The organism is Actinacidiphila sp. bgisy144, from assembly GCF_057708105.1.
Genome location: NZ_JBYIRM010000001.1, coordinates 57,672 through 173,014 on the forward strand (window position 1 = coordinate 57,672; position 115,343 = coordinate 173,014).

The following is a 115,343-nucleotide window of genomic DNA, read 5'->3' on the forward strand; positions in this document are numbered from 1 at the left end:
GGCGTGGGAACGCGCGTCCGTCGGCTTCCGGGGCAGCCCCAACCGCTCGCGGGCGGTGGTGTAGACGTCATGCCGTGCGCGCGGTCGCACAGCTACCACGTAGATCTCGGAACGGTGCGCGGAACCGGCGGGGGCCGGGCGCTGCTGGTAGACGATCCGCCACGCGCACGACGGATCGATGTACAGCTTCCTGGCCCCGGCCAGCTCCCTGACCAGCTTGGCCCCGTGCAGACGGCCCGCGACCACGTCCTCAAGCTGGGCGAGCGCCAGATCACGGATGCCGGCGGGGGCCTCCAACAGGTCGGTCAGGGCCCGCGGGTCGAAGGCGAGGCCGAACACCGGCCCCGTCACTGGTCGTCCCGGACCTCGTCACCGTGGTCGTTCTGCTCGGCGACCGACCGGGGCGAGGGAGGCGGGCCGGGCAGCCTCCGATGGGAGCGGCGGTCCGGGTCGGTCATACAGGCGGACATCGGTCCGCCCGGGGCCCGCACCGTAGCCATGACGTGCACGAGGAAGTCCCGGTGCCACACGGCCATGCCCGCCAGGCCGCTGCTGTCGGGGTCCTTGTGCTGCAGGTAGGCCAGCCACAGCGAGTGAAGCCAGGCCACGACATCCTCGTGGGCCTGCCACTGGTCGCACCAGGGCGCTGCGGTGCTGACCTCCGCCCCGTAGATCCGCATCAGGTACCCGTCCACCCAGTCGGACAGGGCATCCACCTCATCCTCGTACGCCTCGCCCTCCAGCTCTAGAATCGGCACGATCGGTCGTGAATCCGGCACCGACGGCTGTGCCGGGGCGCCGGCGAAGCCCGGCAGGCCGAAGGCGTCGAAAGGACCGGCGCCGGACGAACCGGCCGAGAGGCTGAGGCTGTCGAGTTGCCGCGCTTGCTCCCGCGACCGATCCAGCAGCTTGCGGACAGTCGCATCGATGCTCTCCAGATCGAGCTCCGGGACGCGGACCGCGTCGTCGCCATTCGGTGAAGATATCGGGTCGGGCACAGAAATCTCTCCTTCACATTCGCTACCGCGGGAATCGGCTGCGGCCATAATCATCCGAAATTTTCCCGATTTCGCTAACCGGGCACGGCGTGTTACAAGCACGACCGCAGAGCACACGAGCAGGTCCGACCGACGTACCAGGGAAGAACATCTATTGAACTCGCGCACCGGCCGGCGGTGGGCGCCGAAGCCGAGTCGTTGATCACGATCGCGCGGCAGAGAACTCGAGGTGTAGAGCGATCACCAGAAGCCGTTGCAGTGTCAGCGGTAGGACCAGAGGTCCGTGGTGTCGATGGCCGCGGTGTCGAGTTGGAAGACGAAGCCGTGGTGATCGCTCGCGCCGGGCGGGGTGTCAAGCAGGCGGTAGCCGGTCACTGCTCCCGCGAGTGGCCCCGAGACCCATGCCTGGTCAACACGGTCATCAGAGCCTGTCGGGGCGAGGAGCGCGAGGTCCTTGGTCCGCTCGTAAAGGTGCCAGGCCACATCGACATAGCCGAGGTGCGCCAACTTGCGCGCGATGCGCCGGTCAGGCACCGGGATTGCGTCCGGTTGGATGCCGGCTGGAGGTAGCAGGGTACGGGAGCCCAAGTTGTACGGCCTCATCGCGGAATACTGCGGGTTGGGATGATCGTCACTAGCGGGCGGGTAGTTGACGTCGCCCCCCAGCACGGCGAAAGGTCCGTACTTGTAGCCGCGGGTCCCCGCCCAGTTCGCTTCGATGAAGGCTTCCTCGGCCGCGAACGGCGAGAAATGCACCGGTACGAAGGACAGGGGCGCAGGCAGGCCAGGGATCTCGAACGCGGTGACGGCGATACCGTGCAGGGCTTGTTCGGAGAAGTCGGGGTTCCATCGCGTCCAGCGCCCAAGCACCTCACGCCGGTACATGAGGGCGGTGCCGAACCCGCTGCGCGCTGGGGTGAGCGGCACTGCGTCGAGGTCGAGATCACGACAGGCGCGAGCCAACTGCTTATGTCCGGCGCTGCCCCATGAGGCTGCCTCGCACAACAGGACCACGTCTACGCGGTCGGCAGCGGCATTGATGCGGTCGACCAGGAGAGGCCAACGGTCCTGTGGGTTGCCGTCACCGTCCTGGAGTCCGCCCAAGCCGAGGTTTTGAACAACGATCGACAGTTGCATCCGGGCTCCTTTGTGTGTCGCCGATAATGCGAGTTGAAGAACCGACTTAGGACGAGCACCGCGAGTTAAACGGGCTCGCTCGGTGTCCACATCAGCTGCCGTGCGGGCCCGGTCCGACACGGCTTCCAGCGCGGCGTGCGCGAGGAAGCCCGACGAGTCATGGCGACGCCGCGGCCGGGTCAGGGAGAACCACTTCTCGTCGCCGCTGAAGCGGCTGGCGAGCAGAAGCGTGCTTGGCTTGTTCGTTCTTGTGTGGGCGGCCCGGCGCTGCACCAACCAGGCGTGGGCGCTAGGACGTCAAGGTGAAGTCGGCCTGTGTCAGGGTCTGCTGCTGTGTTTCAGTGAGCCGGGCAGCCGCGATCTCGGCATAATGGCCGGTCTTTTCGATCCCGATGAAGTCGCGCCCCTCCAAGAGCGCGGCCACCCCGGTGGAGCCCGAACCGGCTGTGAAGTCCAGGACCGTGCCGCCCGGCGGGCTGATCTTCACGAGGTCGCGCATCACCGACAGTGGCTTCTGGGTGATGTGCTGACGCCCCTTGCCCGAGGGCTGCGAGGCACTGTAGAGGCCAGGCAGGTACACGGGGTTCCGTGCGGCGTCGATCGGGCCGTTCGATGCCCAGACGATGAATTCGCAGTTCTGGGTAAACCGGCCCTTCTGGGGCCTTGCCTGTGGCTTGTGCCACGCCAGTACGCCGCGCCACAGCCAGCCGGCCGCCTGGATCGCGTCCGTCGTGACGGGCAGCTGGCGCCAGTCGGTGAACAGCAGCGAAGTCCCACCGATCTTGGTCAGCCGGTGGGCCTCGGTCATGATCTGCGTCAGCCAGAAGCCGTACGACCGCTGATCCATGTTCTCGCCGGTGAAGTCCGGCAGTTGGTGGTTCGCGTCGGCCGAGGTGTACTTCTGCTTCGCAGATCGGGACGTTCTCTCCTTGGCGGTCCGACCGCCCGAATTGTACGGCGGGTCGGTGATGACGGAGTCGACGCAACCGTCGGGCAGACCGGCCAGGACGGTGAGGGCATCACCTTGGTGCAGGGAAAATGGCAAAGAGGTGCCTCGCATTCTGGTGGAGGACGGGATACCTCCGTCTCGCCGGAAGCCGCGACCGGCCTCGGGCCAGTGGCGGTGCGCAGCAGCCGGAGCGTGGGAGAGGAGGACCTACAACAGTAGCCGTCGAATCCCGGTTGGGCGCTATCGGCGCCGTGGAGGCCCGACATCGGATCTCGGAGGGCGGATGATTTCGGCAACCGGGCTTCGGCGCCTACTGTTTTGGAACTGCCCGGCGGGACAACGCCGATGGCATTCCTCCGTCCATCGCTTCCCATGAAGGTCGCACCCCTGTGCCCCGACATCCCTGACCTCGTCCTGGACCGGCACGTGCCCGAGCTGCAACTCCGGCACGTACGCCCAAGGTTTGCCCTCCCCCCCGGGACCACGCGCCCTTTTCACCGCCAAGCACGCGCGCCCCGGCTCCACTCGAAGGACTCGCTGTGACATCGCTCCGCTCCTGCCTGCCCGCAAACGGTCCTCCGCGCGCTGACCGCCGACCGGCCGGTGCGCCGGATTGAAGGCGCTGGCCGCCAGCATCGGTGTCGTCGTCCTGTCGCCTCTTCTTCTGGCCGGGACGGCCATGATGGTCGCCTCGTCGAGCAAGGGCGCGACCGACACCAGCACCTCCAGCAGCTGCTTGGGCGGCATCGACACCGACGAGGTGGCCAAGCAGGTCACCGCCATCCTCGACGGCGCCTCCAGTGAGACCGTCCACATCCAGGGACTGGACCTGCCCGCCGAGCAGATCCCCAACGCCCAGACCATCGTGGCCACCGGCATCAGCATGAACGTGCCGGCGAGGGGCCAGATCGTCGCCATCGCGACCGCGATGCAGGAATCACGGCTGCGGAACCTCGGCACCGGCGACCGCGACAGCCTCGGGCTATTCCAGCAGCGGCCCTCGCAGGGCTGGGGAACCGCCGAGCAGATCCGTGACCCGGTCTACGCGTCCGAGCAGTTCTACAAGCACCTGCTCGCAGTCGATGGGTGGCAGCAGATGACAGTCGCCGAAGCCGCGCAGGCCGTCCAGAAGTCCGCGTTCCCCGATGCCTACGCGCAATGGGCGTCGCTCGCCGCGGCATTGCAGAAGGCGATCGCCGCGACCTTCCCCACCACCAGCGCAAGCCCGCCCACGGACGGCACGACCGCCACATCCACGGCGGGCGCCAGCGACTGCACGCCCGACGGCGCCTCCTTCGGGCAGTACCCCGAGGGAACTGTGCCCAAGGGCTACGCCATTCCCAACAACACCGATCCGACGGCACGCAAGGCCATCGAGTGGGCAATGCAGCAACTCGGCACGCTCTACCAGTGGGGCGGCTCCTGCACGAACGCACACGGCGCCGACCCCATGGGCCGCTGCGACTGCAGCAGCCTGATGCAGCAGGCGTACAAGCGCGCGGGCATCAGCCTCACCCGCACCACGTACACCCAGGTCAAGCAGGGCAAGGCCGTCTCGCCGAAGGCCCTGGAGCCCGGTGACCTGATCTTCAGCCGCGGCAGCGCGGCCCACCCCGAGCACGTCGGGATGTACATCGGCGAGGGCCTCGTGATCGAGGCTCCGCGCACCTCAAAGCCGGTGAGGATCAGCCCGATCAAGGACTGGGTCATCCTCGCCGCCCGCCGCGTCGTCTGACGCCGCCCTTCGCGCGCCGCCCGGGCACCGCCCCGGATCGGCCCGCCCGGAGGGCCTTCTCGCGCCCGCGCCATTCCCCTCCCCGCTCGTCACTTCCACCCGCCGTCGCCGCCGCGGCCTGGCGTCTGCAAGGAGCCCCGCCATACCCATCTCACTCGCTGCCCGCGCCGCCGTCCACCTCGCATACGACCCTGGCATCTCCCCCAAGGGCGGCGGCCTCCCCGGCCTGTCCGTACTGAAGAACGTCGTCAACAGCATCAACCTCTTCGGAATCGTCGCCGTCGTCGGCGCCCTGGCGGTGTCCCTGTCGGTGTGGGCCTGGGGCCATCACTCCGGCGGTCACCAGGCCGAGGCCAACGGCAAGAAGGGCGCCGTCGTCGCCGCCGGCGCCGCGCTCGGGCTCGGTGCGGCCAACGGGATCGTGGCCTTCTTCAGTGCGCTGGGATCGCAGGTCCACTGATGCCGTTGCCTTCATTGTCCGGATACGGCGTGATGTGGTCGGCGCGGATGCGGATCGCGGTCCTAGCAGCCGCCGTCGCCGTGCTGGTCGCCGTCGCTGCCGCCGTCGCCTGGTTCACCGGCTCCACCACCCAGCACCGTGCGGCAGACCCGCCTCGGGCCAGCAGCCCCGTTCCCACATCGGCGACGCCCGCGCCCTCCACGACACCCAGTTCGGTAGCCGCGCCGCCGCAGATCTCCGAACCGGTCGCGTTCGCCGAGGCCACCGCACGGATGCTGTGGTCCTACGACACCCGCGACACCACCCGAGACCAGCAACTCACCGGTATGCGCGCCTGGATGACCGCCGAAGCCAAGTACGCCGACTTCTCCTCGGTGTCCGGCCAGATCCCCGATCCGGTGCTGTGGTCACGGATGGCCGACCAGGACCAGCACGCCACCGCCACGATCACCGAAGGCCACTACCCGAGCGCGTTCAAGCAGGCCCTCGCCGACGACCCGTCCGCGATCACCGAGGCATACATCTACGTCGTCACGGTCAACGGCACTCAGCAGATCACGTGGAAGGGAGGCGACGGCGGCGAGGACCGTGCGATCACCCTCGCCGTGCAGTGCCGCCCCAGCCAGGACTGCCGCCTCGCGGCCATCGACCCGACCGTCGCGCAGTGACCAAGCCGACCGAAGTGTAAGGAGGACAATCCGTGGGCTTCTGCGACCTTCCCCTCGCGGACAAGGTGTGCAGCGTCGGTGACGCCGCCAGCTTCGTGTCCGATCCCGGCAAGACCATCGGCGACTGGATGGCCAAGAGCGCCGGCGAACTCGCCGCCGCCTCCGCGGACCTGGCCGCCAAAGCCGTCGACAGCACCACCGAGGTGGACCTGAATGCCACCTGGTTCCGCGACAACTACGAGATGCTGCTGCCCATCGGACTGACCGTGCTGGTCGCGACCTTCTGCGCGCAACTTGTACGTGCCGCGGTCAAACGAGACGGTCAGGCCCTCAGCCAGGCGTTCACCGGCACGATGGCAGGCGTCCTGTTCGCTTTCTGCGCCGTCGCCCTGACATCGGTCGCGTTGGCCGTGGTCGACGCCTTGTCCGACGGACTGTTCCAAGCCTCCCACCTGAACATCCAAACGGCCGTACGCCGCATGATCCAGGTCAACCAGATCAGCGTCGTCTCCCAACTCGGCTGGCTCGTCGCCGTGGTCGCCGGACTCGCAGCCTCAGTCGGCGCAGTCCTGTACTGGTGCGTGATGGTGGCCCGCAAGGTCGGCATCCTCGTCATGGTCACCCTGGCCGTGTTCGCCGGGGCCGGCGGCGGCTGGGAGGTGGCCCGGCGGTGGCGCCGCGGCTGGGTCGAAGCCACCGCCACCCTCGTGGTCAGCAAGCTGCTGATGACCGTCGTCCTCGTCCTCGGCATCTCCGCCATGGGCAAGACGCAGGCCAAGGACGGCGTCGGCGCGCTGTCCGACATCATGACCGGCATCGTGATCATGCTCCTCGTGCTGATGTGCCCGTACGCGACGTTCAAGTTCGCGCACTGGGCCGCCGAAGGCACGTCCGGCGAAGACATCCACCGCGCCGGCGGCGCCGGCGCGCACATGGCCCGGCAGCACGCCGAGAAGGCCACCCGCAAGGCGGCCGCCATGGCTGCCACCGGCGGTGCGGGAGCCGCCGCCGGAGCCTCACCGCAGGGACCGGACACCGCGACCGCCGCGACCGGTGGCGGTGGGTTCCCCGGTGACATCGCCGCGAACCCCACCGGCTTGTCCCCCGACTCCGGCGAAGGCGGCCTCAAGGCCGGCATGGACAAGGCCCTCCAGCCGCCGCCGACCAGCACACGCGACGACACCATCGGCCAGGTCGGCGGCGTTCCGGGGCCAGGAGGCGGCTCCGGATCACCAACGTCCGGTCAGGGCGGAGGCTTCATGACCTTGTCAGCGTTGGCTCCGACCACGACCCCTTCGCCGCACAGCGAAGGCCCGCCCGTGACGCCGGGTGCGTCCGGCACGCGTCCGCCGCCGACGGGCGGGTGAGCATCCACCACCCCGGGGGCGGCCCGCATCGCGCGCCGCCCCGGCCCCTCCCGCGCGCCCATCGGAATCGCCTTGTCTGATATCGCCCCTACCATCAAGTTCCCCCACCGGCCGAGGCGTGGCGTTCTGCTCGGTCTTTCCCTGCCACAGCTCGTGCTCGTATCCGCTGCGGTCGCCCTGCTGCTGATCACGGTGGTGTCCACCGGACTGCTCGGCGTGATCGCTCTCACCCCCCTGTGGGCGGCGGTCGGCCTGCTGGTCGCCGTACGCCGGCACGGCCGGCCGCTGGCCGACTGGGCACCGATCGTGGCCACGTACACGGGGCGGCGCCGCACCGGCCAGGCGCTGTGGCTGGCCCGCCCGGTCACACGCCCACGCCAAGACGGGCTCCTGCACCTGCCGGGCACCGCGGCGTCGCTGCGGGTGGTCACCCCGAGCGACTCCGTAAACGAGGGTGCCGCGGTGCACGACCCGCACCAACAGACCTTGACCGCCGTTGCACGTGTCTCCTCCCGGGCATACGCGCTGCTCGACCCCGCCACCCAGAACCAGGCCGTGGCCGGGTGGGGCAGAGCACTGGCCGGCCTCTCACGCACCGGGCACGTGGCCACCGTGCAAGTCCTGGAGCGCACCGTTCCCGACTCCGGCGACACCGTCACCCGGCACTGGGCCCGTACCGGCCACCCGGAAGCGCCCGTCGCTGGGCAGGTCTACGCCGAACTCGTCGCCTCCGCCGGCCCCGCGGCAGCACCCCACGAGACATACCTGGCCATCAGCCTCGACCTGAAAGCCGCCCGAAGGCTGATCGCCCAGGCCGGAGGCGGACTACCCGGCGCTTTCACCGTGATGGAACAGACCACGTCGGCCGTCGCCCAGGCCGCGCGCACCGCCGGGCTCATGGTCTCCGGCTGGCTCTCAGCGCGTGAGATCGCCGCCGTTATCCGCACGGCCTACGACCCGAACGCCCTTTCCGCCCTCCAGCAGTGGTCGCCGTCCGGGCGCGCCGAAGCCGCCCCGGCCGCCGCCGGGCCCGTCGTCCAGGTCGAGTCGTACGACCGGCTGGCCACCGATTCCGCCCGGCACGCCACCTACTGGGTCGAGGACTGGCCCCGCGTCGAGGTGAACACGGGCTTCCTGCACGGGCTGATGTTCACCGCAGGGGTCCGCCGCTCCCTCTCCCTGATCTACGTCCCCCAGGGGGTGGAGTCCGCGATGCGCGACGTGCAGCGCAGGAAGGCGCAGATCATCGCCGACGCCAGCGAGCGCACCCGACGCGGACTCGTCGACTCCGAGGCCGACTCGGTGGAGTACGCCGACGTCAAAGCCCGCGAGCGGCAGCTGATCGCTGGACACACCGATGTCGCCATGACCGGCCTGCTCACCGTCTCCGCCGCCTCCGACGCCCTTCTCGACGCCGCCTGCGCTCAGATGGAGACAGCCGCCGCCACCGCCCAGGTCGACCTGCGGCGCCTGCTCTTCCAGCAGCCGGCGGCGTTCACCCTTGCCGCGTTGCCCCTCGCACGGACCACCCGATGACACCAGCCCAGCTCCACCGTCCGGCCGCCCATCAAGGACCTTCGTGACTCCAGACGCTCCCGACGCGCACCCCTATCTGCGTGCCGCCACCGCCGGCCTGCGCCATCACGCGCGGTCCCTGTCCGCCCACGACGCAGCATCCGCCTCGGCCGACCGGGCCCACCTCGACGCCCTGCACGCGCACGTCATCGCGCTGCATCAGCTCGTCGACACCGTCGCCACGACCATCCGCACCCCGCATCCCGCAGCCGCTCGCCAGGTGACTGCGGCACACACCCGCCTGTGGCAGTCCGCGGCCGCTGTACACGACGCGTTCCACCTCCTGCCCGGCCCGACCGATCAGCCCACGTCGTGCCGCCCTGAGCGCGTGCCCGAAGGCCCGCCGTTCCTGACCATCTGCCAGCGCCACCTGGCCGCGGTCCACCGGGTCCGCCGCAGCACCACCCCCTCGGACCTCACCGACCCGCCCCCCGGTCACGCCACCATCTGCGCCCGCTGACCGCCGCACCGAGGCCGGGTGCTGCCGGACACGCGACCGCTCGATCTCTCGGCCAGCCACCGAAAGCCGCCGCCTCTTGACCCACAGACCTGACCAGCGCACCAGCGCCAGCACCCTGTTCACCCCCCACGGCTCCGGACGCGCCGCCCGCAAGGCAGCCCGCCGGCAGGCCGCCGAGGCCACCGCGAAAGCCCGCGCGAGCGTCAGCACCCTCGCCACTGCCGCCACCTCAGGCGACCCTGCGATGCCCCCGGCGGTCTTCCCGTCCTCGGGTCGCCCCGGACCGGCCTCCGCCCGCACCACCAAACTCAAACTCCCCGCCCACCGCATGACCACAGCCGTGGCAGCCGGCGCGTACCCGTTCCTGGCCGAAGGGGGACTTGGCGCCGAAGGCACCTACATCGGACGAGACGTCCACTCAGAGGCATCGTTCGTCTTCGACCCGTTCGCGCTGTACGGCCGCCTCGACGGCTTCACCAACCCGAACCTCTTGCTCGCCGGGGTGATCGGGCAGGGCAAGAGCGCGCTCGCCAAGAGCATCGCGCTGCGGTCGGTCGCCTTCGGATACCGCGTCTACGTGCCGTGCGACCCGAAGGGCGAGTGGACCCCGGTGGCCGAAGCGCTCGGCGGCCGGTCCGTTGCACTCGGCCCTGGTCTGCCCGGCCGGCTCAACCCCCTGGACGCAGCCCCGCGGCCGCCGAGCGTGGCGGAGGCGGACTGGGCCGGCGAGGTGCGCAAACGGCGCTTGCTGCTTCTCGGCTCTCTGGCCCGCACGGTCCTGGGCCGGGATCTGCTGCCGATGGAGCACACGGCGCTGGACATCACCCTCGACGCCGTCTCCGCCCGCGCCGATGCCACCGGCTGCACTCCGCTCCTCGGCGACATCGCCGCAGCCCTGGCCACCCCTAGTGTGCTCGACGAAGCCGCTGGGACGGTGGCCGGCCACCTCAGTGGCGCCGCCCGCGACCTGGCCCACGCCATGCGGCGCCTGGTCCGTGGAGACCTGGCCGGCATGTTCGACGCTCCCTCCACCGTGGCCTTCGACGCGGAAGCGCCGATGCTCACCATCGATCTGTCCCGCCTCGGCGGGTCCGGCGACGACACCGGGCTCGTCCTGGCCATGACCTGCGCAAGCGCCTGGATGGAATCCGCCCTCTCCGATCCCGGCGGCGGTGGCCGCCGCTGGATCATCTACGACGAGGCGTGGCGGCTGATGCGGCACATCGGGCTGCTCCAACGGATGCAGGCGCAGTGGAAGCTCTCCCGCGGTCTCGGCATCGCCAACCTCATGGTGATCCACCGGCTGTCCGACCTGCTCACCGCCGGCGACGCCGGCTCGCGCGGGCGGGCCTTGGCCGAAGGGCTCCTCGCCGACTGCTCCACCCGGATCATCTACCGCCAGGAGGCCGACCAACTCCATGCTGCCGCCTCCCTGCTCGGCTTGACCTCGGTGGAGACGGAGGCCATCGCCCACCTCACCCGAGGCCGCGGCTTGTGGAAGGTCGCCGGACGATCCTTCATCGTGCAGCACCTGCTGCACAGCCACGAGCTGCAGCTCTTCGACACCGATGCCCGCATGCACTGAAAGGTCACTTGATGGCATCTGCTCGACTCGGCCGGTCGCATACCGACCCAACCGTCCTACGCCGAACTCCTCCAGCATGCCGCCGGCGCACAGGATCTCGCCCGCGACGTCGGCCGCCTCGCTGCCGACTTCGGCGGGTCTCACCACACCAACCCCGCCGGCAACGCGATGCTCTCCCACCTGCGACGGCAGTCACCATGTCGAGCCACCGAACCGGCTGTGGGTCACCGACCTCACCATGATCTCGACCGGCGAGGGGCCCCTTTGGCTCTCCGCGATCCGCGACGCGTTCGCGCGCATGGGGGGGGTTGCCTGGGGGACGTCCGCCCGCGCGGACGCCGACCTGGTCCTAACCACGCTGGAGTACGCCCTCGCCTCCCGCGAGGTCGAACCCGGCCAGCGCATCCACCACGCCGACCACGGCTGCCAGTACACGTCCATCAAGCTCACAACTCGCTTGCTGTGTACGGGAGTTCAAGCATTGATGGACTCGGACGACAAGCCAGCCTTCCACCGTCCGCCGCCGTCTCCCGGACGCATACCAGCAAAGGCCATGACGGACGCACCCCCACCGCCCCTACCACCGACGCCCCGTGGCGCTGGAGCGCTGCCACCGCACACGCCCTCATGGTCCAGCTCGGGGAACTGATCGATGGCCTCCCATTCGATGGCGCCGAGGTCACTTCAATCGCTGCCCGTAAACACGTCGACCACCTCTTCCGCCTCCAACGGCGCACCGCTGCCTGCATCCACTCGGTACTCACCAGTAGCAACAACCTGGGGCCCGCCGCAGCGCCAGGTCGTCGGACGCCTCACCCACACGACCGTCCCGATGGACAAGGCATCGCGCCACCTGGTAGCGGCTCTGACCCATGCGGCGCGCGCCGAGGGCGAATCCAGTCACCAGTTCCAGTACCGGGCTGCCAGCGTCAACGCCGTCGAGGCATACATCGAAGCCCGGGACGACCTGGAGAAGACCGCCTCGGACCTCAGCCGTGCCCCGCAACTTCCGCCCGGTCCCTCCCCGGTGCCGCCCCCAGAACCCGTTCCCCCGCCATCCCCTCGCCAGCGGTGACGTCCGCCTACGACGACATCAGCGAGATGCACGGCCTGGCCGAACGAGTGCACCTGGTCGCTGAGGACTTGGCGGTCCTCGATTCGCCGAGCAGCCGCTGCGACTTCGACGACCTCGACCGGTGGATGCGCGAGATCGCGACCGTGGTCGCCCACATGACGACCGCAGCCGCCCACGCAGACCGTTCTTTGGACGGCGCGCTCCGGTATCCGGCCGTCACCCAGAACAAGATCGTCGCGCTGGCCGAGTCGGTCCGGGTCCTGACCCAGGCCCTGGCCCGCCTCGGTGACGCGATGGCACAGGCCGGCTTGCTGCGACAACTCGAACCCGAGGCGTGGAACGGACAGCACGTCCGTGCCCGGAGAGTGGCGCGTGACACCGTCCAAGGCCACCTCGTCCGCGCCCGGCTCCACCTCAACGACGGCGGCTACCAGCTGCACCGGGCCGCAGACCGACTGCTGGCCTCGCTGCCCCCCGGCACCATCTGGTCGCAGTCGACGTCCCCGCCACAGGCTCCACCCACCACGCCGTCCCCGCGAACCCGCTGACCCGATCATGGAGCACCTCATCCGCATCTCCCAACGCACGCTGTCCCTCGTCGCTGCTGCCGCCTGCGTCGCCGCGACTGCGGCCGCCTGCACCACCAGCGGTGGCACCGCCAAGCCCACGACGTCACCGAGCACGATCAGCGCGACGGCCCCGGCGCCGGCCGTGAGCAAGTCGGCGGCACTCGCGCTCATCCGCCACTACACGCTGGTCAACAACAAGGCCAACACCAATGCCAACTCCCGTCTGCTGGACACCGTCGAGGACGGCCCGCTCTACGAGATGTCCCTCGGCGAGTACAAGCAGGGCAGCGGCACCCCGGCCAAGGACCGTACGGCGTACAAGCCGTGGTCCTACGACACGTCCACCGCCCACCTCTACATCCCCCGCTTCACCGCCGGCGCCCCCCGCTGGTTCGCCGCCGCGCTCACCGTCACCGGCGACAAAACCCTGGTGATGGTCGTCTTCGAGCAACAGCCGACGGGGCAGTGGGAGATGGTGCAGGCCACCGACCTCGACAGCGCCGTGCCGCCCCGGGTGGCCCTCGACCACGACGGGTACGCCACCGCCGTACCCGTCGACAACACCGCTGCGGCCACCGCGGACGCCGACCACCTGCGGCAAGCAGTGATCGACGACTTCGCCACCGGCGGGAAGCAGGCGGGCGCCCGCTACCTTGCCTCTTCCTCCGCCAGCCGACGGCAGATCGCCGCCCGCACCCGGGAGACGGCCGTGGGAAAGCACGCCACCGTCGACTTCACCGGGCTCCAGACCGAGCTGGCCTCCACCGCGTACGGACTGCGCACGACCTCCGGCGGCACGCTGGTGCTGTTCGCCCACTCTCACGTCGAAACCGAAACTGCGGATCTCGGCTGGGAGATCGACCCCGGCACGGCGTCCCGAGCCTGGCTGGGCATCGCCCCCCGCCAGGCGATCAACACCACCTTCCTGTGCACGGACGCCGCCCTCGCCCCCGCCAGCGGCCGGGCCACCCTCCTCGGGTACCGCTGCCAGATGACCGACGTCCAGGGCCCCACCTCCGCCGGCTTCCCCAACGGCGTGTAACCCCCGCGCAGCCGCCGGCCATCCGTTCGTATCGGAGTCCACCTGAGCACACGATCCTTCATCGCCCGCCCGACCGACGACGGGTACACCGGGATATACGTCCACCACGACGGCAAGCCCTCCCACCACCTGCCGCTGCTGCTCACCGCATACCGGTGGCGCTTCCGCCGGGACACTGCCGCCTTGGTCGGCCACCTCATCGATGTCCCCGTCGGCTGGGACGAACTGGGCACCGACCTCCTCGACGGCGTGCCGGCAGACCTGCGCAGAGCGCTCGTCGGCGACCAGCACGTCCCCAGCACCCCGCTGGACGACATCCGCACCATGGACGGCAAGCCCGCCCAGCGCATGCTCGTCACCCACGACCCAGCAACCCACAGCGGCGCCGAGTGGGGCTACGTCCTGCGCGACATCGGAATCGAAGTGATCCCCACCGGCCACGGCGCGACGAACGGGCCCATCGTCGCCTGGACCACCAGCCCGCTCACCAGGTTCTCCGACACACCCCACCGGTGGCAGCGCGACCCGGTCTCCCCCGCCCCTGCACCTGCTTTGCGCACCCGCGCCGCGCCGCGCCCGTCGCCTTCCGTCACCGCCACTCACACCAGCCCGCCCCCACGAGGTGACAGACCGTTGAGCACGCCTTTACCGCAGTCTCATCCCCTCATCCGTGCGTTCACCGATCACCTCTGCAATCCGGACCCCGTCTCCTGCACTCCCCCTTGCACCGACCGCGCCTTGTCGTCCGGGTCCGCGTCAAGGAACTTCGTCAGCGCCCCCACCGACCTTCCCCGAACCCGTGAGGATCTCTCCGTCAATGGCCATCCCTACGACGTGGACCGTCGTGCACAGCTGTGGGCATGAGGCGTCGCATGACCTTGCCGGCCGGCCCGCCGACCGCCGCGCGGGATTCGCCCGCTGGCTGGCTGAGCGTGACTGCACCGACTGCTGGAAGGCCGCCCGTGACGTCCGAAGGCCCAGCCGCGAGGAGTGGTTCGCCGCCAAGCGCGCAGAGGAGCAGCACAAAGCCACAGCCTGGGCAGAGCAGTTCGCGATGCCGCCGCTCGAAGGACCCGACAAGGTCCTTGAATGGGGACAGCGCGCCCGACATCGGCTCGTCACCAGCGCATACACCGCCCTCGTCGTCGAAGGCAGCTACGGCGAGCCCGCGTGGGCCGACCTGGAAGACCAAGTCCGCAGAGTGACTCGAGCCGGCTGGTGGATTGACCAGCGCGACGCTGACGGCACGGACCTGCCCGAACTGCTCGAGGCGGCCACGGGCGACGACCGCGGCACCGAGAACCCGTTCCGGTAGGAGCCCTCATACCCGATTATCCCCGGGTTCCGAAACCGGGGATCGTGCGGATTGTTGATCCTCCCACGTCTTCTCCTGCCGCAAGGACCCGTCGTGCATGACTCCGCTACGCGCCCGCCGTTCTCGCCCACCGACATCGTCACTCCCGTGCGGAGCATCACGCACGGGCACTTCCGGCCCGGTGATTCGGTCATCGTCTTCAGGGGGGTGGCCGGCGACAGCCTGTGGGGGGACATCATGACCATCGTCGCCTCCTCCTGGCACGATCCCACCGATGAAGCCGGGTGGCGGCTGCGCAACCCGCGCGGTGGCGACCGAAGTTACATCACCGCTCACCCGCGCTACCTCGCCCACCTCGGCCGGTCCTGCGCCGACTGCCTGATCTACCACCGCGCCCTGCAGGACTACCTGCTGCCCAAGGTCAGCGCTCCCTGCGGCCCGGTCGACGTGGGCTGGTACACGCTCACCCGTCTCAACCACCTGGTCCACGTCGACGAGCGCCGCCGATGACCGCTCCGAGCCGCAGCACCACCCTGGGCGAGGCTGCCCGCCGTGCCCGCCACGGCGCCAGGGGGATCGGCGACGAGACGTGGCCGAACCGGCTCGCCGCTGACCTGGCCGAGCTTCACGCGTCCTGGCAGGAGTCCGCAGAAGTGTGCGCGGATGCCGCGTGGGCGGCCAGAGCCGCCCAGCGGCCCGTCACCGGCCTGACCCGCCCGGTCCAGATCACCGGCAGCGATGACATCGACGTCCGCACCTACCGGCATTTGCACCTGAGCGCCCTGCGCTACGACTTCCGCTGCCGCGCCATCCAGGCCCTCGTCGAACAGCACGTCCCTCTCAACAGCGACCCGTACACGGCCGCCCTGTACGCCTTCGCGTTCCTGGGCCAGTCCAAGCCCCGGGGCCTGGCCCTCGCAGACGAAGTCCTCGACCGCGCGGGCGGCCACGCCAAGACCCTGCACGTGCTCCTGCACGGCCTTTGGCTTGGGCATCACCTGCCGGACCGCTCCCGGCGCATCCTCCACCTCACCGCCCGAGGCCCGTTCACGGCGCGCACCGACCCGGTCGCGCTGCTGCGCGAGGCCGGCGCACTGCGCAGCCTCGGCCGCTTCCAGGCCGCGCTGGCCAGCATCGACCGCGCCCTGGACGTGCTGCCGCCCGGCGACCCCGCCGTCCATGCCGACTTCGTGCGGGAGCGCACGCTGATCTGCGCCGCCGACGACATCACCCGGCTCTGCGCGGCCCGGGCCGGCGGAGTCACCGCGTGATCCCGCGCCTGTATCCGCCCGGCGCCCGCGCCGACGAGCGGGTCACCGAGGTCCTCACCCGTCCACCGTCCAATACGCAGCTGCTGACCGCGTGCACCGTGGTCGCGCACTGGTCCGACCTGGCCTTCTTCGTCGAACCCGACGAGCTGAGGACCTGGACCGCAGACCAGTGGGCCGAGCACCTCGACGAGCCCACGTGGCAGCAGCCGTTCATCATGGACCCGGATCGCGAACGGTGCGTCATCTGGCACGCCGGTGTTCGGCTGCATCCCGACGACCGCGCCCTTACCGGACCCGAATGGGCCGAGATCGCGCACCGACTCGCCCGTGCCGCCGGCATCGAGGTACCCGGCGATGATCGCGGATGCCGGTGGGTCGCCTTCCAGAGTCAGCTCGGCCACCTGGACCTGCTCGCCAACCTCATCCGCCAGGACGACCGGTGGAACCGGCTGCCGCCCCGGATCGGCCGGCTCCTGCAAGCCGAATGCCGACACATCGAGCGTGACTTCGACCTCATTGCTCCGGCCACCACTCGCTTCCGCACCGGCTCGATCGCGGACACCATGCAGATCGGACAGCTGCTGACCTGGCTCGCCGACGAGAGCACCAGCCCGGTGGCGTCCGCGCGCGTGCTCATCGAGCACGCTGCGCACCGCCTCGAAAGCTCTGCCCACGCATCCGACGCCGCGCTCGGGCACCAACTGGATCTGCTCGCCCGCCGGTTGCACAAGATCCAGCATGACGTCGCCGCCACCGCGGCGGTCCTCCCGACCGCGGCGCGAACACTGACCGTCACCACGGCGCCCGCGACGACGACGTCCCCCCGTGCCCCGCGCACCCGCTGACCGTTCCGCAACGCCGGTGCCCCCGGCGAGGTCACCCGGCCACCTCACACCCCTGCCCAAGGAACCCGTGCGCCCCGATACCCCCAGCACTCTTGAAGCGTTCGCCAGCATCCTGGCCGACTCCCTGCCCCGATCCTGGACCAGCCGCTACCACCCAGACCGTGGCGGCGACCACGACTATGCCGACCTCACCGCACAGGTGTGGGACCTCAACGAAGTGGCGGACGCCATGGCCCGACACCCCGTTGACGCCTGCGCCGTCCTCACGCGCGATGACGGTACTCGTCTGATCATCATCGCCCCGTGGAGCCGTGACACCGCCGAGACGTACCTGATCGCGGCCCTCGCTCCACAGGGCATCCCGCCCGGAGCATTTCGCGGTGTCCGCGAGCCGGACGGGATCTCGGTCCCCGCCGACCCCTTCCGCGCCGCCGACGAGGTCAGGGAAAACCTGCTGCCCCGCTACGAGCGGGCTCTCGCGCACGTCCGTACCAACGCGTCCCGTGGTTCTGCGCCGACAAACGACCAGGAGCAGCGCGTCGTCCTGGCCTGGTCCGGCACCGACCTCGTCACCCCCGACACAGCCGACGCCGCGATCAACCGCGCCTTGACGGCCTGCGGGTTCATGCTCGGTAGGGCCGGGTTCGTCCTGTCCGGAGCCGACACCGGCCGTCAGTCCGCGGCGGTTCTCGGCCTCAGCCAGCGCCTGCACCACGTAGGCATCGGCGTGGCCATCCGGGCAAGCAGACCGCGCCCGGCCCCGGACACCAACACGGTGCCCGCACCGACATCGCCGCCTACGCCCGCACCGCACAGGTGACTATGAGCGCTCCCTTCGACACTACCGCCCAGACGATCACGAGCGGCAGCCGGAACGGCGCCGACACAGTTGAAGCCGCCCGTGAAGCGCGGAAGCCGCCCCTCATCGCCCGCCACCGCAAGCCCCGCCTGGCCCGCGCTCTGTACCGCCGCTATCTCCGCTCCGTCAGCCCCACCGGTGACTTCGGCACTCTCCTGGCCGGGACCCGCCCCGCCCCCGTCCGCTGCCGTGACCGCACTTCGTCGCCCACCGTCGGGCACCACCGATGACCGCGTGGCAGCCCCGGGCAACCTGGGCGCCCCGTGAACAGCCCGAGCAGCACTACCTCGTCGAACCCCGCCATCTCGCGGGCGGCGGCGACCTGCGGCACGTGAGCGAATACCTGCGCGCCTCGGGCTGGAAGGACCGTTCGAAGTCAGGCGGCCCGATCGTGTTCGACAGCCCGGACAAGACCGTTCGCATCGGGTACGACCCGTTCACCCAGCCCGGCGGCTGGACGATCAGCGGCCGGGCCACGGCAAGTCAGGAGGCGTGGCATGCCACGTTCTCCCGAGCGACACCGGTCGAGATCGTCGCCGGCCTCACCGACGCGCTCACCAGGCCGCGCTCCGCGCACGCCCCCAACGTGTGGGCGCCGCTGCTGGAGCAGGAGTGGCAGACCGAGCACGGTCAGCACTTCACCGCACGCAGCCCACAGGGCGACGCATTCGTCCGGTTCCACCAGCCGGCCGCCGGGCAGGCCCACTGGTGGGCAGGCGCCCGCACCGAGCACGGTCCGATGTGGGAAGCGGTACTGACGTCCACCGCGCCGATGCGCCTGGTCGAAGCGTTCAGCACGGCGCTGGCCGACCCGCAACCGGTGCTGCGGCCACGCGGGACCATCCCTCCCTCCCGGAAGGTCCGCACGACGTCGGTGTCGGTTCTGCCCGCGCAACTGAGCGCCTGGCAGCAGGCCCGGTTGTACGCCGCACGGAAGGCTGCCTGGGCCCGCAACTCCCCTGCCGGCACCCGCCGCACGTCCGGTACCGCCCGGCCGTACGCCCCCTCCCGAAGCAGGACACGGTGAACCGCATCCAGTCGTCCCCCGCGCGGGGCGACGCCGGACAGACGCTGGACGACGTCTCACCGCGCTACCTGGCCGGGGCCGGCGATCCTCGGCACGTCACCGACTACCTGATCGCCACGGGATGGAGCAACCGCTCGGTACCCGGCTACCCCCACGTCCTGCTGGAGAGCCCAGACCGTCAGCTGCACCTGGCACTGGAGCCCCTTCCCGACACCCTCCGGGACTCCTGGTGGCGCATCAGCTCCGCCGACCGGACCTGGACCGCACGGTTCGGCGCTCACGCACCCGCCGAGATCATCGCCGGCTTCACCGACTCCCTTCTCCACGCTCCCGTGCCGGCCGAGAATCCCTGGCGCCTCGCAGCGGACCGCGGCTGGACACCTCACACAGCCGGCCCGGGCGACGCCGTGCTCTCCCCGGACGCCACCGCGGTCCTGGCACGGCTGCGCACGGCGGGCGGCCTGTCCGGCACCCCCGCATGCTGGAAGACCGAGGTGTCCCTGCCCGGGCCGAACAGCACCCGGACGTGGATCTGGGGAGCCGCCATCGACGAGACCGCTCCCGGGCACGCCCTGGCCGGCTTCGTACGAGCACTCACCGATCCCGCGCCGCTGCTCCGCTCGCCATCACAGCTCACCGGCCTCGTCTTCGGCTTCGCCACCGCCACCCGAAGCGCCGTCTCCCCTGACCAGCACCGCCGTCGGCACCACCAGCGCCTGGAAGAAGCCCGTCGCACCGCGCCGCCCGTCGCACCGCAGACCGCCGGGCCGGCACCGGGGCCCAAGCACCGCAGGAGGCACCGCTGACGCGTCGCCCGCCATTCCCTTCGACCAAGGATGCTGATGTCCACGCCAACCATCCCCAGCCCCCACCAGATCGCCCAAGCCACGGCCACCCTCGACCAGGTCAAGCGCTACCTGCGCACCGGCCCGCCCCTGGCGGACGCACTGCACCTGCTCGAACCGCTCCTTGACGAGGACTCCGGCGTGCCGATCCTGCTCGGCGACATCCTGCGCGGAGCCTCCAGACTTGTCTCCGAGCAGACCGACCACCCCATGGACCACGAGGTACGCCTGACCATGCGGGCACTGCGCGAGGCCGCCGAGCAGGCCACCGACTGGTACACCCTCCACTACGACATCCAGCAGCTGACCGGCCGGCTGCTGCCTGCTGCCGAGACGGCCTCGACGCCATGAGCAACCCTCTCGACGATGCCGGCACAACCCCTCGGCCGTGCCGGCCGCCTTCGGCCGCGCAGATCGCCACGGCACTGGACGTGCTCGACCAGTTCGGCAGGTACCTGCACAGCCCGACCGTCATGGCCGACGCCCTTCCACCTCTGGCCCAGGTGCTGAACGAGGAGTACGGCATGCCGATGGTGCTCGGCACGATCCTGCGCAATGCCGCGCAGTTGATCGAAGGGCACGCGCTGCTCCCCTGGCCGGTCGAGATCCGCCGCGTCATCGCCCGGCTGCGAGCGGCCGCCCCGGAAGTCACCGACTGCCACGACCTGCACTGGGGCATCCATCACCTCAGCGGATATCCCTTCGGCGCAACGGACTTGGAGGCCCCCGACCCCCGAAGTGACCCGCCGACGTGAGCCTCCGTGCATTCCCACCTGCGCCTAGGACCCGGACACCACCTTGTGGTGCGCAACCAGCCCTCCCACCTGGCCGGCGCGGGCGACCCCCGGCACGTCACCCAGGTACTGCGGGCAGCCGGCTGGACGTACGAACGCGACCGTGACGGCAACGAGACCGCCATCCTCCTCGACGGCACCTTGAGTCTCCCGCGCCGACACATCGCTCGCGACGAACGGTCGCTCGTGACCGCAGAAGCCTCGGTGGACTACGGCGGCGACCCCCGCGAACGGATCTGGCGAGCCGACCTCGACGAGTCCACGCCCACTCACCTGCTCGCCGCGTTCGTCAAGACCGTGACCAGCACGAAGCTCACCTCACAGCGGCACGTTCAGCCGCCCGCACGGCCCGACGACACAGCGCAACTGCCTCACCCGGCCGTTCGGCCCCCGTCTCGATCCCGACCGCCGAAGCAGCCCTCCGCCGCTGAGCCCTCCCCCGGGCGGCTACTACCCGGAGCTGCCACCTCGCGTCACGGCTTTCCGGACTGACCCGCGCCGGGCGGGCCTCAGCAGCTTGCTCCTCACCCGCCTTCCCGCATCAGGAACCCCGCCCTTGCCCCAGCCCTCCCCCAACTCGTCCGACGGCTACGACATAGCCTTCCGTGTCCTAGGCGCTGTCCTTGCCGTCGCCGTTCCCCTGGCCAACATGGCCTGGCTGGGCGGCAATCTCACCGCCTGGGCCACCGGCGGCAGTCAGGCCCGCTACCAGCCCGTGCAGGCCCTCCTCCACCCCGAGCAGCTGTGGCCCGACCTCGGGAGGACTGCCTTGCTCGTAGGCACCCGCGTCCTGCCCGCGGCAGTATTCCTCGCCCTGGCCGCCACCACCGCGGCGCTCTACCTCCGGCACAAGAACGGCGGCAGCCGCCGTCCGAAACGGATCACGGGCCTGGCGAAGCGGCACGACATCGAACCGCTGATGGCCAAAAGCATCGCCGCCAAGGCCCGTTCGCTCCGGCCGAGCCTCAAGGACGCCCGACGCATCGACGCCCGCGACACCGGCATCCTCCTGGGCAACCTGCAAGGCTCGAAGCACGAAGTGCGGATGGGCTTCGAGGACGTCGCCGTCGCGATCATGGCGCCGCGCTCCGGGAAGACGACGTCGCTCGCGATCCCTTCTATCCTCGCCGCGCCCGGCCCGGTCGTCCTGACCTCGAACAAGGCCGCCGGCGACGCCTACACCGCCACCTACGACGCGCGCGCACGCATCGGCCGGGTGTGGTCGATGGACCCGCAGCAGATCGCGCACGCCGCCCGTGAGATGTGGTGGAACCCCCTGGCAGACGCCAGAACCCTCGACGGAGCCCAACGGCTGGCCGGCCACTTCCTCGCCGCCTCCGTCGACGCAAGCGCACAAGGCGACTTCTGGTCGAAGGCCGGCTCCAACATCCTGAGCCAACTCTTCCTCGCCGCGTCCCTCGACGGCCGGCCGATCACCGACGTCATGGCCTGGCTGGCCTTCCCCGGCGACCGGACCCCGCTGGACATCCTGCGTGATCACGGCTTCACGGCCGTCGCCGCCCAACTCAAGGGCACCGTCGAGGGCCCGCCCGAGACCCGCGACGGGATCTATGAGACCGCGCGCCAATACGCGGCCGCGCTGCTGAACACCGAGATCGCGGCCTGGGTCACCCCCCAGAACGGCGTCCCGGAATTCCGGCCGACGCAGTTCGTCACCTCCACTGACACCTTGTACCTGCTGTCGAAGGACGGCGGCGGCGGCGCCTCGGCGCTGATCGCGGCCTGCGCGGACTCGGTGATGCGGGCCGCGACCGCCCAGGCCGAGCGGGCCGGCGGCCGACTCGACCCGCCCGCCCTCTGCGTCTTGGACGAAGCCGCCAACGTATGCAAAATCACCGACCTGCCGGACCTGTACTCACACCTCGGCTCCCGCGGGATCATCCCGATCACGATCCTGCAGTCCTACCGCCAGGGCCAGAAGGTCTGGGGCGACGCAGGCATGGACGCCATGTGGTCCGCCTCCACGGTCAAGATCATCGGCTCCGGCATCGACGACCCGGACTTCGCCGACAAGCTGAGCCGGCTGATCGGCGACCACGACGTCAAGACCACATCGACCTCGCACTCGGAGTCCGGGAAGTCGACCTCGGTCTCGATGAGGCAGGAACGCATCCTGCCCGCAGACGCGATCCGCGCGCTTCCGAAAGGCTCAGCGCTCTGCTTCGCCACCGGCCTGCGCGCCGCCATGCTCGACCTGCGACCGTGGTACCGGGAACCAGGAGCGGCAGAACTGTCCGCGGACTCCGCGCGTGCGTCGAAGGCGATCACCGCCCGGGCCGTCGCGAAGCACGCGACACGGTCCGACTTCGGGAAGGCCGCGTGAGCGACGTCCTCCTGCACCTGGTGCCGGTCCGGTCCCGTGAGGCGAAGGACTTCGTGCGCGCCTGGCACCGCCACCATCCACCACCAACCGGGCAGGTCTTCGCCGTCGGCGCTGCCGACACAACCGGCGTCCTTCATGCCGTCGCCATCGTCGGCCGGCCAGTGGCGCGGCATCTCGACGACGGCTCCACCCTCGAAGTCACCAGGACGGCCACCGACGGCGTCCGCAACGCCAACTCTCTTTTGTACGGCGCATCGTGGCGCGCGGCGAAGGCGCTCGGATACCGGCGCCTGATCACGTTCACCCAGGAAGGCGAGAGCGGCGCGTCCCTGCGCGGCGCGGGATGGCACCTGATCGCCAGCCGCCCGCCCCGGGCCGGATGGCACACCCCCGCCCGGCCCCGGACCGATCACGGCAACGACCACATCGCCCGCTTCCTGTGGCAAGCCCCCTGAAGGTGCCGCAGCTGGCCTTGCTCCGCGTGCACCGCCCCAGTGCCCGCCGGACAGGACCGAACAGCCACTCCCTGGTGGGGCCTGCCACTTTCTCCCCCTTTTACAGCAGAAGGACGCCATGCCAGACATAGGTCACCCCACCGACGATCACCCCAGTGGCGTGCTTCCCTTCGAGGTGTCGGCCACCCCGACGCCGGTCCAGCGGCTCCTCCTCCTCGCGGACCAGTACGTGCAGCACAACGACGCACTCGATCGCTCCCTCCTTCCCGGCTCGAATGCCGACCCCGAAGCCCACGTCTCCTCGGCAGGCGAACTCGCCGCAGCCACCCACGCAGCCATCAGGGTGATCACCGACGAACGGCTTCCCAGCAGTGCTGGGTTGTCGACCGTGATGGCCCGCCTCAGACAGCTCTCCTACCTCAGCTCAGGGGCCGGAGCCCACCGTCCGCGCCTCGCCCGCGAGTTGACGGCGCTGGCTCCCGAAGCCGCCGTGGACAGCGCCGCGCTCCTGGCCGCCGAGATCCGGCGGCGCCGACCCCAAGCCAGCGGCGAAGGCGGCCGACTGACCGCACCGCAACACTCCGCCCTTCGGGAGATCGCGCGCGGACACATCGCCACCACGAACTCCCTGGCGCATCGCTACGTCCGCCACCTCGACGTCCCGGTCGCCATCAGCACGGTCCGATCACTGGAAGCCGAGGGGCTCGCCGACCGCATACCGAACTCCGCACCAGCCGCATACCGCAACGGGCCGCTCCAGGACCGCATCCGCCTGACCGCGGCCGGAACGGTCCGCCTCGCAGCCGTGATCGATCTGCCGCCGCCCGCCCCGACCCCGGTGGCCGCCCACCCGGTCCGCTCCGGCCCGTCCCGACACCGCTGACATCTACGGAGCCGCCCCATGAACAGCTTCTCCCTCGACGATCGCGTCCTGGTCTCCCCTCGTTACCTTGCCGGAGCCGGCCCCGACCGCATCGGCGACGCGCTCGGTCCTCTGATCCACCTCTTCGGCTGGCTGCCGCAGCACGACACTGCGACCGGACACGTCAGTATCACCAGCCCTGGCGGCACCATCGTGCTCGATTTCGATCCCAGCGATCGATTCGGCCGGTGGTGGACGATAAGCCACCATGACCCGTACTGGACCGCAGAGTTCAGCCGACAGACGCCGATCGAGGCCGTCGCCGCCGTGACCCAGGTACTCCCCCAGATGATCGGCGACCGTCGCCATTCCGACCAGATGGCCCTCACCACGAGTTCCCTCATGCAAATCGCCGAACTGAGCGGCTGGAATTCCGAGGAGGGAACCCACATCTCGCCTGACGGCCACTGCCGCCTGCATCATACCTCCGCCGGCAACCGCTGGAAATTCCAGCACGACGTCTACGAAGGGTTCGACACCCAGTGGGACGCCTCTTTCACAGGCGCACCCCACCAACTTGTCGCCCACTTCCTCGCCCACCTCGCCTCGTCCGCCCCGGTGGAACGCCGGTTCGGAGATGTCCCCTTCCTCGTGCAGAACTACGAGGGGGCCCACATCACCGCCGCCCGTGGAACCGCGACACCCCCACAGATCCACCATGCCGTGTCCCAACTCGGCAAGACGACCCGCCGTATATGACCCCTGCCTCCATGGAGCATCTACATGCCCGCACGTGACAAGCTGGAACCGATCGAGCAGATCCGCAAATTGTCGGACGAGTTCGAGGCACTGCGCACCGATGTCGGACCGCCTTCGGCCAGCACCCCGTCGACGCAGCTCGGCCCCCTCCTGCTCCGAGCCCAGGGCCTGACCTCTGTCGCCCTCGCCCTCCTCACCACGCTCGACGAAGTCCGGCGCACGGACATGTCCGTCAGCCGGGCCGGCCTGGACCCCTTGGCCAAGGTCGTGGCCTCGTCGGCCGCGGCCGGGGCCGAACTGGCCAAGTCGCTGTACTTCGCCGAGTGGGCAGACCAGCCGTCCCCCGGCCGTGCGGCGCGGAACGACGCGGCGCACGGCGCCCGTGGCGTCGTCCTCCCGCAGGTCACGGATCACCTCGCCGAAGCCGTGCGCCAACTCGGCCTGAGCATGACCGGATGCCGACACGCCGCAGCCGGCATCAGCCAGGACAGGCGCACCACCCCCCGGGCTCCGACACCCCTCACCAGCACCCAGTACGACGCCCTCCAGGCCCTGGCGAGCGGAGAAGGCAAGCTGTGCGAGTTCGGCCGCATGGGCTCGGTTCGTGTCCACATCGGCAATGCCCGTGTCTCGACCGCCACCTTGCGCGTCCTGCAACGGCGCAAGCTCGTCAGGGTCGACGTCAGTACATCGCTGTACCACGGTCAGCGGATCACGCTCACCGAGGACGGGCGGCTCGCACTGACCGGGCCGCGACCCGCAGGACGAACTCCAAGGCGAGGCCCGCAACCGCGGTCGGGGGCACGTACGGCCGCGCCCCTCCAGCCAGGCACAGGCGCCGGCAACGGAAGGCAACCGGCGCCTCCCGCTTCACAGTCGGAGACTCGGCGTCGATGACGTCGGCCCTCGGATAGACCCGCCACCGCATCGCCCATGAAACCGGCACGGAGAACAATCCGACGTCCCCGCGCCGACACCTCGACACTCCTGCAGATTGACCACCAGCAGCTGCTCACCGCCGTCCCATCGAGCCGTTCCTGTAAGGATTCTTCATTACCGCCCCCGAAACCGCGAAATTCCGTTCCCTTTCACTAGGCGCCGGAGTCCAATCCACCGCGCTCCTCCTCCTTTCCGCCCAAGGAGTCCTCCCCCGGGTGGACTATGCAATATTTGCCGACACCGGCTGGGAGCCCCGGGCCGTATACGAGCACCTCGACCGGATCGAGCGCGAGATCGCCCGACCGGCGGGAATCCCGATCCTGCGGGTCTCGTCCGGTAACATTCGCGACGACGCACTCGACGCGAGCAAGCGCTTCGCGTCGATGCCGCTGCATATTCTCAATCCCGACGGCGGCAAGGGGATGTCACGCCGCCAGTGCACGGGCCAGTATAAAATTCGCCCGATCAAGATCCAGGTCCGTGAATTGCTCGGCTACCCCTACCCCCGACGCATCCCCAAAGGCACGTTCGTCGAGCAGTGGATCGGCATCTCCACCGATGAATTCCACCGGGCCAAGGACGCCGACGTCGCCTACATGAAGAACCACTTCCCACTGATCGATCTCGGCCTGTCCCGCACCGACTGCCAGCGGCTGCTGCGCAAACATGGCTTCGGCTCGACCCCCAAGTCAGCGTGCCTCGGGTGCCCTTACCACGGAAATCAGCAGTGGAGGGCCCTGCGCGACACCAACCCGGAGGAGTGGGCGGACGTCGTGGACTTCGATGCCGCGATCCGCTCGGGCAACGCGCGGGCTACCGCTGACGGGGCGCCGCTACTGGGGACTGCGTATCTCCACCGCAGCCGAGTTCCGCTAGCGGTTGCCCCCATCGACCACATCACCGCACACGAACACGCCCTGCTGCAGAACAGCTTGCCCGTGGCTACCGACGAGGTGGAGCAGGGCGAGCCGGACGGTTGCTCACCGTGGTCCTGCCGCGGCGACGAACAGCGACCCGAGCAGGATGATTTCGGATTGACCGCGTGACCCGCGGCTTGCTGCTGGACCTCTTTGCCGGCCCGGGCGGCTGGTCCTATGCGGCCTCCGTACTCGGCGTGCGGGACCTCGGATTGGAGTGGGACCCATGGGCGTGCCGCACCAGGGCGGCTGCCGGGCTGCTGACGATCCGCACGGACGTCTCCGTGTACCCGACATGGCCGTTCGTCGGACGCACGTGGGGGGTGATCGCGTCTCCTCCATGCCAGGCGTGGTCGATGGCCGGGCGGCGGCTGGGGTTGTTCGACCAGCCCCTGGTCCACCAGGCCGTCGCCGATCTCGCGGCCGGGCGCGATACCCGTGCGAGCCTGCTCGTCGAGTGCCGAGACCAGCGGTCGTTGCTCGCAGCCGAGCCGATGCGGTACCTGCATGCGCTCCGGTCTGCTGATCAGCCCGAGTGGGTGGTGATGGAGGAAGTGCCCGACGTGCTGCCGCTGTGGCGCCAGTACACGTCGATCCTGCGCGCCTGGGGGTTCTCCGTCTGGTCGGGCATTTTGAACGCGGCCGATTTCGGCGTTCCCCAGACGCGGCGACGAGCGATCCTGGTCGCTTCTCGTGTCCGCAGTGCGGCTCCGCCCGAGCCAACCCACGCCCAAGTCGCCGAACCGGAATCGCTGTTCGGCCCGGGCCGCGAGCGGTGGATCAGCATGGCAGAAGCTCTGGGCTGGGGAGCAGTCAGCAGGCCGGTGCCGACCGTGTGCGCGGGCGGCGGCCCGGGCGGCGGCCCTGAGCCGTTTCCGGCTGGCGCACGGAAGTCGCTGGAAAGCGCCCGCGACCGAGGCGCCTGGAAGCCCCAGCGCGTATCGGCCGACAGTCGGCCGACCGACCGGGCAGAAAGCCGGCACTGGTCGTGGTCGCTGCGCAGCAACAACCAGACGCACGCCACGGTCCGTTCAGCAACGGAACCAGCCGGCACCCTGTTCTTCGGAAACCGCGCGAACGAATGCCTATGGGTCGCCGAACGCCCGGACAACGCCGCGCCGACGCCGCAGGAGTCTCTCGCCGTGCCGGACCCGATCCGTATCACTGCGGCTGAGGCGGGCATCCTGCAGAGTTTTCCCGCCGACTACCCCTGGGCCGGCGCCAAGGGCCAGCAGTTCTCCCAGATCGGCAACGCCGTCCCGCCGCGACTCGCCGCCCACCTGCTCGCCCCGCACCTCGGCGCCACCCTGGATCGCGACAACTTCACCCTCGCCGCCTGATGCCCCCCACCCCGTCCGAACCCGCCGAAGACGAACCGCCCAGCGCACTGCACTACGCCGAACAGGCCCTCGTCGGTGCGCTGCTCCTCCAACCCGACCAACTGCTGTCCGTCCCCGGCCTGTTGCCCGAGCACTTCGCCAACTCCCTGCACAGCGCAGTCTTCGCGGCAATGCGTCGCCTGACTCCCCCCGCCCCCGACGTCCACCGCGCCCGCCCGATATGGCCGCAGGCCGTCCAAGCAGCCGCGGCAACCCGGGCGCCGGGGCTGGACGCGACCTACCTCAACACCCTCATGGCCGTCTGTCCCCAGCCCGACCACGCGGCCGCCTACGCGCAGATGGTTCGCGCCGAGCACCTCCGCAGAAGCCTGCGCGAGCACGCGATGCGACTCACCCAGTTGTGCGACGACCCGACCCTCCCCGACCCCGCCATGATCGTCGCCAACCAGGCCAACGCCCTCGCCGTCTTCCTCGAACGCGCAGCACCGATGTGGCCGCACATTTCCGGCCCAATGCCCAAACAGGCCGCCCCGGACGCCGATCCGCCGACTCCGGACGCACTCGACGACGAGCGGCTGCTCCTGGCCACCGCCATCGCCTACCCCGACACCCTGGTCGCCTGGCTCCACCCCGAGGACCTCGTCCTCCCCCTACACCAGGTCATATACCGCTGCGTGACCGCCATGGCCCACCGCGGCGACCCCATCGACCCGATCACCGTGCTGTGGCAGGCCCACCAACACGCCGTCTTCTCCGGCTCCGACCCCGCAGAAGTCCTGGACTTCCTCCGGCGTCCCGTCGGTTCCGTCGAGCACTGGGCCGAACGCATCCACACACGCGCCGTCGTCGCAGCAGCCCGAACCGCAGGTCGCCAGATCACCGACCTCACCCATGATTCCACCCATGCCCCCCACCACCTCCTGCACGCTGCCCGCCGCGCCCTCGCCCCCCTTGCCCGGATACGTGCCCGACGGCATACACCCCCACCCACAGCCGCGCCCACCGCCCCACGGCGCCCTCCGGCACTGACCACAGCCCGCGTTGACCGCCAGCGCGGTCGGCCCCCGCCCGCGGAAAGGGCGGCAGCCTCACCCGCGTACCCCAACCGGGGTCCGCGTCCTGCCAACCCACCCGGCACATCACCGCCAATTCCGCTGTAGCGGAACCGACAACCACCGAGAGATCCTTTTTGCAACCCACCGACTCGGCATCCGCCGGTGACCACCCTCTTGATCCGGCAGCGGCCAGCAGGCAACGTCCCGAAGTCGATTTCCACCTGAACGACTTCAGCGCAGACGACCAGATCCTCCAAGCCTTCTACAAACAGGTGGGGTTCGAGGACTGCTTCGTTCCCCTTGCCGAGCATCACACCGCAGACGGGCACAGCTACTACGTTCTGTTCGACGAGTCCGCCACCTATGATCACCCGGGAACTTCGGAGATCGTCGCCCTGCATCTTCGCCGGGACCGGGACAGGCAGACGTTCGACTTCGAGCAGGCGCCGTTGCCGCTGCCGGCGATGGCGCAGTCCTGGCTCATCCACCGCGGCTGCCCGCCCGACGCCATCGGCCTCGACCCCGAACTGGGGCCCCAACCCACGGACGACGCCACGCGGACGCTGGAGCAGCGCCTGGTCGGCGATGGCGACCACTTCGCCATGGGCTACTGCTACACGAGCGACGACCCGGACGACATGGTCGTCGTCGTTGCCCTGCGTTCCATGGACGAGCGCGCGCCGTCGCCATTCCGCGTCCTGGTCCGCGAGATTGACGCCCAGTCGTGGACGCACACCCTGCGCGAGGGAGGCTTCGACACAGTGCACGAAGCCCTCCAGTGGTGCCGCGACCGGCTCACCGGTAAGGCCGGCCCTCTCCCGCCGGTCCGCGCAGCAGCCGCCAACCGCCCCGCCGGTGTGGCGAAAAACCCCGCCACACGTCCGCCCGGCCGCTCGCGCTGAGCGCCCCCAGCCAGCCGACGGGCCGAGCGTACCCGGGAACGGCGGGAAGCCCAGGCTTCACACCCTGTCCGCCGGGCCCTGCGGGGGTCAGGCCCCGCACCGCCGGGTCCCGCACCCGGAACACGGCGGGCTTCGGCCGCCCAAGCCCTCCAAGCACCGAAGCAGACACCATGGAGAAACCGTGACCTCGCATCCTCTCGACTCCGTCGCTGCCCAGGGGACCTCGCCCGTCCACGAGGCGTCGGCGGCAGCAGAGCGCACAGCCCCGCCATTCGTGACGATTCGGCACACCACCACCGGCGAGACCACCACCACCCGCTACAACGCCGCCGCGCGGCGGATATTGCTCCAGGCCGGCTTCGAGGAGGCTCCTGACTGAGCCTGCCCAGCAACGGAAACCGGCACGGCCCAAAGCTGCGCACGAAAGGCATCACCTGCACCCGCTCAGCGTCACCGGGGCGAGCACCCCGTCGATGACCACGCCCGCAGGCCATGCAAGACCGCAACGCACCCGGCGGCCCGCACCCAGCACCACTGCTCCACGCCGACCAGCCACTTCCGCTGTCTCCCCGTCCCGACCGGCGCCCCCGCCCGCACGCGAACCCGTTGAAGGGCCTCCTCTTGACCACACCCAGGCCGCCCGCCACTCCAGCACGTACCAAGGGCGGCGAACTACGGGCCAAGGTGGCCCGACTGCTGGCCGACCGGCCGACGGACTCGCTCACCATCGGGGACATGGCCAGGCGACTGGGCCACTCCCACGGTGCCGTCCGCAACGCCGCCCTGACACTGGCGAAACGGGGCGAGGCCGACCAACACGGCACCGGACAGCCGCAGTTCCGCGCAAACGGCCTGACTGCCGCTGCCGCGCAGACCCCTGTGATCAGCCCGCCCGGCACCCACGCTCCCCGCGTCCAGGCGGCCACGGCCCGCACGACCATTCCCGCAGCAGCTAGGCCGAAGCAGACCGGCCCGATCCGCCGCGCAGGAGGCCAGCTCTACCACCCCCGGGAGCTGGCCGATCTGCCCGACGTCGAAGCTCTGAACCGCCTGCGCGACGCCGACGTGCCGGTGCTGCTCTACGGCCCTCCGGGCACCGGCAAGACGTCCCTGGTGGAGGCGGCGTTCCCCGACCTGATCACCGTCGCCGGCGACGGCGACACCACGGTCGGCGACCTGATCGGCGAGTACACACAGGACGACGCGGGCGCCTACGTCTTCCAGTACGGTCCGCTGGTCACCGCGATGACCGAGGGCCGCGCCCTGCTGATCGACGATGCCACCTTGATCTCGCCGAAGGTCCTGGCGGCGCTGTATCCCGCGATGGACGGGCGCCGCCAGATCCAGGTCAAGGCCCACAAGGGCGAAACCATCAAGGCCGAGCCGGGCTTCTACGTGGTAGCGGGTCACAATCCCGGCGTCCACGGCGCCCTTTTGACCGAGGCACTCGCGAGCCGGTTCAGCGTGCAGATCCAGATCGGCACGGACTACGACCTCGCCCTGGCCCTGAAGATCGATGCCCGGGTAGTCCGGATCGCCCGACACCTCGCCGCCCAAGTCGAACTTGGGGAGCTGGGATGGGCCCCGCAACTACGGGAGCTGCTCAGCTACCAGAAGGCCGAGGCCGTCCTCGGCACCAGGGCCGCACTCGCGAACCTCATCGGGATCGCCCCTCTTGAGGACCGCGAAGTCGTCGCCGCCGCTGTCGGCAAGATCGCCGGCGTCAAGGAGGTCGCACCCCTCACCCTCGGCAAGCAGCTTCCCGCCTCGGCCGTCCGGCAGCCCCCGGGCAGCACCGGCTCCGCACAGCGGGGCCGCTCGCGATGAGCGCCCACCACCACGTCCAGACCCCCGCCATCACGCCCGACGACGCCGCCGCCCTCGCGCGCTGGGACGACGACGGCGCCCCGCCCGCACAGCCCCGTTCCTCGCCAGCCGCATGGCTGCGGGTGGGAGCCGAGCTCGGCGATCGGCTGGTCGCCCTGTCCGGCCGCGAGGACCTGCTCGTCACCTGCCGCCCCGGCACCCGCAGCGGCGCACCGGGCGCCTACTTCCCGGGCTCGGCGGAGATCGAGTTCGACGCCCGTCTGTTCGCCCCGCTGAAGCCCCACGAGATCCATCCACGGATCGTGGGCGACGAGGAGCGGTATCCCGCCGCCTGGGGCGTGTTCGTCCACGAGGCCGCCCACGCGGCCCACTCCGTCTGGACACCGCCTGCCGGAGCAGACCCCCGTGTCGTCGAGGCCGCGCTCCTACTGGAGGAGAGCCGTGTCGAAGGCGCACACCTGATCACGCGGCCCACCGACCGCACGTACCTCCGCACCAGTGCCCGAACCCTGGTCATGCCCGACATCGCCCACCCCACCCTCCAGGGCATCGAGCACGCCGCCGGCGTGGCGGCCCTGATCCTCAGCCGCCGCGACGCCGGCATCCTGGACGCCGGCGAGACCCGGGCCGTCGCCGACCTGTGCGAAAAGGTGCTGGGCGTGAACCTGCTGGCCACACTCACCCGCATCTGGACCGCAGCCCACCAGTGCGCCGACCACGACGCCACGACCATGCTCGCGCACGCCCAGGACTGGTGCGACGCCCTGGACATCGCCTCGCCCACCCTGCCCGTGCCGGAGGACCTCAGCGATCTGCTGTCCGCCGCCGCCGCGGTCGTCCTGGACAGCATGGACGCCAACGACGCCGCCGACCTCGCGGCACGGGCTGCCGCGGACAACGCCATGGCCACGCGGTCCAAGGCACAGGCACAGGACCGCGCCCAGCAGGCCAGCCAGCGACGCAAGGCCGCTGCCACCGCCAAGTCGGTCTTCAACACCCGTGGCACCACCGTCAGTCCCGACGGCACACCGGCGCCCTCCAGCACCCCGGTCACCGGCGCCCGCAGGCCCACTGCCGCCGAGAAGAGTGCCGCCGCGCGCCTGAGCCGCGCCCTGCGTGCCGCCGCCTACCGCGAACGGACCGAGGAGCGGACCACCAGCCCCACTCCGCCCGGCCGCCTCAACATGCGCGCCGCCCTCGCCCGCGACGCTCAGCATGCGGCCGGGTCGGTCCCCACCGCGGAACCGTTCACCCGCACGCGGCGGCGCAGCTCCACCACCCCACCCCTGCGTGTGGGGATCGCCGTCGACGTCTCCGCGTCCATGCGTGCCGCCTGCGCGCCCGTCGCCTCCGCTGCTTGGATCGTGGCACGCGCAGCAGCCCTGACCGACCCCGATTCCCGCACCGCCACCATCGCCTACGACACGCACCTGACCGCCTTGACCCGACCCACCCACCGGGCACCGGAGCGCGTGACAACGGTCGGCGCCAACGGCCGCAGTCACAACCTCGCCAAGGCCCTGGACGCGCTCGACCACGGCCTCGAACTCAGCCGCCCCGGCGCCGGCCGCCTCCTCGTGATCGTCACCGACGCCATCTACACCCCCGACGAAACCGCTCAAGCCGTCACCCGCGTCAAGCAGCTCACGACCGCCGGCTGCGCCGTACTCCAACTCACCCTCACCGCCAGGTCACAGCACCTGCCGGGAACCACCCTGCTCCACCTGCCCCAGCCCTCCAGCGCCCCCGCCGCCATCGCCCAGGCCGCCACCGACGCCATCCGCAGAACACGCTGAGATCATCACACGACCACGAGGAGTGGTGGGACGCCGCAGCCCATCTCGCCGGCCACCCCCCTGCACCAACCGCGTTATCGAGCGACGTGCCGACCCGGACACGCACGGAACCACCCCCGCACCCAGCACGTGCTGCGGCCGCCGCTCGGCGCCGTCCCGGACGGTGAACCAGCGGTCGTCGACGGACACGTCCCGCTCGCCGAGACCTCCACGCCGGCTGCCAACTTGACTGCTCTGCACAGGAGTTCGAACCGGACCAGGAACGTAGCGGCCTCGCACCTCGATCCCCCCTTTGGACCCCATGCCCTCACTCGATCCGTTCCCGCCCCGCCCAGACCAATCCGCCCCCGATCTGCGGACCTTCAGCGAGACCCTCGCGAGTCGCCTCCCCGGCCGCTGGAAAGCCACCGGCAACGACAGCTTCGCCCACAGCCCGATGCACGCTGACGTAGCCGAAAGGCTCTGGGACAACGGCCACGTCGACTGGGCCCTGTACTACTTCACCCACGAGGAAGGCGCCGTGCTCACCGGCCCCGGTGACGAGACGTTCGTCGTCCTCACCCGCCCCCGCCGGCCCCGGCAGTTCTTGGTGGCAGCTCTTGCACCACCCGGAGTCGACCACCCCCTGCGTACCGACCCACCCCGCGGCATCGCCGTAGCCGGCGATCCGATCCGGGCCGCGTCATCCATCGAGCGGCGCCTGCTGCCCCGCTACCGACAGGCCGTCGAAGCCGTACGAACCCCCGCACTACGTCGAGCACATTCGCGTGCCCAAGAAGCCCTGCGCGCCTGGAACTCCCTGTCAGGCTCCCTCTGCGACGAGCAGGGCCTCCCCCTGGACACGGACGACTACCACGCGCATCAATCCGGCCGCGACTGGGACGGCTGGGATGCCCTGGAGACCTTCCTCCACCACGGCCGAGCCGCGCTGGACCACGCAGACGCTGTGCTCCCCACGCTCCGGCTCCCGGACGCCACGACCGACCGGTGGCGTGACCACCTCCGCACCCTCAATGGCGCCTTGGACGACGGCACCCGCATCCGCGACACCTGGGAGGCCCTCATCGTCTTCCTTCTCGACCGCATTCACGGCCCAGAACGCTGGACCGCCTACGGCCACGCCATCGAGGCCCGCAACGCCCACGCCTGGCCGGCCGTGCGCACCTTCATCGACCACGCCTCGGTACTGCACAGCATCGACACCGCCGAGCAACAGCGCGTTGCGCCCCTCACCGCGGGAACGGTGCCTCCACCCCCGCTCCGGCTACCGCGGCGAGCCCCCCGTCGATGACCATGCACGCGGGCCGCGCAGGACGGCAAGACACCCGACAGCCCGCACCGACCGACCACTGCTCCACGCCGATCAGCCACTTCCGGCCGTCTCACCGCCCCGTCGTGCCGAGCGGATGTCCCAGGTGGCCCGCATAGAAAAGCAGCACGTTCAATGACCCCCGATTCCCTTGATGCACACGTCCTGCTCGACCTGCATCCCGACCACCCCAGCGCCGTGACCGCCGTCGTGACCGGCCCGCAGGTGGGCGTCGCCGTCACCGTTCTGGAAGCCGCGGGGTGGGATGTCGTAGCGAAGGACACCCTGGTCCTCGCCCGAATCGACCACGAGGAGCCCTACTGGGCGAACGACACAGCCCGGGAACTCACCGCCGAAGGCGCGAGTGTCGAGATCACCCCCAGGCTCCAGGCGGCCATCGACGAGGAGTGGACCTGGGCCAACTACCCGACCCCGTGGTCCACCCGCAGCGAAATACGCGAAGTCTCCGACGCCGCCCAGAAGATCTACAGCGACATCCGCCACGGCGACCTTCTCATCCACGCCCACGCCACCGATAACGGCATCACCGTCGCAGTCGGCACCTACTTCACCGCCGACCACAAGAGTGTCCACCTCCACGGCGAGAACCACCTTCGCCAGGTAACCGACACCTACGACTCGCCCGCCGCGGCCATGACGGCATTCGAGCAACGCCACGGCACCTCGATGCTCCCCGGCCCGGCTCCGATGACCGATACCGAACGCGCGGCCGCTGAGGCCCGCACCCCGCCCGCCGCGCACGAACCGCCGCACCCGCAACTCGACACCGTCCCCGCCTACGCAGGCGACGCCGGCGACCACGACGCGCTCCTGACCCGGTTCCTCGACACACACAACGACTGGGAGAAATGGCGCACATGGTCGGACGACACCACCCACGCCATCCACGAATCCCAGATCCTGCGCATCGAACTCGTCCACGAGGCACAGGCACGGGAGACCGCATGGACCGTCGCCGCCTACGAAAGCCCCGTCTCCGACCGCACCTGGGTCCTCACCGCCACCGGCGCCACGCCCGCACCCATCCTGCAACACCTTCTCGACCACCTCGCCGACGCCGAGGACGTGGAGGCTGAGACCGACGCCAGGGTGAGCGAGGGCGGCATCGCCGCCGCCACCATCCCCCTCGCCAGCGCGGGTTGGAATCGCACCGTGAGCGGTCGCCAGATCCGATGGATACCTCGTGCCGGGGACGCCGCCGTCCAGTACGACGGGGACGCCGCCCGCCACCCCAACCAGGACCTCGCCGCATGGACTGTGCAGGCCGGACGACACCTCGGACGGCCGACCTGGAACCTCACCGCTTCCGCCCGCGCCCCCCGCTCACTGATTGCCCACCTCGCCGACATCCTCACCCGCGAAGTCGGCACCCGTCAGCCGCACACCAGCAACCGCACACCCCCGTCAGCTCCCGGCACCACCCTCCCGGCCGGCCCCATCAGACGCACCCGCTGAACACGCCCCGGCGCCCGTAGGGCAGTTCGCACACCGGACTCCCGCCCGACCGTGGTGAGCAGACCATCAGAGCGGGCCGACGGCAGTCGAATTCCACTCCCCCGAAGAGGCCGGTCCGCCCGGACTGCGTGGGACGCGGCCCGCCGTGTTGTGGTCAGCGTTTGATGCGGCCGCGGACAGCGAGTGCGGCGAAGCCGAGGAGGACGGGTTCAGTGAGGCGAGAGGCCATTTCGGTGTAGGTACCGGTGGTAGTGAGGTCCTGGCCGGAGGAGCGGAAGATCACGGAGTTGACGACGACGCGCAGGCTCTTCTCGAACCGGCGGCCGGTGAGCCGGTCCGCAGTCGGTCCGGTGGGGTTCTGCGGGTCCGGGCTGCCGGTGGTCATGGTGATGCGCCGTCCGGTGAGGGTGCCGGTGCTCAGCGAGGGTGTGTCGCGCTGCGGCAGCCCCCACAGCATCATCACCAGCATCGTGAGCGTGACGGCGAGCAGGAGCCAACCCAGGGCGCGGGTGGCGCGCAGCCCGTATCCGGACAATGCCCAGTACGCGGTCAGCAGGCCGCGCTCCGCTGGCGCGGTGCGGGGGTCGGCGCGGCGCATCTCCATCTCGCCGTAGTAGAAGTCGGCAGCTCCCGGTGCGTTGCCGGCGTCCTCGTAGGACTTGCGCAAAGCCCGATAGACCGCGGCCAGAGCCCGCGGCTGCACCACGCTCCCGGCATGCGCGGGCGGCTGCCATCCGGCGACCGCATCGGGGAGGCTGTGGCGCCACTGGTGCTCCTCAGCCAACGTGCTGCGCCGGGTGTACCGCACGAACGGCCTTCGGACGGAGCTGTGGATGCCCGCCGGTGTCCCGGCGAACCGGCAGTCTCCCTCCAGCCGCAACTGGTCCAGGTGGACCGTCCCAGCGAACCGGCACCTGCTCAGGTCGAGATCGGTCAGCATGAACTGCGCGGCGTCGACCCCACGCAACGAAGTCACCCGCACCTGATCCGTCGGCAGCTCCCAGGCAAGTACGGCCTCGGCCGGGGAGAAGTTAGTGTCGACCAGGGAGCCGGGGCGAGCGGCGACGGTGACGGGGTACTCGGCCAGCGAATCGGACAGGTCTACATCGGCGTATCGCAGCCATACCGTGGCCTGTTGCGTCCACCGGGCCCCCCGGAAGTCCACTGTTTTTGCCGCGACTTGCACGGTCACCGCCGTCCCGAACGTCGCACCTCGGAACCCGGCTGTACCCCTACACACAAGCGGCCCTAGCTCCGGCGCCCCAGCGAAGGTGGGCGACGCAAAGTTGGCGTCCCCGGCGACGTACGCCCCGGCGAACCATGCAGCGCTGGAGAATGCGGCCAACTTGAAACCGGCGTCCTCCGCGAAGGCCGCGCTACCGAACGCGGCACTTCCAGCGAAGGTCGCATTGTCAAAATCAGCATAATAGGCGAAATTTGCCTTGCGGAAACTGGCGTCCCCAGAGAAGGTAGCCGAGGTGAAATTAGCCCACCTGGCGAATTTCGCTGTGGTGAAATCGGAATTCTCGGCGAAGGTCGCGCCCTCGAAATCGGCATCCTCTCCGAAAGTCGCCAAACTAAACTCCGCATATCCATTAAATGTCGCGCCGGTGAATTCCGCCTGCCCGGAGAAGGTCGCCGCGCCGAACGACACGTACGTGGTGAAGGTCACTTCTTCGAACCAGGCGTCCCCGGCGAAGGTCACCTCACTGAACTTGGCATGGCCTACAATCGGTTGACCACTTGTTGGATCGTTCATGGCGATCAGGATTCGATCGAGGAGAGTCCCGTCGAGGGTGGTACCCCGTAAATCCAGGTCCGCTCCGGGTGACAGCGACGCAAGGTACGCCGCCTCTTCGGCGGCGTCCGCGTGGGCAAGGCACCGGCCGGAGGCGGACGTGGCGACGGTGATCGCCATGCACCCCGCGAAGGGGTCTCCCGGGAGGGCGCCTTGCCCGCAGTGGGCCCACGAAGGGGCGGCAGTCGTCATATCACGGTCCTAACGCGCCCCAGCCCAGCATCCGGCGCCCATGACCGAACCGTTACGACACCGGCAACATCCAGGGACAGCCTCAAGCCCAACCGTGAAACGCGCAGCGCGCAGCTTCACAACAATGCCAATGCCAATGCCGGTGCCGGTGCCGGACGGGCCCGCGCATAGCGTGGGATCTCCGGTTGGCCAAACCGGCGATCCCACAGATGATGGACACTCCACCGCCATCCACCATCCGTACGTCGAGAGGCACCGACACGACGACCTGCTCATCCGAACGCGCGACTCAACTACGCGCCGAACACCTCTCGTTCATGCCGCAACATAGCCCAACCGAAAGAGGTCTTTGGCGCGCGCCAAGTCCTCCCCCGTCCGCAGCTGCACCTCCAGGTCGCCCGTCCCATGGTGGCCGAGCCCGGACACATCACGGGTGAAACCCGGAACAAGGTCAACAGCCTGCGGGTCCACCTTGAGGTAGAGCAGCAACTTGCTGCGCTGAGGTGGACAGAGGCAGGCGAAGTTCCGAAGCCGCCGGTACGCACGATACTGCGCGCGCTCGATACGGTGCACCCCCTCCCCGAGTCCGAGCAGCACCTCGTCGACCGCACTCGCCAACTCCACCATCGAATTGCTCTTGACGTCGACGCTCGCCGCGACAACTGCACGGCGGCGCGGCCGTCGCGATGTCTGCGCTCCACCATTCCCGGTCGCCACCGTCTCGAGCCCGAGCAGGTCACCGCCGAACAGCCTGTACCGGACCAGGTCGATCGACCGCCGGTGCTCACGAACGGCATGAGCGTCGTAGCGGGTGAAGTCGCCGGCCACACAGATCAGCCGAGGCACGCTCCACAGAATCTGGGACGCGGTCGTCGCCCCGAGCCGGTCTCGGACCAGGCTCCGGAAGGCATCCTTGTGGCTCATCAACCAGGCCATGTAGAAGAGGCCCTGGTTGATGACCCCGGCATCCGTGCCCCGCTTGTACTCCACGATCACGGGCGAACCGTTCTCGTCGAGACCCAGCGAGTCGATCCGCCCGCTGTCAGCGCAGTCGATCACGTACTCGCTCGCGAGGAACGTGACGCCCAGCATCGCCTCCATGTGCGCCTCGACGAGTCCCTGCACATCCGCCTCGACCGCAGCAAGACGCGGCATGACCTCGGTCACGCCGCTATTCGTCGTACGGAACAGTTTCAGGCCCGACACCTTCCCCTCCTCGGCTAGGAGATCAACAACGTCGGGCGGGTGCAGATTTGTTTCCGCAATGGGTCGTGAGCCTGTGACGAACGCGCGTGAGCATCCCCTTCCGTCCAGCCACCCCGCGCACCGGTCAGATCACCAACCGAAATCCAGCACGGGCACCCCCGTCCCATCCCAGCACGATCCCAGCACGGTACGGATGAACAGGGGTGATGACAGGTGACGAGGGGTCAGCCATCCCAGCACCATCCCAGCACGGGAAAAAGCTAGGGGCCCACCCCCTCAGAGGTGGACCCCTTCCGACCTGCATGTTTGCCAGATCAGCGACGTGGTGATATGTCAGCCGCTACACGTTGAAGCGGAACTCCACGACGTCGCCGTCCTGCATGATGTAGTCCTTGCCCTCCATGCGGGCCTTGCCCTTCGCACGGGCTTCGGCGACGGAGCCGGTGGCGACGAGGTCGTCGAAGGAGATGACCTCGGCCTTGATGAAGCCCTTCTGGAAGTCGGTGTGGATGACACCGGCGGCCTCGGGGGCGGTGGCGCCGCGCTTGATGGTCCAGGCGCGGGACTCCTTGGGGCCGGCCGTGAGGTAGGTCTGGAGCCCGAGGGTGTTGAAGCCGACGCGCGCGAGGGTGGCGAGCCCGGGCTCGTCCTGGCCGACGGACTGGAGGAGTTCGAGGGCCTCGGCGTCGTCGAGCTCGGCGAGGTCCGCTTCGAGCTTCGCGTTGAGGAAGATCGCCTCGGCCGGGGCGATGAGCGCGCGCTGCTCGTCCTTGAACGCCTCGTCGGTCAGCTCGTCCTCGTCGACGTTGAAGACGTAGAGGAACGGCTTCGTGGTGAGCAGGTGCAGTTCGTGCAGCAGGGCGCCCTGCTCGGTGCCCTTGGTGATGCCGTGCGAGAAGAGGGTGTCCCCGGCGGCGAGGATCGTCTGCGCGGCCTCTGCCGCGGCCAGCACCTTCGCCTTGTCCTTCTGCATCCGCGACTCCTTGGCCAGGCGCGGGATCGCCTTCTCCACGGACTGCAGGTCGGCGAGGATCAGCTCGGTGTTGATCGTCTCGATGTCGTCCCGGGGCGAGACCTTGCCGTCCACGTGGACCACGTTCTCGTCCTTGAAGGCGCGGATGACCTGGCAGATCGCGTCGGACTCCCGGATGTTCGCGAGGAACTTGTTGCCCAGGCCCTCGCCCTCGGAGGCGCCGCGGACGATGCCGGCGATGTCGACGAAGTCCACGGTCGCGGGCAGCGTACGGGCCGAGCTGAAGATCTCGGCGAGCTTGTCCAGCCGCGGGTCGGGCACCCCGACCACACCCACGTTCGGCTCGATGGTGGCGAACGGGTAGTTGGCCGCCAGCACGTCGTTCTTGGTCAGGGCGTTGAAGAGCGTCGACTTGCCGACGTTGGGCAGGCCGACGATTCCGATGGAGAGCGACACGTGACGTCTTCCCGTGGCAGGAGGTGGGAGCTGGCGCCGACCAGTCTACGGGCCGCCGCCCCGCCCCCGGCCCCGCCCGCATCGCAGCACGCTCCCGCCGCCCGCATCGCAGCACACCCCCACCCCCCGCTCCGCGAGCCGGCCGTCCACCCCGCAGTGCCCGCCACCCCCACCCCTCACTCGAACGGGCCACTTCGAACAGAGGGCCCAGGCGAGCGAATCCGCGTGTCCCGGGCGCGCGCCGCCCTCGCCACGCGCCTACGTTGAGTAGGTGGAGCAACACACAGCGCGTACGAGCATGACCGCCCGCACCGTCCCCACCGCGCCGGCGGCCCCCGCGAACACCCGCACCGCGGCCCCCCGCACCGCGAACCGCCCGACCCCGAACCCGAACCAGCGCCCGAACCAGCGCCCCGGCAAGGCCCCCGCCAGACCCCCCGGCAAGCCCCCGGCCGGCACCTCCAGCGCCGCCCTCCTCACCGCGGCCACCCAACGCCTGCGCGCCCTGCCCCGCCCCCGTCCCCGCCTCACGGGCCTGGGCACCGGCGCCCTGACCACCGTGGTGACCGTGCTGGCCGGGGCCGCCGACGCCTTCCTCTTCGACGGCCCCGGCACCTTCTTCGGGCTGGTGTTCGTCGCCGTGTGCATCGCCGCCGCACTGTACGTACGGCCGTACGACCTGGTGGCGGCGCCGGTGGCGGCGCCCATCGCGTTCGCCGCCGCCGTCACCCTGACGGCCGACGGGGGCGACGGGAGCCTCGTCGGGCACCTGGTGGGGGTCTTCACCGGCCTGGCCATGATGACCGGCTGGCTCTACACCGGCACGGTGCTGGCCGCCGCGATCGTGGCGGTCAGAGCTTTGCGGCAGCCATCGCCGCGCCGACGATCCCGGCGTTGTTCTGGAGCTCCGCGGGGACGATCTCCGCGCTGATCCCGTGGATCAGCGGCAGGAACTTCTCCGGCTTGCGGCTGACCCCGCCGCCGATCACGAACAGGTCGGGTGAGAAGAGCATCTCCACGTGCGCGAGGTACTTCTTCAGCCGCCGCGCCCAGTGCTCCCAGCTCAGGTCCTCGTCCTCGCGGGCCTTGACCGACGCGCGCTTCTCCGCGTCGTGGCCGTGCAGTTCGAGGTGGCCCAGCTCCGTGTTGGGCACCAGGTGGCCGTCGACGAACAGGGCGCTGCCGATCCCGGTGCCCAAGGTGAGCAGCATGACGGTGCCGCCGCGGCCCCGCCCGGCCCCGAAGGTCATCTCGGCGACCCCGGCGGCGTCCGCGTCGTTGAGGATGACCACGGGCCGGCCGAGCCGCTCGCTGAGCAGCTTGCGCGCGTCCACGCCCACCCAGCCGCTGTCCACGTTGGCGGCGGTGCGGGTCACACCGTCGACCACGACACCGGGGAAGGTGACGCCGAGCGGCCCGGAGTGGCCGAAGTGGCCGACCACCTCGGCCACCCCGTCGATGACGCTCTCCGGCGTCGCCGGGTGCGGGGTCAGCACCTTGAACCGCTCTTCCGCGAGCTCGCCCCGGTCGAGATCGACCGGAGCGCCCTTGATACCCGTACCGCCGATGTCCACACCGAACATGTTCATGGCCCCCAGGTTAAAGGTGGGTGGAATCGCTCACCTCTTGGCCGATGCCCGCTCAGCGGCCTCCGCACGCAGATCCCGGCGCAGTTCCTTGGGCAGGGAGAACTGAATGGACTCCTTCGCGGAGGTCACCACCGACACGTCGTCGAAGCCGCGCGCGGCCAGCCACTCCAGCACCCCGTCCACCAGGACCTCCGGCACGGACGCGCCCGAGGTGACGCCGACGGTGCGCACGCCCTCCAGCCAGGCGTCCTCGCACTCCTCGGCGAAGTCCACCAGGTAGGACGCGCCGGCCCCGGCCTGGAGGGCGACCTCCACCAGCCGGATGGAGTTGGAGGAGTTGCGGGAGCCGACCACGATCACCAGGTCGGCCTCGGCGGCGATCTGCTTCACCGCGACCTGGCGGTTCTGCGTGGCGTAGCAGATGTCGTCGCTCGGCGGCGAGACCAGCTTCGGGAAGCGCTCCTGGAGGGCGTCGACGGTCTCCATGGTCTCGTCGACCGACAGCGTGGTCTGGGAGAGCCAGACCACCTTGGACTCGTCGCGCACCTTGACCTTCGCCGCGTCGGCGGGGCCGTCGACCAGGTGCATGCGCTCGGGGGCCTCGCCCATGGTGCCGACGACCTCTTCGTGGCCCTCGTGGCCGATGAGCAGGATGTCGTAGTCCTCGCCGGCGTACCGGACCGCTTCCTTGTGCACCTTGGTGACCAGCGGGCAGGTGGCGTCGATGGAGGCGAGGCTGCGCTCGGCGGCCTCCTCGTGCACGACCGGGGCCACACCGTGGGCGGAGAAGATCACGATCGCGTTCTCCGGCACCTCCTCCGTCTCGTCGACGAAGACGGCGCCCTTCTTCTCCAGGGTCTGGACCACGTGTTTGTTGTGCACGATCTGCTTGCGGACGTAGATCGGGGCGCCGTACTGCTCCAGCGCCTTCTCGACGGTGACGACGGCGCGGTCCACACCCGCGCAGTACCCGCGGGGGGCGGCAAGAAGGACACGGCGGGCGGAGTCAGAGGTCATGCCGTCCATCGTACGGGGCCGCTCCCGACGCGGGGCGGGGTGTCGGCGGGGCGCATTAGGGTGCCGTCATGGCTCTGAACACCTCGGCGGAAGCGCCGATTCCGGTCGGCGAGGTGTCGCGGCTGATCGGCGGCTGGATCGACCGGCTCGGGGCGGTGTGGGTGGAGGGCCAGATCACGCAGCTCTCCCGCCGCCCGGGCGCCGGGGTGGTGTTCCTGACGCTGCGCGACCCCTCGCACGACACGTCGATCTCCGTGACCTGCTACCGCGCGGTGTACGAGCAGGTGGCCGACGTGGTCGGCGAGGGCGCGCGGGTCGTGGTGCACGCCCGGCCGGAGTGGTACGGGCCGCGGGGCACCCTGTCGCTGCGGGCGGCCGAGATCCGGCCGGTCGGGATGGGTGAACTGCTGGCGCGGCTGGAGCAGTTGAAGAAGGCGCTGGCCGCCGAGGGGCTGTTCGCGGCCGACCGCAAGCGCCCGCTGCCGTTCCTGCCCGGGCTGATCGGCCTGGTCACCGGGCGGGCGTCGGCCGCCGAGCGGGACGTACGGGAGAACGCGCGGCTGCGCTGGCCCGCCGTCCGCTTCGAGGTGCGCAACGTGCCGGTGCAGGGCGCCACCGCGGTGCCCCGGGTGATCGAGGCCGTGCAGCAGCTGGACGACCACCCGGAGGTGGACGTCATCGTGGTGGCCCGCGGCGGCGGCAGCGTGGAGGATCTGCTGCCCTTCTCCGACGAGCGGCTGGTCCGGGCGGTCGCCTCCTGCGGCACCCCGGTGGTCTCCGCGATCGGCCACGAACCGGACACCCCGCTGCTCGACCTCGTCGCCGACCTGCGCGCCTCCACCCCGACCGACGCCGCCAAGCGCATCGTGCCGGACGTGCGCGAGGAACTGGCCCGCGTCCAGCTGGTACGGGACCGGGCGCTGCGGGTGGTGCGCGGCATCCTCGACCGGGAGGAGCGCGGCCTGGCCGCGGCGCTCAGCCGCCCCGCCCTCGCGCAGCCCTACCGCATGGTCGAGCAGCGCGAGGCGGAGGTCGCCGACCGCGCCGACCGCGCCCGGCGCACCCTCGGGCACCTCCTGGACCGCGCCGACGCCGACCTGACCCACACCCTGGCCCGTGTCGTCGCCCTCTCCCCCGCCGCCACCCTGCGCCGCGGCTACGCGGTCCTCCAGCGCCCGGACGGCACCGCGGTCCGCGCCCCGGCCGACGTCACCCCGGGTGACCCCCTGCGCGCCCGCGTCGCGGAGGGCGACTTCACCGTACGGGTCGAAGCGGCGGGAGAAGCAGCCCGGGAAGCCGGGGAAGCCGGGGAGGAGGGCACGGGATGAAGGACGAGCGGGAGTTCTACGAGGTGGCGGGGGTGGAGTGGCGGGCCGATCCCGGGGCGGCCGGGGTGGCCGAGCGGCGGCTGTCGGCCGGGGCGGACCCGGCGGTCGAGCAGACGCGGCTGGCGCGGTGGGAGCCGGGGCTGGACACCTCGGCCGCCGGCGTGATCCGGCACGCGTACTACGAGGAGGTGTACCTGCTGGAGGGCGAGTTGGAGGACCTCACGCTCGGCCGGGTCTTCACCGCCGGGTCCTACGCCTCCCGGCCGCCGGGGATGCCGCACGGCCCGTACCGCACCCGGACCGGGTGCGTGATGCTGGAGATCCGCACCCCGGCGTGACCGGGGGTGTCCGAGGTACGCCCTAGGCTTGCGGGTATGGCTGACCAGGATTCCGGCGCCGTCCTCGGCTACGAGCAGGCGCGCGACGAACTCATCGACGTGGTGCGCCGCCTGGAGGCGGGCGGTGCCACCTTGGAGGAGTCGCTCGCGCTGTGGGAGCGGGGCGAGGAGCTGGCCAAGGTCTGCCGGCGCTGGCTGGAGGGCGCCCGGGCCCGCCTTGACGCGGCGCTGGCGGCGGAGGAGGCCGAGGAGGCGGACGGCCCCGGCGCCGAGTAGCCGGACGAGCCGGGGGCAGAGCCGTACGGCTACGGCTACGGCTTGAGGGACGCGGCGAAGCTCTGGAGCCTGCTGGTCGGGGCGGTGCCGAGCACCACCGTGGTGACCCCGCCCTGCTCGCGGACGAGCGCGTCGTAGCGGCCGCCGGTCCAGCGCTGCCAGGCCACGCCGTTGACGGGCAGCGTGTGCCCGGTGTCGCGGTGGCCGTTGATCGTGACCTGGGTGATGAAGTCGGCCGGGTCGCCGTTGGTCTGCTCCAGGGCGACGTACTGCTGGTCGGGGTCGACGAAGCCGACGTGCCAGGTGACGTTCTTCGGGTCGCTGCCGGAGTACGTCACCGACGTCGCGTTCCACTTCGCGCCGAGCCCGGTGGGGCCGGCGACCGGGAAGGGCGCGTCCCGGCGGGCCTGCTGCAACTCCACAGTGTACCCGACGCTCTCGGTCTTCACCGGGGTGGCCTTCGAGTCGTGCGGAATGAACAGGTAGATCAGGTAGACCGCCACGCCGAGCACCAGCATCGACAGGATCAGGTCCCGCACCGTCTTGTTGCCACCACGCTTGTCCGCTGCCACGCGCCCTATCGTCCCTCATCCACGTTTGCGCTCCGTCCGCCGGGTACCCGCAAAGCAGTGCCCGCTCATGTGACATGCCCCCTGCTCAGATTCGCAGTTCACCCGATAGGGTCGCACTACCCTCATTTTCCGGCCGTCCTCGTACAGAAAGGTGCGCGTGATGACCGAACAGCACTTGCCTCCGCAACTCGAAGTGAGCCCGGAGGCGCCCGACCGCAACCTTGCCCTCGAACTCGTCCGGGTCACGGAGGCCGCCGCGCTGGCCTCGGCCCGCTGGGTGGGCCGGGGCGACAAGAACGGCGCGGACGGCGCCGCCGTGCGCGCCATGCGCACCCTCGTGCACACCGTGTCGATGAACGGCGTGGTCGTCATCGGCGAGGGCGAGAAGGACGAGGCGCCGATGCTCTACAACGGCGAGCGGATCGGCGACGGCACCGGTGCGGAGTGCGACGTCGCCGTGGACCCGGTGGACGGCACCACGCTGACCGCCAAGGGCATGCCGAACGCCGTGTCGGTGCTCGCCGCGGCGGACCGCGGCACCATGTACGACCCCTCGGCGGTCTTCTACATGGACAAGCTGGTGGCGGGCCCGGAGGCGGCCGAGTTCGTGGACATCACGGCGCCGCCGGCGGTCAACATCCGCCGGGTGGCGAAGGCGAAGGGCATCGCCGTGGAGAACGTGACGGTCGTGGTGCTCGACCGGCCGCGCCACGACGAACTGGCCCGGCAGATCCGGGAGACCGGCGCGCGGATCAAGTTCATCGCGGACGGCGACGTGGCGGGCGCGATCATGGCCGCCCGCGAGGGCACCGGCGTGGACCTGCTGCTGGGCATCGGCGGCACCCCGGAGGGCATCATCACCGCGTGCGCGATGGCCTGCATGGGCGGCACCATCCAGGGCAGGCTGTGGCCCAAGGACGACGCCGAGCGGCGCAAGGCACTGGACGCGGGCCACGACCTCGACCGCGTCCTGCACACCGCGGACCTGGTCAGCGGCGACAACGTGTTCTTCGTGGCGACCGGCATCACCGACGGCGAACTGCTGAACGGCGTGCGCTACCGCGCGGAGACGGCCACCACCTCGTCGCTGGTGATGCGGTCGAAGTCCGGCACGATCCGGCAGATCGACTCGGTGCACCGGCTGTCGAAGCTGCGGGCGTACAGCGCGATCGACTTCGACCGCGCGAACTGAGGCCCCCCGCGCACCGGTCGGCCCCCTTGACGGGCTGGTAGGCGCCCGCCCCGCTCCCGCCGGGCCGGGCGGGCGCCCCCTGGGCGGCGGGGCGCGTTCTGCGCACCCTTCACCGCCGGTGCGCGGCGCGGTAGGTTGCGTCCTCGCCGGGGGGCGCTCGCGTGGCGAGTCCGCTGTGACGCGCGACGCGGTGCATCCGCCCGCCGGACCGACCGCGACGGAGGGGCGTGACGATGAAACGTGCGAGCGGGGACGGAAGAGCAGCGGGGACGGGCCGGCAGCGGACCGGCAGGTGGCGGTTGGCCGGGCGCGTCACAGCGGCGGGCGCCGCGATCCTGGCGCTGGGCGCCGTGTCGCTGGCCGGCGCGGGCCCGGCGAGCGCGTCGCCGGGGACGCCGGGCAAGGCGGTGCGCGCCTCGTCCACGGCAGCGGCGAAACTCGAACTGACGGTGCACCGCGTGTCGGACGCCAGCCAGCAGGCGATGGACGACACCTTCGCCAACAGCAGCATCGATGCCATCGCGAACTCGGTGAACCACCACCTGCACGCCGTCAGCGGCTCCTCGTGCACCGCCGACGAGCGGGCCACCGTGCCGCTGGACCCGACGACGGGCAGCGCCTACTGCTGGGACGCGGGCGACGCCGGCACGCAGAACTGGTCGCCGCAGGGCATGACCTCGTCCGGTGACGCCGACGCCGACGGCATGTGGGGCACCGACCGCGTGCTGCTCTCCGGCTGGGCCAGCGCGCCCCACACCACCGCGATGGGCCGCATCGCCGTCATCAACGACACCGAGGGCTCGGCGAACAGGTTCGGCTACCGGTGGGTGCTGCCGGTGATCCCGACGTCCGGCGGCACCGACTTCGCGCGCTTCGGCTCACACATGGGCGGCATGGTGTGGTGGGGCGACAAACTCCTGGTCACCGCATCGCTCGACGGCGACGCCCACCACAACGCGATCTACGTGTTCTCGACCAAGCACATCTACCGGGCCACCACGAACGCCTCCTGGATCGGGCACCGCGGCAGCGAGGTGTCGGCCCACGGCTACCAGTACTTCTGGCCGGCCATCGGGTCGTACAGCGTCACGTCGTCCTGCACCTACGACGACCACAGCGCCGACCGGCTGCCCTGTTTCGACGGCCTGTCCATGGACCGGTCGCAGAACCCGTACACACTGGTCGCCAACGAGTGGGTGAGCTCGGGCCTGACCGGGGTGACGTCCCGCATCTGGCGGTACAAGCTCGCGCCGACCAGCCGCCTCATGCCGATCGCGGTGAACAGCGCCGGCCATGCCGACCCGATCGACGTGTACGACACGGACATCGTCGGCATGCAGGGCACGCTGAACCGCACCGAGGACGGGGAGCGCGTCGTGTACACCGCCGACTCCCTGGGCAGCCCCGGGGTGCACGGCATCCCGTGGCGGGTCCCGCTGCCCGGCAGCGGCACGCAGACCGCGGCGAACGCCACCACCTCCACCGGCGGCAGCACCGGCGCCCAGCACACCTGGGCCCAGCACTCGGAGGGGATGACCTTCATGGCCGACCTCGACCAGGTGTGGGCGCAGACCGAATGGGCCGCAGGGCCCAACGGCGAGTACCCGACCAGCGGCACGGTACTGCGGCAGCGGATCGTGTTCGCCGTCCCGATGGGCGACCTGCGGTCCTCACTGACGTCCTGACGGCGCCTGACGTCCCGACGGCCGACGGCGTCCGGGCGGCGTCCTGACGGCGTCCTGACGGCGTCCTGACGGCCTCCGATCGCCGCCGCGCGGCTCAGCCCGCGGCGGCGATCGGCGGGGCCGCGTGCTGGAGCTCCACCTCGCGGCGCCGCCGCCGGGCGAGTACCACCCGGCGCTCGGCCGCGGTCATGCCGCCCCACACCCCGTACGGCTCCGGCTGGAGGATGGCGTGCTCGCGGCACTCCAGCATCACCGGGCAGCGCGCGCAGACCCGCTTGGCGGCCTCCTCACGCGACAGCCGGGCCGCCGTCGGCTCCTTCGACGGGGCGAAGAACAGCCCCGCCTCGTCGCTCCGGCAGGCGGCCTCCGAGTGCCAGGGACCACCGAGATCCCGCGGATGTCCGAGCGGGAGCGTGGGGTCCGTGGCGGGCTCGATCGGTTGAAGCACGGGAAACTCCTGACGACGGCTTGGGGCCCCAAGGCGCGGAACTGGGGGGATTGCCACGCTTGCCCGTCACCACCCGGCGCCCGGGCGGTGCTGGGCGAGCAGCCGTGCGGCGGCGTGCCGTTCCCCTACCCGCTGTGCGCGACTTCATGCGCACCGTGTTCGTTCCCGCGTACGACCGTCGCTCCGGCGTACGCCGTATCGGACGCCCGGCCGGCGCGCCGCGGGCGGCCGTCGGGCCCCGGCGCGCCCCGCTCACGTCAGGCGCTGAGCCGCTTCTTCGTCCAGTCGACGACGGTCTTGCCGCGCTTGGCCTTGGCCTCCACCCCGCCCCAGAACGCGACGCCGGTGACCCGTACCGACGGCGCCTGCGGGTCGGGCGACTCGAAGGCGCGTACGTCGGCGCCGCCCATGACGCCGATCACACCGCTGCCGTGCAACGTGACGTTCTCCGGCACCCTGATGCTGATGCCGCCCATCACCGCGGTGCAGTGGATGACCAGTTCGGGCGCGGTGAAGGTGGCCTCGGTCAGGTCGATCTCCACGCCACCCATGACCGCGACCGCGGTGATCCGGCTGCCGACCCGCCAGCGCCCCTTGCGTTCCGCGCCGCTCAGCACGGCCACGAGGTTGGGGTTCTCGCCGGTCGGGCCGACCGCGTACGGACGGGCCGCGGGGGCGGGGGCGGATGTGTTCCCGGCGGGCAGATCCCGTACCAGCGGCTCCAGTTCGCCCATCGTCTTGGCGGCGTAGACCCGGTCCAGCCGCTCGGAGTGCTCGGACGCGTCGAGCCGGCCCTCGGCGAGGGCCTCGCGCAGGATGTCGGCGAAACGGTCACGGTCGGCGTCGGAGGCGCGCAGGGTCCCTGCGGGTGGCTGGGGGGAGGGTTGCGCGGGTGCGGGCGCGGGGGGCTGGGCGGACGGTTGCGCGGGCGGCTGGGCGGACGGTTGCGCGAGGTCCGCCGCGGGCTCGGTCACGGGCGCCGCCGCGGGTTCTGCCGCGGGCGGTGGGGGCTTCTGGAGCGGCGATTCGTCCACCCCGCCACGGTACACAGACGCGATAGATCGCGACTACCCCGAAGACCCCTGAACGCTCCCCTAGGGGGCGGCCCCGGCGCCCCCCGGGAAGGGCCGCGGCGGGGGGATCTACTCTGAATACGCTTCAGCGTCGACGCAGCCTGTGAGGATGCCGCAATGCCCGAGTTCACGTACACGGATCTGCTTCCGCTCGGTGCGGACCCCACGTCGTACCGCCTGGTCACCGCCGAGGGAGTCAGCACCTTCGAGGCGGACGGCCGCACCTTCCTGAAGGTCGAACCGGAGGCGCTGCGCCGGCTCGCGGCCGAGGCCATGCACGACATCTCGCACTACCTGCGCCCGACCCACCTCGCCCAGCTGCGCCGCATCCTGGACGACCCCCAGGCCAGCCCGAACGACCGCTTCGTGGCCCTGGACCTGCTGAAGAACGCGAACATCGCCGCGGCCGGGGTCCTCCCGATGTGCCAGGACACCGGCACCGCGATCGTGATGGGCAAGCGCGGCCAGCAGGTGCTGACCGAGGGCGGCGACGAGGAAGCCCTCTCCCGGGGCATCTACGACGCGTACACCAAGCTCAACCTGCGCTACTCCCAGATGGCGCCGCTGACCATGTGGGACGAGAAGAACACCGGCTCCAACCTGCCGGCCCAGATCGAGCTGTACGCCACCGACGGCGGCGCGTACAAGTTCCTCTTCATGGCGAAGGGCGGCGGCAGCGCCAACAAGTCCTTCCTCTACCAGGAGACGAAGGCGGTCCTCAACGAGGCGTCGATGATGCGCTTCCTGGAGGAGAAGATCCGCTCGCTCGGCACCGCCGCCTGCCCGCCCTACCACCTGGCGATCGTGGTCGGCGGCACCAGCGCGGAGTTCGCGCTCAAGACCGCGAAGTACGCCTCGGCGCACTACCTGGACGAGCTGCCGGAGTCCGGGTCGCCGGCCGGGCACGGCTTCCGCGACAAGGAGCTGGAGCAGCAGGTCTTCGAGCTGACCCAGAAGATCGGGATCGGGGCGCAGTTCGGCGGGAAGTACTTCTGCCACGACGTGCGCGTGGTGCGGCTGCCGCGGCACGGCGCGTCCTGCCCGGTGGCGATCGCGGTGTCCTGCTCGGCCGACCGGCAGGCGCTGGCGAAGATCACCGCGGAGGGCGTCTTCCTGGAGCAGCTGGAGACCGACCCGGCGCGCTTCCTGCCGGAGACCACCGACGAGCACCTCGACGACGACGTGGTGCGCATCGACCTCAACCGGCCGATGGACGAGATCCGCGCCGAGCTGACCAAGTACCCGGTCAAGACCCGGCTGTCGCTGTCCGGGCCGCTGGTCGTCGCGCGCGATATCGCGCACGCCAAGATCAAGGAGCGGCTGGACGCGGGCGAGGAGATGCCGCAGTACCTGCGCGACCACGCGGTGTACTACGCCGGTCCGGCCAAGACGCCCGAGGGGTACGCCTCCGGGTCCTTCGGGCCCACCACGGCGGGCCGGATGGACGCCTACGTCGAGCAGTTCCAGGCGGCCGGCGGCTCGTTCGTCATGCTCGCGAAGGGCAACCGCTCGCAGCAGGTCACCAACGCGTGCGCCGCGCACGGCGGGTTCTACCTCGGCTCCATCGGGGGACCTGCGGCGCGGCTGGCGCAGGACTGCATCAAGAAGGTCGACGTCCTGGAGTACGCCGAGCTGGGCATGGAAGCGGTCTGGAAGATCGAGGTCGAGGACTTCCCGGCGTTCGTCGTCGTGGACGACAAGGGCAACGACTTCTTCCAGGACCCGGCCCCCTCCCCCACCTTCACCTCCATCCCGGTCCGCCCGGGCGCCTGAGTCGGATCTGGCGCGGGGTCCCGGGGGCGAGACGGGCCCGGGGTCAGGGCGGGGCCGGGGGCGGGGCATCGCGGAGGAGTACGCCAGATGAGCATCATCCCCGGCCCCAGCAGCACCGCGTGGGTCAAGAGCAGCTACAGCGGCGGCGAGGGCGGCAACTGCCTCGAATGGGCCCCCGCCCTCGCCCCCCACGGCACCGTGCCCGTTCGCGACTCCAAGGACCCCCACGGCCCCACCCTCACCCCGGCCGCCTGGACCTCCTTCATCACCGCGGTCCGCACCGACGAACTCCCCACTGCCTGACCGCCATCCCCCGCAAGGAGAGACCCGCATGCTCGACGGCGTACTGATCGCGGAAAGCCTGCGGGTCGGCAGCGTCCTGGACGAGGTGCCCCTACGCCTCACCCGGATACGCCGCATCGAGGTGCCCGGCGCCGCACCCGCCCAGCCCCGCCACTGGACCCTCCTCGACTTCCAGGCCGAGGAGGCCCACGCCGAGCGCCTGGCAGCCGCCCTGTCGCGCTGCCTGGCGCCGACCGGCGGCTGGTACGCCAACTTCAACACCCCCACCGAGGCATACGTCGTCTTCCCCGACCGCGTCTTCCACTACCCCCGCGGCAACCCCGAAGCCCGCGCCGCAGCAGTCACCCACGCCCGCACCCTGGGCATCCCCACCCCCCAACTCGACTGGCAGGACTGACCCCCGGCGGCCCAACGCCAGCCCGCTCCAACGCGCCCCCATACCGGCGGCCTCACCACCCCGCCGACCGCATCGCCTCACTCCTCGCACACCGCGGCCGGCAGACCCCCAACAAGCGCCCGGCCGGCACAGAACGGGTGGAGAACGGCCTCGCCTCCACCCGCCGGACAGCCACCCACATCGAACCCGCCACCCTCACCCGTCACTTCACCACAATGCTCCGCCGAGCCAGCCAGCGCGCGATCCATTCGCTTCCGCCACTCGACAGCAACGCTGCTCCGGGAAGGGCGTCGAACTGGCCGTCACCAGGGAACCGTTGGACCACGCCCCCCATCGAAGCCACCATCACCGTCTACCTCCACGTCCGCTCCGCCCCCAGCGCGACGCCATCGCCCTCCTCGACCACACCCTCAGCAACCTCCCCGACGCCGCCGCCGAGCCCGACGACGACAAAGCCCCACCATTTCGTCCAGCCCCCGTCCGCCGACGTTGCCGTCAACTACTGAACTTGATTGGGCGATGTCGGGCTGTACCTCGGACTGCGAGCAGGTGGCCTCGGTAGTCCTGGTGCGGTGAGATATTCGCAGGGTGCTGGCTTGACCGACGCTGGGAGGGCTGCGCGGGAGCGTGTCCGGCTTCGGGCCGTGGCGTGCTTCGAGGGTGGGGAGAAGAACCGGGAGATCGCTGCCGCATTGAGGGTCTCGGAGCGGTCGGTGGAACGCTGGCGACGTCAGTGGCGCGAAAACGGATCCGCCGGGGTGGTCTCCAAGGGGTCACCTGGCCGACCCCGATTGTCCGGTGCGCAGATAGCCAGGCTGGAGCGAGAGTTGGAGCGCGGCCCGCTGGCACACGGCTGGACCGATCAGCGGTGGACCCTGGCCCGGGTGAAGACACTGATCGGCAGGTTGTTCCACGTCTCATACACAGTGGAGGGCAGCGTGGCGGTTGCTGCGGCGGAACGGCTGGTCGTGGCAGCAGCCAGCCCGCCGGGCGATCGAGCGTGACGACGATGCGGTGGAGCTGTGGAAGCGGGAGGTATGGCCGCGGGTAAGAGCACCGCGGCGGCGAACGGGGCCTGGGTGGTCTTCGAGGACGAGGCCGGCCAGTCGATGACGCCGCCGCGTGCCAGGACGTGGGGCCGCAGGGGCAGTACCCCGGTCGTCCGGGTGCGCGGACGGGGATCGGGCCGGGTGTCGATGGCGGGCATGACCTGCTATAAACCCGGCGAGCGTTCCCGGCTGATCTACGCGGTCCGGGAGTACCGGGGCCACAAGGATGAACCGAAGGGCTTCGGCTGGCGGGACTTCCGCGACCTGATCGTTCGAGCCCGCATCCAGCTCGGCGGCCCGATCGTGCTGGTTTGGGACAACGTCCGGCTCCATCTGACGGCGGGAATACGGGAGTTCATCGACACGAATGCCCGGGTGGCTCACCGTGTTCCAGTTGCCGACCAACGCACCCGACCGCAACCCGCAAGAGGGCATCTGGTCGCTGGTCAAGCGCGACATCGGCCACCTCGCCGCCGCCGACCTCACCCAGATCACCACAGCCGTCAAACGCCGACTCAAGACGATCCAGTACCGCTCTCACCTGGTCTATAGCTGCCTTGCCTACCGGGCTCACTCTGGACAGCTGACCGATGTCGCTCCTTCAAGCGCAGTAGCGACAAGACCTGACAGCACTGCGCTCCACGGCCGGTACAAGGAGGACCAGCCGGCCCCCGTCAGGCCGGTGCCATGCCGTCCGCGTGTGCCCTCCGGCGCGCGGGCTCTGGGCTACTTCTTTTTGCAGTTTCTGGGGGGCCTTGGGTGTGGTGACTCAGTTCAGCGCCGACACCAACCTTGGTCTGCTGGTACGCGCGCGGCACGATGTTCTTCTCCTTCTTCGGCTGGCTCGTCCTCCAGGTGGCCAGTGCCGCCCGCATAGACCTGGCGAACGGCGCGATCACCATCTATTACCCGTTCGTCGTCCGGCACGTCGACGTCGCCGACGTCTCCGCCGTTGTAGTGGTCGGCGAGGTGGACATTCTGCTCACGACGAAGGACGGGCGCCGGCTGCGGCAGCGCATCTTCCCAGGCGTCCGCAGCCTCCGGGCCCGCAAGATGATCCTCGACTTCGTCGTCGCCGAACTCACCACCTCGCACTCACCCGCCCGACGCTGGCAGCCCCGCTCTCTGTGGCTCTTCCTGGCCGCCGCCATCGTGCTCCAACTCACCGCAGCTGTGCTGGCACGGTGAGCCGCACTGAGCCCCGAACGCCCCCTGGCCCATCGACGAGGTCACCACAGTCGCTGACGTGCTCGGGTACCCCGTGAGGTCACCCAGGGCCTATGACCAACGCCCCAACGGACGTCCGACATCACGAGTTCAAGTTCAGCAGCTCAGACCGATGGTGGAAAAGGCTCACTGCCGCGAGACACTACAACGGCCCCACCGGAATCAAACTGCGGTGGGGCCGATCTGCTACCGGACAAACGCTCAGCGAGTTCTAAAATCTAGGAATATCTCAAAGGAAGAATCAGCACCTTAGAGCCAAGCTATAGACCTTCCTTCGCGATCTTCGAGAAATCTCTAAGAACCCCAGGGGAAGCCCCAGAGAATCGCACTTTGGCCGCATGGGGAGCATCGATCAATTCTACAGCTCTCTCATATCTCCAGATTTTTTCCGCGATCACTTCAAGCCCAAGGATGCCGCCAGCATTCGTCTGCCCTACCCGGAATACATCCCCAACAGAGACCGTTCCTCGCAAACAGCGAACGATGCAGGTTACACCAATACTCGAAATATCTTCTACACTCTCGATTCCAAGAACGCCGTCAGCCACCGTACGACCCCGCTCTATCGATAAACTCGCCGATCTGTCCTGGTGTCAACTTTGGCGTGTCCGTCAAGATTCCGCCATTGAGATCCCCGTACGTGATTCTCGAAGGTATTGAAATGCCCATGTCTGCTAGAATTTCTCGGGCCGCCGATGCGGGTATCTCAATACTCGCACGTCGTGCAAACTCACCTGGGGATAGTTCGACTCCCACTTCCGCCTCCGAAGAGATATAACCCTCGTATGTGGGGACCCCAGCAAGGTCTTCAGGAGTGGCAATCTGCACCACCGATTCGCCAAATTGCTCCGAATGCGTGGCGAAAATAGTTGCCACTCCCGGGTCAGAGGATGTCGGCGTGATGCCAACCCGCTGAGTACCCGGACTGCCTTCAAATCCCTTCGTGGTCCCACGGAATACAGCCGGCCCACAGTTCGTATTGTGAACAAGCACCGGCGTAGCCCCCGCCACAACATAGTACGTGTGGAGTTGCTGGACGGTAAGGTTCCAGCGGTTGGCGGTGCCGGGCGTCGCGTGGGTGCTGAGGACGGTGGCGTGGGTGTCGGTGGCGGTGTTGAGGGCGTCGCCGGGCTTGAGTTTGCCGGCGGGGACCCAGGTGTGGGTGGTGTCGTCCCAGAAGGGGTGGTTGGAGGTGGTGTGGAGGGTCGCGGCCTTGCCGTCGCTGCCCTCGATCGTCACGTCAAGGAGGTCCTTGTCGTGGTTGATCCAGACCGCCTCGACCTCACGTGGGCCCTTGTGCTTGCCGGTCGTCGGGTCAGCGGACTCGACCTCGTCGCCCTTCTTGATCTTCCCGATCGGCTTGGTCTTGCCCTTCGCCAGCAGCACGGGGGTGTCCGGCGAGAAGCTGCACTTTCCACCGCTGCTGCTGGCGGCGTCGTCGTGGGCGCCTTCGGACGCGCTGCTGGGTGCGTCCTTCGATCCGGAGCTGTGGGCGTCGTCGGTTCCTGACCCGTGGGAGTCGTGCTCGGGCTGCGGTTTCTCATGTGTGCCGCTGGCGGGCTTGCTCGGGGTGTCCGAGCCGTCCTCGTACCATCTGTCGGGGTCCATCAAGCTCGGATCGCCTGAGTCCGAAGAACCTTCCTCGGGAACTGGCCGGTAAGAGCCATGCGGCGAATCCTCGGACTGTCCAGGACCGGCATCCTCCGACTCCTCCGTGGTGGCGGAATCGTCCCCGAAGCCAGGGCCGCAATCCCCGTGCAGGAAGGCACCGCAGTCCCAACTGAGAGCCGCTCCTCCAGCGGCCATGCATTCTGGGGTGCCTATGAGGACAGTGATGTCTTCGCAGGATCCCAATGCAATGCCGGTCAATGCCGCTCCGACACCGAACCCTGTGTAATCAAGTCCCTTTCCGACCCAGTGCTTCCATCCTGTTTGGGTCGCCGTCCCCGAGCCTGACCCGGACTCCGTCGCTGTGGTCGCGCCCGTGGAGCCGCCCGAGCCGGCACCGCCGCCGCTGGACATGCCGGCACCCATTGCGGAGCCGCCTCCGGCGCCGGCCGTCGGCATGTTCACCAGCCCGGTGGGGTCGCTGCCGCTGGCGGGGTTGTCGCCGGCGTAGGTGTAGCCGCCCATCTGGTTGGGGTCGCCGGCTTCGAAGATGGGGTCGGGGGTGAGGAAGCGGCCGGTGAGGGGGTCGTAGTCGCGGGCGCCGAGGAGATCCAACCCGGAAGTGGAGTCGGTGGGTTGGCCGAGGAAGCCGTGGTTCTCGTCGGCGGAGATCCAACTCGCCGGGGTGGTGCCGCGCGGGTTGCCGTACGGGTCGTAGTAGCGGCGGGTCACCGCCAGCGAGTCCGCGTCGATCGCGGTGGTGGCGGTGCCCTGGAGGTTGGCGATCTGGTAGGTCACCGTGCCGGTGCTGGACCGGGTGATGGTGGTGCCGTCGGGCCCGGTGTAGTTGCGCAGGGCCGTGCAGGTCTTGGCGGCGACGTTCAGGGTGATCTGCTCGGCGCCGCCGAAGAGGTAGAGGACACGGGTCTTGTCGACCCCGTTGACGGTCGAGGTCTGCTCCAGCAGATTGCCGTCGGCGTCGTACAGGTAGCTGCTGGTGTCCGTGCTCGTACCGGACGGCGTCGAGACCGTCGCGGTGCGGCCCTCGGCGTCGTAGGTGAGGGTCTGGGTCTGGCCGGGCGGCAGCGCGTCCGTTCCGGTGCCGATGGTGGTCCACTTCTGGCCGGCGCTGCCGCAGGTCGCCAGAGTGAGCGCGGTGCGCAGGGTGGAAGAGCCGCCCGGGTCAGTCACGCACATCGCGGAGTTCGCGACGCTGACGATCGTGCCCGAGGCGGTGACCTTCCACTTCTGGGTGGCGTCGCTGCTGCACGTGTCGAGCGTGACGACGGTACCGGCCTTGGTGGCGTTGCCGGTGGTGTCCAGGCACATGCCCAGCACCTTCACGGTGCCGTCGGTCCCGAACGCCCATTGCTGGGCGGCGGAGTTGTTGCAGGTGTAGGTGCGGATGACGGCGCCGGGCGAGGTGTTGGCGTTGGCGTCGTCGATGCAGTACTTGACGCCGCCGGTGAGCGCGAATCCGGTGACGAGCGGGCCGGTGGTGGTCTCCTTGCGCGAGACGGTTTACCGGGCGGCAGTACGGCGCCTGGCAAGGGCAGGCCGTTCGGGGCCGAGGGTACGGGGGCGGGGAGGGACACACCCGGAAACGTCATCTCGTCGGACGGGCCGCCGCGTTGAGCGGACCCGCGCTTACGGGGTGACCGCCCGCCGTACGCAGTCCCGCAGGAGCTCGCGGCGCTGCTCGTGCAGTTCGGCGGGTTCGTCGGCCGCGGCCGCGTACACGTTGCTCACCGGCGACCAGGCCATGGACATCGCGATGACCAGGGCCATGATGTCGAAGGGGTCGCCCGGTCTGATCCGCCCGGCGGCCTGCGCCACGGCGATCGCGCGGAGCTTGTGGTCGTCGTAGCGCCGGGGGTCGTCGGTCAGGTGGCCGGTGGGGCGGCGCTCCAGGCGGGCCCAGGTGGCGAGGCGGATGAGGTCGGGGCGGGCCAGGTACTCGTCGTAGAGCCGCACGGCCCAGTCGGCCAGGTCCTCCACATCGATGGGCACCACGTTGGTGATGCGCTCCAGCGAGCCGAAGAAGATCGCGTCGAAGAGCTGTTCCTTGTTGCCGAAGTAGCCGTAGAGCTGCGCCTTGTTGGTGTGAGCCGCGGCGACGATCCGCTCCACGCGGGCCCCGGCGATGCCGTACCGGGCGAACTCCTGCGTGGCGGCGTCGACGATCCGGCGGTAGGTGGCGGCGCCGCGCGCGCTGGACGGCTGGTCGGACAGGGGGCCGGGCATGGGGCCCACGTTAACAGACAAAACGGTCGGTTTGCCGGAGCGCCCCACGCGCCCTACGCTGAAACAGACCGAACAGTTTGTTTGTGATCTGAGACCGCGAAGGAGCCCCATGCGCACCACCACCGCCTGGCAGGCGGACGCCACGGCGCCCGCCCTCCGCCGCACCACGATCCGGCGCCGCGACCTGCGCCCGGACGACCTCGCGATCCGCGTGGACTACTGCGGCGTCTGCCACAGCGACCTCCACGCCCTGCGCGACCTTCGCGCCCGCCAAGGCGACGAGGGTGCCGCCCTGGTGCCGGGCCACGAGTTCACCGGCACGGTCCGCGAGGTCGGCAGCGCCGTCACCGGCTTCGCCCCCGGCGACCTGGTGGCGGTCGGCAACATCGTCGACTCGTGCGGGACCTGCCCGATGTGCCGGGCCGGCCAGGAGAACTTCTGCCACGACTTCCCGACCCTGACCTACGGCGGCACCGACCGGCGGGACAGAACCACGACTCTGGGCGGCTACGCCCGCGAGTACCTCGTGCGCGAGGAGTTCGCGTACCACCTACCCGCCGGCCTCGACCCGGCCGCGGCGGCCCCCCTGCTCTGCGCGGGCATCACCGTCTGGGAGCCGCTGCGGACCCTGGGCGTGGGCCCCGGCAGCAAGGTCGCCGTCGCCGGGCTGGGCGGGCTGGGGCACCTCGCGGTCAAGCTGGCCGTCGCGCTCGGCGCCACCACGTCCGTGATCAGCCGCACCCCGGACAAGGCCGAGGAGGCGCGCGGCCTGGGCGCGGACCGGCTGGTCGTCTCCACCGACCCCGCGCAGATGGCGGCCGTCCGGGACCGGTTCGACGTGGTCCTGGACACCATCTCCGCGCCCCACGACCTGTCCCCTTACCTGCACGTCGTCGCCATGGACGGCACGCTCAGCCTCCTCGGCCACATCGGCCCGGTCACCTTGGACACCATCGACCTGCTGATCGGCCGCAAGAGGCTCGGCTCCGCCGGCAGCGGCGGCCGCCCCGCCACCGCGGCCCTGCTGCGCTTCTGCGCCGAGCACCAGGTCACCGCCGACATCGAGCTGGTGCCCTCGGCCCGGGTGAACACCGCGCTCGACCGCCTGGCCCGCAACGACGTCCGCTACCGGTTCGTGCTCGACATGTCCGATCTGGACGCGCCGGCGGCACAGGGCTGAGGGCGGCCAAGGCGCCCCGGAAACACGGCCGGTGACCTGCCGTTCGACCGCCGGGAACGGGTGCGCGACTGCATATGCACGCCACCGGCCGAGCGTGATCCATTACACGAACGAGTGAACGGGCAAGGGAACAAAGGGGGCGAGCGCGGCACTGTAAAAGGTATGGACGAGGGCATCGGCAAGGGCATGGACGACTTCCGGATCGAGCACGACTCGATGGGCGAGATGCGGGTCCCCGCGGCGGCGAAGTGGGGCGCGCAGACCCAGCGCGCCGTGGAGAACTTCCCGATCTCCGGGCAGCGAATCAGCCGCGCGCACATCGAGGCGCTGGCGCGGATCAAGGCCGCCGCCGCGAAGGCCAACGCGGAACTGGGCGTGATCGAGGCCGACATGGCGGCGGCCATCGTGTCCGCCGCGGCGGAGGTCGCCGAGGGCCGCTGGGACGAGCACTTCCCGATCGACGTCTTCCAGACCGGCTCGGGCACCTCGTCCAACATGAACACCAACGAGGTGATCGCCGCACTGGCCACCGAGCGGCTGGGCCGCCCCGTGCACCCGAACGACCATGTCAACGCCTCCCAGTCGTCCAACGACGTCTTCCCCTCCTCGATCCACATCGCCGCGACCGCGGCCGTCACCGGCGATCTCGTCCCGGCGCTGGAGCACCTCGCGGAGGCGCTGGAGCGCAAGTCGGCGGAGTTCGCGGGCGTGGTCAAGGCCGGCCGCACCCATCTGATGGACGCCACCCCGGTGACGCTGGGCCAGGAGTTCGGCGGATACGCGGCCCAGGTGCGGTACGGCGTGGAGCGGCTCACCGCGGTGCTGCCGCGGCTGGCCGAACTGCCGCTGGGCGGCACCGCGGTGGGCACCGGCATCAACACCCCGCCCGGGTTCCCCGCCGCGGTGATCGCCGAGGTGGCGCGGGCGACCGGGCTGCCGCTCACCGAGGCCCGCGACCACTTCGAGGCGCAGGGCGCGCGGGACGGCATCGTGGAGGCGTCCGGCCAGCTGCGGACGATCGCCGTGGGGCTGACGAAGATCGCCAACGACCTGCGGTGGATGGCCTCCGGGCCGCGCACCGGCCTCTTCGAGATCAGCCTGCCCGACCTCCAGCCGGGCTCGTCGATCATGCCCGGCAAGGTCAACCCGGTGGTCCCCGAGGCGGTGCTGATGGTGGCCGCCCAGGTGGTCGGCAATGACACGGCGATCACCGTCGCGGGCGCCGCGGGCAACTTCGAGCTGAACGTGATGCTCCCGGTGATCGCCCGCAACATCCTGGAGTCGGTGCGGCTGCTGGCGAACGTCTCCCGGCTGCTCGCGGACCGCACCGTCGACGGCATCACGGCCCACCCCGAGCGCGCGCGCGAGTACGCGGAGTCCTCGCCGTCCGTGGTCACCCCGCTCAACCGCTACATCGGCTACGAGGAGGCGGCGAAGGTCGCCAAGAAGTCGCTGGCGGAGCGGAAGACGATCCGCCAGGTCGTGATCGAGGAGGGGTACGTCGCGCGCGGCGCCCTGACCGAGGCCCAGCTCGACGCGGCCCTGGATGTGCTGCGGATGACCCGTCCGTAGCCGGTGATCATCGCTGCGTAGTGGGAGGTGACCCATCCGTAACAGTGGGTTCCGTAAACTCCGTTCATGACAGCCGACCTCGACACCACGCAACCGGACGGACCGAACGCACCGCAGCCGCCCCGCTGGGCCGCCGGCGACCAGGTGCTGTGGCGCTACCGCGGCAACGGCACGGACGAGGTGCACATCTGCCGTCCGGTGACGGTGGTGCGCGACGCCCCGGACCTGCTCGCGGTGTGGCTGGCGCCCGGCACGCGCTGCATCAAGCCGGTGCTCGCCGACGGCACGCCGGTGCACCAGGAGCCGCTGGCCACCCGGTACACCAGGCCGCGCACCCGGGCGGTGGAGCAGTGGTTCGGCGCCGGGGTGCTGAAGCTGGCCCGGCCGGGGCAGCCGTGGTCGGTCTGGCTGTTCTGGGAGCAGGGCTGGCACTTCAAGAGCTGGTACGTGAATCTGGAGGAGCCGCTGCGCCGCTGGTCGGGCGGGGTGGACTCGCAGGACCACTTCCTCGACATCTCCGTCCACCCGGACCGCACGTGGTATTGGCGGGACGAGGACGAGTTCGCGCAGGCGCAGACCGACGGGCTGATGCCGGCCGAGCAGGCCGCCCGGGTGCGGCAGGCCGGCGAGGACGCGGTGCGCGCGATCCGGGCCTGGGCGCCGCCGTTCCGCGACGGCTGGCCGGACTGGCGCCCCGATCCGGCGTGGCCGGTGCCCGCGCTGCCGGACGACTGGGACCGCCCCGCGGTGTGAATATGCCGCCCCCTGGCATGACCTTGGGTAACCGTCGGTACGGCGGCGGGCGCGCGGCGGCGCGCCGCGATCCGGCCGCCGGGGCGCGCGGCAAAGGTGCGGGCGCCGGGCGCGATCCCCTTGGCACGCCCCCGGCTGCCGACCGTAGGATCGTTCCCGGGAAGCCTGCGCAATCGGCTGGCACGGCCTAGAGTTTGACGCCACGTCACGGGGGTACAAACGAGTGCCGCTCCTGTGCATATGCCGTACACCGCACCACCGGACCCACCCGGCCCGGCACTGTTCCACCCCGGTCCGCCCGCCCGTCCCGTACCAGCCCCGCCCCACCCCCGCACCAGCTCCGTTCGTCACAGCACGTCACAGCGCGTCACAGCAGTCAGGGAGGTCCTGAGCAGTGGATTCCGACGGTTACGAGCCCGTTGGCACGCCCTCCACCAACCCCGCGGCGGCAGCGGGGCGGGACCGTACCGGCCAGGCCGAGGCGTTCGACGCCATCGGCGACCGGTACGACGAGGCGTTCCCCCACAAGGACGGACAGCTCACCGCGGGCGGGTGGCTGATCGCCGAACTGCCGGCCGGCTCCCGGGTGCTGGACCTCGGCTGCGGGACGGGCCTGCCGTCCGCCCGGCAGTTCACCGACGCGGGCATGCGGGTGACCGGGGTGGACCTGTCCGCCGGCATGCTGGCCCGGGCCAGGGCCAACGTCCCCGAGGCGGAGTTCCTCCAGGCCGACATCGCCGACCTGGTCGAGGGCGGGCCGCTGGCGCTCGGCAGCTTCGCCGCGGTCGCGGCGTTCTTCACGCTGCTGATGCTGCCCAGAGCGGAGATCCCCGGCGCGCTGACGGCCATCCGCGACCTGCTGGTGCCCGACGGCCTGCTGGCGCTCGGCATGGTGGAGGCGGACGTCGACGACGTCTCGATCCCCTTCCTCGGGCACAGCATCCGGGTTTCGGGGTATCTGAAGGACGAACTGCTCGGCATCGTGGCGGACGCGGGCTTCGAGGTGGTCAAGGAGACGTCGTACACGTACGCCCCGGCGAGCACCGACGTGCCGCCGGAGGAGCAGATCTTCCTCTACTGCCGACGCGCCTGACCCAGCCCAGGCCGAAGCCCCGCCGCGCGCTGTCCGAGGCGGAGCACCGACGGATGGACCTACTCGCGTGACCACGGACCCGCCACACCCGCCCCGGCCGCACGCCGCGCCGCCCCCGCAGGACGCCCAGGACCCGCAGGACCCGCGCGGCCGGTTCGGGCTGCGCGCGCCGGTGCCGCCGGCCGAGGACGAGCCCGCGGCACCGCCCGGCCCCGCGGCGCCGGGCGCTTCCGAGGCCGAGGCGCACCGCCACGACCACGGCGGAGCGGCGGCCATCGCCCGCGCGCACGACGAGCAGACCCCCGAGCCCGCCGCACCGGCCCGGCCCGGGGCGTACAGTGCACCGCGGAGCGACAGTGCCCCGGCGGCGGGGCAGCACCACGCGGAAAGGGCGCCGGGCGAGGCGCACGGCGGGACCCGGCCCGAGGGGCCGGCCGCGGCACACGACACGGGATGGGTGCCGGCAGTGACGGAGGGGAGCGAGGCGTTGAGCTCGTTTGTGAGCACACCGCCGCGGGGCACGGCGCTGAACGCGCCCGGGCACACCGCGGACGAGGACTCGGTGGGCATGCGCATCCCGATGCCGGTGCAGACCGGCCCCGAGGCGGACCGGCTGCGGTACGTCGGCGCGGCCACCCGCCGGATCGCCCGCGGCCTCGACCTGGACGAGATCCTGCTCGGGCTGTGCCGCTCGGCGGTGCCCGCGTTCGCCGACGCCATCCTGGTCTACCTGCGCGAGCCGCTGCCGGTCGGCGACGAGCGCCCCTCGGGCCCGCTGCGGCTGCGGCTGCGCCGGGCGGACGGCGGGCTGGAGGGCCCGGGAGACACACCGGACGTGCCGGTCGGCACCCTGCCCGCGCTGGAGACGCCGTACGGCGGCGCCCCCGAGACCATCGGGGTGCTGCTGGACGGACCGCTCGCAGAGGTGCTGCGCGGGGTCCGCCCGGTCTTCGCGGAGTCGCAGCGGGCCGCCGACGCGATGGCCGAGCTGCTCGGCAACCCGCCCGGCCCGCTGCCCACCGGTCGGCGCGCCCTGCTGGCGCCGCTGCGCGGCCGGCGCCGGGTGATCGGCGCCGCGGTGCTGCTGCGGCGCGCGGACCGGCCACCGTTCGAGGCCGACGACCTGCTGGTGGCCGCCCAACTCGCCACGCACACCGCGCTCGGCGTGGACAAGGCGGTGCTCTACGGCCGCGAGGCGTACATCGCCGACGCGCTCCAGCGCGAGATGCTGCCGGACTCGCTGCCGCAGCCGACCGGGGTGCAGCTCGCCAGCCGCTACCTGCCGGCCGCGGAGTCCGCCCGGGTCGGCGGCGACTGGTACGACGCGATTCCGCTGCCCGGCAGCCGGGTGGCGCTGGTCGTCGGCGACGTGATGGGCCACTCCATGACGTCGGCGGCGATCATGGGCCAGCTGCGGACCACGGTGCAGACCCTCGCCGGGCTCGACCTGGCCCCCCAGGAGGTGCTCTACCACCTCGACGAGCAGGCCCAGCGGCTCGGCCAGGACCGGATGGCGACCTGCGTCTACGCGGTGTACGACCCGATCGCGCACCGCCTGGTGGTGGCCAACGCCGGCCACCCGCCGCCGGTGCTGCTGCATGCCGACGGCCTCGCCGAGGTGCTGCGGGTGCCGCCGGGCGCCCCGATCGGCGTGGGCGGGGTGCCGTTCGAGGCGGTGGAGCTGCCCGCGCCCGCCGGGGCGACGCTGCTGCTGTACACCGACGGGCTGGTGGAGTCGCGCAGCCGTGACGTGTGGGGCGGCATCGAGATGCTGCGCGAGCGGCTGCACGACGCGGCGAGCGTGGTCTCCCCGCCGCCGCTGGAGCCGCTGTGCGACGAGGTGCTGGAGATCCTCGGGCCGGGTGACCGCGACGACGACATCGCGCTGCTCGCCGCACGGTTCGCCGGGATCGCGCCGAGCGACGTGGCGTACTGGTTCCTCGAACCGCAGGCGCAGACCGCCGGGCGGGCCCGGCGGCTGGTCCGGCAGGCGCTCACCCGCTGGGGGCTGGACGACCAGGTCGACGCCGCCGAGCTGCTGGTCAGCGAGATCGTCACCAACGCGGTGCGGTACGCCGAGCGCCCGGTGACGCTGCGGCTGCTGCGCACCGACGTCCTGCGCTGCGAGGTCGGCGACGACGCCCCGCTGCTGCCCCGGATGCGCCACGCCGCCCCAGAGGAGGAAGGCGGCCGCGGGCTCTACCTGGTCAACCGCATGGCCCAGCGCTGGGGCGCCACCCGTCTGGGCGCGGGCAAGGTCGTCTGGTTCGAGCTGCCGTTCTGACCGGGGCCCTCCTGCCAGGAGGGCACCCTCGTCGGGCTCCTCCGCACGGCCCTTCACACAGGTGCCGCTCCCTCGTACGGCCGCCCGCTTCCAGGTGCCGTGCGGCCGGGTGCGGGCCAAGGTGGGAACCGTCATGCCCGACGGGAATCCCATGGAGGGGCGCGCGATGAGCACGTCGAAGGTTCCGGCCACGACCGACAACGCAGGCATCGCGGTGGAGAGTGACGAGCACTCGCTGACCGTCGGACCGGACGGGCCGATCCTGCTCCAGGACCACTACCTGATCGAGAAGATGGCCCAGTTCAACCGGGAGCGGGTCCCGGAGCGGGTGGTGCACGCGAAGGGCAGCGGCGCGTACGGCCGGTTCGAGGTGACCGGCGACGTGCGGGAGTTCACCAAAGCCGACCTGTTCCAGCCCGGCCGCAGCACCCGGATGCTGGCCCGCTTCTCGACCGTCGCCGGTGAGATGGGCAGCCCGGACACCTGGCGCGACCCGCGCGGTTTCGCCCTGAAGTTCTACACCGAGCACGGCAACTACGACCTGGTCGGCAACAACACCCCGGTGTTCTTCGTCCGGGACACCATCAAGTTCCAGGACTTCATCCGCAGCCAGAAGCGCCGCCCGGACAACGGCCTGCGCGACAACGACATGCAGTGGGACTTCTGGACCCTCTCCCCGGAGTCCGCGCACCAGGTGACCTGGCTGATGGGCGACCGCGGCATCCCGAAGACCTACCGGCACATGAACGGCTACGGCTCCCACACCTACATGTGGATCAACAGCGCCGGCCGGAAGTACTGGGTGAAGTACCACTTCAAGACCGACCAGGGCATCGACTTCCTCACCCAGGCCGACGCCGACGCGATGGCCGGCCACAACGCCGACTACCACCGGCAGGACCTGTGGGAGGCGATCGACCGCGGTGAGCACCCGTCATGGACGCTGTGGGTGCAGGTGATGCCGTTCGACGACGCGGCGGACTACCGGTTCAACCCGTTCGACCTGACGAAGGTGTGGCCGCACGGCGACTACCCGCTGATCGAAGTGGGGCGGATGACGCTGGACACCAACCCCGACGACTACTTCGTCCACATCGAGCAGGCCGCGTTCGAGCCGTCGAGCATGGTGCCGGGCATCGGCCCCTCCCCCGACAAGATGCTGCTGGGCCGGCTGTTCTCCTACCCGGACACCCACCGGTACCGGATCGGCCCGAACTACCAGCAGCTGCCGCCGAACCGCCCGCACGTGCCGGTGCACTCCTACGCCAAGGACGGCCCGATGCGCTTCGATCCGGCCCGCACCGGGGCGCCGTACGCGCCGAACTCCTACGGCGGCCCGGCCGCGTCCCCCGAGGCGTACGGGGACATCGCCGGGTGGCAGGCGGCCGGCGAGATGGTGCGGGAGGCGTACACGGCGCACCGGGAGGACGACGACTTCGGGCAGCCGGGAACCCTGGTGCGCGAGGTGCTGGACGACGCGGCGCGGGACCGGCTGGTCGGCAACGTCGCCGGGCACCTGTCCGACGGGGTGAGCGCGCCGGTGCTGGAGCGGGCCTTCGCGTACTGGCGCAGCATCGACCAGGCGGTGGGCGACCGGATCGCGCAGGCGGTCACGGCGCCCTGACCCCGGGCGGGCCGCGCGCCGGCCCGCCGCACGGGCGCAGCCCCGGGACACGTGTTCGCCCCCGTGCCCCGGGGCTGCTTCGTGTTCCGACCGCACCACCCAGCAGGCGCCTGACCTGCAAAAACGCCCATGCGAGGAGTTATGCACAGTGGGTATACACGCGATGTATACGCATGGTGTAGTCTGCTCGCATGTCAATCGGCCAGACCTTGCTCGGGCTCCTGGAGTCCGGGCCGCGCCACGGTTACGACCTCAAGCGCGCCTTCGACGAACGCTTCGGACACGACCGGCCCCTCGCCTACGGCCAGGTCTACTCGACCATGGCCAGGCTGCTGAAGAACGGCCTGGTCGAGGTGGACGGCATAGAGCCCGGCGGCGGCCCCGAGCGCAAGCGGTACGCCATCACCGACGCGGGCATCACGGACGTGGCGGCGTGGCTCGCCCAGCCCGAGAAGCCCGAGCCCTACCTCCAGACGACCCTGTACACCAAGGTCGTCCTGGCCCTGCTGACCGGCCGCTCCGCGGTGGACCTGCTCGACACCCAGCGCGCCGAACACCTGCGGCTGATGCGCGAGCTGACCCGCCGCAAGCGGGACGGCGACCTCGCCGACCAGCTCATCTGCGACCACGCCCTGTTCCACCTGGAAGCGGACCTGCGCTGGCTGGAACTGACGGCGGCCCGGCTGGACCAGCTCGCGGCGGAGGTGGCCAAGTGACCACGGGGGGAAGCGGCGCGCACGACGCCGACACGTTCGGCACGCACCAGGGCGGCCGGGCGGCGCCACACCCCGAACCGCTGCTCCAGGCGGTCGAGGTGCGCAAGGCGTACGGACCGACCGCGGCACTCGAAGGGGCGGACCTGACCATCCGCGCCGGCGAGGTCGTCGCGGTGATGGGCCCGTCCGGGTCCGGCAAGTCCACGCTGCTGCACTGCCTGGCCGGCATCGTGCGGCCCGACTCCGGGCAGGTCCGCTACCGCGGGCAGGAGCTGTCGGCGATGACCGACGGCGAGCGCAGCGCCCTGCGCCGCACCGACTTCGGCTTCGTCTTCCAGTTCGGCCAGCTCGTCCCCGAGCTGACCTGCCTGGAGAACGTGGCGATGCCGATGCGGCTGGGCGGCGTCAAGCGCCGCATCGCCGAGCGGAAGGCCGCCGAGTGGCTGGAGCGGCTGGAGGTCGCCGACGTCGCCGCCAAGCGGCCCGGCGAGGTCTCCGGCGGGCAGGGCCAGCGGGTCGCGGTGGCACGCGCCCTGGTCGACGACCCGCGGGTCGTCTTCGCCGACGAGCCGACCGGCGCGCTGGACTCGCTCAACGGCGAGCGCGTGATGCGGCTGCTCACCGACGCGGCCCACGACACGGGCGCGGCCGTCGTCCTGGTCACCCACGAACCGCGGGTGGCCGCCTACTCCGACCGGGAAGTCGTCGTGCGGGACGGGAAGTCGCGCGACATGGAACGGGCATCATGAGTACGCGGGAGACGGCCGCGCAAGTCGAGCCGTTCGCCGGGTTCGACGCGACCGGCGGCGGGCCGCGCCGCCCGGCGTCCGGCGGCGGACCGGCCGAGCGCTCGGCCGACGTGCGGACCTGGCTGCGCGACCTCGCGCTCGGCGCGCGCTTCGCCCTCGGCGGCGGGCGGGAGGGCTGGACCCGCACCCTGCTCACCGCGGTGGGCGTGGGGCTCGGCGTCGCCCTGCTGCTGCTGACCGCGGCGGTCCCGGCGATGGTCCACACCCACAGCCAGAAGGAGTACGCCCGGGAGAGCGCGAGCAACAGTTACGTCGCCCACCCCAGCGACCACACCCTGCTGTGGGCGAACGCCGACACGACCTACCACGAACACGACATCACCGGCTACCGGCTCCAGCGCGAGGGGGCGAAGGCGCAGCTCCCGCCGGGCCTGGACGCCTGGCCCGCCCCCGGCGAAATGGTGGTCTCCCCGGCGCTGAAGAAGCTGCTGGCCTCCGCGCCGCTGCTGCGCGAGCGCCTGGACCACCAGGTCACCGGCACCATCGGGAAGGCCGGACTCGTCGGCCCGGCCGACCTGTACTACTACGTCGGCAGCGACCAGTTGGTGGCCCACGACGCCCAGTACGTGCACGGCAACGCCGACCGGATCACGGGCTTCGGTGCCCGCGACACCTCCGAGGACCTGGGCGCGCCGCTCGAACTGCTCCTGGTCATCGTGCTGGTGGTGCTGCTGCTGCCGGTCGCGGTGTTCATCGGCACCGCGGTCCGGCTCGGCGGCGAGCGCCGGGACCGGCGGCTGGCCGCGCTGCGGCTGGTGGGCGCCGACATCCGCATGACCCGGCGGATCGCGGCCGGCGAGGCCCTGCTCGGCGCGCTGCTCGGGCTGGCCGTCGGTGCCGCGCTCTTCCTGGGCGGGCGGCAACTCGCGGCGCACATCAGCGTGGTGTCGGTCTCGGCCTTCCCCTCGGACCTGACGCCGAACCCGGCGCTGACGGTGCTGATCGTGCTCGCCGTGCCGTTCGCGTCGATAGCGGTGACCCTGGCCAGTCTGCGCGGCACCGCGATCGAGCCGCTGGGCGTCGTACGCCAGGCGCTGGGCCGGCGGCGCCGGCTGTGGTGGCGGCTGCTGCTGCCCGTGGCCGGACTGGCGCTGCTGGCCCCGCTCTTCGGCAAGATCCACAACGGCTCGGGGATCAACGAGTACCAGGTCGCCGCCGGCGCCGTCCTGCTGCTCTTCGGGGTGACCGCGGTGCTGCCGTGGGCGGTGGAGGCCACGGTGGGGCGGCTGAGCGGCGGCCCGCTGTCCTGGCAACTGGCCACCCGCAGGCTCCAGCTGAGCAGCAGCGCCTCCGCCCGGATGGTGAGCGGGGTGACTATCGCGGTGGCCGGCGCGATAGCTCTGCAGATGCTCTTCAACGGCGTCAGCGACGACTACGTCAGCAACACCGGCGCCGACACCCAGCGCGCCCAGGCGGTCGTGGACGGCCGGGTGGAGAACATCGCCCGGCTGAACGCCGACGCGAAGTCCGTCGCGGCGGCCCAGGGCGTCGCGCAGGTCTACGGCTACGGGGAGGTCCAGGCGACCCGCCCGGACGCGAGCAGCCTGCCCGGGCGCGCGGGCACGCAGTACACCGAACTGCCGGTCGACGTCGGCGACTGCGCCGCGCTGCGGCAGATGGCGCGGATCACCGCCTGCCGGCCCGGCAGCGTCTTCCTGGTGCCGGCGGACTCCGACAGCTATGCGGACGACGGCTACCAGCGCTATCTGCGGCCCGGCGCGAAGGTCGACCTCAACGCGCCGGTCGGCGACACCTACACCGGCACCCCCCGGCTGTGGCAGATCCCGGCCACCGCCGTCCGCGCCGGCAGCCGGGCGGACGCGACGGGCTCGCATGCCTGGGGCGTACTGGCCACCCCGGAGGCGGTCAGCGGCGCGCCGCTGGGCGAGCTGGACGCGCGGCTGTCGGTGGTGCTCGACCCGCACCAACCCGACGCGATCGAGCACGCACGCAACGCCGTGGCCCGGCTCGGCATCGACATGGACATCTACACCCTCTACGACACCCGGACGAAGGAGAGCTTCCTCCAGATCCGCCGCGGGCTGTTCGCGGGTGCGGCCTTCACGATGGCGCTCATCGGCGCCGGGCTGCTGGTGACGATGCTGGAGCAGCTGCGCGAGCGCAAGAAGCTGCTGGCGGTGCTGGTCGCCTTCGGCACCAGGCGCTCGGTGCTGGGCTGGTCGGTGCTGTGGCAGACCGCGGTGCCGGTGGTGCTCGGGCTGCTGCTGGCCGTCGCGGGCGGCATCGGGCTCGGGGCTGCGCTGCTCGCCATGGTGCAGCGGCCCTTCCAGATGGACTGGGCCGGGGTCGGCACGATGGCCGGGGTCGGGGCGGCGGTCATCCTCGCGGTGACCCTGCTGAGCATGCCGCCGCTGTGGCGGCTGATGCGGGCGGACGGGCTGCGCACGGAGTAGGAGCCCGGCAACGCCCGCGGGGACCCGCACTCCTGAAAGGGTGTGGGTCCCCGCGGGCGTTCCGATACGGCGAGGGCGGTGCGGCGCGGCTACTCCACGCCGTCCTCGACCGGTTCGCGCGGCTCGGCCGACGCGTCCTCGGCCTGGGGCCCGGCGGGAGCCACTGGAGCCGCAGCAGCCTCGCCCGCCGCTCCCGCGCCGCCGTCCGCGGCGGGGGCGGGGGCCGGGCCGGTGGCCGCCGCCGGAGCCGCCGCCGGAGCCGGTGGAGCCTGCCCGGCGGGCGCGGCCACCGTCTCGGCCACCGGACCCGTTACTGGACCGGCCGTCGTGGCGCCGGACTTGGCCCGCGCCCGCAGCACACCGACGACCGTGTTGCTCACCGCGACCAGCGGCACCGCGCTGACCGCGCCGCCGATCCCGGCGATCAGCGAACCGGCCGCCACCGACAGCACCACCGCGAGCGGGTGGACCCGCACCGCGCGGCCGAGGATGAACGGCTGGAGCACGTGCCCCTCGATCTGCTGCACCGCCAGCACCACCGCCAGCACCATCAGCGCGGTGAACGGCCCCTGCGTGACCAGCGCGACGACCACCGCCACCGCACCCGAGGCGACCGCGCCGACCAGCGGCACGAACGACGACAGGAAGATGACCACCGCCAGCGGCACCGCCATCGGCACCCCGAGGAAGAAGATCCCGATGCCGATGCAGATCGCGTCGATCAGCGCCACGATCACGGTGCCGCGCACGTACAGCGTCAGGGTCCGCCAGGCGCGCGGGCCGGCCTCGGCGAGCCCGGCCCGGGCGTCGGTCGGGAAGAGCCGCAGCACCCAGTTCCAGATGTTCGGCCCGTCGTAGAGCAGGAACAGGGTGCTGAACATCGCCAGCAGTACGCCGGTCAGGAACTCCACGATGACCGTGACGCCCTGCAGCCCCGCGTCCGTGAGCTGCTTGCTGTTGTGCCCGATGGCGTTGCTGAGGTTGTTGGCGACCTGGTTGATCTGGTCGTCGGTGACGTGGAAGGGGCTGTTGAGCAGCCACTTCTTCCCCTGGTCGATACCGTCCTGGAGGCTGGAGGACAGGTTGTCGACGTTGTCCATCACCTGCCACACCACGAACCAGCCGACCAGCCCCATGACGACGAAGCCGCCGATGAAGACCATCGCGGTGGCCAGCCCCCGCGGCACCCCGGAGCGTTTCAGCCGGGCCACGAACGGTTGGAGCAGCGCGGTGATCAGCAGCGCCGCCACGAACGCGAGCACCACCAGCCGGACCGCGCCGATCACCCGCATCAGCACCCACACGGTGCCGGCCAGTACCAGCAGCCGCCAGCCGATCTCGGCGGCGACCCGCATGCTCCACGGCACCACCGCGACCGGGTCCGGCACCGGCTGCGGCGCGGCGGCCTGTGCCGGGACGGCCGGCTCGGGCGCCGCGGGCGCCGCAGGAGCCGGGGCCGCCACGGGCGGCGCCGCCTGTACCGCGGCGGATTCGGTACGGTCCGGCGCGGGTTGCGCAGGCACGCCAGAGGGGGCCGTGGTGGTCACGGCCCCCTGGTGCTCCGCGTCGCGCGCGGAAACAGTGGCGTGTCTCTGATCCAGCCGCCCGGCGAGATTCGCCAAACCGGACGCGAGTGTCGCGCTCCAGTGGCGTTTGTCCGGCATCGCTGCTCTCCCCCTCGGCCCGTCGGCCGTCTGTGGCACTGCTGTGGGAGACGACGTTACCCGGGACAAGGTTGATCCGGCCGCGCGAGTGGCCGGATCGGGCGGGGTGCGCGCCGGACCCCGGTCCGGCGCCGCATCCTAGTAGTAGTGGTTGACCTGCCAGAACTGCCAGGCGTCACACGGACTGCCGTAGCGGCTGTTCATGTAGTTCAGGCCCCACTTTATCTGCGTGGCCGGGTTCGTCCGCCAGTCCGCGCCGGCCGAGGCCATCTTGGAACCGGGCAGCGCCTGCACGAGGCCGTAGGCGCCGCTGGACGCGTTGGTCGCGGTGTAGTCCCAACCGCTCTCGCGCGTCACGATGTTGGAGAAGCACATGTACTGGCCGCTGCCGACGATCTGCTTCGCCATCGCCTGCACCTGCGCGGTGCTGTACGAAGCCTGGACCGAGAAGCTCGCGCTCGGATCGCCCTTGCCGGCCTCCGCCTTGAGCTGGGCCGCCTTGGCCGCCGCGGCGTCGTCCGCCTTCTTCTTCTTGGCGGCGTCCTTCGCGGCCTGGACGCGGGCCGCCTGCTCCGCGGACTGCCTGGCCGAGGCGTCTGCCGCGTCGGACTGAGCCTGTACCTGCTCCGTCAACGACGCCTGCTGCACCTGCTGGCCGGCGGGGATGTCCGCGAGGAGGGTCGTCGTGCCCGCGGCTTCGACCGGCTGTTCGGCAGTGCCGTGGCCCTGGTCTGCACCCGACGCGACGCCGACCACGGCGCCCACAGTGGTGACCGCAGTGGCAGATGCCACCGCGAGTCCCCGGACCGAGATCCGGCTCACACGGTTTCCTTCCGGAATCGCCCGCTTGGTGACCGCACGGACGGAATCGTGCCCCTGGCGCGGTCCCCCTGGGCCGGTCCGCCGTACGGGCCGGGCGGTCACGGGGGTACTGGCCCGGTGCGAAGTCCCTTGCGGGGTCCGCGTGGTGCTCGGGCGGCTCATGGCGTCGATGTGGACTTGTGAGTGACGCGTTCCCGTTCCCCGAGGGGTGACGGGAGTGCCATGAGCGGGGCCTGACAGCCTCACACCCTGCCGTACTCCGACGCCGTGCGGCAATTTCCGGTTGAGTGGCAAACTTCACATGCTGCGGAAGGAGGTAATTCCCTGCGTCCGCACCGCCCGAACGCTAAGCTGCTGCGCCCGGTTTACCCGGACGCAGCAGCATCAACTCACCTGATTATCGGACAGATGCGGCGATTGCTCAGCTGCCGGCGTCCTCCAGCATCTCGGTGACGAGCGCCGCGATCGGCGACCGCTCGGACCGGCTGAGCGTCACATGCGCGAAGAGCGGATGGCCCTTCAGCTTCTCCACCACCGCGACCACGCCGTCGTACCGCCCCACGCGGAGGTTGTCGCGCTGGGCCACGTCATGGGTGAGCACCACCCGCGAGCCGGCCCCGATCCGGGACAGCACCGTCAACAGGACGTTCCGCTCCAGGGACTGGGCCTCGTCCACGATCACGAACGCGTCGTGCAGCGAACGGCCCCGGATGTGGGTCAGCGGCAGCACCTCCAGCATGCCGCGCGCCACCACCTCCTCAATGACCTCCTTCGACGTCACCGCCGCGAGGGTGTCGAAGACCGCCTGGGCCCACGGGCTCATCTTCTCCGCCTCGCTGCCCGGCAGATAGCCCAACTCCTGCCCGCCGACCGCGTACAGCGGGCGGAAGACCATCACCTTGCGGTGCTGGCGGCGCTCCAGGACCGCCTCCAGACCCGCGCACAGCGCCAGCGCGGACTTGCCGGTGCCGGCCCGCCCGCCCATCGACACGATGCCCACCTCCGGGTCCAGCAGCAGGTCCAGCGCGATCCGCTGCTCGGCGCTGCGCCCGTGGATGCCGAACGCGTCGCGGTCGCCGCGCACCAGCCGCACCCGGCCGTCCGCGGTGACCCGGCCCAGCGCCTTGCCGCGCTCGGACTGGAGCACCAGGCCGGTGTGCACCGGCAGTTCCGCCGCCTCGGGCAGGTCGACGACCTCCTGCGCGAAGAGGGTGTCCACGTCCTCGGCGCCGACCTGGAGCTCCTCCATCCCGGTCCAGCCGGAGGTGATGGCGAGTTCCGCGCGGTACTCCTCGGCGAGCAGCCCGACCGAGGACGCCTTGACCCGCAACGGCAGGTCCTTGGAGACGACGGTCACGTCGTACCCCTCGGCCTGGAGGTTGCGGGCGACGGCGAGGATGCGCGAGTCGTTGTCACCGAGCCGGAAGCCCGCGGGCAGCACCCCGGGGTCCGAGTGGTTGAGCTCGACCCGGAGCGTGCCGCCGAAGTCGCCGATCGGGATCGGCGCGTCCAGCCGGCCGTACCTGATCCGGAACTCGTCGAGCGTGCGCAACGCCTGGCGGGCGAAGTAGCCGAGTTCCGGGTGGTGGCGCTTGGCCTCCAGTTCCGTCACCACCACGAGCGGCAGCACGACCTCGTGCTCCTCGAAGCGGGTGAAGGCGCCTGGGTCGGCGAGCAGCACGCTGGTGTCGAGTACGTATGTGCGCCGGTCGTGATCACGGCGGTTCTTGCTGGTCACCACGTGTGGACGAACCCCCTCGGGAGAGGTGAGTCTTGCGGTCCGGCAACCAGGACCCGGATGCCGGTCTGCCAGTGATATGCCCTGGAACAGCCGCGCGCATGCGGATGCATACGACAGTCACCCGACGGTCATCGCTCCGCCACGCAGCGCTCACCGCGCCCTACCGGGTCGCTCAGGCCCCGTAGCGGCGGTGCCGGGCGGCGTAGTCGCGCAGCGCCCGGAGGAAGTCGACCTTCCGGAAAGCGGGCCAGAAGACCTCGCAGAAGTAGTACTCCGAGTGGGCGCTCTGCCACAGCATGAAACCGGACAACCGCTGCTCACCGGAGGTGCGGATCACCAGGTCCGGGTCGGGCTGGCCGCGGGTGTAGAGGTGCTCGGCGATGTGCTCGACGTCGAGGATCCCGGCCAGGTCCTCGATGGAGGTGCCGCGCCCGGCGTGCTCGTGCAGCAGCGAGCGGACCGCGTCGGCGATCTCCTGCCGGCCGCCGTAGCCGACCGCGACGTTGACCAGGATGCCCTCCTGGCCGTCGGTGGCCTGCTCAGCCTCCTTCAGCACGCTCTGGGTGTGCGCCGGCAGCAGGTCCATGGTGCCCACGTGGTGCACCCGCCAGCGCCCGGCCGCGGCCAGCTCGGTGACGGCGTCCTCGATGATGCCCAGCAGCGGCACCAGCTGGTCGGCCGGCCGGTCCAGGTTGTCGGTGGACAGCAGCCACAGCGTGACCACCTCGACACCGGTCTCCTCGCACCAGCCCAGCATCTCGGCGATCTTGTCCGCGCCGGCCCGGTGGCCCTGCTCCGGGCTGCCGCCGGACGCCTTCGCCCACCGCCGGTTGCCGTCCAGGATCACACCGATGTGCTTAGGGGCCTGCGACACGTCGATCCGGCGTTCCACCCGGCGGGAGTACAGCCCGTACACCAGGTCGCGCAGATTCATCGCGTACCAGCCCCTCATGTGCTCGTCGCCCGCGCGGCCACACTACTGCGCGAACAGCCGTACGCACGAACCGGGTCGAGCGGCCGCGGGCCCGCTTGCGCACCGGTTCGGCGGCCGCGAACGGGAGAAGCTTCAACCACTCGTGATAAGCAGAGGCGGTGAACATCAGAAACCTCTACCGCGCCGCCGACGAGCGCTACGACACGATGGAGTACCGCCGCACCGGCCGCAGCGGCCTGAAGCTCCCGGCGGTCTCGCTGGGCCTGTGGCACAACTTCGGCGACGACCGCACCCTGGACTCGCAGCGCGCGATCCTGCGCCGCGCGTTCGACCTCGGGGTCACCCACTTCGACCTCGCCAACAACTACGGCCCGCCCTACGGCGCCGCCGAGGCGAACTTCGGCACCCTCTTCGCGCAGGACTTCCGCCCCTACCGCGACGAGCTGGTCATCTCCACCAAGGCCGGCTACGACATGTGGCCAGGGCCCTACGGCGAGTGGGGCTCCCGCAAGTACCTGCTCGCCTCGCTCGACCAGTCGCTGTCCCGGATGGGCCTGGACTACGTCGACATCTTCTACTCCCACCGCTTCGACCCGGAGACCCCGCTCGAGGAGACGATGGGCGCGCTGGCCACCGCGGTCCAGCAGGGCAAGGCGCTGTACGTCGGCATCTCCTCCTACGGCCCGGAGCGGACCCGCGAGGCCGCCCGCATCCTGCGCGAGCTGGGCGTGCCGGCGCTGATCCACCAGCCGTCCTACTCGATGATCAACCGCTGGATCGAGGACGAGGGCCTGCTCGACGTCCTCGACGAGGAGGGCATGGGCTGCATCGGCTTCGTGCCGCTGGCGCAGGGCCTGCTCACCGACCGCTACCTCGGCGGCATCCCGTCCGACTCGCGGGCCGCCCAGGGCAAGTCGCTCGACCCCGAGCTGGTCAACGACGAGACGATCACCCGGCTGCGCGCCCTCAACGACGTCGCCGCCGCCCGCGGCCAGTCCCTGGCGCAGCTCGCCCTGTCCTGGGTGCTGCGGGACCCGCGGGTCACCTCGGCGCTGATCGGCGCCTCGTCCGTCGCGCAGCTCGAGGCGAACGTCGCCGCCGTCGGCGCGGCGCCGCTGACCGCGGAGGAGCTGGCCGAGATCGACCGCCACGCGGTGGAGCCGGCCGGCGTGAACCTGTGGAGCGTCAGCAGCGACGCCTGAGCACCGGCCGCCCGGGTGCACCCACCAGTGCGGGGGCACCCGGGCGGGAGGGGCATCCGGGCGGGCTTGGCATCCGGGCGGGCTTGGCATCCGGGCGGCCGTCCGGCGGCGGTCAGGCCAGCAGGACCGCTGCCAGGGTGCCGGCGAGCATGAAGGGGCCGAAGGGCATCGCGGTCTTGCGGGTGGCGCGGCGGGCGGCGATGAGGCCGAGCCCCACCACGGCGCCGAGCAGGAAACCGGCGAAGGTGCCGGTCACCACGGCCCCCCAGCCGTACCAGCCCAGGACCAGCCCGAGGGTCGGGGCGAGCTTCACGTCGCCGAACCCCATGCCGGCCGGGTTGACGAAGAACAGCACCGCGTACAGCACGCCCAGGGCGGCGGCGGCGATCAGCGCCCGGGTCCAGGAGCCCTGCGCAGACGGCAGCAGGGCGGCGCCCCCGAGCAGCAGCGCGGTGAGGCCGAGCGCGGGCAGCGTGAGGACGTCGGGCAGCCGGCGGACGGCCAGGTCGACCCGCGTGAGGACGCCCCCGACTGGCACCAGCAGCAGCCACACCGCGAGTTCGGGGTGCCCGCCCACCCGCCAGGCCAGCGCCGCGCACACCAGCGCGCAGCCGAGCGCGGCGCCGTACCCGGGGCCGTACCGCCGCTGCCCCTGCGGGCACCGCGGGCAGCGGGCCGGGCCGAGCCAGCCCCCGACGGGATGCGCGTCCACCGGGCACAGCGCCGCCCAGGGCTCACCGGCGGGGACCGCCAACCGGTAGGCGGCACGCGGCAGGAGCAGCAGCCCGCTCGCTATTCCCCAGACGGCGGCGCCCACGATCAGATAGACATGCACCGGGCCGACCGTACACGGGCGGCCGCGCCGTGAGGGAGGAACGGGTCATGCGCCGACGCTGGCGGGACGGCGAAGGGGCGCTGCGCACACCCACCGGCGAGGTGCCGCTGCACGTCGCCGCCTCCTACCGCGCCCGCACCCGGGGCCTGTTGGGCCGCAGCGGGATCGACGGCGCGCTGCTGCTCACCCCCGCGTCCAGCATCCACACCGTGCGGATGCGGTTCGCCATCGACGTGGCCTACCTCGACCGGCGGCTGCGGGTGCTCGCGGTGCGCACCATGCCGCCCGGCCGGCTGGGCCGCCCCCGGCTGCGGGCCCGGCACGTGCTGGAGGCGGAGGCGGGCGCGTTCGCCCGATGGGGTGTGGCGAAGGGCGTCACCCTGGAGGTACGGGACTGACGCCGGCTCGGGCGGCGCGGGGTGGTGCGGAGCACGGTGCCGGCGCCGGTACGGGCGCGGCGTGCCGCGGTGCCGCGGTGCCGCACGGAAAACGGGCCGGTTCGCAGGGGGGGAGCGCGAACCGGCCCGAGGGGGGGACTTGAACCGTACCGCGCCGGCGCCGTCCGCCGCGGTACGACACGCCGGGCTACGACGCCGCGGGCGGGGTGAAGGTGATCTCCACCCGGCGGTTCTCGCGGCGGCCGGCCTCGGTCGAGTTGTCGGCGATCGGATACTGCTCGCCGTAGCCGCGGACCTGGAAGGTGTGGTTCGGGTCGCCGAGCGTGGCGAGCTGCGCGGCGAGCACGTTGTACACCGCGGTGGCCCGCTGCTTGGACAGCACGTCGCCGTGCGTGCTGCTGCCCAGGTTGTCGGTGAAGCCGAAGACCCGGATGGCCGAGGTGACGTGCTGCGCGTTGATGTCGCCGGCGATCTCCTGGATGCGGGACGTCGCGGTCGCCGAGAGCTTCGCGCTGTCCTTGGTGAACAGCACCTCGGACTGCAGGGCGTACGTCACCGTCGTGTTCGACGTCTCCTGCCGCTCCTCGGGCTGGCTGGCGGAGACCGAGCCCTGGTCGGTGACCGAGACGATGTCGAGGACCTTCGGCGGAGCGAGGGTGGCGCCCGCCTGGAGTTTCAGGTCAGGTGACTTCGGGTCGACCTGCACGGGCGGAGTGGCGGTGGTGTCGCCCGCGGTGGGCGGCGGGGTGGAGTCCGCGGCCGCGGGGGTGGCGGGGGCGGCGCACACGAGGATCAGGGCGGCGGCGGAGGCGCCGATCGCGGCGGCGGCCCGGCGGGGGCGCGGCCCGGGGTGGGGGTGGGGGTGGGGGTGGGGTGTGCGGGTCACGGCGGGGTCACCCCTCGGAGATGGAGATCTTGGCGGGGGGCATGGTGGGCAGTTCGAACTCGACGGAGGTGGTCGACTCCGGGGGGGAGGGGAACTGGGCGAAGAAGGGGCGGGTCTCCTGGGGCTGGATGCCCACCAGGCCCATGGTGCACAGGCACCGCCCGTCGGTGTCCCGCAGGACGTAGTACCGCTTCTTCCCCGCCTCATCCACCAACACGGCCCCGGCGACGGATGCACCCGAGTGGCTGAGCGCGGTCTCCTCCCCGACCCACAGGTCGGCGCTGAAGGCGGTCTGCCCGTTGTTGGTCACGGTGCCCTCCACCGTGACGAACCCTCCGGAGTCGCGCACAGCGGAGTTGATGGTGACGAGCATGTCGCTCTCACCCTTGATCTGGGCCAGCACCTGAGTCGCAGACGGGGACGGCGAGTCCGTGCCGCCTGCGCTCTTCGTGGCCTGGACGGACGCACTCGGCGACGCAGAGGATTTGCCGTCGTCCTTGCTCCCGCCTCCTCCGCCGCAGCCGGCCAGTGACACGACGGCGAGGGCCGCGCATGCCACCGCGGTCGTCGCCCTCCGCCCGTACCTCATCGCTCCCCATTCCCTCACTGATCGTCCTGTGGCGACTTGGCCAGGTGGACGGAGTAGAAGTCCGACAGGTCCAGTGTGAAGTCGCCCGCCTTCGGGTCGATGGCGAGCTCGCTGCCGTCACAGGTGAACCGGAGGATCTTCCCGTCCTTGGCGCCGAAGCTGCACCGGGGTTCGACCACGGCGGTCGCGGTCGCCTTCGCATGGGTGTCCTCGGTGCCGTCGATCACCGAACTGCCCACGGTGCTCTTCGTGATGACGGTGACGGTGTAGCCGGGCTTGTCGGCCAGCGAGTCGCACGTGGCCACCGTAGCGTCGTTGGCGTTCGCGTAGTCCGAGGCGGCGCCGCAGGCTTTCACGTCGTCCAGGCTGGCGCTTTCGAGCAGGCGGGCGAGCGCCGCGACGTCGTCGCCCTGCAAAGCGGCGAGAAACGCTGCCTGGACGTCGTCGCGGTTCTCGCGGGCCGCCGCCAACGCCGCCGAGTCCGCCGCCGTCTGGGCGCTGTTGCGGGTCACCGCCGCCTGGCCGACGGCGAAGTAGGCGAAGGCCAGGAAGAAGAGCGCGCCGATGGCGACGATGTAGAGGCCGACCGTCTGGCCGCTGTCGCCGCCGAGCCGCCTTACTTGCCGCTGCCGCTGGTGATCTTGTTGATGGTGTTGGTGATCGCGGTCTTGATGGTGTTGCCGATGTCCGTCGTTCCCGCCAGGACGCCGATGATCACGGCGATCACCACCGCGATGCCGAGGTATTCGAAGGAGGTCTGGCCGCGGTCCGAGCGGGTCGCCGTGCGGGTGGCCAGGCGGGTGGTCAGCCGGTCCGTGCGGGTGCGGAGCCATACCTCGGCGTCCGTGTAGTGCTGGAGAACCCACCTGTTCATTGCTCGCCCCATTCCTGATCACCTGGCTCCTGGTCACGGCGGCCGGTTCCGGCCGGCCGGTTTCGTCGGGCACGGCGCACCGCCCTTCGCTGCTCCTGCCGCTCACAACGGGCGCGTCCGCGCCCGCAGAGCCAGCATGACGCGAACTCACGCTGCGTCGTACCCCGTTCACGCAAAACAACCGGCTCACCCACCCCCGAAGAGGTCACCGAAGTGAATCTGCGAACCGATGATCGTGCCCGAGATGAGCAGGATCATGGTGGCCGGGACGAGCAGGATCGTGATGACCCCGGTCGCGCGCGGCACCATCCGCGCCGCGCGGCGGCGGGCGTTCTGCGCCTCGGTGCGGCGCATGTCGGTGGCGATCTGGAGCAGCGTGCGCGCGATCGGCGCGCCCAGCTCCTCCCCCTGCTGGAGTGCCGTGACGAACTGCCCCACCTGGTCGCTGCGGTTGCGCTTGCGCAGCTGGTCGAAGGCGTCCCGGCGGCTGACCCCGACGTCCATCTGCCGCAGCGCCACCCGGATCTCGTCCGACCAGGGGCCCTGGTACACGGAGTTGACCCGCTCCAGGGCCTGGCGGAAGCCGAGCCCGGCGCTGACCACGACCGCGAGCACGTCGAGGAAGTCCGGCAGGGTGCGCTCGATGTCGTCGCGGCGCCGCCGCACCGCCAGCCAGATCCCCAGGTCCGCCCACCACCAGGCGTACGCGAGCAGCAGCAGTGCGAGGAACCAGTTGCCGCGGGTGAGCAGCGCCAGCGCGGCGACGCCGCCGAGGAAGCCGTAGACCGCACGGCGGGCGGCGTAGCGCTCCACAGTGAGGCCGTAGGGGTGGCCGGCGTGGTCGATCCGGGCGCGCATCTTCGCGATCCGGGCCGGGCCCATCATGCGCAGCACCATCGGCGCCCAGCGCATGCCGACCCGGTCGATGGCGTTGCCGGTGCGGGTGGTCCGGGTGCGGCCGACCTCCAGGGCGAGCGCGAGGTCGTCGGGGAGCTTGGCGTCCGCGCGCAGCAGGCCGATGCCGTGGACGACACCGGCGACGGCGGCGGCGAGGAGGACGGCGAGGCCGAGTCCGGTCAGGTTCATCGCGGCAGGCTCCTCACACGTCGATCCGGGACATCCGGCGGATGAGCGCGAACCCGACCACGTACAGCGCCAGGGCGACCAGTACGCAGATCCGGCCGATGCCCGAGCCGGTCATCGCGGCCAGCGAGCCGGGCATGATCCGGTTGAGCAGCAGCAGCGAGCCGACGCCGATCACCGGGACCGCGTAGGCGGTGACGGTGACCTGGGACATCTGGGTGCGGATCTCGCGGCGGGTCTCCTTGCGCTCCTCCAGGGTGACGGTGAGGTTGCGCAGGGACTCCACCAGGGAGCCGCCGGCCCGGCTGGAGAGCACCAGCGTGGAGACCAGCACCACCAACTCGCGGCTGGGCAGCCGCTGCTGGAGTTCGCCGAGCGCGTCCTCCACGGAGTGGCCGAGCGCCATGGCGTCGGCGACCTGCTTCAACTCCTCGCCCGCGGGGGCCTCCAGCTCCTCCGCGGCCATGGAGACCGCGGTGCGCAGGGCCAGGCCGGCCTGGGTGGCGTTGGCCAGGACCCGGGCGAGTTCGGGGAGTTGGGCGATGAAGCGCTCGTTGCGCACCCGGCGCCGCCAGGACAGGAAGGAGACGCCGGCCCAGCCGGCCAGCAGCGCGGCGATCGGCCCGAAGAACGGTGCGAGGAGCGTCGCGGCGACCACCCAGGCGGCGACGACGACACCGGCGACGGCGGCGGTGAACTGGCCGGGGGTGAGGTTGGTGCCGGTGGCGGCGAGCCGTCCGGCCAGCCGGCGGCCCCAGGCGTAGCGGCGCACCCGGCGGTCGAGCGCGGCGAACGCGGGCCGCCGGGCGGGGGCGTCGCCCTCTTCCCCGGCGAGGCGCTCGACCAGCGCGGCGCGGTCGGCGCGGCCGCCCCACCAGGCGTGCACGCCCCACACGCCGAGCGCGAGTGCGAGGGTGGCGGCGCCGAGCACGGCCAGCGGGTAGGGCCCGGAGGCGAACTGGGTGCCGGCAAGGAGGGTGCCGGCGAGGGAAGTTCCGGCGGCGAAGGGGCTGGTGGCGGTCACTTCGCCTCCCGGCTGTCGAGGTCGAGTGCGGTGGTGCCGACGCCGTAGGCGGCGGGGATGTGCTCCCCGGACAGGTAGAGCCGCTCGCCGATCTCGCCGGGCAGCGGCCGGTGTTCGAACCAGCCGCGGACGATGCGGTCGACGCCGAGGGGTTCGGCGCGGAAGCGGGTGGCGGAGGTGAGCCGGAAGGTGTCGCGGCCGCGGGAGGACAGCACGGCGATCTCGGCGATCCGGCGGGTGCCGTCGACGTGCCGCTGGAGCTGGACCAGGACGTCCACCGCGGAGTTGATCTGGTCGCGCAGCGCCTCGAAGGGCACCTTGACCTCGCTCATGGAGGCCAGTGTCTGCAGGCGCAGCACGGCGTCCTCGGCGGAGTTGGCGTGCACGGTGGCCAGCGAGCCGTCGTGGCCGGTGGACATCGCCTGGAGCATGTCGAGGGTCTCGCCGCCGCGGACCTCGCCGACGATGATCCGGTCCGGGCGCATGCGCAGGGAGTTGCGCACGAGGTCGCGGATGGTGATGCGGCCGTCGCCCTCGACGTTCGGCGGGCGCGACTCCAGCCGGATCACGTGCTCCTGCTGGAGTTGGAGTTCGGCGGCGTCCTCGACGGTGATGATCCGCTCGCCGTCGGGGATCAGCCCGGACAGCGCGTTGAGCAGGGTGGTCTTGCCGGAGCCGGTGCCGCCGCTGACGATGATGTTGCACTTGGCGCGGACGAACGCGGACAGCAGGAGCAGCATGTGCTCGTCGAGGGTGCCCAGTTCGATGAGTTCCTGGAGCGTGTAGGCGCGCGGGAAGCGGCGGATGGTCAGCGTCGGGCCGGTCAGCGACAGCGGCGGGATGATGACGTTGACGCGCTCGCCGGACGGCAGGCGGGCGTCGACCATCGGATTGGACTCGTCCACGCGGCGGTTGACGGTGGAGACGATCCGCTCGATGGTCTGGAGGAGCTGGTCGGCGGAGGAGAAGCGGGCCGGGACGAGTTCGACCCGGCCGCCGCGCTCGACGTAGATCCGGTCCGGGCCGTTGACCATGATCTCGGTGACGGAGGGGTCCTCCAGCAGCGGTTCGAGGATGCCCAGGCCGAGGGCCTCGTCGACGACCCGGCGGATCAGCGCGGCGCGTTCGGCGCTGGACAGCACCGGGCCCTCGCGGCTGATGATGTGGCCGAGGACGCGCTCCAGGCGGGCGCGGCGCTCGGCGGCGGCCAGCGCGGACATCTCCGCGAGGTCGATCTCCTGGAGCAGCTTCGCCCGGTAGACGGCCACGAGGTGGCCCTCCTGGGTCTGCGGGGTGGCCTCTTCGACGGCGAGGCGGGCACGCAGGCTCATGGCGTCCAGTCCTCCTTCGGCATGGTCGCGTCGCGGTGCACCGGCCCGAACAGGTGGACCCCGGGCAGGACGGACGGGATGCTGACGGTGGCACGCGCGGTGATCTGCTCGGGGTTGTCCACCGGCCAGCTGATGTCGGGGTCGATCCAGCCGCTGACCGCGTCCTGGCCTGCCTGGGCTCCGGCGGTGGTGCCGCCCTGCGTGCCGTGCAGCGCGGCGGTGCGGGCCGCGGTGCGGGCCGCGGTGCCGGCCTGTGAACCGCAGTAGGCGGCGATGCCGAGCTGGATGCCCGCGAGGGCGATGAGCAGGAGGAAGGGCAGCATGCCGAGGTATTCCAGCGACGCCTGACCGGCCGAGCGCCGCACCGCGAGCCGCCCGCCGAACCGCCCGCCCCGGCTCCGCTCGGGACCGCCCCGGCGTCTCACGGGTTCACGCCCTTCGTGGCGGTCTCGTCGACCGTGGAGGCGTGCCCGTGCACGGTGACGGGGAAGTCGATGGCGCCCGGGAAGAGCACCGGCACCTTCAGCCCGAGGGAGACGGAGACCTGCCCGTCGGCGCGACCGACGTCCGGTCCCTGCATGCCGGAGGCCCAGGCGCCCGGGAGGTCGTCGGCCGCGGCCGCGTGGAAGTCGGACCCGACGGCGGCGGCCCGGGCGGCCTGGTCGGCGGCGTTGCCCGCGAGGGTGAAGGTGTAGCCGGCCAGCACCGCCTGCCAGACGAGGATCAGCGTGATCAGGATGACCGGGGTCATACCGAGCGTCTCCAGGGTGACCTGGCCGCGGTCCCGGTCGGCGCGGCGCAGCCGCTTCCCGCCGGACCGACCGGTCGGCGCCACCGCGGTGACCAGGCCCAACTCCCCGGCCAGCGACCAGATCCCGCCGCGGACGGCGGAGCGGCCGTCCAGGTCGTGCAGGCGTCCGGCGTCGATGACGGGCTGGAGTTCGCGGAAGCCGGCCGGGATCGCCGCCTCGGCGACCTTCGTGCCGGTGATCCGGCCGACCAGCGACGGCTGGATCTCGCTGCCGCGGGTGTAGCGGTTGACCGCGGTGGTGGTGTCCTGCGCCTTGCGGACCTGCAACCGGTCCCACATCCGCACCATCCGCTTGGCGGCGCGTACGGCGACGACGTCGGGGGTGGTGACCAGCACGGCGGTGTCGGCGGTCTCGACGGCGACCGCGTTGGCGCTGGTGACCTGGGTGCCGCAGTCCACGACGACGACCTCGTACCGCTGCCGCAGGGCGGTCAGCACCAGGCGGGCGGCGCGGTCGGTGACCTCCTCGCCGCGCTCGCCCTCGGCGGGGGCGAGCAGCAGCGCGATCCCCGACTCGTGGACGTACATCGCGTCGTTCAGCACGCGGGAGGAGACGTCGGCGATGTCGGCCAGGTCGGCGACGGAGCGGCGGAACTGCACGTCCAGGTACGACGCGACGTCGCCGCCTTGCAGGTCGAGGTCGACCAGGGCGGTGGAGCGGCCCGACGCGTGGGCAGCCAGGGCGAGTTGGACGGCGGTGACGGTGGTGCCGACGCCGCCCTTGGCGCCGGCCACCGCGACCAGGGTGCCGCCGGTGACGGCGGGCAGCGCGGTCCGGCCGGGCGCCAGGTGGCGGCGCACCCCGTCCGCCCAGGCGGCCGCGGCCTCCACGCGGGCGCCCAACTCGTCGTAGGCCAGCGGCAGTCCGATCACGCCGCGGGCGCCGGAGTTCATCGCGGAGGCGAGCATCGACGGGCTGGGGTCGGCGGTGAGCAGCACCACGCCGACCGCGGGGAAGCGCAGCGCGATGTCCCGGACCAGGTCCAGGCCGGGCATCGGGCCGATCAGGTCGTGGACGACGACGACCTCGGGCAGCTCCTCGACGCCCGACTCGGCGGCGCGGGCGAGCGCGTCGAGCAGCGCGGTGGAGCTGGGCAGGGCCGGCGCCGGTTCGGCGCCCGGGAGTTGGCCGAGCAGGCCGAGTAGCGCGCGGGCGGTGTCGGCGTCCGCTGTGCCGGCGAGGATGCGTACGGTCATCTCGGCCCTCCCCGGTCCGGCCGGCGCGCCGCCGTGCGGGGGCGGCCGGGGCGGCGGCCCGGGGCCGCGCCCGGCCTCATCGCCCGGCTCCCGCGGACGTGTCGCCGGAGAGCGTGTAGGTGCGGTCGCTGTCCGGGGGCGCCGCGGTGTCGCCGGGGGCGACCAGCGCGAGCCGGACGTGCTCGGCGAACGACTCGGCGTACGCGACGCGTTGGGCGTCGGCAGCGTCGAGTGCGAAGGTGATCGGGACGCCCTCCTCGGACAGCCGCTGCGCGTCCTCGTTCTTGTCGAACGCCTTGATCTGGCCGACGTCCAGCACGGACGCGTTCGCCACGATGATCTTCGAGACGTCCGGGTCGGTGTCCTTGCGGCCGGCGAAGGTGGCGAAGATGTTCACCTTGGCGCCGGGGGTGATCTTGCCGGCCACCCCGGTCTCCGCGTCGATCATGATGGCGATCTCCATCTGCCCGGGCTTGAGTTCGGGCTGCGCGGCGACCATGTCGGACTCCAGCAGCGAGCCCTTCTTCAGCGCGACCGCGGCGATCTTCCCCTGGAGCGCGCCGAGGTCGCGTACCGCGGTGTCCGGCAGCCACCGCTTCGGCATGGATATCCGGCGCACCTTCGAGGAGTCCAGCGCGGTGTACGCGGGCACGTCGGCGGTCAGTTCGTACGCCGTCACCTTCTGGCCCACCTGGGTGCGGGCGTTGTCGACGACGGCGAGCACCCCGGCGAAGGCGGCGACCGCGCAGACCACGGAGACCACCAGGAGGACGACGCCACGGCGCTGACGTGAGTTCATGGGCGGGTGGACCTATCGCTTGTGGGGTTCGAGTTGGGGGCGGCGCGGCGTCTCCACGGCCCGGTCGGGCGGGCGGGCGGCGGCGTGCCGGGCGGGGGTGGTGCGCTCGCCGATCTTGGTGGCGCAGAACAGGCACTGGTCGCCGATGACTTCGAGTCCGCACCAGGTGCAAGTGTCGCGGCGCACCGAGGTGACGAGCTGGTAGAGCATGCCGACGTCGGCGATGTACGCGGTGAACTCGACCAGTCGCGAGGTGCCCCACCAGCGGGCGGAGTCGGCGGGCAGCGGCACCTCCCGAAGGGCCTGTGTCTGCCAGCCGGCGGCGAGCGGCCCGGCCACCCAGCCGGGGTCCAGGCCGCTGCCGGCCACCGCGAGCTGCGTGGTGTAGGAGGGACCGGGCGGCACGTGGGCCGCGTCGGCCTCGCCGAGGTAAGGCTCGGGGTGGGCGAGCACCGCGAAGTGCCGCCCGGGCACGAGGGACTTGACGTGGCTGCCGACGCCGACCGGCACCCGGTCCAGCTTGCTGACGGAGGCCAGCAGCGCGCCGGAGTGCAGGTAGTACGAGAGCAGGCGGGCGGCGCCGGCTAGCACGCCGGGGCCCAGGTCGGTGCCGGACAGCTGCCGCAGCTGCTCGCCGAGCAGGGTGCGGGCCAGCGGGGGCAGGGTGAGCGGCACGATGGCGATCCGGTCGCCCTCCAGCGCGGAGCGCACGGTGTGCATGCGGCGCCGCGCGGGGTCGTCCGCCTCGACGGGGGCGAGCGCGATCAGATGGCCGTGCGCGTCCAAGGCGGCGGAGGTGCGCACCACGTGCTCCTCCAGCGGCAGCGCGAGGTCGTCCGCGGTCACCGTGATGACGCTCGGCATGCGGCACCTCCCCATCTGCGGTGCGCCGGCCGGGTCGAGCGGGGGTCCGCCCGGCTGTACGCGGTGGTCAGCTTATCGACGTGTAGCAGGTTGAGCGCGGAAAGTCGCGGATCGGAAACCGTGAACGACCGGTGTCCACCAGGGGTCTTGACAACCTTATTGGTCTGGACCAACTTTCTCCCTATTACCTGTGTCCATGCCAACGATGGCCACCGGGTCACCCGCACACCCCACCACCCCCCAACTCCTTGCCCCCAGGAGGCAGTCGTGGAACGTGCATCGCGCGCGAATCAGCACCCAGCAGGCCATGCGAGGTCCGCGGCGACGTTGCGGCGCCGGCTGGTCGCCGGGCTCAGCGCCGCCGCCGTCATCGGCTCGGGCGTCGCACTCGTCACCCAGGGCGCCGCGTCCGCCGCCGACACCAACCTGGTCACCGACTCCGGCTTCGAGAGCGGGCTTTCGGGCTGGACGTGCAGCGCCGGCAGCGGCGCCGTCGTCACCAGCCCCGTGCACTCCGGGTCGAGCGCGCTCAAGGCCACCCCGACCGCGAGCGACACCGGGCAGTGCACGCAGACGATCAGCGTGCAGCCCAACTCCTCCTACACCCTCAGCGCTTGGGTGCAGGGGTCGTACGTCTACCTCGGCGCTACCGGCACCGGCGGCACCGACCCGTCCACCTGGACACCGAGCGCCTCCTCCTACAGCCAGCTCAGCGTCAAGTTCACCACCGGCGCGAGCACCACCTCGGTGACCGTCTACACCCACGGCTGGTACGCCCAACCCGCCTACTACGCCGACGACGTGACCCTGACCGGCCCGGGCGGTACCGCGACCACCCCGCCGACCACGCCCCCCACCACTCCCCCGACGACCCCGCCCACCACTCCCCCGACCACACCTCCCACCACGCCGCCGACGAACCCGCCGGCCACCGACGTCCCCGCACACGCGGTGACCGGCTACTGGCAGGACTTCGACAACGGCGCGGCCGTGCAGACCCTGGCGCAGGTGCAGAACCAGTACGACATCATCGCCGTGGCCTTCGCCACCGCCACCACCACGCCCGGCGCGGTCACCTTCTCCCTGGACCCGGCGCTGAACTACAGCGACGCCCAGTTCAAGGCGGACATCGCGGCCAAGCAGGCGGCGGGCAAGAAGGTGGTGATCTCCGTCGGCGGGCAGAACGGCACCATCTCGGTGCGCGACTCGGCCTCGGCGACGAACTTCGCCGACAGCGTCTACAGCCTCATGCAGACCTACGGCTTCAACGGCGTGGACATCGACCTGGAGAACGGGATCGACTCCACCTACATGTCGCAGGCGCTGCGCGACCTCAGCGCGAAGGCCGGTTCCGGCCTGATCATCACGATGGCGCCGCAGACCATCGACATGCTCTCGGCCTCCAGTGACTACCTGGCCACCGCGCTGAAGATCAAGGACATCCTGACGGTCGTCAACACCCAGTACTACAACAGCGGTTCGATGAACGGCTGCGACGGCGGCGTCTACAGCCAGGGCAGCGTGGACTTCATCACCACGCTGGCCTGCACCGCGATCCAGGCCGGGCTGGACCCGTCCCAGGTCGGCATCGGCACCCCGGCCTCCAGCAGCGCGGCCGGCTCCGGCTACGTCTCCCCGACGGTGGTCGACAACGCGCTCGACTGCCTGGCCAGCGGCACCAACTGCGGCACCTTCCACCCCTCGGCCAAGTGGCCCACCATCCGCGGCGCCATGACCTGGTCCACGAACTGGGACGCGTCCAACGGGAACTCCTGGTCGAACACGGTCGGCGCGCACGTCCACGCGATGCCGTAGCCGGCACCACCCGCGGCAAGAGAAGCGAAGGGAGCGTCCCCCGGCCGGGGGGCGCTCCCTTCGTGTGGTGCCCTGCCAGGGGCGGCGGTTCGGCCCAGGCCGGCGCGGCGGTTCAGGCCGGCGCGGCGGTTCAGCCCAGGACGGCCAGCGCGTCGATCTCGATCAGCAGGCCGGCGGGCAGGCCGACGTAGACCGTCGTACGGGCCGCGGGCGGCTGCTCCAGGTCGGCGAAGTAGGCGTTGTAGAGGTCGTTCAGCTCGGCGAAGTGCGCGGTGTCGGTGAGGTAGACGCGGACCATCACCACGTCCTCCCAGCTCGCGCCGCCCGCGGTGAGCACCGCTTCCACGTTCGCGAGGGTCTGGAGGGTCTGCTCGCGCAGCGTCGGGCCGGCCGGGGTCGGCGCCTGGCCCGCCACCGCGGGCAGGAAACCGACCTGGCCGGCGACCTGGAGGATGTTGCCCTTGCGCACGCCGTGCGAGAACTTCGCCGGCGGGACGGTGTGCGTGGGCGGGGTGATCGCGGTCTTGGGGTGGTCGCTCATGCGTCGGTGTCCTCGTCGCTCGGTTCGTCTTCGTCAAGGTGGTGGCCGCGGGGGCCTGGGTCGTCGTCGCGCGGGCCGCCGGCCGACCGGCCGGACAGCTCCTCCCCCACCGCGTAGGCGGTCCGCAGGATCAGCGGGCGCAGCCGCAGCAACTCCTCGGCGCCGACCACCACGTTGGGGGCGGAGACGGACATCGCCGCGCAGACCCGGCCGTCGGGGCCGTGGATCGGCGCGCCGACGCAGTTGATGGACTCCTCGTGGCCGCCGAGGTCGCTCGCCCAGCCCTGCTCGCGCACCCGGGCCAGCTCCGCGAGGAACGCGGCCGCGTCCGGCGTCGAACGGGCGGTGTAGCGCGGGTAGTCCAGCCGTTCGGCGACCGCGCGCCGCTCGGGTTCGGGCAGGTCGGCCAGCAGCAGTTTGGCGACGGCGGCGACCGTGATGGCGACCGGGCGGCCGATCCGGGAGTACATCCGCACCGGGTAGCGGCTGTCCACCTTGTCGATGTAGACCACCTCGCCCTGCTCGTACACCGCCAAGTGCACGGTGTGGCCGGTGCGTTCGTTGAGCGCGGCCAGGTGCGGGTGGGCGATCTCGCGGATGTCCAGCGCTTCGACGGCCTGCTGGGCGAGTGCGAACAGGCGGGCGCCGAGCCGGTAGCGCTGGTCCTGCTGGCGGTAGACGAGGCCGTGCTCGTGCAGGGTGCGCAGCAGCCGCAGCGCGGTCGACTTGTGCACGCCCAGCCGGGTGGCGACCTGTTCCAGGCCGGCCGGTCCCTCGGCGAGCAGCGGCAGGATGCTCAGCGCCCGGTCCACGGTCTGGCTCATCCCGGCACCCCCGCGGCCGCCGCCCGGGTCCACCCCGGGCCCAGCCGCAGCCCGGCCCACGCCTCGTCGTCGAGCGCCGCCAGCGCGTCGCAGCGCGCCCGCGGCGGCGGCACCGCGAGGTCGTCGGGGACGGTCAGGGCGGCGGCGGCCAGCAGGTGGCCGTGGCGCATCCGGTCGCGCAGCGGCAGCCCGCGCAGCGTCGCCGACAGGAACCCGGCGGCGAAGGCGTCGCCCGCGCCGACGTGCGCGACCACGTCCACGGCCGGTGCGGGCACGTGCAGCCGCACCCCGCCGCCGGCCGCGGTGTGCGGCCGGGCGGCTCCTTCCGGCCCGTCGGCCGAGCCCAGGCCGGCCAGTTCCGCGGGCAGCCGGGACTGCTGCGCGACGAACACCGTGGCCCCGGCGGCGCCCTGCTTGACCACCAGCACCGCCGGCTCCGGCAGCGCGGCCCGTACCGCGTCCGCGTCGGGCAGGCCCCAGGCCGCCTGGGCCTCGTCCTCCCCGACGAAGACCAGGTCGCAGCCGCGGGCGAGGTCGGCCAGCCGCCAGGGGTCGGCGTCCCGCCACAGCGCGGGGCGGTGGTTGACGTCGAAGGAGACCAGCGGGCGGCCGGGTTCGCGGTGGGTGAGGCGGGTCATCAGGGCCTGGCAGGTCGCCGAGAGCGCGCCGGTGATGCCGGTCAGGTGCAGCACCCGGCCGGCCCACACATCGCGGCGGCGCACCAGCGCGGGCGACAGCGCGGAGGCCGCAGAGCCCTTGCGGTAGTAGACGACCTCGGCGCGGCCGGCTCGGCGGTCGAGGGTGGTGGCGCGCTCCTGCGCGGTGCGGAAGTAGACGCCGGTGGGCCGGTGCGGGTCGCGCTGCACCGCGCCGACGTCCACGCCCGCCGCGGCGATGGTGTCCACCAGGTGGTCGCCGAAGCCGTCCGCGCCGACCCGGCTCACCCAGCGGGTGGCGTGCCCGGCGCGGGCGAGCGTGCAGGCCACGTTGGACTCCGCGCCGCCGATGGCCCGGTCGAAGGAGGGGACGTCGGCGAGCGGGCCGGGCCGGGAGGGCACGAAGGTGACCATGGACTCGCCCAGGCACACCACGTCGACGTGTTCGGTGCTCGGCGGTGCGCTCACGCGGGTCTCCGTTCTCGTCGGGGCGGCGGGCGGCCGGTCCTCGGCGCCCGTTGACCTCGCGCCGACCAGGATGTTAGACAACGGAGGACAAGATACGCAACGGCCGTTGCACACAGCGCAACGGCGGTACGACGAGACGCCGGCACCGCCGGAGCGCCTCCCGGGAGGGTGGATGGACATCGACGAGCAGGTCGCGGCGCTGGACGGCGAGCGGGTCGACCACCGGTTCAAGGGCCTGCCGCCGGACGCCGAGGGGCTGACCGTGGGCGAACTGGCCGCGCAGCGCCGCGACCTGTTCGGCGGCGGCTTCACCACCCCGCTGCTCGTGCTGTCCGAAGAGGCCCTGGAGCACAACCTGGCCGCGCTGGAGGAGTACACCGCCCGGTACGGGCTGGCCTTCGCCCCGCACGGCAAGACGTCGATGGCCCCGCAGCTGTTCGCCCGCCAACTCGCCCGCGGCGCCTGGGGGATCACCCTGGCCGTACCCCACCAGGTGCGGGTGGCACGGGCGTTCGGGGTGCCGCGGATCTTCCTGGCCAACCAGCTGGTCGACGCTGCCGCGCTGCGCTGGGTCGGCGCCGAACTGGACGCCGACCCGGACTTCACCTTCGTCGCCTACGTCGACTCGCTGCGCGCGGTCGAGCTGATGGACGCCGAGCTGCGCGCGGCCGGGGTACGGCGGCGGCTGGACGTGGTGGTGGAGCTGGGCGCCGGGCAGGGCGCGCGGACCGGGGTGCGCACCGACCGCGAGGCGCAGGCCGTCGCGGCGGCGGTGTCGGCGGCGGGCGCGCTGCGCCTGGTGGGCGTGGCCGGCTACGAGGGCGAGGTGCCGGCGGCCGACCCCGAGCGGGTCCGGGCCTACTTGAACCGGCTGGTGGCGCTCGCGGCCGCGCTCGACCGGGCCGGGCACTTCGCGGACGCCGAGGAGATCATCGTCAGCGCGGGCGGCTCGGCGTGGTTCGACGCGGTCGCCGACGTCCTCGCCGACGTCCCGGAGCTGTCCCGCCCGGTGCTGCGGCTGCTGCGCTCGGGCGCGTACGTCACCCATGACGACGACCACTACCGGCGGATCACCCCCTTCAACCGGGTGCCCGCCGACGGCGACCTGCAACCGGCCTTCCGGCTGTGGGCGCAGGTGGTCTCCCGGCCCGCGCCGGACCAGGCGTTCCTCAACGCCGGCAAGCGCGACGCCCCTTACGACCTCGGGCTGCCCGCGCCCCGCACGGTCCGCTCGGCCCGTGACGGCTCGACCCGCGCCGCGCCGGAGGGGCTGGAGGTGGTCAAGCTCTCCGACCAGCACGCCTGGTTGCGGGTGCCGCCCGGGGACGGCCTGGAGGTCGGCGACTGGGTGGCGCTGGGCGTGTCCCACCCGTGCACCACCTTCGACAAGTGGGTGCTCATCCCGGTCGCCCGGGCGGACGGCACGGTCACGTCGTACGTCCGCACGTACTTCTGACGCCGCCGCGTGGCGCCCCGTCCGCCGCCGGGTGGGAACCGGCGCGGCGCGACCGGGCGTGCTTGCTGACAGCAGCCCGGGGGGCTCCGTCATGGAGGTCGGTATGCAGCATCAGTCGTGGGGCCTGAGCGGCCCGCAGTTCCTGGCGCTCTACGCCGTGCTGGCGGTCGTGGCGGTGGCGGCGGTGCCGCTGCTGTGGTCGCCGCTGCGTACGGCCCGCGCGCATACCGGGCGACCCGTCGGCACTCGGAGTGACGTGTACACGCTCGCACTGGTCAGCGGTGGCGGGAAGCGCGTGGTGGACACCGCCGTGCAGGCGCTCCTGGCCGCCGGGCAGGTCCGGGTCAGTCGCGACCACCGGATCAGGCCCGTGTCCGGCGCGACGGCCGCCGAACCCGTGCAGCAGGCGGTGCTGTCGGCGATCACGGCGCTGGACGGTGCGGATCTGCACGGCGTCCGCGCACGGGCGGGCGACAGTGCCGCCGTGCGCTCTGTGCACGACGAGGCAGTCGGGCAGGGCCTGGTGCTGGGCGGCCGTCAGCGGAAACGGGCTCGGCGGGCGCTGCTGGCTCCCGCCGCGGTCCTCGTGCTGGGCGTGGTGCGCGTGGTCCACGGGATCGCGGCCGGGCGACCGGTGATACTGCTGTGCGTCGAGTTGACCGCCCTGGTCGCGGCCCTCGTGCTGCTGGGTGCCCGATCCCCCCGGCTGACCGCCGCCGGGCGGCAGTTACGGGCGCTGGCCGGCGGCGGCCCCGCCGATCTCCCGTCTCCGCTGCTGTTCGGCAACTACGGCGGCGGCTACCCCGCTTCGACGCCGGCCGTCGTCCTGGGCGTGGCGGCGTTCGGCGCCGTCGGCCTGGCCGACGCGGAACTGCGCACGGCGCTGTACGGCAGCGTGTCGATGTCCTCCTCCGGCGGCGGCAGCAGTTGTGGCGGGAGCAGCTGCGGTGGCGGCGGATGCGGTGGGGGCGGCTGCGGGGGGTGCGGCGGATGACCGGCGCGGCAGCGTACGCCGAAGCGCCGCGTCTGGGCTACGGCATCGGATGGCGACCGGCGATCGACCTGGCCGTGGAGCGGCTGGCCGGGGTGGAGTTCGTCGAGGCGGTCGCGGAGAACCTCGCCCCGGGCCGGCTGCCGGACTCTCTGCGGGCGCTGCGCGAGCGCGGCGTCCCGGTGGTCCCGCACGGGGTGTCGCTGTCGCTCGGCGGGGCGGAACCCCCGGACCCCGTCCGGTTGGCCCATCTCGCCTCCTGCGCTGCCGCGTTGGGGTCCCCGCTGGTCAGCGAGCACATCGCCTTCACCCGGGCCGGCGGCCTCGAGGCCGGTCACCTGCTGCCGGTGCCGCGTACCCGTGCGGCACTCGACGTCGTCGTGGCGAACGTCCGCGCCGCCCAGAGGGAACTGCCCGTGCCCCTCGCGCTGGAGAACATCGCACCGCTGTTCCGCTGGCCGGGCGAGGAGTTGACCGAGGGCCGCTTCCTGGCCGAACTCGCCGACCGTACCGGTGCGTTGCTGCTGGTCGACGTGGCCAACCTGCATACCGCGCACGTCAACCTCGGCATCGACCCGCGGGCCGTGCTCGACGAACTTCCCCTGGACCGGCTCGGATACGTGCACGTGGCCGGTGGCGCGGAGCGTGACGGCATCTGGCACGACACGCACACCCACCCGGTGACCGCGCCCGTTCTCGAGGTGCTCGCCGAACTGGCGTCGCGGACCCGTGTCCCCGGAGTGCTGCTGGAGCGCGACGGCGCCTACCCGGCCGACGCCGAGCTCGCCGCCGAACTGGCCGCGATCCGCACCGCCGTCACCGGAGCCGGCCGTGCCCGCTGAGCCGTACGGCCCCGACCGGGCGTGCGGCCCGTCCCACGATGCGCATGACCCGGACGACCCGCACGACCCGCGCACCGCCCTGGCCGCGGCCCAGCACGCCCTGCTCGCCTGCCTCGTGGCCGGCGCATCCGCACCCGACGGGTTCGACCGGCAGCGGCTCGCCGTCCAGGCCCGGGCCCTCCTCGCCAAGCGGGCCCGCACCGCGGCCGCCCACCACCCGTGGCTCGCCGCCGCCCTCGGCGAGGGCGCCTACCGGTCCGCCTTCGCCGACTACGCCCGCGCCCACCCGTTGCCGGCCGGCGGCTCCCACCCGGACGCCGCGGCCTTCGAGGCCCACCTCCGCGTGCACGGCCTGCTCCCCCCGGCCGACCGTCCCCGTCCCCGCCGCCGGGACCGGTGGCGCCGGCGGACCGGCTGACCGCCCCGGCCGCACCCGCGGGGGCCCGATCCGGCCTTTTGCGGATGTAAGGCAAGATGGCTGGCCATGGAGCTGGTATTTCGCGAAGCGCTGGTCGTGGACGGGACCGGTGGCCGCCCGTACGTCGCCGACGTCGGCGTGGACGGCGGGCGGATCACCGAGATCCGGCGGGAGCGCGACGGCGGGACCCGGCTGAGCGCGCGGCTCGCGGTGGACGCGCACGGTCTGGCGCTGGCCCCCGGGTTCATCGACATGCACGCGCACAGCGACCTCGCGCTGCTCACCGACCCCGTCCACGAGGCGAAGGCCGCACAGGGCGTCACCCTGGAGGTGCTGGGCCAGGACGGCCTGTCGTACGCGCCGGTCGACGACCTCGCCCTGAAGGAGCTGCGCACCCAGATCGCCGGGTGGAACGGCTACGGCTCCGACGCCGACTTCACCTGGCGCGGTGTCGGCGAGTACCTGGACCGGCTGGACCGGGGCATCGCGGTCAACGCCGCCTACCTGGTGCCGCAGGGCACCGTCCGGGCCATGGTGATGGGCTGGGCCGACCGGCCGCCGACCGGGCGCGAGCTGGACCGGATGAAGGAGGAGGTCGCCCGCGGCCTGGCCGAGGGCGCCGTCGGCATGTCCTCCGGGCTGACCTACACCCCGGGCATGTACGCCTCCGACGCCGAACTGACCGAACTGTGCCGGGTGGTGGCCGCCCACGACGGCTACTACTGCCCGCACCACCGCTCCTACGGCGCGGGCGCGCTGGCCGCGTACGAGGAGATGATCGCGCTCGCCCGCGAGTCGGGGTGCGCCCTGCACCTCGCCCACGCCACGATGAACTTCGCCGAGAACACCGGCCGCGCCCCCGAACTGCTCGCCCTGCTCGACCGGGCCCTGGACGCCGGCGTCGACATCACCCTCGACACCTACCCCTACACCCCGGGCTGCACCACCCTGGTGGCTCTGCTGCCCAGTTGGGCCGCGGAAGGCGGCCCCGAGGCGACCCTCGCGCGGCTGCGGGAGGACCGCACGGCCGAGGCGATCCGGGTGGCCCTGGAGGTCGAGGGCTCCGACGGCTGCCACGGGGTGCCCGTCGACTGGTCCACCATCGAGGTCTCGGGCGTCGCGAACCCCGCCCTGTCCCCCCGCATCGGCACCCGGGTGGCCGACTGGCCCGCCGCCCGCCGCCTGCTGCTCGACGACCACCTCGGCACCACCATCCTCCAGCACGTCGGCGACGAGTCCAACGTCCGCACGATCATGCGCCACCGCGCGCACACCGCCGGCTCCGACGGCATCCTGCGCGGCGCCAAACCGCACCCCCGCGCCTACGGCACCTTCCCCGAGTACCTCGGCCGCTACGTACGGGAGTTGGGCGTGCTGACGCTGGAGGAGTGCGTGGCGCACCTCAGCGGGCGGCCCGCGGCCCGGCTGCGGCTGCCCGACCGCGGCCTGGTCCGCCCCGGCTACCGCGCCGACCTGGTGCTCTTCGACCCGGACACGGTCGCGTCCGGCGCCACCTTCGACCACCCGCGCACCCTGCCCACGGGCATCCCGTACGTGCTGGTCGACGGCCGCTTCGTGATGTCCGACGGCCGCCGCACCGGCGTTCTCGCCGGCCGCTCCGTCCGCCGCTCCCCACCCCGCCCCGGCCGCCGCTGACCCCCGCACCGCGCGTCGCCTTGTAGTGGGCTGCCCGAGCTACGCGCGGCCTGATGCTCACCGAGGCCATCGGTCCCGGCCGTTCGCATCCGCTTGCCCATATGGGTGACGGCTTGCGTGAACTCCGATTCAGCCTCGGTCATGACGGCAACGCCGTCCGTCTGACCTACTGGCTTGCCCCTGATCGCCGGATCGTGCTGCTGACCGTGTTCCGCAAGACGCGGATGCGGGAGGATACGGAAGTGGATCGCGCCAAGCAGGCCAGAAAGCTCTGTGAGACCGAGCGCCACACAGCCCACGACGAGTTCACTCGCGACGTCACGAAGGGAGAGGACCTGTGAACCACGCTCGATGGAAACTCGCCCGCGAGCGGAAGACCGTGGAAGGCGGCACCGAGCCCCCCGAGGTGGAGGCGATGCGCGCCGAGATCCGGATGGTTTTCGACCTCGGACAAGCGGTGTACGACCGACGGACCGAGTTGGGTATGTCCCAGACCGAACTCGCCAGGCGGGCACGCATGACGCAACCGCAGGTGTCGAAGCTCGAACTCGGCGGCACCGTGCCCACCCTTCCGCTGCTTGCCCGCCTGGCCGAGGCGCTCGACGCGTCGCTCAACATCGCTCTTGACGGTGGCACCTCCACCGTCGAGTTCATCGCCCACGCCGCATGAGGCCCCTGGTGGGGCCAGATTCCGTCCGGCGGATCATGACGCCTTAGGTGCAGCGCATGCACGGCACGCTCACCGAACACGCCCGGTGCCTTTACGGTGACGAGTACGGTCCGACCCCGGCATGTGGTCAGGAGCACCGCGAGCACTACTTTGTCGAAGAGCTGACGTTCGCCGATGCGGACGCGATCCTGTCGAGGAGCTCACGCAGCGAGCCGAAGAGCTGGAGGCCCGTTGACGGAGCCGGCCCGTCAGGGCCTGAACCACAGCCGAGTCGGGGCAACGGCGACAGTGCCCGTGAAGACGTAGGCACCCTTGGTCAACCCGAGCCGGTGGAGGGGGCGGGGGGTGGGGCGGAGAGGGCGGTCAGGAGGAGTTGGGCGGCCTGGTCGGGGTCGCTGGTGATGCGGGCGCCGAGGTGTTCGGCCCGAAGCCGCTCGTTCGGGGTGAGGGTCGGGCTGTAGAAGACGACCGCGCCCTGGTAGTCCTGGTCCCGCCGGGCCGCCTCGATCAGCTCGAAGCCGTGGCCGCGCAGGCCGAACGCGGCAACGTGGCACAGCACCGCGGCCGGGCGGCGCGCGAGCCAGTCGTCCCACAGCACCTGGTTGAAGGCGAACTCCCGGCCCAGACCGCTGCGTTGCAGCGCGAACCCCACCGACCCCGCCGCCTCGCCCGTGAAGCCGACCAGCACCACGACCGGCGGCGGCCCGCCCCGCGCCTCCGGCTGCGACCGCGGCGGCGACGCCGCGCGCCCGCCGTAGCCGGACTGCGGGTAGGCCGCGGGGTAGCCACCGGCGCCCTGCTGGTCGAGCGCCGGGCTGACCGGGTCGGCCGGCCCCGCCGGCCGGGCCGCGCCCTGTTGCGGCGCACCGCCCGGATCGGACCGCTGCGCCCCGTACGGTGAGCCCGTCGGCCCGGCCGCCCCCGCGGTCAACGCACCCCAGTCCGGGGTCTGTTCACCGCCCGAAGGCGGCGCGGCCCCGCCGGAGCGCTCCTCCCCGGCCGCCTGCGCCGGCACTCCGCCCGGCCGCGCCGACGCCGCCTCCGGCGGCCCGAACTGCCCTTGTCCGTACGGCTGTTGCTGCTGCGTAAACGGCGGTTGCGGCCCCTCCGGGCGCTGTTGCGCCACCTGCCCGTACGGCGCCTGCCCGTACGCAGCCTGCCCGTACGGTGCCTGCTCCGACGGCGACGGGCGGTCGACCCCCTCCCGCAGGCGCTGGAACACCAGATCCGAACCCTCGAGCATCCGCAGCCCCCGCAGCAGCGACACGAACGCCGGATCGGCGGCCAGCACCGGGAAACTCTCCGGCAGTTCGCGCTCCAGCAGCCGCAGCGAGGTCTCGCGCTCGGCCTGGTCGTTCTCCGCCGGCAGCGCCACCGAGTGCGGGCCGAGGAAGTCCGCCAGCAGCCGCTCGCTGCCCGTCGTCCACCCCGCCCCGGCCCGCAGCAGCGTGCGGACCTCGCAGTAGGAGAAGAAGGTCTCGACCACCTCGGGCTGCGAGCCGGGCTCGTTCTGGACGGTCATCAGCCGGTAGAAGTCGATGTAGAGCTGCTGGATCAGCAGGGTGCGCAGCACCGCCTCGGTGCCGAGGCCGGACCAGATGGGATTGAGGTTCGCCTCCAGCAGCAGCCCGTTGACCAGGCGCTTGACCCGGCGCGGGTTGCGGGCGACCCGGTAGGCGATCAGCTCCACCAGCCGCTGGTCCTGGTCGAGCAGGTCGGCGATCCCGGCCCGCCGGGCGCACCGCTGAACGTAGTGCTGGATGTCGCGGTTGCCGGGCGCGGGGATGCGGTAGGTGGTCTGGAAGATCTTCTCCATGAAGGCGGCGCCGGCCGGGGTGAGGTTGCGCAGCATGCCGTCCTCGTTCATCGCCTCCGCGTCGCAGCCGATCACGAAGGCGAGCCCGGGCACGTCCAGGTAGACCTTGAGCGCCTCGCACAGCGCGAGCACGGTCTCCTGGGAGCAGCGGTCGAGGTCGTCGATGAAGACCACCAGCAGTCGGCCTGGGCCGCCCCGGCGCGGCACGGCCGTCCAGTCCGCGAGCATCACGCGCAGCGCCTCCCGCATCTGGTTGCGCGCGGTGGCGTCCGCGGACAGCGCGCGCCACAGCCCGTCCACCATCCCGGCCACCCCCAGCGGCGCCGCGAGCAGCAGCGTGAGCGCGCGCAGCAGCCGGGCCGGGCCGCTGCCGCTGCGCAGCCGGCGCAGCGTGCGGCGCAGGATGTTCGGGTCGAGCTGCGCCAGCACGGACTTGATCAGCCCTTCGAGCGCGTCGGCGCCGGTCGCGCTCCAGGCGTTGTACCAGACGGTGTGCACGCCGTCGGTGTGCTTCAGCCGGCCGTCGACCAGCCGCATCAGGCTGCTCTTGCCCATCCCCCAGCCGCCGTCCACCGCGAGGGTGAAGGGCGTGGCGTGCCGGGAGGCGAGCAGCAGCGCGGACAGCTGCTCGGCCGCCCAGCGGGCGCCCAGTTCGTCGTCGTCGGCGCCGGAGACCGGTTCGTCGTTGAGCAGCATCAGTCCGCCGAGGGCGCCCTCCCCCCTGCGCAGGGTGCCGGGCACGGCGAGCGGCGGGGTGGGCCACGGTTGCTGCGCCATGCCCGAAGTCTCCCAGTCCGGCCGCCGCCGCGGGCCCGCCTCGGCGAAATCCGCGCCGCGCCCTCGCGGCCGCCCGCCCGCCGGCCCCCGGCCGCCCCGGGCACCCTGGAGACCCCTCCCCGTCCACGTGGTGGAAAACACCGCGCGGTCGCGCCGACCCCGCCGTAAGGTGACCGGCATGCAGGTGATCCAGTCCACGAAGCTCGCGAACGTCTGTTATGAGATCCGGGGTCCGGTTCTTGAGGAGGCGATGCGGCTGGAGGCGGCCGGGCACCGCATCCTGAAGCTGAACACCGGCAACCCGGCGCCGTTCGGGTTCGACTGCCCGCCGGAGATCCTCGAGGACATGCTGCGCACCCTGGGTGATGCGCACGGCTACGGGGACGCGAAGGGGCTGCTGTCGGCGCGGCGCGCGGTCATGCAGCACTACCAGACCAAGGGCATCCCGCTGGACGTCGAGGACATCTACCTCGGCAACGGCGTCTCCGAACTGATCCAGATGTCGATGCAGGCGATGCTCGACGACGGCGACGAGGTGCTGGTCCCCGCCCCCGACTACCCGCTGTGGACCGCCTCGGTCTCGCTGGCCGGCGGCACCGCGGTGCACTACCGCTGCGACGAGCAGTCCGACTGGATGCCGGACCTCGCCGACATCGAGCGCAAGGTCACCGACCGCACCAAGGCGATCGTGGTGATCAACCCGAACAACCCGACCGGCGCGGTCTACGACGACGAGCTGCTGCGCGGCATCACCGACATCGCCCGCCGCCACCGCCTGGTGGTCTGCTCCGACGAGATCTACGACAAGATCCTCTACGACGACGCGACCCACACCCCGACCGCGGCGATCGCCCCCGACCTGCTCACCCTCACCTTCAACGGCCTGTCCAAGGCGTACCGGGTGGCCGGCTTCCGCAGCGGCTGGCTGGCGGTGTGCGGCCCGAAGAAGGACGCGGCCAGCTACATCGAGGGCCTGACGATCCTGGCGAACATGCGGCTGTGCGCGAACATGCCCGCGCAGCACGCCATCGCGACCGCGCTCGGCGGCCACCAGTCGATCAACTCGCTGGTGCTGCCCGGCGGCCGGCTGCTGGCCCAGCGCGACGCGACCTACGAGGCGCTGCTGGAGATCCCGGGCGTCACGTGCGTGAAGCCCAAGGGCGCGCTGTACGCCTTCCCGCGGCTGGACCCGAAGGTGTACAAGATCAAGGACGACCGGCAGATGGTGCTGGACCTGCTGCGCGCGGAGAAGATCATGATCGTGCACGGCACCGGGTTCAACTGGATGGAGCCGGACCACTTCCGTATCGTCACGCTGCCGCGCGCGGAGGACCTGCGCGAGGCGGTCGGCCGGATCGGCCGCTTCCTCGACGGCTACAGCCAGCCGTAGCGCTCGTCCCCGGTGGGGCGCGGGGCGGCTGCCCCGCGCCCCCGACCGCTCGGCCCGGGTGACCGCTCAGCCCAGGCGCGAGACCAGGGCCTTGTACTCCTCCCACAGCTCGGTGGGCGCGTGGGCGCCGAAGGTCTCCAGGTGGGACGGGATCAGCGCCGCCTCCTCCCGCCACACCTCGCGGTCGACGCTCAGCAGCAGCTCCAGGTCGTCCGCGGTCAGGCCCAGGCCGTCCAGGTCGAGGGAGCCGTCGGCCGGCAGCACCCCGATCGGGGTGCGCACCCCGTCGGCCTCGCCGTTGAGCCGCTGCACGATCCACTTCAGCACCCGGCTGTTCTCGCCGAACCCGGGCCACACGAAGCGCCCGGCCGCGTCCTTGCGGAACCAGTTGACGTAGTAGATCTTCGGCAGCTTCGCCGGGTCGTGCTCCTTGCCGAGCTTGAGCCAGTGGGCGAAGTAGTCGCCCATGTTGTAGCCGCAGAACGGCAGCATCGCGAACGGGTCCCGGCGCAGCTCACCGACCTTGCCCTCGGCGGCGGCGGTCTTCTCGCTGGCGACGTTGGCGCCGAGGAAGACGCCGTGCTGCCAGTCGAAGGACTCGGTGACCAGCGGCACCGCCGAGGCGCGGCGGCCGCCGAAGAGGATCGCGGAGATCGGCACCCCGCGCGGGTCCTCCCACTCCGGCGCGATGATCGGGCACTGGGCGGCCGGCACCGTGAAGCGGGCGTTGGGGTGGGCGGCCGGGGTGCCGCGCTCCGGCGTCCAGTCCTCGCCCTTCCAGTCGGTGAGGTGGGCCGGCGGCTGCTCGGTCATGCCCTCCCACCACACGTCGCCGTCGTCGGTGAGCGCGACGTTGGTGAAGACCGCGTTGCCGTACATCGTCTTCATCGCGTTGGCGTTGGTGTGCTCGCCGGTGCCGGGGGCGACGCCGAAGAAGCCGGCCTCGGGGTTGATCGCGTACAGCCGGCCGTCCGCGCCGAACCGCATCCAGGCGATGTCGTCGCCGATGGTCTCCACGCTCCAGCCGGCGACGGTCGGCTCCAGCATGGCGAGGTTGGTCTTGCCGCAGGCCGACGGGAAGGCCGCGGCGACATACTTCGCCTCCCCGCGCGGCGGGGTGAGCTTCAGGATCAGCATGTGCTCGGCGAGCCAGCCCTCGTCGCGGGCCATCACCGAGGCGATCCGCAGCGCGTAGCACTTCTTGCCGAGCAGGGCGTTGCCGCCGTAGCCGGAGCCGTAGGACCAGATCTCGCGGTCCTCGGGGAAGTGCGAGATGTACTTCGTGCTGTTGCACGGCCACGGCACGTCGGTCCGGCCGTCGGTGAGCGGGGCGCCGACGGAGTGCACGGCCTTGACGAAGGCGCCGTCGGTGCCCAGCGCGTCGAGCACCGGGCGGCCCATCCGGGTCATGGTGCGCATCGACACCGCGACGTAGGCAGAGTCGGTGAGCTCCACGCCCATCGCCGACAGCTCCGAGCCGAGCGGGCCCATGCAGAACGGCACCACGTACATGGTCCGGCCGCGCATGGCGCCGCGGAACAGCCCGCCCTCGCCGCTGCCGGGGGCGCCGGTGAAGATCTCCCGCATCTCGGCGGGCGCCTTCCAGTGGTTCGTCGGGCCCGCGTCGGCCTCGCGCCGCGAGCAGATGAAGGTCCGGTCCTCGACCCGCGCCACGTCCGTGGGGTCGGACGCCGCGTAGTACGAGTTGGGGCGCAGGGCCGGGTCGAGCTTGGTGAAGGTGCCCTTGGCGACGAGTTCACCGGCGAGGCGGTGGTACTCCTCCTCCGAGCCGTCGCACCAGACGACCTCGTCGGGCTGGGTGAGGTCGGCGATCTCGCCGACCCAGTCGATCAGTTCCTGATGGTTGGTGGGAGCCGTAATACCGCGCGCCACGATCGCTCCGTCCCGCCGGGTCCGCACAGACCGGCGTGGTGTGAGGGTGTTGTCTCGGCCCCGTGGGGGCTGCGGCCCGGACGCGTTCGTGGTGTGCTCATCCGGTGCCGACCGCACTCAAATGAGTATGTCCCTCATCAAATGATTCCGTCCAGGGCGCGCAGCGTGACCATCACCACTCGGAGAGCGGTAATGTTACTTACGAGTAACTTACGATCTCGTAGGTAGTATCCGCGACATGACCGCTGTCGACGAGACCGACGACGCCCGCTCCGCCGTTGTTCCGGTCGGACTGCCCGCCCTGACGAAACCCAAGCTCAGAGGGTGGCTGCATGCGGGAATGTTCCCCGCTGTCCTGATTTCCGGCGTCGTGCTCACCGCCTTCGCGCAGAGCACCAGGGGACGGATCGCCTGCGCCGTCTTCACCGTCACCGCCTGCGCGCTCTTCGGCGTCAGCGCGCTCTACCACCGCGGCAACTGGGGGCCGCGGGGCGCCGGAATTTTGCGACGACTTGACCATGCGAACATCTTCCTGATCATCGCGGGCACCTACACCCCCCTGACGATCCTGCTGCTGCCGGGAGGCACCTCCGAACTCCTGCTCTGGCTGGTGTGGGCCGGCGCGCTGGCCGGCATCGCCTTCCGGGTCTTCTGGGTCGGCGCCCCGCGCTGGCTCTACACGCCCTGCTACATCGCGCTCGGCTGGGTCGCCGTCTTCTTCCTGCCGGACTTCTTGCGCACCGGCGGGGTCGCGGTGATGGTCTGCGTGGTCGTCGGCGGCATCCTCTACAGCACGGGCGCGGCGGTCTACGGCTTCAAGCGCCCGAACCCCTCACCGCGCTGGTTCGGCTTCCACGAGGTCTTCCACTCCTTCACGCTGGTGGCGTTCATCGTCCACTACGTGGGCATCTCGCTGGTCGCCTACAGCCACAACTGACCCGCCGCCCCACTCCGCCCCTCCTCGACCCGCCCCCCGCAAACCCCGCAAGGCCCCGCATTCCCGACCACGGGAGTGCGGGGCTTTCGTATGCTCTGCGGGGCAGCGCCGGCGGCGCGGGCTCCTAGTCGTCGGCCCGCAGGTGGGAGCGCAGGGCGCGCGGGTCGGAGGTGGGCGCGTCGCAGACGAACCTGCGGCAGACATACGCCGCCGCGCGCCCGGCCCGCGTCGGGCGGCCCCGCAGCAGCGGGAACTCCCCGGCGCCCTCCTCCCCGACGGCCACCACGGCGCCGGGCGCCGCGGCCAGCAGCGCGGTGCGGTGCAGTTCCTCGGTGAGCGGGTCGCCGACCGCGCCGACGACCGCCACCTCGCGCGGCCCGTCGAGCATCGCCTCGGCCACCGCCAGCCCCCACCCGACGAAGCGCGGCGCGCGGGCGGCCAGCGCGCCCACCACCCCGAGCGCGCGCTCCGCGGTCGTACGGTGCCGCTCCGACCCGGTGTGCGCGGCGTACGACAGCAGGGCGCCGGCCGCCGCGTTCCACCCGGAGGGCACCGCGTTGTCCGTGGGGTCCTGCGGGCGGCGGATCAGCGCCTCCGCGTCGTCCGCGGTGTCGTAGAGGGTGCCGTCCGGCGCGGTGAAGCGGGTGAGCACCGTGTCCAGCAGCAGGCCGGCGAAGTCCAGCCAGACGCCCTCGCCGGTGACGGAGGCGAGCGCCAGGAAGCCCTCGGCGACGTCGCCGTAGTCCTCCAGCACGCCCGCGTTGGTGCCCGGGGTGCCGTCGCGGGAGGTGCGCAGCAGCCGCCCGTGCACGTCGAGGTGGACCCGGACCAGCAGGTCGGCGGCGTCGACCGCGGCCTGCACCAGGTCGGGGCGGTCGAAGTAGGCGCCGGTCTCGGCGAGTGCGGCGATGGCCAGGCCGTTCCAGGCGGCGACCACCTTGTCGTCCCGGCCCGGCCGCGGGCGGCGGGCCCGGGCTTCGAGCAGCCGCTCGCGTACGGCGGCCACCCGGTCGGCGTCCACCACGCCGTTGCCCTGCGGCAGGCGCAGCACCGAGGTGCCCTCCTCGAAGTTGCCCTCCTTCGTCACTCCGAAGTAGCCGGCGGCGAACTCCCCGTCGGCCGCGCCGAGTTCCTCCGCCAGTTGGGCGGGCGTCCACACGTAGTAGGCGCCTTCGACGCCGCGGCCGGTGCCGTCGTCACTGTCGGCGTCCAGCGCGGAGGCGAACCCGCCCTCGGCGGTGCCGAGTTCGGCGACCATGAAGTCCGCGGTCTCCAGGGCGATCCGGCGGGCGAGGTCGGAGCCGGTGGCCCGCCACAGGTGCGCGTACACCCGGGTCAGCAGCGCGTTGTCGTAGAGCATCTTCTCGAAGTGCGGCACCTGCCACGCGCGGTCCACGGCGTACCGGGCGAAGCCGCCCCCGAGTTGGTCGTAGATCCCGCCGCGGGCCATCGCCTCGCAGGTGTCCCGCACCATGCGCAGGGCGCCCTCGGCGCCGGTACGGGCGTGGTGGCGCAGCAGGAACTCCAGCGCCATCGACGGCGGGAACTTCGGGGCACCGCCGAACCCGCCGTGCGTCTCGTCGTACGCCCGGGTCAAACCCACCAGCGCCGCGGTGAGTTCGCCCTCCCCCACGCTGCCGGCCGCGCCGCCGTACGCCCCGGCCCGCTCGGCCAGTTCCCGGACGATCCGGGCGGCCACCTCGCCGACCTCCTCGCGGCGCTCCCGCCACGCGCCGACGACGCCCTCCAGCACCTCCCGGAACCCGGGCAGCCCGCCCCGCGCGCGCGGCGGGAAGTACGTACCGAAGTAGAACGGCTCCCCGTCGGGGGTGAGGAAGACCGTCATCGGCCACCCGCCCTGCCCGGTCGCCGCCTGCACCGCCTCCATGTACACCGCGTCGACGTCCGGCCGCTCCTCCCGGTCCACCTTGACCGCGACGAAGTGCTCGTTCAGGTACGCGGCGACCGCCTCGTCCTGGAAGGACTCGTGAGCCATCACATGGCACCAGTGGCAACTGCTGTAGCCCACGCTCAACAGCACCGGCACCCCCCGCTTGCGCGCGGCGGCGAAGGCGTCCTCCCCCCACGGCCACCAGTCCACCGGGTTGTCCGCGTGCTGGAGCAGGTAGGGCGACTGCGAGTTGCCCAGTCGGTTCATGCCGCCATCGTCGCACGATCCCCCGCGGGCCGGGCCCAGCCACCCGGCCGCGTCGCCAACGCCCGCAGCCGTTCCGGATCAGGTGTGCCGGCCGTGCAGTTCCGTAGGCTGGTGCGCGCAGCGCCGGAACCGCCGAGGCTCCTCGAACGCGTTACCGGTGCTTCGCGCCATGGTCGAACTGCCGCGTGAGGCGGCCGTCCGCGCCCGCGGCCCTACGCACTCGGTTCCGGCGCCGCCTTGGTGTTGCCCGCCGCCTGCACGGCCTCGATCAGGCTCGCCATGCCCTGGTCGAAGCGCTGCTGGTACTTCTTCACCTGGTCGGCGCTCATCCGCCCGGGGCCGAACGTGTGCGCGAAGTCGATCAGGTTGAGCTTCGCGGACGTCGCCGAGGTGCCCTCGGCGGGCTCCTCGTCCACCGCGATGAGCACGCTCGCCGCGATGAAGGCGAGGCCCGAGCTCTTCGCGGCCTCCCGGACGTGCATCAGCTTCTCCACGAGGACGTCGTGGACACTGCCCTCCTCGGCGAAGCCGCCCACGATCTTCTCGGACGCCCGCCCGATCTCGCGTCGGCTCTTCCCCTTGAGGCCCGTGCCGCCGACCGCCCGGTAGCCGCGGCTCGCGGAGCCGGTCACCGCGTCGGCGACCTTCAGCTTCATCTTCTTCTTCCAGGCGTCGGCCTTCGACATGCTGGCGAGCAGTTCCTGCTTGCTTGCGGTGCTTTCGCCCACCTTGATGTCGAGGAGCTTCGGCTTCGTCATGCCGGACGTCAGGTTCGCGATGTAGATGTGGGTCGCGTCGTCGCCCTTCTTACCGTCCTTCTGCTCCACCTGCTCGGCGGTGTACGAAGCGGGTGCCACTCCGTCCAACGCGGGGTGCTTGCCCGCGCGCATGTCGGCGTAGAAGTCCCGCTCCACCTCGTTCGTGGGCTTTCCGATGATGCTGCCGCCGGCACGCCACTCCATCCCGCCGTGCCCGCCGGTCGCCTCTTCCTCCGCACGCTGGACGGTCCGGCTGGGTGCGGCCGCGCGTGCAGCCCGCTGGATCGCCTGCACGCCACCCGCCGACCGGCTGCGCCACCCGCCCGCGGCGAGCTGCGCGACGGCGGCGTTTCCCGCGGCCCCCTGCACCGTCCGCATCATCGCCGCGATGGAACCGGCTGCCTCCTGCGGACGGGCCGCCGTGCTGTCCGGGTGCACCGGGCCGCGCCGGGCGGCGGACTCGTGTCCGATGTCGCGCCGATCTCCGTGCGAGTACAAAGCTGCCCCTTCCAGCGGACCTTCCCGGCCCGGCATGACGACGACACAGCCATGAATATCGGAGTGTCAACAGCTGACGCAATGGGATCGAGCGGTGTCAACGACCCTACTCACGGCGGGAACTGACCGTTGCCCGGTCAGCCCGCACAGCGTGGCCCATCGGCGGCGCCGATGCCCCGGCACGCTCCCCGTCCGCCCCGCTCTCGGGGTGGACGCGCGTCCTCCGGGTGGTCCGCGTACCCGTCGCACGGGGGTCAGGGGTGGGAGGTGAGGCCGACTCCACCGTCGGCTCTGCCGGGGCGGGCCGCATCCGCTGCCACGTCGGGAGAACCCCGGTCCACCGCGGCGCGGAAGGCACCGCCGTTGCAGGTACTGCCGGAACCCCCACCCGGCAGCGGCTACCGGGAAGTGAGGACGTGGCGGTCGCGGCTGGCGGCGATGCCGCCGGCGAGTTGCAGGAGCAGCAGCGCACCGAGGACGAGCAGCGGAACGCCCCAGCCGCCGGTGAGCGTGTGGACCAGGCCGATGCCGACCGGGCCGAGGCCCGCGAAGAGGTAGCCGACGCCCTGCGCCATCGTGGAGACGTGGCCGGTGTGCCGCGCGTCCGGGGAGCGCAGCACGATGTACGTCAGGGACAGGCTGATCGCCGCGCCCTGGCCGAGGCCGAGCAGGGTCATCCAGACGTAGGCGCCGGCCACCGGCGCGGTGCCCAGGCCGAGGTAGGCGGCGCCGGTGAGCAGGACGGACAGCAGCACCGGCAGCCAGGTGGGGCGCATCCGCCGGGCCATCCCGGGGACGAGCAGCGCCGCCACGATCCCGGGGAAGGCGGAGTAGGCGATCAGCCAGCCGGCGGTGTGCTGGTCCGTGCCGTGGTCCTGCAACAGCGTCGGGAGCCAGGTCAGGCAGGCGTAGTACGCCAGGCTCTGCGTGCCCATGAGGGTCGTCACCGCGATCGCGACGGGGTCCTTGAACAGGGCCCGGAACGTCGGCTCGCCCCGCTCGGAGGGCGCGTCGGCAACCTCCCGCGTGCGCGGGTCGCGCCGCGGCGCGCGGACCATCTGCGGCAGGACGGCGCCGAAGGCGACGACCGCGGGGATCGCCCACACCGCCAGCGCCGCGCGCCAGGACCCGCCGACCGCCGAGGCCAGCGGCGCCGTGAGTCCCGAGGCGAGGGCGGCGCCGACGAACAGGGCCGTCGAGTACAGGCCCATCATCAGCCCGGACTGGCGGGCGAAGTCGCGCTTGACCGCCGCGGGCATGACGACATTGGCGACGGCTATCGCCGCGCCCACCAGGACGGTGCCGGTGAACAGCCCGGCCAGGCTGGGCTGGAGCCGCAGCGCGATGCCCGCGGCCAGCGCGAGCATCGTGAGGCCGAGCAGGCGGTGCATGCCGAAGCGGCGGGTCAGCGCTGGGGTGAGGAACGCGAACGCGCCGAACGCGACGATCGGGATGGTCGTCAGCAGGCTCGCCACGGACGCCGGAAGTCCCAGGTCGTCGCGGATGCTGGACAGGACCGGCCCGATGGAGGCGACCCCGGGGCGGAGGTTCAGGGCGGTCAGCAGCAGGCCGCCGGCCAGCACCGCGGTACGTACGGGGGTGCGCGCCGACCGGTCGCCGGGGTGCTCGGGCCGGGAAGGGCCACCCGTCCCGCCGACCGCGCTCCGGTCGCTCTCACGCGTCTCCACGTTGTCTCCCTCACCTGTCGTGACCAGCGCCTTCTGCCTGGTGGACACCGTCAAGTCAACGCCCTGCCGCCTGGGCCGACCACTGTTAATCTGACGCGTGATGCCCGAAACCCGACACACGTCGACGCGCCCGGAGCAGTACCTCCTGCTCGGGCACGACGAGCGCACCCACGCGCACGCGCACACCCGCGGCCACCTGGTCTACCCGGCCTCGGGAGTGCTCTCGATGGTCACCGAGGCCGGGGCGTGGGTCGCGCCGCCGAACCGGATCGTGTGGATTCCGGCCCGCTTCACGCACGAGCACCGGGCGCACGGCGCGACCGACATGCGCATCGTCTTCCTGGCGCCCCGGCTGGCGGAGCTCCTGCCGCCGCGCCCGGCGGTGCTCGCGATGACGCCGCTGGCCCGGGAGGCCGTCCTCGCGCTGACCGCCGGCGAACCGCGCTCCCAAGCCGCCCGCGCCCGCCTGCGCCGCGTCGTCATCGACGACGTCGTCGCCGCGCCCGAACAGCCCCTGCACCTGCCCGCGCCCCACGACCCGCGCCTCGTGGCCGTGACCGGGCTCGTCCAGCAGGACATGTCCGCGCCCGCCACGCTCGCCGCGCTCGGCCGCGGCGTGGGGGCCAGCGAGCGCACCCTCAACCGCCTGTTCAAGAGCGAGACCGGGATGAACTTCGTGCAGTGGCGCACCCAGTTGCGCATCCACCGGGCCCTGCTGCTGCTCACCGACGGGAAGTCCGTCACCCGGACCGCGGCCGCGTGCGGCTGGGCCAACCCGAGCGCCTTCATCGGCGCGTTCACCTCCCTCGTCGGCCAGAGCCCCGGCCGCTACCAGCGCTCGCTGAGCGCCCCGTCCGAGCCCGCACGGGAGGAGAGCCGGACGCCGCGGCGGGGTTGAGGCGGGGCCGGTACGGGAACCTCCTACTACCCGTGGACTGTCGTATGCCACGGGGGCCGGAAGGCAACGGGAGGGCATGTGGCGGATACGCGGAGCGCGTTGCGGGGGGCGGACCGGGCCGAGGTGGAGCGGTTGCTGCGGCGGGCGGCGGCCGGCGCCGCGGGCGACCGGCGCGGGCTGCTGGCGCGCGGCCGCAAGGAGCTGGACACGCTGGCGGCCGCCGCTCCGGCGGAGTACGCCGCCTACCGTACGGCGCTGCGCGAGGGCCGGGCGGCGTCCCATGTGTCGGCGGCGGCGCCGGGCTCGGTCCCGGGGCTCGCCGCGATCACGGCGGCGGTGGCCGCGTTCTGCGTGGACCTCGCGCACGGCCTGTCCGCCGGTGCGGCCGTGACCACCGCGCTGGTCGCCGCGGCCGCCACCTTCGCCGTCGCGGCGCTGCGCACGCTGCGGGCCCACCAGGCGCTGCCGGCCGGCGCCGCGCAGGCCAGGGCCGCTTGGCTGGCGGCCGTGGAGGAACGCGCCATAGGACCGTTCGTACGGCAGGCGCAGGCGCCCCCGGCGGCGAAGGCCGCGGCACCGAAGCGGCCGCAGCCGGCCGCCCCCGCGCCCGTGCCCCCGCCGCCACCGGAGCCGGCCGCCGCCCACCACGCCCCCGCTCCCCCGCCGCCGCGCGCGGCCGAGCGGCCCCCGGTGGCGAAGACCCGGCGCGGCGGGGGCGACCGCAGCGCCGCCGCCCGCACCCGCGCCGTCCTGGAGCAGTCCTTCCAGCAACTCCCCGAGTCCGAGGGCCCGTTCGCGGGCCGCCGGGCCCACCTCGCCCGGATCGCCAAGTGGGTGCACCAGTCCCGTGCCTCGACTGCCGTACGGCCCACGGTCGTTGTCCTGCACGGTCCGGCAGGCGGCGGCCGCACCTCCCTGGCGGTGCGCGCGGCACGGGAGTTGAGGGACCAGTTCAAGGGCGCGTGCGTGGTGGACCTGCGCGGCGCGGGGCCCAGCCCGCTGCCGGTCCGGGACGCGCTGCTGCACCTGCTCAACCGGCTCGGCGCGCCCCGCGACCAGTTGCTGTTCCGGGAGCGGCCCGAGCGGCAGGACCACGGCCAGCACCTGACCCGCCTCGCCGAGCAGTACCAGCAGCACCTGACCGGTGTCCCGGTGGTGATCGTGCTGGACGACGCGACCGACGCCGAGCAGGTCCGGCCGCTGGTGCCCGAGCGCTCCGAGAGCCTGGTGCTGGTCACCGCCGCGGAACCGTTCGACCCCGACGTGCCGGGCGCGGTCGTCCACCACCTGCCCGTGGGCCCGCTGGACCTCGACGACACCTTCGAACTGCTCGGCGAGATCGCCGACGCGGCCGGCACGGACACCGCGCCGCCCGAACAGGCCGAGCGGCTGCGCGCGTTGACCGCCGGGCTGCCCATCGCCCTGCGGATCGCCGGCTCCGGGCTCGCCGCACACGGCGGCGCGGCCCGACTGGCCGACGACATCGAGGTGTTCGGGCCGCGCGACCCGGTCGACCGGGTGCTCGCCCTGCGCTACCACGACCAGCCCGAGCCGGGCCGCCGCCTGCTGCGCCGCCTCGCGCTCGCCGGGCGGGCCAGCTTCGGGGCGGCCGCCGCGGCGGCGCTGCTGGCCACCGACGAGCAGGAGGCCGGCCGCCGCCTGGCCGAACTCGCCGCCGCCGGACTGCTGGAGAACGTCCGCGGCAGCCGCTACCGGCCGCACGACCTGGTCCGGGCGTTCGCCGCCGAGCGGCTGCTCGACGAGGAGGACCCGGTCGAGCGCGCCGCCGCCCACGAGCGGCTGATCCGCTCCTACGCCGACCTGGCCGACACCGTGATCCGGCTGGTCGAGGGGAAGACGTCGACCCGCGCCGGGCGGTTCGGCCCGCACGGCTTCGCCTCCCTCGACCTCGCGCTGCGCTGGCTGGACGAGGAGTCGTCGTTCATCACCGCCGCGCTGCGCGACACCGCGGGGGTGGACCAGGCCGCCGTGCAGGCGCTGCTGGGCGCGCTGTGCGACTACTGCCTGCTGCGCGGCGACCTGTACCGGCTCGGCGAGATCAGCGAGATGGCCCAGGCGCAGCAGGCGGCCGGCGGCCGCTCGGGCCCCGAGGGCGACCGCTCGGTGCTGGTGCGGTCGGTGCAGTGGCGCACCGGCATCGCGGCCCGGCAGCTGGGCGAGCTGGACCGTTCGAAGTCGACCCTCAGTGCCGTGGTGGACCTGTACTTCGAGGCGGAGCACCCGGCCGGCGCCGCCCGCGCCCTGGACAGCCTCGGCATCACCCTGCACCACCAGGGCAACCTGAAGGAGGCCGAGCTGCGGCTGCGCGAGGCGGTCGACATCCAGGGCGCGCCGGGCCTGGAGGAGGACCGGGCGTGGACGCTGCACGCGCTGGGCGCGGTGCTGCGCGACCGGGACGAGGTCGTCCAGGCCCTCGCGCTGCTGGAGGAGTCGCTGGCGCTGCACCGGGAGAACGAGAGCGTGCAGGGCGAGGCGTGGGCGCACCTCCAACTCGGGCAGGTGCAGTTGCGGCTGGGCCGGCTGGACGAGGGCGAGGAGGAGCTGCGCGCGGCCGGGCGGTGCTACGCGCTGGCCCGCGACCCGCGCGGCACCGCGTGGACGCTCACCCAGCTGGCCCGCGCGCGGCTGATGCGCGGCCAGGCCCGGGAGGCCGCCCACGACCTGGACGAGGCGGTGCAGCGGCACCGGGCGACGGAGGACGCCCGCGGCGAGGCGTGGACGCTGTACTACCTCGGGCACGCGCTGGAGGAGAGCGGCGACACCGACGCGGCGCTGCGCACCCTGGAGCGGGCGCGCAGCATGTTCTCCCGGATGCGGGACGTCTACGGGCTGGCCTGCGCCCGGCACCACTCGGCGCGGGTGACCCGCGACCAGCGGGCGGCCCGGACCGGGAACCTGCGCAACAGCGGCTTCGCCCGGCAGCTGCTCCAGGACGCGCGGCAGGACTTCCGGCGGATCGGGGTGGCGCACGGCGAGGCGTGGTCGTGCGTGGAGCTGGCGGTGATCGACGCGGGCAACGGGCGGTTGCTGGAGGCGCTGTCGCTGCTGGACGAGGCGGGCGGGCTGTTCGCCGGGCTCGGCGACCGGCGCGGCCACGACTGGGCGGTGTTCCTGCGGGCCACGGTGCTGCCGCTGCTGGCCCCGGACCCGGCCGGGCCGGACGGCGCGGCCCGCGCGGACGAGGAGCTGCGGGCGCTGCTCGCCGCGTCCTTCCCCGAGCGCGACCCGGACCTGGCGGAGTACGCGGAGGCGTATCTGCTCCTGCTGGCGCGCGGCTCGATCGTCCCCGGGTCGCCCTGGAACGCGTGGGAGCTGGGCATGACCCCGACGAGGTCCGCCCGCATGGTCATGGCGGTGCCCACGTAGGGGCGG

Annotated in this window: 103 protein-coding genes and 3 pseudogenes (1 of these 106 only partly in view); 68 read left to right on the forward strand and 38 right to left on the reverse strand. The window is 71.7% G+C overall.

What is annotated here, in order from left to right; all coding sequences use genetic code 11:
• From AC3EVP_RS00295 to AC3EVP_RS00310, 4 genes are all read right to left on the reverse strand, one after another.
• Window positions 1-339: the 5' portion of a hypothetical protein gene (locus tag AC3EVP_RS00295; protein WP_488179781.1), read on the reverse strand. Its footprint begins 114 nt before the window's first position; only the first 339 of its 453 coding nucleotides appear in the window; it begins with the start codon at window positions 337-339; the stop codon falls past the left edge of the window.
• Between the two features lie 8 nt (window positions 340-347).
• Window positions 348-998 carry a DUF4913 domain-containing protein gene (locus tag AC3EVP_RS00300; protein WP_435124553.1) on the reverse strand — a complete coding sequence of 217 codons (651 nt, stop codon included), beginning with the start codon at window positions 996-998 and terminating at the stop codon, window positions 348-350.
• Between the two features lie 261 nt (window positions 999-1,259).
• On the reverse strand, window positions 1,260-2,135 hold the full coding sequence (locus tag AC3EVP_RS00305; RefSeq protein WP_435124556.1) for a hypothetical protein: 876 nt from the start codon (window positions 2,133-2,135) through the stop codon (window positions 1,260-1,262).
• A 289-nt stretch (window positions 2,136-2,424) separates the two neighbouring features.
• Window positions 2,425-3,180: a DNA-methyltransferase gene (locus AC3EVP_RS00310; protein WP_435124559.1), complete on the reverse strand. Its 756-nt coding sequence runs from the start codon at window positions 3,178-3,180 to the stop codon at window positions 2,425-2,427.
• A 517-nt stretch (window positions 3,181-3,697) separates the two neighbouring features.
• On the opposite strand from AC3EVP_RS00310, the gene AC3EVP_RS00315 reads away from it, so the two are divergent.
• The 35 genes from AC3EVP_RS00315 (at window position 3,698) to AC3EVP_RS00485 (ending at window position 36,557) form a co-directional block, all read left to right on the forward strand.
• Window positions 3,698-4,819: a C40 family peptidase gene (locus tag AC3EVP_RS00315; RefSeq protein WP_435124562.1), complete on the forward strand. Its 1,122-nt coding sequence runs from the start codon at window positions 3,698-3,700 to the stop codon at window positions 4,817-4,819.
• 142 nt (window positions 4,820-4,961) lie between these two features.
• A complete protein-coding gene (locus tag AC3EVP_RS00320; RefSeq protein WP_435125532.1) occupies window positions 4,962-5,279 on the forward strand; it encodes a DUF6112 family protein in 318 nt (105 codons plus the stop codon).
• Window positions 5,279-5,947: a hypothetical protein gene (locus AC3EVP_RS00325; protein ID WP_435124565.1), complete on the forward strand. Its 669-nt coding sequence runs from the start codon at window positions 5,279-5,281 to the stop codon at window positions 5,945-5,947. Before AC3EVP_RS00320 ends, AC3EVP_RS00325 begins: the two co-directional genes overlap by 1 nt.
• A 32-nt stretch (window positions 5,948-5,979) precedes the next feature.
• A complete protein-coding gene (locus AC3EVP_RS00330) occupies window positions 5,980-7,314 on the forward strand; it encodes an SCO6881 family protein (protein ID WP_435124567.1) in 1,335 nt (444 codons plus the stop codon).
• Between the two features lie 72 nt (window positions 7,315-7,386).
• Window positions 7,387-8,850, forward strand: a complete 1,464-nt coding sequence (locus tag AC3EVP_RS00335) for an SCO6880 family protein (protein ID WP_435124570.1) — start codon at window positions 7,387-7,389, stop codon at window positions 8,848-8,850.
• A 43-nt stretch (window positions 8,851-8,893) separates the two neighbouring features.
• The gene (locus AC3EVP_RS00340) at window positions 8,894-9,349 is read left to right on the forward strand and encodes a DUF6238 family protein (RefSeq protein WP_435124572.1); all 456 of its coding nucleotides are present in this window, start codon (window positions 8,894-8,896) and stop codon (window positions 9,347-9,349) included.
• A 76-nt stretch (window positions 9,350-9,425) separates the two neighbouring features.
• Entirely contained in the window at window positions 9,426-10,934 is a 1,509-nt protein-coding gene (locus tag AC3EVP_RS00345; RefSeq protein ID WP_435124575.1) for an ATP-binding protein, read from the forward strand.
• 238 nt (window positions 10,935-11,172) lie between these two features.
• Window positions 11,173-11,583: a hypothetical protein gene (locus AC3EVP_RS00350; protein WP_435124578.1), complete on the forward strand. Its 411-nt coding sequence runs from the start codon at window positions 11,173-11,175 to the stop codon at window positions 11,581-11,583.
• Window positions 11,584-12,005: 422 nt separating this feature from the next.
• A complete protein-coding gene (locus AC3EVP_RS00355; RefSeq protein WP_435124580.1) occupies window positions 12,006-12,557 on the forward strand; it encodes a hypothetical protein in 552 nt (183 codons plus the stop codon).
• A gap of 7 nt (window positions 12,558-12,564) precedes the next feature.
• A complete protein-coding gene (locus AC3EVP_RS00360; RefSeq protein WP_435124582.1) occupies window positions 12,565-13,620 on the forward strand; it encodes a DUF8094 domain-containing protein in 1,056 nt (351 codons plus the stop codon).
• A 183-nt stretch (window positions 13,621-13,803) separates the two neighbouring features.
• Entirely contained in the window at window positions 13,804-14,484 is a 681-nt protein-coding gene (locus AC3EVP_RS00365; RefSeq protein ID WP_435124585.1) for a hypothetical protein, read from the forward strand.
• Window positions 14,438-14,935, forward strand: coding sequence for a hypothetical protein (locus AC3EVP_RS00370; RefSeq protein ID WP_435124587.1), 498 nt, complete (start codon window positions 14,438-14,440; stop codon window positions 14,933-14,935). Before AC3EVP_RS00365 ends, AC3EVP_RS00370 begins: the two co-directional genes overlap by 47 nt.
• Window positions 14,936-15,028: 93 nt before the next feature.
• Window positions 15,029-15,445, forward strand: a complete 417-nt coding sequence (locus AC3EVP_RS00375; RefSeq protein WP_435124590.1) for a hypothetical protein — start codon at window positions 15,029-15,031, stop codon at window positions 15,443-15,445.
• On the forward strand, window positions 15,442-16,206 hold the full coding sequence (locus AC3EVP_RS00380; protein ID WP_435124593.1) for a hypothetical protein: 765 nt from the start codon (window positions 15,442-15,444) through the stop codon (window positions 16,204-16,206). The genes AC3EVP_RS00375 and AC3EVP_RS00380 overlap by 4 nt, the downstream gene beginning before the upstream one ends.
• Window positions 16,203-17,051 carry a relaxase/mobilization nuclease gene (locus tag AC3EVP_RS00385; RefSeq protein ID WP_435124595.1) on the forward strand — a complete coding sequence of 283 codons (849 nt, stop codon included), beginning with the start codon at window positions 16,203-16,205 and terminating at the stop codon, window positions 17,049-17,051. Before AC3EVP_RS00380 ends, AC3EVP_RS00385 begins: the two co-directional genes overlap by 4 nt.
• Window positions 17,052-17,118: 67 nt before the next feature.
• On the forward strand, window positions 17,119-17,871 hold the full coding sequence (locus AC3EVP_RS00390; RefSeq protein WP_435124597.1) for a hypothetical protein: 753 nt from the start codon (window positions 17,119-17,121) through the stop codon (window positions 17,869-17,871).
• Window positions 17,872-18,136: 265 nt separating this feature from the next.
• On the forward strand, window positions 18,137-18,937 hold the full coding sequence (locus tag AC3EVP_RS00395) for an SPDY domain-containing protein (protein WP_435124600.1): 801 nt from the start codon (window positions 18,137-18,139) through the stop codon (window positions 18,935-18,937).
• Window positions 18,934-19,743, forward strand: coding sequence for an SPDY domain-containing protein (locus tag AC3EVP_RS00400; RefSeq protein WP_435124603.1), 810 nt, complete (start codon window positions 18,934-18,936; stop codon window positions 19,741-19,743). Before AC3EVP_RS00395 ends, AC3EVP_RS00400 begins: the two co-directional genes overlap by 4 nt.
• Window positions 19,744-19,779: 36 nt before the next feature.
• Entirely contained in the window at window positions 19,780-20,133 is a 354-nt protein-coding gene (locus AC3EVP_RS00405; protein ID WP_435124606.1) for a hypothetical protein, read from the forward strand.
• Window positions 20,130-20,537, forward strand: a complete 408-nt coding sequence (locus tag AC3EVP_RS00410; RefSeq protein ID WP_435124609.1) for a hypothetical protein — start codon at window positions 20,130-20,132, stop codon at window positions 20,535-20,537. Before AC3EVP_RS00405 ends, AC3EVP_RS00410 begins: the two co-directional genes overlap by 4 nt.
• Before the next feature lie 48 nt (window positions 20,538-20,585).
• Window positions 20,586-21,068 carry a hypothetical protein gene (locus AC3EVP_RS00415; RefSeq protein ID WP_435124612.1) on the forward strand — a complete coding sequence of 161 codons (483 nt, stop codon included), beginning with the start codon at window positions 20,586-20,588 and terminating at the stop codon, window positions 21,066-21,068.
• A gap of 64 nt (window positions 21,069-21,132) precedes the next feature.
• A complete protein-coding gene (locus tag AC3EVP_RS00420; protein ID WP_435124615.1) occupies window positions 21,133-22,920 on the forward strand; it encodes a type IV secretory system conjugative DNA transfer family protein in 1,788 nt (595 codons plus the stop codon).
• The gene (locus tag AC3EVP_RS00425) at window positions 22,917-23,375 is read left to right on the forward strand and encodes an XF1762 family protein (RefSeq protein WP_435124618.1); all 459 of its coding nucleotides are present in this window, start codon (window positions 22,917-22,919) and stop codon (window positions 23,373-23,375) included. Before AC3EVP_RS00420 ends, AC3EVP_RS00425 begins: the two co-directional genes overlap by 4 nt.
• A 118-nt stretch (window positions 23,376-23,493) precedes the next feature.
• A complete protein-coding gene (locus tag AC3EVP_RS00430; protein WP_435124620.1) occupies window positions 23,494-24,258 on the forward strand; it encodes a hypothetical protein in 765 nt (254 codons plus the stop codon).
• Window positions 24,259-24,276: 18 nt separating this feature from the next.
• Window positions 24,277-24,996, forward strand: a complete 720-nt coding sequence (locus AC3EVP_RS00435; RefSeq protein WP_435124623.1) for an SPDY domain-containing protein — start codon at window positions 24,277-24,279, stop codon at window positions 24,994-24,996.
• Window positions 24,997-25,020: 24 nt separating this feature from the next.
• Window positions 25,021-25,893 carry a hypothetical protein gene (locus AC3EVP_RS00440; protein ID WP_435124626.1) on the forward strand — a complete coding sequence of 291 codons (873 nt, stop codon included), beginning with the start codon at window positions 25,021-25,023 and terminating at the stop codon, window positions 25,891-25,893.
• A 257-nt stretch (window positions 25,894-26,150) separates the two neighbouring features.
• On the forward strand, window positions 26,151-26,981 hold the full coding sequence (locus AC3EVP_RS00445; protein WP_435124628.1) for an adenine nucleotide alpha hydrolase family protein: 831 nt from the start codon (window positions 26,151-26,153) through the stop codon (window positions 26,979-26,981).
• An 8-nt stretch (window positions 26,982-26,989) separates the two neighbouring features.
• Window positions 26,990-28,192 (forward strand): DNA cytosine methyltransferase, encoded by a 1,203-nt coding sequence (locus AC3EVP_RS00450; RefSeq protein WP_435125535.1) that lies wholly within the window; start codon window positions 26,990-26,992, stop codon window positions 28,190-28,192.
• Window positions 28,192-29,352 (forward strand): DnaB-like helicase N-terminal domain-containing protein, encoded by a 1,161-nt coding sequence (locus tag AC3EVP_RS00455; protein ID WP_435124631.1) that lies wholly within the window; start codon window positions 28,192-28,194, stop codon window positions 29,350-29,352. Before AC3EVP_RS00450 ends, AC3EVP_RS00455 begins: the two co-directional genes overlap by 1 nt.
• A gap of 29 nt (window positions 29,353-29,381) precedes the next feature.
• Entirely contained in the window at window positions 29,382-30,149 is a 768-nt protein-coding gene (locus AC3EVP_RS00460) for a hypothetical protein (protein WP_435124634.1), read from the forward strand.
• A gap of 181 nt (window positions 30,150-30,330) precedes the next feature.
• Window positions 30,331-30,528 carry a hypothetical protein gene (locus AC3EVP_RS00465; RefSeq protein WP_435125615.1) on the forward strand — a complete coding sequence of 66 codons (198 nt, stop codon included), beginning with the start codon at window positions 30,331-30,333 and terminating at the stop codon, window positions 30,526-30,528.
• Between the two features lie 305 nt (window positions 30,529-30,833).
• The gene (locus AC3EVP_RS00470; RefSeq protein ID WP_435125538.1) at window positions 30,834-31,976 is read left to right on the forward strand and encodes an AAA family ATPase; all 1,143 of its coding nucleotides are present in this window, start codon (window positions 30,834-30,836) and stop codon (window positions 31,974-31,976) included.
• Window positions 31,973-33,772 (forward strand): hypothetical protein, encoded by a 1,800-nt coding sequence (locus AC3EVP_RS00475; protein WP_435124637.1) that lies wholly within the window; start codon window positions 31,973-31,975, stop codon window positions 33,770-33,772. The genes AC3EVP_RS00470 and AC3EVP_RS00475 overlap by 4 nt, the downstream gene beginning before the upstream one ends.
• A 436-nt stretch (window positions 33,773-34,208) precedes the next feature.
• Window positions 34,209-35,063, forward strand: coding sequence for a hypothetical protein (locus tag AC3EVP_RS00480; protein ID WP_435124640.1), 855 nt, complete (start codon window positions 34,209-34,211; stop codon window positions 35,061-35,063).
• Window positions 35,064-35,216: 153 nt separating this feature from the next.
• Window positions 35,217-36,557, forward strand: coding sequence for an SPDY domain-containing protein (locus AC3EVP_RS00485; RefSeq protein ID WP_435124642.1), 1,341 nt, complete (start codon window positions 35,217-35,219; stop codon window positions 36,555-36,557).
• Window positions 36,558-36,711: 154 nt separating this feature from the next.
• Here AC3EVP_RS00485 and AC3EVP_RS00490 read toward each other — a convergent pair whose 3' ends face one another.
• The 3 genes from AC3EVP_RS00490 to ychF all read right to left on the reverse strand — a co-directional run bounded on the left by AC3EVP_RS00490 (window position 36,712) and on the right by ychF (window position 41,182).
• Window positions 36,712-38,475: a pentapeptide repeat-containing protein gene (locus AC3EVP_RS00490; protein WP_435124644.1), complete on the reverse strand. Its 1,764-nt coding sequence runs from the start codon at window positions 38,473-38,475 to the stop codon at window positions 36,712-36,714.
• 387 nt (window positions 38,476-38,862) lie between these two features.
• Window positions 38,863-39,753, reverse strand: coding sequence for a DUF5655 domain-containing protein (locus AC3EVP_RS00495; protein ID WP_435124647.1), 891 nt, complete (start codon window positions 39,751-39,753; stop codon window positions 38,863-38,865).
• Window positions 39,754-40,093: 340 nt separating this feature from the next.
• Window positions 40,094-41,182, reverse strand: a complete 1,089-nt coding sequence (gene ychF / locus AC3EVP_RS00500; RefSeq protein ID WP_335980717.1) for a redox-regulated ATPase YchF — start codon at window positions 41,180-41,182, stop codon at window positions 40,094-40,096.
• Window positions 41,183-41,453: 271 nt separating this feature from the next.
• Between ychF and AC3EVP_RS00505 the strand changes: the two genes are divergently transcribed.
• Entirely contained in the window at window positions 41,454-42,113 is a 660-nt protein-coding gene (locus AC3EVP_RS00505; RefSeq protein ID WP_435124651.1) for a DUF6542 domain-containing protein, read from the forward strand.
• Here AC3EVP_RS00505 and ppgK read toward each other — a convergent pair.
• Both ppgK and AC3EVP_RS00515 read right to left on the reverse strand, forming a co-directional pair.
• A complete protein-coding gene (gene ppgK, locus AC3EVP_RS00510) occupies window positions 42,034-42,771 on the reverse strand; it encodes a polyphosphate--glucose phosphotransferase (protein ID WP_335980722.1) in 738 nt (245 codons plus the stop codon). The genes AC3EVP_RS00505 and ppgK overlap by 80 nt on opposite strands.
• Before the next feature lie 30 nt (window positions 42,772-42,801).
• Complete coding sequence (locus AC3EVP_RS00515; RefSeq protein ID WP_335980723.1) at window positions 42,802-43,797, reverse strand: 4-hydroxy-3-methylbut-2-enyl diphosphate reductase; 996 nt, start codon at window positions 43,795-43,797, stop codon at window positions 42,802-42,804.
• Between the two features lie 59 nt (window positions 43,798-43,856).
• On the opposite strand from AC3EVP_RS00515, the gene xseA reads away from it, so the two are divergent.
• Genes xseA through AC3EVP_RS00530 form a run of 3 tightly spaced genes read left to right on the forward strand, consistent with a single transcriptional unit; the run spans window position 43,857 to window position 45,730 of the window.
• Window positions 43,857-45,116 (forward strand): exodeoxyribonuclease VII large subunit, encoded by a 1,260-nt coding sequence (gene xseA / locus AC3EVP_RS00520; protein WP_435124655.1) that lies wholly within the window; start codon window positions 43,857-43,859, stop codon window positions 45,114-45,116.
• On the forward strand, window positions 45,113-45,454 hold the full coding sequence (locus tag AC3EVP_RS00525; RefSeq protein ID WP_335980727.1) for a cupin domain-containing protein: 342 nt from the start codon (window positions 45,113-45,115) through the stop codon (window positions 45,452-45,454). The genes xseA and AC3EVP_RS00525 overlap by 4 nt, the downstream gene beginning before the upstream one ends.
• Window positions 45,455-45,490: 36 nt before the next feature.
• The gene (locus AC3EVP_RS00530; RefSeq protein ID WP_335980729.1) at window positions 45,491-45,730 is read left to right on the forward strand and encodes an exodeoxyribonuclease VII small subunit; all 240 of its coding nucleotides are present in this window, start codon (window positions 45,491-45,493) and stop codon (window positions 45,728-45,730) included.
• Window positions 45,731-45,765: 35 nt separating this feature from the next.
• On the opposite strand, the gene AC3EVP_RS00535 is transcribed toward AC3EVP_RS00530, so the two are convergent.
• Window positions 45,766-46,302 carry a DUF4245 domain-containing protein gene (locus AC3EVP_RS00535; protein WP_435124659.1) on the reverse strand — a complete coding sequence of 179 codons (537 nt, stop codon included), beginning with the start codon at window positions 46,300-46,302 and terminating at the stop codon, window positions 45,766-45,768.
• A 160-nt stretch (window positions 46,303-46,462) separates the two neighbouring features.
• Here AC3EVP_RS00535 and glpX point away from each other — a divergent pair, with 160 nt between their 5' ends.
• Complete coding sequence (glpX, locus tag AC3EVP_RS00540; protein WP_335980733.1) at window positions 46,463-47,494, forward strand: class II fructose-bisphosphatase; 1,032 nt, start codon at window positions 46,463-46,465, stop codon at window positions 47,492-47,494.
• Between the two features lie 233 nt (window positions 47,495-47,727).
• On the forward strand, window positions 47,728-49,179 hold the full coding sequence (locus tag AC3EVP_RS00545; protein WP_435124663.1) for a hypothetical protein: 1,452 nt from the start codon (window positions 47,728-47,730) through the stop codon (window positions 49,177-49,179).
• A 94-nt stretch (window positions 49,180-49,273) separates the two neighbouring features.
• On the opposite strand, the gene AC3EVP_RS00550 is transcribed toward AC3EVP_RS00545, so the two are convergent.
• The gene (locus AC3EVP_RS00550) at window positions 49,274-49,627 is read right to left on the reverse strand and encodes a WhiB family transcriptional regulator (protein ID WP_435124665.1); all 354 of its coding nucleotides are present in this window, start codon (window positions 49,625-49,627) and stop codon (window positions 49,274-49,276) included.
• Between the two features lie 257 nt (window positions 49,628-49,884).
• Window positions 49,885-50,601, reverse strand: coding sequence for a DUF1707 SHOCT-like domain-containing protein (locus AC3EVP_RS00555; protein ID WP_435125542.1), 717 nt, complete (start codon window positions 50,599-50,601; stop codon window positions 49,885-49,887).
• A 216-nt stretch (window positions 50,602-50,817) separates the two neighbouring features.
• On the opposite strand from AC3EVP_RS00555, the gene AC3EVP_RS00560 reads away from it, so the two are divergent.
• The 5 genes and pseudogenes from AC3EVP_RS00560 (at window position 50,818) to AC3EVP_RS00580 (ending at window position 55,410) form a co-directional block, all read left to right on the forward strand.
• Window positions 50,818-52,473 carry a fumarate hydratase gene (locus tag AC3EVP_RS00560; protein ID WP_435124667.1) on the forward strand — a complete coding sequence of 552 codons (1,656 nt, stop codon included), beginning with the start codon at window positions 50,818-50,820 and terminating at the stop codon, window positions 52,471-52,473.
• Window positions 52,474-52,560: 87 nt separating this feature from the next.
• On the forward strand, window positions 52,561-52,776 hold the full coding sequence (locus AC3EVP_RS00565; protein WP_435124669.1) for a DUF397 domain-containing protein: 216 nt from the start codon (window positions 52,561-52,563) through the stop codon (window positions 52,774-52,776).
• Between the two features lie 28 nt (window positions 52,777-52,804).
• Window positions 52,805-53,173 (forward strand): hypothetical protein, encoded by a 369-nt coding sequence (locus AC3EVP_RS00570; protein WP_435124672.1) that lies wholly within the window; start codon window positions 52,805-52,807, stop codon window positions 53,171-53,173.
• Window positions 53,174-53,745: 572 nt separating this feature from the next.
• A pseudogene (locus tag AC3EVP_RS00575) lies at window positions 53,746-54,809 on the forward strand (IS630 family transposase).
• A 232-nt stretch (window positions 54,810-55,041) separates the two neighbouring features.
• On the forward strand, window positions 55,042-55,410 hold the full coding sequence (locus AC3EVP_RS00580) for a hypothetical protein (RefSeq protein ID WP_435124674.1): 369 nt from the start codon (window positions 55,042-55,044) through the stop codon (window positions 55,408-55,410).
• Between the two features lie 579 nt (window positions 55,411-55,989).
• Here the strand turns inward: AC3EVP_RS00580 and AC3EVP_RS00585 are convergent.
• Both AC3EVP_RS00585 and AC3EVP_RS00590 read right to left on the reverse strand, forming a co-directional pair.
• Window positions 55,990-58,503 carry a ricin-type beta-trefoil lectin domain protein gene (locus tag AC3EVP_RS00585; RefSeq protein ID WP_435125545.1) on the reverse strand — a complete coding sequence of 838 codons (2,514 nt, stop codon included), beginning with the start codon at window positions 58,501-58,503 and terminating at the stop codon, window positions 55,990-55,992.
• 201 nt (window positions 58,504-58,704) lie between these two features.
• Window positions 58,705-59,301, reverse strand: a complete 597-nt coding sequence (locus AC3EVP_RS00590; protein ID WP_435124677.1) for a TetR/AcrR family transcriptional regulator — start codon at window positions 59,299-59,301, stop codon at window positions 58,705-58,707.
• A 109-nt stretch (window positions 59,302-59,410) separates the two neighbouring features.
• Between AC3EVP_RS00590 and AC3EVP_RS00595 the strand changes: the two genes are divergently transcribed.
• From AC3EVP_RS00595 to AC3EVP_RS00635, 9 genes are all read left to right on the forward strand, one after another.
• Window positions 59,411-60,481 carry an NAD(P)-dependent alcohol dehydrogenase gene (locus AC3EVP_RS00595; RefSeq protein WP_435124680.1) on the forward strand — a complete coding sequence of 357 codons (1,071 nt, stop codon included), beginning with the start codon at window positions 59,411-59,413 and terminating at the stop codon, window positions 60,479-60,481.
• A gap of 186 nt (window positions 60,482-60,667) precedes the next feature.
• Window positions 60,668-62,053, forward strand: a complete 1,386-nt coding sequence (locus AC3EVP_RS00600) for a class II fumarate hydratase (RefSeq protein ID WP_435125548.1) — start codon at window positions 60,668-60,670, stop codon at window positions 62,051-62,053.
• A 66-nt stretch (window positions 62,054-62,119) separates the two neighbouring features.
• Window positions 62,120-62,806 carry a cytidylyl-2-hydroxypropylphosphonate hydrolase gene (gene fomD / locus AC3EVP_RS00605; RefSeq protein ID WP_435124683.1) on the forward strand — a complete coding sequence of 229 codons (687 nt, stop codon included), beginning with the start codon at window positions 62,120-62,122 and terminating at the stop codon, window positions 62,804-62,806.
• 394 nt (window positions 62,807-63,200) lie between these two features.
• Window positions 63,201-63,899: a class I SAM-dependent DNA methyltransferase gene (locus AC3EVP_RS00610; protein WP_435124686.1), complete on the forward strand. Its 699-nt coding sequence runs from the start codon at window positions 63,201-63,203 to the stop codon at window positions 63,897-63,899.
• Between the two features lie 67 nt (window positions 63,900-63,966).
• Window positions 63,967-66,183 carry an ATP-binding SpoIIE family protein phosphatase gene (locus AC3EVP_RS00615; RefSeq protein WP_435124688.1) on the forward strand — a complete coding sequence of 739 codons (2,217 nt, stop codon included), beginning with the start codon at window positions 63,967-63,969 and terminating at the stop codon, window positions 66,181-66,183.
• 166 nt (window positions 66,184-66,349) lie between these two features.
• Window positions 66,350-67,807: a catalase gene (locus AC3EVP_RS00620; RefSeq protein WP_435124691.1), complete on the forward strand. Its 1,458-nt coding sequence runs from the start codon at window positions 66,350-66,352 to the stop codon at window positions 67,805-67,807.
• A gap of 191 nt (window positions 67,808-67,998) precedes the next feature.
• The gene (locus tag AC3EVP_RS00625) at window positions 67,999-68,523 is read left to right on the forward strand and encodes a PadR family transcriptional regulator (protein WP_335980754.1); all 525 of its coding nucleotides are present in this window, start codon (window positions 67,999-68,001) and stop codon (window positions 68,521-68,523) included.
• A gap of 80 nt (window positions 68,524-68,603) precedes the next feature.
• Window positions 68,604-69,272 (forward strand): ABC transporter ATP-binding protein, encoded by a 669-nt coding sequence (locus AC3EVP_RS00630; RefSeq protein WP_435125551.1) that lies wholly within the window; start codon window positions 68,604-68,606, stop codon window positions 69,270-69,272.
• Window positions 69,269-71,746: an ABC transporter permease gene (locus AC3EVP_RS00635; RefSeq protein ID WP_435124695.1), complete on the forward strand. Its 2,478-nt coding sequence runs from the start codon at window positions 69,269-69,271 to the stop codon at window positions 71,744-71,746. The genes AC3EVP_RS00630 and AC3EVP_RS00635 overlap by 4 nt, the downstream gene beginning before the upstream one ends.
• An 89-nt stretch (window positions 71,747-71,835) precedes the next feature.
• Here AC3EVP_RS00635 and AC3EVP_RS00640 read toward each other — a convergent pair whose 3' ends face one another.
• The 4 genes from AC3EVP_RS00640 to AC3EVP_RS00655 all read right to left on the reverse strand — a co-directional run bounded on the left by AC3EVP_RS00640 (window position 71,836) and on the right by AC3EVP_RS00655 (window position 76,907).
• On the reverse strand, window positions 71,836-73,410 hold the full coding sequence (locus AC3EVP_RS00640; protein WP_435124698.1) for an AI-2E family transporter: 1,575 nt from the start codon (window positions 73,408-73,410) through the stop codon (window positions 71,836-71,838).
• Between the two features lie 138 nt (window positions 73,411-73,548).
• Window positions 73,549-74,232 carry an aggregation-promoting factor C-terminal-like domain-containing protein gene (locus AC3EVP_RS00645; RefSeq protein ID WP_435124700.1) on the reverse strand — a complete coding sequence of 228 codons (684 nt, stop codon included), beginning with the start codon at window positions 74,230-74,232 and terminating at the stop codon, window positions 73,549-73,551.
• 421 nt (window positions 74,233-74,653) lie between these two features.
• Window positions 74,654-75,973 (reverse strand): RNA 5'-3' helicase PhoH2, encoded by a 1,320-nt coding sequence (gene phoH2 / locus AC3EVP_RS00650; RefSeq protein WP_335980758.1) that lies wholly within the window; start codon window positions 75,971-75,973, stop codon window positions 74,654-74,656.
• A gap of 172 nt (window positions 75,974-76,145) precedes the next feature.
• The gene (locus AC3EVP_RS00655; RefSeq protein WP_335980760.1) at window positions 76,146-76,907 is read right to left on the reverse strand and encodes an isoprenyl transferase; all 762 of its coding nucleotides are present in this window, start codon (window positions 76,905-76,907) and stop codon (window positions 76,146-76,148) included.
• Between the two features lie 158 nt (window positions 76,908-77,065).
• Between AC3EVP_RS00655 and mgrA the strand changes: the two genes are divergently transcribed.
• Complete coding sequence (gene mgrA, locus AC3EVP_RS00660; RefSeq protein ID WP_435124704.1) at window positions 77,066-78,109, forward strand: L-glyceraldehyde 3-phosphate reductase; 1,044 nt, start codon at window positions 77,066-77,068, stop codon at window positions 78,107-78,109.
• Window positions 78,110-78,221: 112 nt separating this feature from the next.
• Here the strand turns inward: mgrA and AC3EVP_RS00665 are convergent, their stop codons facing one another.
• Window positions 78,222-78,944, reverse strand: a complete 723-nt coding sequence (locus AC3EVP_RS00665) for a prepilin peptidase (protein WP_435124706.1) — start codon at window positions 78,942-78,944, stop codon at window positions 78,222-78,224.
• Window positions 78,945-78,991: 47 nt separating this feature from the next.
• Between AC3EVP_RS00665 and AC3EVP_RS00670 the strand changes: the two genes are divergently transcribed.
• Entirely contained in the window at window positions 78,992-79,342 is a 351-nt protein-coding gene (locus AC3EVP_RS00670; RefSeq protein WP_335980763.1) for a DUF192 domain-containing protein, read from the forward strand.
• A 187-nt stretch (window positions 79,343-79,529) separates the two neighbouring features.
• Here the strand turns inward: AC3EVP_RS00670 and AC3EVP_RS00675 are convergent, their stop codons facing one another.
• From AC3EVP_RS00675 to AC3EVP_RS00725, 11 genes and pseudogenes are all read right to left on the reverse strand, one after another.
• Window positions 79,530-80,228 carry an OmpA family protein gene (locus AC3EVP_RS00675; RefSeq protein ID WP_435124709.1) on the reverse strand — a complete coding sequence of 233 codons (699 nt, stop codon included), beginning with the start codon at window positions 80,226-80,228 and terminating at the stop codon, window positions 79,530-79,532.
• A 7-nt stretch (window positions 80,229-80,235) separates the two neighbouring features.
• Window positions 80,236-80,631 carry a hypothetical protein gene (locus tag AC3EVP_RS00680; protein ID WP_335980764.1) on the reverse strand — a complete coding sequence of 132 codons (396 nt, stop codon included), beginning with the start codon at window positions 80,629-80,631 and terminating at the stop codon, window positions 80,236-80,238.
• Between the two features lie 200 nt (window positions 80,632-80,831).
• A pseudogene (locus AC3EVP_RS00685) lies at window positions 80,832-81,401 on the reverse strand (pilus assembly protein TadG-related protein); the annotation flags it as partial.
• Window positions 81,402-81,433: 32 nt separating this feature from the next.
• Entirely contained in the window at window positions 81,434-81,691 is a 258-nt protein-coding gene (locus AC3EVP_RS00690; RefSeq protein WP_335980765.1) for a hypothetical protein, read from the reverse strand.
• Between the two features lie 186 nt (window positions 81,692-81,877).
• Window positions 81,878-82,777 (reverse strand): DUF5936 domain-containing protein, encoded by a 900-nt coding sequence (locus AC3EVP_RS00695; protein WP_435124713.1) that lies wholly within the window; start codon window positions 82,775-82,777, stop codon window positions 81,878-81,880.
• A 13-nt stretch (window positions 82,778-82,790) separates the two neighbouring features.
• Window positions 82,791-83,711, reverse strand: coding sequence for a type II secretion system F family protein (locus AC3EVP_RS00700; protein WP_435125554.1), 921 nt, complete (start codon window positions 83,709-83,711; stop codon window positions 82,791-82,793).
• Window positions 83,712-83,794: 83 nt separating this feature from the next.
• Entirely contained in the window at window positions 83,795-85,129 is a 1,335-nt protein-coding gene (locus AC3EVP_RS00705; protein ID WP_435124716.1) for a TadA family conjugal transfer-associated ATPase, read from the reverse strand.
• Window positions 85,126-85,554: a TadE/TadG family type IV pilus assembly protein gene (locus AC3EVP_RS00710; protein ID WP_435124719.1), complete on the reverse strand. Its 429-nt coding sequence runs from the start codon at window positions 85,552-85,554 to the stop codon at window positions 85,126-85,128. The genes AC3EVP_RS00705 and AC3EVP_RS00710 overlap by 4 nt, the downstream gene beginning before the upstream one ends.
• Entirely contained in the window at window positions 85,551-87,137 is a 1,587-nt protein-coding gene (locus AC3EVP_RS00715) for a CpaE/TadZ family protein (protein WP_435124722.1), read from the reverse strand. Before AC3EVP_RS00715 ends, AC3EVP_RS00710 begins: the two co-directional genes overlap by 4 nt.
• Window positions 87,138-87,213: 76 nt before the next feature.
• Window positions 87,214-87,936 (reverse strand): Flp pilus assembly protein CpaB, encoded by a 723-nt coding sequence (gene cpaB / locus AC3EVP_RS00720; protein ID WP_435124725.1) that lies wholly within the window; start codon window positions 87,934-87,936, stop codon window positions 87,214-87,216.
• Window positions 87,937-87,948: 12 nt separating this feature from the next.
• Complete coding sequence (locus AC3EVP_RS00725) at window positions 87,949-88,800, reverse strand: hypothetical protein (protein WP_435124727.1); 852 nt, start codon at window positions 88,798-88,800, stop codon at window positions 87,949-87,951.
• A 267-nt stretch (window positions 88,801-89,067) separates the two neighbouring features.
• Here AC3EVP_RS00725 and AC3EVP_RS00730 point away from each other — a divergent pair, with 267 nt between their 5' ends.
• Window positions 89,068-90,615 carry a chitinase gene (locus AC3EVP_RS00730; RefSeq protein ID WP_435124730.1) on the forward strand — a complete coding sequence of 516 codons (1,548 nt, stop codon included), beginning with the start codon at window positions 89,068-89,070 and terminating at the stop codon, window positions 90,613-90,615.
• Window positions 90,616-90,745: 130 nt separating this feature from the next.
• Here AC3EVP_RS00730 and AC3EVP_RS00735 read toward each other — a convergent pair whose 3' ends face one another.
• Genes AC3EVP_RS00735 through AC3EVP_RS00745 form a run of 3 tightly spaced genes read right to left on the reverse strand, consistent with a single transcriptional unit; the run spans window position 90,746 to window position 93,050 of the window.
• Entirely contained in the window at window positions 90,746-91,156 is a 411-nt protein-coding gene (locus AC3EVP_RS00735; protein WP_335980771.1) for a RidA family protein, read from the reverse strand.
• The gene (locus AC3EVP_RS00740; RefSeq protein ID WP_435124733.1) at window positions 91,153-91,980 is read right to left on the reverse strand and encodes an IclR family transcriptional regulator; all 828 of its coding nucleotides are present in this window, start codon (window positions 91,978-91,980) and stop codon (window positions 91,153-91,155) included. The genes AC3EVP_RS00735 and AC3EVP_RS00740 overlap by 4 nt, the downstream gene beginning before the upstream one ends.
• Entirely contained in the window at window positions 91,977-93,050 is a 1,074-nt protein-coding gene (locus AC3EVP_RS00745; protein ID WP_435125557.1) for a sugar kinase, read from the reverse strand. Before AC3EVP_RS00745 ends, AC3EVP_RS00740 begins: the two co-directional genes overlap by 4 nt.
• A gap of 226 nt (window positions 93,051-93,276) precedes the next feature.
• On the opposite strand from AC3EVP_RS00745, the gene AC3EVP_RS00750 reads away from it, so the two are divergent.
• The 6 genes and pseudogenes from AC3EVP_RS00750 to AC3EVP_RS00775 all read left to right on the forward strand — a co-directional run bounded on the left by AC3EVP_RS00750 (window position 93,277) and on the right by AC3EVP_RS00775 (window position 99,137).
• Complete coding sequence (locus tag AC3EVP_RS00750) at window positions 93,277-94,560, forward strand: alanine racemase (RefSeq protein ID WP_435124736.1); 1,284 nt, start codon at window positions 93,277-93,279, stop codon at window positions 94,558-94,560.
• Window positions 94,561-94,663: 103 nt separating this feature from the next.
• Window positions 94,664-95,554, forward strand: a complete 891-nt coding sequence (locus AC3EVP_RS00755; RefSeq protein WP_435124738.1) for a TIGR04222 domain-containing membrane protein — start codon at window positions 94,664-94,666, stop codon at window positions 95,552-95,554.
• Window positions 95,551-96,811 (forward strand): annotated as a pseudogene (locus AC3EVP_RS00760) (MbnB/TglH/ChrH family RiPP precursor modification enzyme). The gene AC3EVP_RS00755 and the pseudogene AC3EVP_RS00760 overlap by 4 nt, the downstream one beginning before the upstream one ends.
• A gap of 66 nt (window positions 96,812-96,877) precedes the next feature.
• The gene (locus AC3EVP_RS00765) at window positions 96,878-98,467 is read left to right on the forward strand and encodes an N-acyl-D-amino-acid deacylase family protein (RefSeq protein WP_435124741.1); all 1,590 of its coding nucleotides are present in this window, start codon (window positions 96,878-96,880) and stop codon (window positions 98,465-98,467) included.
• Between the two features lie 53 nt (window positions 98,468-98,520).
• Window positions 98,521-98,808 (forward strand): type II toxin-antitoxin system RelE/ParE family toxin, encoded by a 288-nt coding sequence (locus AC3EVP_RS00770; protein ID WP_335980777.1) that lies wholly within the window; start codon window positions 98,521-98,523, stop codon window positions 98,806-98,808.
• Window positions 98,805-99,137 (forward strand): helix-turn-helix transcriptional regulator, encoded by a 333-nt coding sequence (locus tag AC3EVP_RS00775; RefSeq protein ID WP_435124745.1) that lies wholly within the window; start codon window positions 98,805-98,807, stop codon window positions 99,135-99,137. Before AC3EVP_RS00770 ends, AC3EVP_RS00775 begins: the two co-directional genes overlap by 4 nt.
• A gap of 316 nt (window positions 99,138-99,453) precedes the next feature.
• On the opposite strand, the gene AC3EVP_RS00780 is transcribed toward AC3EVP_RS00775, so the two are convergent.
• Window positions 99,454-101,730 carry a KAP family P-loop NTPase fold protein gene (locus AC3EVP_RS00780; RefSeq protein WP_435124748.1) on the reverse strand — a complete coding sequence of 759 codons (2,277 nt, stop codon included), beginning with the start codon at window positions 101,728-101,730 and terminating at the stop codon, window positions 99,454-99,456.
• A gap of 178 nt (window positions 101,731-101,908) precedes the next feature.
• Here AC3EVP_RS00780 and AC3EVP_RS00785 point away from each other — a divergent pair, with 178 nt between their 5' ends.
• The gene (locus tag AC3EVP_RS00785; protein ID WP_435124751.1) at window positions 101,909-103,120 is read left to right on the forward strand and encodes a pyridoxal phosphate-dependent aminotransferase; all 1,212 of its coding nucleotides are present in this window, start codon (window positions 101,909-101,911) and stop codon (window positions 103,118-103,120) included.
• Between the two features lie 66 nt (window positions 103,121-103,186).
• On the opposite strand, the gene AC3EVP_RS00790 is transcribed toward AC3EVP_RS00785, so the two are convergent.
• Window positions 103,187-105,013, reverse strand: coding sequence for a phosphoenolpyruvate carboxykinase (GTP) (locus AC3EVP_RS00790; protein WP_435124754.1), 1,827 nt, complete (start codon window positions 105,011-105,013; stop codon window positions 103,187-103,189).
• Between the two features lie 238 nt (window positions 105,014-105,251).
• Between AC3EVP_RS00790 and trhA the strand changes: the two genes are divergently transcribed.
• Window positions 105,252-105,950: a PAQR family membrane homeostasis protein TrhA gene (gene trhA / locus AC3EVP_RS00795; protein WP_335980783.1), complete on the forward strand. Its 699-nt coding sequence runs from the start codon at window positions 105,252-105,254 to the stop codon at window positions 105,948-105,950.
• A 124-nt stretch (window positions 105,951-106,074) separates the two neighbouring features.
• On the opposite strand, the gene AC3EVP_RS00800 is transcribed toward trhA, so the two are convergent.
• The 3 genes from AC3EVP_RS00800 to AC3EVP_RS00810 form a co-directional block, all read right to left on the reverse strand.
• Entirely contained in the window at window positions 106,075-108,108 is a 2,034-nt protein-coding gene (locus tag AC3EVP_RS00800) for a thioredoxin domain-containing protein (protein ID WP_435124758.1), read from the reverse strand.
• A 212-nt stretch (window positions 108,109-108,320) separates the two neighbouring features.
• Window positions 108,321-109,364 carry an inositol polyphosphate kinase family protein gene (locus tag AC3EVP_RS00805; protein WP_435124761.1) on the reverse strand — a complete coding sequence of 348 codons (1,044 nt, stop codon included), beginning with the start codon at window positions 109,362-109,364 and terminating at the stop codon, window positions 108,321-108,323.
• Between the two features lie 398 nt (window positions 109,365-109,762).
• Complete coding sequence (locus AC3EVP_RS00810) at window positions 109,763-111,100, reverse strand: CynX/NimT family MFS transporter (protein ID WP_488179782.1); 1,338 nt, start codon at window positions 111,098-111,100, stop codon at window positions 109,763-109,765.
• Between the two features lie 52 nt (window positions 111,101-111,152).
• Between AC3EVP_RS00810 and AC3EVP_RS00815 the strand changes: the two genes are divergently transcribed.
• Together AC3EVP_RS00815 and AC3EVP_RS00820 are read left to right on the forward strand one after the other, a co-directional pair.
• Window positions 111,153-111,950: an AraC family transcriptional regulator gene (locus tag AC3EVP_RS00815; RefSeq protein ID WP_435124766.1), complete on the forward strand. Its 798-nt coding sequence runs from the start codon at window positions 111,153-111,155 to the stop codon at window positions 111,948-111,950.
• Between the two features lie 78 nt (window positions 111,951-112,028).
• On the forward strand, window positions 112,029-115,337 hold the full coding sequence (locus AC3EVP_RS00820; RefSeq protein ID WP_435124769.1) for a tetratricopeptide repeat protein: 3,309 nt from the start codon (window positions 112,029-112,031) through the stop codon (window positions 115,335-115,337).
• Window positions 115,338-115,343 lie beyond the last annotated feature (6 nt).

Coding starts and splice junctions, on each gene's coding strand:
- AC3EVP_RS00305 (WP_435124556.1), bottom strand. CDS start 2,135: ATGCAACTGTCGATCGTTGTTCAAAACCTCGGCTTGGGCGGACTCCAG.
- AC3EVP_RS00325 (WP_435124565.1), top strand. CDS start 5,279: ATGCCGTTGCCTTCATTGTCCGGATACGGCGTGATGTGGTCGGCGCGG.
- AC3EVP_RS00350 (WP_435124578.1), top strand. CDS start 11,173: ATGATCTCGACCGGCGAGGGGCCCCTTTGGCTCTCCGCGATCCGCGAC.
- AC3EVP_RS00360 (WP_435124582.1), top strand. CDS start 12,565: ATGGAGCACCTCATCCGCATCTCCCAACGCACGCTGTCCCTCGTCGCT.
- AC3EVP_RS00370 (WP_435124587.1), top strand. CDS start 14,438: ATGGCCATCCCTACGACGTGGACCGTCGTGCACAGCTGTGGGCATGAG.
- AC3EVP_RS00380 (WP_435124593.1), top strand. CDS start 15,442: ATGACCGCTCCGAGCCGCAGCACCACCCTGGGCGAGGCTGCCCGCCGT.
- AC3EVP_RS00395 (WP_435124600.1), top strand. CDS start 18,137: ATGACCGCGTGGCAGCCCCGGGCAACCTGGGCGCCCCGTGAACAGCCC.
- AC3EVP_RS00405 (WP_435124606.1), top strand. CDS start 19,780: ATGTCCACGCCAACCATCCCCAGCCCCCACCAGATCGCCCAAGCCACG.
- AC3EVP_RS00410 (WP_435124609.1), top strand. CDS start 20,130: ATGAGCAACCCTCTCGACGATGCCGGCACAACCCCTCGGCCGTGCCGG.
- AC3EVP_RS00430 (WP_435124620.1), top strand. CDS start 23,494: ATGCCAGACATAGGTCACCCCACCGACGATCACCCCAGTGGCGTGCTT.
- AC3EVP_RS00435 (WP_435124623.1), top strand. CDS start 24,277: ATGAACAGCTTCTCCCTCGACGATCGCGTCCTGGTCTCCCCTCGTTAC.
- AC3EVP_RS00440 (WP_435124626.1), top strand. CDS start 25,021: ATGCCCGCACGTGACAAGCTGGAACCGATCGAGCAGATCCGCAAATTG.
- AC3EVP_RS00455 (WP_435124631.1), top strand. CDS start 28,192: ATGCCCCCCACCCCGTCCGAACCCGCCGAAGACGAACCGCCCAGCGCA.
- AC3EVP_RS00475 (WP_435124637.1), top strand. CDS start 31,973: ATGAGCGCCCACCACCACGTCCAGACCCCCGCCATCACGCCCGACGAC.
- AC3EVP_RS00480 (WP_435124640.1), top strand. CDS start 34,209: ATGCACGCTGACGTAGCCGAAAGGCTCTGGGACAACGGCCACGTCGAC.
- AC3EVP_RS00485 (WP_435124642.1), top strand. CDS start 35,217: ATGACCCCCGATTCCCTTGATGCACACGTCCTGCTCGACCTGCATCCC.
- AC3EVP_RS00490 (WP_435124644.1), bottom strand. CDS start 38,475: ATGGCGATCACCGTCGCCACGTCCGCCTCCGGCCGGTGCCTTGCCCAC.
- ppgK (WP_335980722.1), bottom strand. CDS start 42,771: ATGAACATGTTCGGTGTGGACATCGGCGGTACGGGTATCAAGGGCGCT.
- AC3EVP_RS00515 (WP_335980723.1), bottom strand. CDS start 43,797: ATGGACGGCATGACCTCTGACTCCGCCCGCCGTGTCCTTCTTGCCGCC.
- xseA (WP_435124655.1), top strand. CDS start 43,857: ATGGCTCTGAACACCTCGGCGGAAGCGCCGATTCCGGTCGGCGAGGTG.
- AC3EVP_RS00525 (WP_335980727.1), top strand. CDS start 45,113: ATGAAGGACGAGCGGGAGTTCTACGAGGTGGCGGGGGTGGAGTGGCGG.
- AC3EVP_RS00530 (WP_335980729.1), top strand. CDS start 45,491: ATGGCTGACCAGGATTCCGGCGCCGTCCTCGGCTACGAGCAGGCGCGC.
- glpX (WP_335980733.1), top strand. CDS start 46,463: ATGACCGAACAGCACTTGCCTCCGCAACTCGAAGTGAGCCCGGAGGCG.
- AC3EVP_RS00545 (WP_435124663.1), top strand. CDS start 47,728: ATGAAACGTGCGAGCGGGGACGGAAGAGCAGCGGGGACGGGCCGGCAG.
- AC3EVP_RS00560 (WP_435124667.1), top strand. CDS start 50,818: ATGCCCGAGTTCACGTACACGGATCTGCTTCCGCTCGGTGCGGACCCC.
- AC3EVP_RS00565 (WP_435124669.1), top strand. CDS start 52,561: ATGAGCATCATCCCCGGCCCCAGCAGCACCGCGTGGGTCAAGAGCAGC.
- AC3EVP_RS00570 (WP_435124672.1), top strand. CDS start 52,805: ATGCTCGACGGCGTACTGATCGCGGAAAGCCTGCGGGTCGGCAGCGTC.
- AC3EVP_RS00580 (WP_435124674.1), top strand. CDS start 55,042: ATGTTCTTCTCCTTCTTCGGCTGGCTCGTCCTCCAGGTGGCCAGTGCC.
- AC3EVP_RS00590 (WP_435124677.1), bottom strand. CDS start 59,301: ATGCCCGGCCCCCTGTCCGACCAGCCGTCCAGCGCGCGCGGCGCCGCC.
- AC3EVP_RS00595 (WP_435124680.1), top strand. CDS start 59,411: ATGCGCACCACCACCGCCTGGCAGGCGGACGCCACGGCGCCCGCCCTC.
- AC3EVP_RS00600 (WP_435125548.1), top strand. CDS start 60,668: ATGGACGACTTCCGGATCGAGCACGACTCGATGGGCGAGATGCGGGTC.
- fomD (WP_435124683.1), top strand. CDS start 62,120: ATGACAGCCGACCTCGACACCACGCAACCGGACGGACCGAACGCACCG.
- AC3EVP_RS00620 (WP_435124691.1), top strand. CDS start 66,350: ATGAGCACGTCGAAGGTTCCGGCCACGACCGACAACGCAGGCATCGCG.
- AC3EVP_RS00625 (WP_335980754.1), top strand. CDS start 67,999: ATGTCAATCGGCCAGACCTTGCTCGGGCTCCTGGAGTCCGGGCCGCGC.
- AC3EVP_RS00635 (WP_435124695.1), top strand. CDS start 69,269: ATGAGTACGCGGGAGACGGCCGCGCAAGTCGAGCCGTTCGCCGGGTTC.
- AC3EVP_RS00640 (WP_435124698.1), bottom strand. CDS start 73,410: ATGCCGGACAAACGCCACTGGAGCGCGACACTCGCGTCCGGTTTGGCG.
- AC3EVP_RS00655 (WP_335980760.1), bottom strand. CDS start 76,907: ATGAATCTGCGCGACCTGGTGTACGGGCTGTACTCCCGCCGGGTGGAA.
- AC3EVP_RS00670 (WP_335980763.1), top strand. CDS start 78,992: ATGCGCCGACGCTGGCGGGACGGCGAAGGGGCGCTGCGCACACCCACC.
- AC3EVP_RS00690 (WP_335980765.1), bottom strand. CDS start 81,691: ATGAACAGGTGGGTTCTCCAGCACTACACGGACGCCGAGGTATGGCTC.
- AC3EVP_RS00695 (WP_435124713.1), bottom strand. CDS start 82,777: ATGAACCTGACCGGACTCGGCCTCGCCGTCCTCCTCGCCGCCGCCGTC.
- AC3EVP_RS00705 (WP_435124716.1), bottom strand. CDS start 85,129: ATGAGCCTGCGTGCCCGCCTCGCCGTCGAAGAGGCCACCCCGCAGACC.
- AC3EVP_RS00715 (WP_435124722.1), bottom strand. CDS start 87,137: ATGACCGTACGCATCCTCGCCGGCACAGCGGACGCCGACACCGCCCGC.
- cpaB (WP_435124725.1), bottom strand. CDS start 87,936: ATGAACTCACGTCAGCGCCGTGGCGTCGTCCTCCTGGTGGTCTCCGTG.
- AC3EVP_RS00725 (WP_435124727.1), bottom strand. CDS start 88,800: ATGCCGAGCGTCATCACGGTGACCGCGGACGACCTCGCGCTGCCGCTG.
- AC3EVP_RS00735 (WP_335980771.1), bottom strand. CDS start 91,156: ATGAGCGACCACCCCAAGACCGCGATCACCCCGCCCACGCACACCGTC.
- AC3EVP_RS00740 (WP_435124733.1), bottom strand. CDS start 91,980: ATGAGCCAGACCGTGGACCGGGCGCTGAGCATCCTGCCGCTGCTCGCC.
- AC3EVP_RS00745 (WP_435125557.1), bottom strand. CDS start 93,050: ATGGTCACCTTCGTGCCCTCCCGGCCCGGCCCGCTCGCCGACGTCCCC.
- AC3EVP_RS00750 (WP_435124736.1), top strand. CDS start 93,277: ATGGACATCGACGAGCAGGTCGCGGCGCTGGACGGCGAGCGGGTCGAC.
- AC3EVP_RS00755 (WP_435124738.1), top strand. CDS start 94,664: ATGCAGCATCAGTCGTGGGGCCTGAGCGGCCCGCAGTTCCTGGCGCTC.
- AC3EVP_RS00765 (WP_435124741.1), top strand. CDS start 96,878: ATGGAGCTGGTATTTCGCGAAGCGCTGGTCGTGGACGGGACCGGTGGC.
- AC3EVP_RS00770 (WP_335980777.1), top strand. CDS start 98,521: ATGCTCACCGAGGCCATCGGTCCCGGCCGTTCGCATCCGCTTGCCCAT.
- AC3EVP_RS00780 (WP_435124748.1), bottom strand. CDS start 101,730: ATGGCGCAGCAACCGTGGCCCACCCCGCCGCTCGCCGTGCCCGGCACC.
- AC3EVP_RS00785 (WP_435124751.1), top strand. CDS start 101,909: ATGCAGGTGATCCAGTCCACGAAGCTCGCGAACGTCTGTTATGAGATC.
- trhA (WP_335980783.1), top strand. CDS start 105,252: ATGACCGCTGTCGACGAGACCGACGACGCCCGCTCCGCCGTTGTTCCG.
- AC3EVP_RS00800 (WP_435124758.1), bottom strand. CDS start 108,108: ATGAACCGACTGGGCAACTCGCAGTCGCCCTACCTGCTCCAGCACGCG.
- AC3EVP_RS00815 (WP_435124766.1), top strand. CDS start 111,153: ATGCCCGAAACCCGACACACGTCGACGCGCCCGGAGCAGTACCTCCTG.